The sequence below is a fragment of the Arthrobacter hankyongi genome, assembly GCF_022012395.1.
In the GTDB taxonomy this organism is placed as follows: Bacteria; Actinomycetota; Actinomycetes; order Actinomycetales; family Micrococcaceae; genus Crystallibacter; species Crystallibacter hankyongi.
This window is the reverse complement of sequence record NZ_JAKLTQ010000001.1, coordinates 56,952-171,126: the sequence shown is the minus strand read 5'-3', so window position 1 is coordinate 171,126 and position 114,175 is coordinate 56,952. Positions and strand designations below refer to the sequence as shown.

General features: G+C 69.5%; 104 protein-coding genes, 3 tRNA genes and 1 riboswitch (1 of these 108 running past the window's edge). Of the genes, 86 read left to right on the top strand and 21 right to left on the bottom strand.

The features are described 5' to 3' along the window. The 4 genes in view from LVY72_RS00800 to LVY72_RS00785 are tightly spaced (at most 41 nt apart) and all read left to right on the top strand, a layout consistent with a single transcriptional unit that may run on beyond the window. Positions 1-524: the 3' portion of an allantoate amidohydrolase gene (locus LVY72_RS00800; RefSeq protein ID WP_237817548.1), read on the top strand. Its footprint begins 676 nt before the window's first position; only the last 524 of its 1,200 coding nucleotides appear in the window; its start codon lies off the left edge, out of view; the stop codon is at positions 522-524. Continuing rightward, positions 521-1,888 (top strand): formimidoylglutamate deiminase, encoded by a 1,368-nt coding sequence (locus tag LVY72_RS00795; RefSeq protein WP_237817547.1) that lies wholly within the window; start codon positions 521-523, stop codon positions 1,886-1,888. Before LVY72_RS00800 ends, LVY72_RS00795 begins: the two co-directional genes overlap by 4 nt. A gap of 6 nt (positions 1,889-1,894) precedes the next feature. After that, positions 1,895-3,133 (top strand): imidazolonepropionase, encoded by a 1,239-nt coding sequence (hutI, locus tag LVY72_RS00790; RefSeq protein WP_237817546.1) that lies wholly within the window; start codon positions 1,895-1,897, stop codon positions 3,131-3,133. A 41-nt stretch (positions 3,134-3,174) separates the two neighbouring features. Then, on the top strand, positions 3,175-3,954 hold the full coding sequence (locus tag LVY72_RS00785) for a CPBP family intramembrane glutamic endopeptidase (protein ID WP_237817545.1): 780 nt from the start codon (positions 3,175-3,177) through the stop codon (positions 3,952-3,954). Between the two features lie 506 nt (positions 3,955-4,460). Here the strand turns inward: LVY72_RS00785 and LVY72_RS00780 are convergent. Next, positions 4,461-5,015 (bottom strand): type IV toxin-antitoxin system AbiEi family antitoxin domain-containing protein, encoded by a 555-nt coding sequence (locus LVY72_RS00780; RefSeq protein WP_237817544.1) that lies wholly within the window; start codon positions 5,013-5,015, stop codon positions 4,461-4,463. A gap of 182 nt (positions 5,016-5,197) precedes the next feature. Next, the gene (locus LVY72_RS00775) at positions 5,198-5,839 is read right to left on the bottom strand and encodes a VOC family protein (protein ID WP_237817543.1); all 642 of its coding nucleotides are present in this window, start codon (positions 5,837-5,839) and stop codon (positions 5,198-5,200) included. A gap of 160 nt (positions 5,840-5,999) precedes the next feature. Continuing rightward, a riboswitch (SAM riboswitch) is annotated at positions 6,000-6,115 on the top strand. Between the two features lie 67 nt (positions 6,116-6,182). Between LVY72_RS00775 and LVY72_RS00770 the strand changes: the two genes are divergently transcribed. From LVY72_RS00770 to LVY72_RS00760, 3 genes are read left to right on the top strand one after another with little or no spacing between them, the layout of a single operon-like run. Continuing rightward, positions 6,183-7,499 carry a bifunctional o-acetylhomoserine/o-acetylserine sulfhydrylase gene (locus tag LVY72_RS00770; RefSeq protein WP_237817542.1) on the top strand — a complete coding sequence of 439 codons (1,317 nt, stop codon included), beginning with the start codon at positions 6,183-6,185 and terminating at the stop codon, positions 7,497-7,499. A 19-nt stretch (positions 7,500-7,518) separates the two neighbouring features. Further along, the gene (gene metX / locus LVY72_RS00765) at positions 7,519-8,658 is read left to right on the top strand and encodes a homoserine O-acetyltransferase MetX (protein WP_237817541.1); all 1,140 of its coding nucleotides are present in this window, start codon (positions 7,519-7,521) and stop codon (positions 8,656-8,658) included. A 48-nt stretch (positions 8,659-8,706) separates the two neighbouring features. Beyond that, positions 8,707-11,760 carry an alpha-mannosidase gene (locus tag LVY72_RS00760; protein WP_237817540.1) on the top strand — a complete coding sequence of 1,018 codons (3,054 nt, stop codon included), beginning with the start codon at positions 8,707-8,709 and terminating at the stop codon, positions 11,758-11,760. Here the strand turns inward: LVY72_RS00760 and LVY72_RS00755 are convergent. Both LVY72_RS00755 and LVY72_RS00750 read right to left on the bottom strand, forming a co-directional pair. Further along, positions 11,757-12,914, bottom strand: coding sequence for a winged helix DNA-binding domain-containing protein (locus LVY72_RS00755; RefSeq protein ID WP_237817539.1), 1,158 nt, complete (start codon positions 12,912-12,914; stop codon positions 11,757-11,759). The two genes, LVY72_RS00760 and LVY72_RS00755, sit on opposite strands and share 4 nt — an antisense overlap. A 10-nt stretch (positions 12,915-12,924) precedes the next feature. Continuing rightward, positions 12,925-13,761 (bottom strand): SGNH/GDSL hydrolase family protein, encoded by an 837-nt coding sequence (locus LVY72_RS00750; RefSeq protein WP_237817538.1) that lies wholly within the window; start codon positions 13,759-13,761, stop codon positions 12,925-12,927. Between the two features lie 179 nt (positions 13,762-13,940). Here LVY72_RS00750 and LVY72_RS00745 point away from each other — a divergent pair, with 179 nt between their 5' ends. Next, complete coding sequence (locus LVY72_RS00745; protein WP_237817537.1) at positions 13,941-14,990, top strand: alpha/beta hydrolase; 1,050 nt, start codon at positions 13,941-13,943, stop codon at positions 14,988-14,990. Between the two features lie 35 nt (positions 14,991-15,025). After that, entirely contained in the window at positions 15,026-15,673 is a 648-nt protein-coding gene (locus LVY72_RS00740; RefSeq protein ID WP_237817536.1) for an alpha/beta hydrolase, read from the top strand. A gap of 36 nt (positions 15,674-15,709) precedes the next feature. Here LVY72_RS00740 and LVY72_RS00735 read toward each other — a convergent pair whose 3' ends face one another. Continuing rightward, positions 15,710-15,937, bottom strand: a complete 228-nt coding sequence (locus LVY72_RS00735) for an RNA-binding S4 domain-containing protein (RefSeq protein ID WP_237817535.1) — start codon at positions 15,935-15,937, stop codon at positions 15,710-15,712. 51 nt (positions 15,938-15,988) lie between these two features. Between LVY72_RS00735 and LVY72_RS00730 the strand changes: the two genes are divergently transcribed. Both LVY72_RS00730 and LVY72_RS00725 read left to right on the top strand, forming a co-directional pair. After that, positions 15,989-17,014: a DMT family transporter gene (locus LVY72_RS00730; RefSeq protein WP_237817534.1), complete on the top strand. Its 1,026-nt coding sequence runs from the start codon at positions 15,989-15,991 to the stop codon at positions 17,012-17,014. Positions 17,015-17,071: 57 nt separating this feature from the next. Then, positions 17,072-18,082 carry a DMT family transporter gene (locus LVY72_RS00725; RefSeq protein ID WP_237817533.1) on the top strand — a complete coding sequence of 337 codons (1,011 nt, stop codon included), beginning with the start codon at positions 17,072-17,074 and terminating at the stop codon, positions 18,080-18,082. Between the two features lie 177 nt (positions 18,083-18,259). Here the strand turns inward: LVY72_RS00725 and LVY72_RS00720 are convergent, their stop codons facing one another. Further along, complete coding sequence (locus tag LVY72_RS00720) at positions 18,260-18,481, bottom strand: pyridoxal-dependent decarboxylase (protein ID WP_443627199.1); 222 nt, start codon at positions 18,479-18,481, stop codon at positions 18,260-18,262. Positions 18,482-18,821: 340 nt separating this feature from the next. Here LVY72_RS00720 and LVY72_RS00715 point away from each other — a divergent pair, with 340 nt between their 5' ends. The 14 genes from LVY72_RS00715 (at position 18,822) to LVY72_RS00650 (ending at position 31,814) form a co-directional block, all read left to right on the top strand. After that, a complete protein-coding gene (locus LVY72_RS00715) occupies positions 18,822-20,210 on the top strand; it encodes a glycine--tRNA ligase (protein WP_237817531.1) in 1,389 nt (462 codons plus the stop codon). Positions 20,211-20,222: 12 nt separating this feature from the next. Beyond that, positions 20,223-21,134 carry a GNAT family N-acetyltransferase gene (locus tag LVY72_RS00710; protein ID WP_237817530.1) on the top strand — a complete coding sequence of 304 codons (912 nt, stop codon included), beginning with the start codon at positions 20,223-20,225 and terminating at the stop codon, positions 21,132-21,134. A 12-nt stretch (positions 21,135-21,146) separates the two neighbouring features. Further along, positions 21,147-21,977: a maleylpyruvate isomerase N-terminal domain-containing protein gene (locus tag LVY72_RS00705; protein WP_237817529.1), complete on the top strand. Its 831-nt coding sequence runs from the start codon at positions 21,147-21,149 to the stop codon at positions 21,975-21,977. 34 nt (positions 21,978-22,011) lie between these two features. Beyond that, on the top strand, positions 22,012-23,193 hold the full coding sequence (gene dusB, locus LVY72_RS00700; RefSeq protein ID WP_237817528.1) for a tRNA dihydrouridine synthase DusB: 1,182 nt from the start codon (positions 22,012-22,014) through the stop codon (positions 23,191-23,193). Beyond that, on the top strand, positions 23,177-24,481 hold the full coding sequence (locus LVY72_RS00695) for a deoxyguanosinetriphosphate triphosphohydrolase (RefSeq protein ID WP_237817527.1): 1,305 nt from the start codon (positions 23,177-23,179) through the stop codon (positions 24,479-24,481). The genes dusB and LVY72_RS00695 overlap by 17 nt, the downstream gene beginning before the upstream one ends. Positions 24,482-24,650: 169 nt before the next feature. After that, a complete protein-coding gene (gene dnaG / locus LVY72_RS00690) occupies positions 24,651-26,645 on the top strand; it encodes a DNA primase (RefSeq protein ID WP_237817526.1) in 1,995 nt (664 codons plus the stop codon). Between the two features lie 66 nt (positions 26,646-26,711). After that, a tRNA-Asn gene (locus LVY72_RS00685) sits at positions 26,712-26,784 on the top strand. Between the two features lie 241 nt (positions 26,785-27,025). Beyond that, positions 27,026-27,098: transfer RNA gene (locus LVY72_RS00680), tRNA-Asn, on the top strand. Positions 27,099-27,178: 80 nt separating this feature from the next. Further along, positions 27,179-27,733: a DUF2087 domain-containing protein gene (locus tag LVY72_RS24515; protein WP_237817525.1), complete on the top strand. Its 555-nt coding sequence runs from the start codon at positions 27,179-27,181 to the stop codon at positions 27,731-27,733. A gap of 54 nt (positions 27,734-27,787) precedes the next feature. Beyond that, a complete protein-coding gene (locus LVY72_RS00670; protein WP_237817524.1) occupies positions 27,788-28,594 on the top strand; it encodes a phage holin family protein in 807 nt (268 codons plus the stop codon). A 118-nt stretch (positions 28,595-28,712) separates the two neighbouring features. Beyond that, positions 28,713-29,345 (top strand): CDP-alcohol phosphatidyltransferase family protein, encoded by a 633-nt coding sequence (locus tag LVY72_RS00665; protein ID WP_237817523.1) that lies wholly within the window; start codon positions 28,713-28,715, stop codon positions 29,343-29,345. Positions 29,346-29,378: 33 nt separating this feature from the next. Beyond that, positions 29,379-30,287, top strand: a complete 909-nt coding sequence (locus LVY72_RS00660; protein WP_237817522.1) for a DMT family transporter — start codon at positions 29,379-29,381, stop codon at positions 30,285-30,287. A gap of 42 nt (positions 30,288-30,329) precedes the next feature. Further along, complete coding sequence (locus tag LVY72_RS00655) at positions 30,330-31,559, top strand: glycosyltransferase (protein WP_237817521.1); 1,230 nt, start codon at positions 30,330-30,332, stop codon at positions 31,557-31,559. A gap of 178 nt (positions 31,560-31,737) precedes the next feature. Next, positions 31,738-31,814, top strand: a tRNA-Ile gene (locus LVY72_RS00650). Positions 31,815-31,861: 47 nt separating this feature from the next. Here LVY72_RS00650 and LVY72_RS00645 read toward each other — a convergent pair. Continuing rightward, positions 31,862-32,422 carry a M23 family metallopeptidase gene (locus tag LVY72_RS00645; protein WP_237817520.1) on the bottom strand — a complete coding sequence of 187 codons (561 nt, stop codon included), beginning with the start codon at positions 32,420-32,422 and terminating at the stop codon, positions 31,862-31,864. A 437-nt stretch (positions 32,423-32,859) separates the two neighbouring features. Between LVY72_RS00645 and rpsB the strand changes: the two genes are divergently transcribed. From rpsB to LVY72_RS00615, 6 genes are all read left to right on the top strand, one after another. Then, on the top strand, positions 32,860-33,726 hold the full coding sequence (gene rpsB / locus LVY72_RS00640) for a 30S ribosomal protein S2 (RefSeq protein WP_237817519.1): 867 nt from the start codon (positions 32,860-32,862) through the stop codon (positions 33,724-33,726). Positions 33,727-33,874: 148 nt separating this feature from the next. Then, on the top strand, positions 33,875-34,714 hold the full coding sequence (gene tsf, locus LVY72_RS00635; RefSeq protein WP_237817518.1) for a translation elongation factor Ts: 840 nt from the start codon (positions 33,875-33,877) through the stop codon (positions 34,712-34,714). Between the two features lie 187 nt (positions 34,715-34,901). Further along, a complete protein-coding gene (gene pyrH, locus LVY72_RS00630) occupies positions 34,902-35,651 on the top strand; it encodes a UMP kinase (RefSeq protein WP_237817517.1) in 750 nt (249 codons plus the stop codon). A 215-nt stretch (positions 35,652-35,866) separates the two neighbouring features. Then, complete coding sequence (frr, locus tag LVY72_RS00625; protein WP_237817516.1) at positions 35,867-36,424, top strand: ribosome recycling factor; 558 nt, start codon at positions 35,867-35,869, stop codon at positions 36,422-36,424. Then, a complete protein-coding gene (locus LVY72_RS00620; protein ID WP_237817515.1) occupies positions 36,424-37,344 on the top strand; it encodes a phosphatidate cytidylyltransferase in 921 nt (306 codons plus the stop codon). Before frr ends, LVY72_RS00620 begins: the two co-directional genes overlap by 1 nt. A 90-nt stretch (positions 37,345-37,434) precedes the next feature. Then, entirely contained in the window at positions 37,435-38,025 is a 591-nt protein-coding gene (locus LVY72_RS00615) for a DivIVA domain-containing protein (protein ID WP_237817514.1), read from the top strand. Between the two features lie 20 nt (positions 38,026-38,045). On the opposite strand, the gene LVY72_RS00610 is transcribed toward LVY72_RS00615, so the two are convergent. From LVY72_RS00610 to LVY72_RS00595, 4 genes are read right to left on the bottom strand one after another with little or no spacing between them, the layout of a single operon-like run. Further along, entirely contained in the window at positions 38,046-39,500 is a 1,455-nt protein-coding gene (locus LVY72_RS00610; protein ID WP_237817513.1) for a sodium/solute symporter, read from the bottom strand. Continuing rightward, a complete protein-coding gene (locus LVY72_RS00605; RefSeq protein ID WP_237817512.1) occupies positions 39,497-39,919 on the bottom strand; it encodes a hypothetical protein in 423 nt (140 codons plus the stop codon). The genes LVY72_RS00610 and LVY72_RS00605 overlap by 4 nt, the downstream gene beginning before the upstream one ends. Next, the gene (locus tag LVY72_RS00600; RefSeq protein WP_237817511.1) at positions 39,916-40,650 is read right to left on the bottom strand and encodes a LytR/AlgR family response regulator transcription factor; all 735 of its coding nucleotides are present in this window, start codon (positions 40,648-40,650) and stop codon (positions 39,916-39,918) included. Before LVY72_RS00600 ends, LVY72_RS00605 begins: the two co-directional genes overlap by 4 nt. Positions 40,651-40,709: 59 nt before the next feature. After that, positions 40,710-41,921, bottom strand: a complete 1,212-nt coding sequence (locus LVY72_RS00595) for a sensor histidine kinase (protein ID WP_237817510.1) — start codon at positions 41,919-41,921, stop codon at positions 40,710-40,712. 180 nt (positions 41,922-42,101) lie between these two features. Between LVY72_RS00595 and LVY72_RS00590 the strand changes: the two genes are divergently transcribed. After that, positions 42,102-42,491, top strand: coding sequence for a DUF485 domain-containing protein (locus LVY72_RS00590; protein ID WP_237817509.1), 390 nt, complete (start codon positions 42,102-42,104; stop codon positions 42,489-42,491). 5 nt (positions 42,492-42,496) lie between these two features. Next, positions 42,497-44,116 (top strand): monocarboxylic acid transporter, encoded by a 1,620-nt coding sequence (locus LVY72_RS00585; protein WP_504862935.1) that lies wholly within the window; start codon positions 42,497-42,499, stop codon positions 44,114-44,116. Positions 44,117-44,171: 55 nt separating this feature from the next. On the opposite strand, the gene LVY72_RS00580 is transcribed toward LVY72_RS00585, so the two are convergent. From LVY72_RS00580 to LVY72_RS00570, 3 genes are all read right to left on the bottom strand, one after another. After that, complete coding sequence (locus LVY72_RS00580; protein ID WP_237817508.1) at positions 44,172-45,866, bottom strand: RecQ family ATP-dependent DNA helicase; 1,695 nt, start codon at positions 45,864-45,866, stop codon at positions 44,172-44,174. Further along, entirely contained in the window at positions 45,856-46,941 is a 1,086-nt protein-coding gene (gene ald, locus LVY72_RS00575; RefSeq protein WP_237817507.1) for an alanine dehydrogenase, read from the bottom strand. Before ald ends, LVY72_RS00580 begins: the two co-directional genes overlap by 11 nt. A 69-nt stretch (positions 46,942-47,010) precedes the next feature. Then, complete coding sequence (locus LVY72_RS00570; protein WP_237817506.1) at positions 47,011-47,466, bottom strand: Lrp/AsnC family transcriptional regulator; 456 nt, start codon at positions 47,464-47,466, stop codon at positions 47,011-47,013. Between the two features lie 168 nt (positions 47,467-47,634). Between LVY72_RS00570 and pdhA the strand changes: the two genes are divergently transcribed. Genes pdhA through LVY72_RS00555 form a run of 3 tightly spaced genes read left to right on the top strand, consistent with a single transcriptional unit; the run spans position 47,635 to position 51,199 of the window. Further along, positions 47,635-48,762 (top strand): pyruvate dehydrogenase (acetyl-transferring) E1 component subunit alpha, encoded by a 1,128-nt coding sequence (pdhA, locus tag LVY72_RS00565; RefSeq protein ID WP_237817505.1) that lies wholly within the window; start codon positions 47,635-47,637, stop codon positions 48,760-48,762. Beyond that, positions 48,759-49,769 (top strand): alpha-ketoacid dehydrogenase subunit beta, encoded by a 1,011-nt coding sequence (locus LVY72_RS00560; RefSeq protein ID WP_237817504.1) that lies wholly within the window; start codon positions 48,759-48,761, stop codon positions 49,767-49,769. The genes pdhA and LVY72_RS00560 overlap by 4 nt, the downstream gene beginning before the upstream one ends. Beyond that, positions 49,769-51,199 carry a dihydrolipoamide acetyltransferase family protein gene (locus tag LVY72_RS00555; protein ID WP_237817503.1) on the top strand — a complete coding sequence of 477 codons (1,431 nt, stop codon included), beginning with the start codon at positions 49,769-49,771 and terminating at the stop codon, positions 51,197-51,199. Before LVY72_RS00560 ends, LVY72_RS00555 begins: the two co-directional genes overlap by 1 nt. Positions 51,200-51,219: 20 nt before the next feature. Here LVY72_RS00555 and LVY72_RS00550 read toward each other — a convergent pair whose 3' ends face one another. Both LVY72_RS00550 and LVY72_RS00545 read right to left on the bottom strand, forming a co-directional pair. Beyond that, on the bottom strand, positions 51,220-51,687 hold the full coding sequence (locus tag LVY72_RS00550) for a GNAT family N-acetyltransferase (RefSeq protein WP_237817502.1): 468 nt from the start codon (positions 51,685-51,687) through the stop codon (positions 51,220-51,222). Positions 51,688-51,720: 33 nt separating this feature from the next. Then, positions 51,721-52,374: an SACE_7040 family transcriptional regulator gene (locus LVY72_RS00545; RefSeq protein WP_372463661.1), complete on the bottom strand. Its 654-nt coding sequence runs from the start codon at positions 52,372-52,374 to the stop codon at positions 51,721-51,723. Positions 52,375-52,502: 128 nt separating this feature from the next. On the opposite strand from LVY72_RS00545, the gene LVY72_RS00540 reads away from it, so the two are divergent. From LVY72_RS00540 to LVY72_RS00470, 15 genes are all read left to right on the top strand, one after another. Continuing rightward, the gene (locus LVY72_RS00540; RefSeq protein WP_237817501.1) at positions 52,503-54,116 is read left to right on the top strand and encodes a carboxyl transferase domain-containing protein; all 1,614 of its coding nucleotides are present in this window, start codon (positions 52,503-52,505) and stop codon (positions 54,114-54,116) included. Between the two features lie 5 nt (positions 54,117-54,121). Further along, on the top strand, positions 54,122-56,182 hold the full coding sequence (locus LVY72_RS00535) for an acetyl/propionyl/methylcrotonyl-CoA carboxylase subunit alpha (protein WP_237817500.1): 2,061 nt from the start codon (positions 54,122-54,124) through the stop codon (positions 56,180-56,182). Beyond that, positions 56,175-57,356, top strand: a complete 1,182-nt coding sequence (locus LVY72_RS00530; RefSeq protein WP_237817499.1) for an acyl-CoA dehydrogenase family protein — start codon at positions 56,175-56,177, stop codon at positions 57,354-57,356. The genes LVY72_RS00535 and LVY72_RS00530 overlap by 8 nt, the downstream gene beginning before the upstream one ends. A 21-nt stretch (positions 57,357-57,377) precedes the next feature. Further along, on the top strand, positions 57,378-58,133 hold the full coding sequence (locus LVY72_RS00525) for a CoA transferase subunit A (protein ID WP_237817498.1): 756 nt from the start codon (positions 57,378-57,380) through the stop codon (positions 58,131-58,133). Positions 58,134-58,135: 2 nt separating this feature from the next. Then, the gene (locus LVY72_RS00520) at positions 58,136-58,798 is read left to right on the top strand and encodes a CoA transferase subunit B (protein ID WP_237817497.1); all 663 of its coding nucleotides are present in this window, start codon (positions 58,136-58,138) and stop codon (positions 58,796-58,798) included. Beyond that, entirely contained in the window at positions 58,795-59,361 is a 567-nt protein-coding gene (locus tag LVY72_RS00515; RefSeq protein ID WP_237817496.1) for a MaoC family dehydratase, read from the top strand. Before LVY72_RS00520 ends, LVY72_RS00515 begins: the two co-directional genes overlap by 4 nt. 2 nt (positions 59,362-59,363) lie before the next feature. Next, positions 59,364-60,170, top strand: a complete 807-nt coding sequence (locus LVY72_RS00510) for an HpcH/HpaI aldolase/citrate lyase family protein (RefSeq protein ID WP_237817495.1) — start codon at positions 59,364-59,366, stop codon at positions 60,168-60,170. 309 nt (positions 60,171-60,479) lie between these two features. After that, entirely contained in the window at positions 60,480-61,709 is a 1,230-nt protein-coding gene (dxr, locus tag LVY72_RS00505) for a 1-deoxy-D-xylulose-5-phosphate reductoisomerase (protein ID WP_237817494.1), read from the top strand. Continuing rightward, positions 61,706-63,058: a M50 family metallopeptidase gene (locus LVY72_RS00500; RefSeq protein WP_237817493.1), complete on the top strand. Its 1,353-nt coding sequence runs from the start codon at positions 61,706-61,708 to the stop codon at positions 63,056-63,058. The genes dxr and LVY72_RS00500 overlap by 4 nt, the downstream gene beginning before the upstream one ends. Positions 63,059-63,105: 47 nt before the next feature. Continuing rightward, a complete protein-coding gene (locus LVY72_RS00495) occupies positions 63,106-64,659 on the top strand; it encodes a hypothetical protein (protein WP_237817492.1) in 1,554 nt (517 codons plus the stop codon). Between the two features lie 45 nt (positions 64,660-64,704). Further along, positions 64,705-64,995: a YciI family protein gene (locus tag LVY72_RS00490; RefSeq protein ID WP_237817491.1), complete on the top strand. Its 291-nt coding sequence runs from the start codon at positions 64,705-64,707 to the stop codon at positions 64,993-64,995. A gap of 115 nt (positions 64,996-65,110) precedes the next feature. Next, a complete protein-coding gene (gene ispG / locus LVY72_RS00485) occupies positions 65,111-66,277 on the top strand; it encodes a flavodoxin-dependent (E)-4-hydroxy-3-methylbut-2-enyl-diphosphate synthase (protein WP_237817490.1) in 1,167 nt (388 codons plus the stop codon). Continuing rightward, positions 66,231-67,148: a GNAT family N-acetyltransferase gene (locus tag LVY72_RS00480; RefSeq protein WP_308190647.1), complete on the top strand. Its 918-nt coding sequence runs from the start codon at positions 66,231-66,233 to the stop codon at positions 67,146-67,148. Before ispG ends, LVY72_RS00480 begins: the two co-directional genes overlap by 47 nt. A gap of 86 nt (positions 67,149-67,234) precedes the next feature. Continuing rightward, positions 67,235-69,034, top strand: a complete 1,800-nt coding sequence (locus tag LVY72_RS00475; RefSeq protein ID WP_237817489.1) for a proline--tRNA ligase — start codon at positions 67,235-67,237, stop codon at positions 69,032-69,034. After that, positions 69,031-69,831 carry a sulfite exporter TauE/SafE family protein gene (locus LVY72_RS00470; protein WP_237817488.1) on the top strand — a complete coding sequence of 267 codons (801 nt, stop codon included), beginning with the start codon at positions 69,031-69,033 and terminating at the stop codon, positions 69,829-69,831. The genes LVY72_RS00475 and LVY72_RS00470 overlap by 4 nt, the downstream gene beginning before the upstream one ends. A 19-nt stretch (positions 69,832-69,850) precedes the next feature. Here LVY72_RS00470 and LVY72_RS00465 read toward each other — a convergent pair whose 3' ends face one another. Next, positions 69,851-70,927, bottom strand: coding sequence for a DUF4439 domain-containing protein (locus LVY72_RS00465; protein ID WP_237817487.1), 1,077 nt, complete (start codon positions 70,925-70,927; stop codon positions 69,851-69,853). A 254-nt stretch (positions 70,928-71,181) separates the two neighbouring features. On the opposite strand from LVY72_RS00465, the gene rimP reads away from it, so the two are divergent. The 9 genes from rimP to LVY72_RS00420 all read left to right on the top strand — a co-directional run bounded on the left by rimP (position 71,182) and on the right by LVY72_RS00420 (position 79,255). Then, entirely contained in the window at positions 71,182-71,778 is a 597-nt protein-coding gene (rimP, locus tag LVY72_RS00460) for a ribosome maturation factor RimP (protein ID WP_237817486.1), read from the top strand. A gap of 1 nt (position 71,779) precedes the next feature. After that, positions 71,780-72,757 (top strand): transcription termination factor NusA, encoded by a 978-nt coding sequence (gene nusA / locus LVY72_RS00455; protein ID WP_237817485.1) that lies wholly within the window; start codon positions 71,780-71,782, stop codon positions 72,755-72,757. 59 nt (positions 72,758-72,816) lie between these two features. Continuing rightward, the gene (locus LVY72_RS00450) at positions 72,817-73,173 is read left to right on the top strand and encodes a YlxR family protein (protein ID WP_237817484.1); all 357 of its coding nucleotides are present in this window, start codon (positions 72,817-72,819) and stop codon (positions 73,171-73,173) included. Positions 73,174-73,314: 141 nt separating this feature from the next. Continuing rightward, entirely contained in the window at positions 73,315-76,230 is a 2,916-nt protein-coding gene (gene infB / locus LVY72_RS00445) for a translation initiation factor IF-2 (RefSeq protein WP_237817483.1), read from the top strand. 132 nt (positions 76,231-76,362) lie between these two features. Then, the gene (gene rbfA, locus LVY72_RS00440; RefSeq protein ID WP_237817482.1) at positions 76,363-76,866 is read left to right on the top strand and encodes a 30S ribosome-binding factor RbfA; all 504 of its coding nucleotides are present in this window, start codon (positions 76,363-76,365) and stop codon (positions 76,864-76,866) included. Further along, positions 76,853-77,371 carry a nucleoside deaminase gene (locus LVY72_RS00435; protein ID WP_237817481.1) on the top strand — a complete coding sequence of 173 codons (519 nt, stop codon included), beginning with the start codon at positions 76,853-76,855 and terminating at the stop codon, positions 77,369-77,371. Before rbfA ends, LVY72_RS00435 begins: the two co-directional genes overlap by 14 nt. Positions 77,372-77,445: 74 nt before the next feature. Further along, positions 77,446-78,393 carry a tRNA pseudouridine(55) synthase TruB gene (truB, locus tag LVY72_RS00430; RefSeq protein WP_237817480.1) on the top strand — a complete coding sequence of 316 codons (948 nt, stop codon included), beginning with the start codon at positions 77,446-77,448 and terminating at the stop codon, positions 78,391-78,393. Continuing rightward, on the top strand, positions 78,390-78,764 hold the full coding sequence (locus tag LVY72_RS00425; protein ID WP_237817479.1) for a hypothetical protein: 375 nt from the start codon (positions 78,390-78,392) through the stop codon (positions 78,762-78,764). Before truB ends, LVY72_RS00425 begins: the two co-directional genes overlap by 4 nt. A 29-nt stretch (positions 78,765-78,793) precedes the next feature. Next, positions 78,794-79,255 (top strand): hypothetical protein, encoded by a 462-nt coding sequence (locus LVY72_RS00420; protein ID WP_237817478.1) that lies wholly within the window; start codon positions 78,794-78,796, stop codon positions 79,253-79,255. Here LVY72_RS00420 and LVY72_RS00415 read toward each other — a convergent pair. Further along, positions 79,252-79,827, bottom strand: coding sequence for a DUF937 domain-containing protein (locus tag LVY72_RS00415; RefSeq protein WP_237817477.1), 576 nt, complete (start codon positions 79,825-79,827; stop codon positions 79,252-79,254). The genes LVY72_RS00420 and LVY72_RS00415 overlap by 4 nt on opposite strands. 122 nt (positions 79,828-79,949) lie before the next feature. On the opposite strand from LVY72_RS00415, the gene LVY72_RS00410 reads away from it, so the two are divergent. The 5 genes from LVY72_RS00410 to LVY72_RS00390 all read left to right on the top strand — a co-directional run bounded on the left by LVY72_RS00410 (position 79,950) and on the right by LVY72_RS00390 (position 86,929). Beyond that, the gene (locus LVY72_RS00410) at positions 79,950-80,984 is read left to right on the top strand and encodes a bifunctional riboflavin kinase/FAD synthetase (protein ID WP_237817476.1); all 1,035 of its coding nucleotides are present in this window, start codon (positions 79,950-79,952) and stop codon (positions 80,982-80,984) included. A 172-nt stretch (positions 80,985-81,156) separates the two neighbouring features. Further along, the gene (gene rpsO / locus LVY72_RS00405; protein WP_237817475.1) at positions 81,157-81,426 is read left to right on the top strand and encodes a 30S ribosomal protein S15; all 270 of its coding nucleotides are present in this window, start codon (positions 81,157-81,159) and stop codon (positions 81,424-81,426) included. Positions 81,427-81,677: 251 nt separating this feature from the next. Beyond that, entirely contained in the window at positions 81,678-83,936 is a 2,259-nt protein-coding gene (locus tag LVY72_RS00400) for a polyribonucleotide nucleotidyltransferase (protein WP_237818145.1), read from the top strand. 2 nt (positions 83,937-83,938) lie between these two features. Further along, positions 83,939-85,315, top strand: coding sequence for a M16 family metallopeptidase (locus tag LVY72_RS00395; RefSeq protein WP_237817474.1), 1,377 nt, complete (start codon positions 83,939-83,941; stop codon positions 85,313-85,315). 72 nt (positions 85,316-85,387) lie between these two features. Then, positions 85,388-86,929, top strand: coding sequence for a N,N-dimethylformamidase beta subunit family domain-containing protein (locus LVY72_RS00390; protein ID WP_237817473.1), 1,542 nt, complete (start codon positions 85,388-85,390; stop codon positions 86,927-86,929). A gap of 43 nt (positions 86,930-86,972) precedes the next feature. Here LVY72_RS00390 and LVY72_RS00385 read toward each other — a convergent pair whose 3' ends face one another. Beyond that, positions 86,973-87,239 carry a MoaD/ThiS family protein gene (locus tag LVY72_RS00385; RefSeq protein ID WP_237817472.1) on the bottom strand — a complete coding sequence of 89 codons (267 nt, stop codon included), beginning with the start codon at positions 87,237-87,239 and terminating at the stop codon, positions 86,973-86,975. Beyond that, entirely contained in the window at positions 87,240-88,322 is a 1,083-nt protein-coding gene (gene moaA, locus LVY72_RS00380; protein ID WP_237817471.1) for a GTP 3',8-cyclase MoaA, read from the bottom strand. It lies immediately after the preceding gene. 139 nt (positions 88,323-88,461) lie between these two features. Between moaA and LVY72_RS00375 the strand changes: the two genes are divergently transcribed. From LVY72_RS00375 to LVY72_RS00300, 16 genes are all read left to right on the top strand, one after another. After that, positions 88,462-89,730: a molybdopterin molybdotransferase MoeA gene (locus LVY72_RS00375; protein WP_237817470.1), complete on the top strand. Its 1,269-nt coding sequence runs from the start codon at positions 88,462-88,464 to the stop codon at positions 89,728-89,730. Further along, positions 89,727-90,215 carry a cyclic pyranopterin monophosphate synthase MoaC gene (gene moaC, locus LVY72_RS00370; protein WP_372463660.1) on the top strand — a complete coding sequence of 163 codons (489 nt, stop codon included), beginning with the start codon at positions 89,727-89,729 and terminating at the stop codon, positions 90,213-90,215. Before LVY72_RS00375 ends, moaC begins: the two co-directional genes overlap by 4 nt. Beyond that, positions 90,212-90,694: a MogA/MoaB family molybdenum cofactor biosynthesis protein gene (locus LVY72_RS00365; protein ID WP_237817468.1), complete on the top strand. Its 483-nt coding sequence runs from the start codon at positions 90,212-90,214 to the stop codon at positions 90,692-90,694. The genes moaC and LVY72_RS00365 overlap by 4 nt, the downstream gene beginning before the upstream one ends. Next, positions 90,684-91,154 carry a molybdenum cofactor biosynthesis protein MoaE gene (locus tag LVY72_RS00360; protein ID WP_237817467.1) on the top strand — a complete coding sequence of 157 codons (471 nt, stop codon included), beginning with the start codon at positions 90,684-90,686 and terminating at the stop codon, positions 91,152-91,154. The genes LVY72_RS00365 and LVY72_RS00360 overlap by 11 nt, the downstream gene beginning before the upstream one ends. Before the next feature lie 36 nt (positions 91,155-91,190). Next, on the top strand, positions 91,191-91,949 hold the full coding sequence (gene dapB, locus LVY72_RS00355; protein WP_237817466.1) for a 4-hydroxy-tetrahydrodipicolinate reductase: 759 nt from the start codon (positions 91,191-91,193) through the stop codon (positions 91,947-91,949). Continuing rightward, complete coding sequence (locus LVY72_RS00350) at positions 91,942-92,448, top strand: hypothetical protein (RefSeq protein ID WP_237817465.1); 507 nt, start codon at positions 91,942-91,944, stop codon at positions 92,446-92,448. Before dapB ends, LVY72_RS00350 begins: the two co-directional genes overlap by 8 nt. 177 nt (positions 92,449-92,625) lie before the next feature. Continuing rightward, the gene (locus LVY72_RS00345; RefSeq protein WP_237817464.1) at positions 92,626-93,225 is read left to right on the top strand and encodes a hypothetical protein; all 600 of its coding nucleotides are present in this window, start codon (positions 92,626-92,628) and stop codon (positions 93,223-93,225) included. A 277-nt stretch (positions 93,226-93,502) separates the two neighbouring features. Further along, positions 93,503-94,618: a hypothetical protein gene (locus LVY72_RS00340; protein WP_237817463.1), complete on the top strand. Its 1,116-nt coding sequence runs from the start codon at positions 93,503-93,505 to the stop codon at positions 94,616-94,618. An 84-nt stretch (positions 94,619-94,702) separates the two neighbouring features. Further along, positions 94,703-96,091 carry a hypothetical protein gene (locus LVY72_RS00335; protein ID WP_237817462.1) on the top strand — a complete coding sequence of 463 codons (1,389 nt, stop codon included), beginning with the start codon at positions 94,703-94,705 and terminating at the stop codon, positions 96,089-96,091. Positions 96,092-96,484: 393 nt separating this feature from the next. Continuing rightward, positions 96,485-99,247 carry a hypothetical protein gene (locus LVY72_RS00330; RefSeq protein ID WP_237817461.1) on the top strand — a complete coding sequence of 921 codons (2,763 nt, stop codon included), beginning with the start codon at positions 96,485-96,487 and terminating at the stop codon, positions 99,245-99,247. Continuing rightward, positions 99,244-100,281, top strand: coding sequence for a phosphate ABC transporter permease subunit PstC (gene pstC / locus LVY72_RS00325; RefSeq protein WP_237817460.1), 1,038 nt, complete (start codon positions 99,244-99,246; stop codon positions 100,279-100,281). Before LVY72_RS00330 ends, pstC begins: the two co-directional genes overlap by 4 nt. Before the next feature lie 2 nt (positions 100,282-100,283). Further along, the gene (locus tag LVY72_RS00320) at positions 100,284-101,519 is read left to right on the top strand and encodes a PstA family ABC transporter permease (protein WP_237817459.1); all 1,236 of its coding nucleotides are present in this window, start codon (positions 100,284-100,286) and stop codon (positions 101,517-101,519) included. Then, positions 101,516-103,252 (top strand): substrate-binding domain-containing protein, encoded by a 1,737-nt coding sequence (locus LVY72_RS00315; RefSeq protein ID WP_237817458.1) that lies wholly within the window; start codon positions 101,516-101,518, stop codon positions 103,250-103,252. The genes LVY72_RS00320 and LVY72_RS00315 overlap by 4 nt, the downstream gene beginning before the upstream one ends. Beyond that, positions 103,249-104,121 carry a sortase gene (locus LVY72_RS00310; protein ID WP_237817457.1) on the top strand — a complete coding sequence of 291 codons (873 nt, stop codon included), beginning with the start codon at positions 103,249-103,251 and terminating at the stop codon, positions 104,119-104,121. The genes LVY72_RS00315 and LVY72_RS00310 overlap by 4 nt, the downstream gene beginning before the upstream one ends. Positions 104,122-104,129: 8 nt before the next feature. Further along, positions 104,130-105,044 (top strand): phosphate ABC transporter ATP-binding protein, encoded by a 915-nt coding sequence (locus tag LVY72_RS00305; protein WP_237817456.1) that lies wholly within the window; start codon positions 104,130-104,132, stop codon positions 105,042-105,044. After that, positions 105,028-105,849: a lytic transglycosylase domain-containing protein gene (locus LVY72_RS00300; protein ID WP_237817455.1), complete on the top strand. Its 822-nt coding sequence runs from the start codon at positions 105,028-105,030 to the stop codon at positions 105,847-105,849. Before LVY72_RS00305 ends, LVY72_RS00300 begins: the two co-directional genes overlap by 17 nt. A 41-nt stretch (positions 105,850-105,890) precedes the next feature. Here LVY72_RS00300 and LVY72_RS00295 read toward each other — a convergent pair whose 3' ends face one another. Beyond that, positions 105,891-107,105, bottom strand: coding sequence for a heparan-alpha-glucosaminide N-acetyltransferase domain-containing protein (locus LVY72_RS00295; RefSeq protein ID WP_237817454.1), 1,215 nt, complete (start codon positions 107,103-107,105; stop codon positions 105,891-105,893). A 31-nt stretch (positions 107,106-107,136) separates the two neighbouring features. Here LVY72_RS00295 and LVY72_RS00290 point away from each other — a divergent pair, with 31 nt between their 5' ends. From LVY72_RS00290 to pgsA, 5 genes are all read left to right on the top strand, one after another. Further along, on the top strand, positions 107,137-107,937 hold the full coding sequence (locus tag LVY72_RS00290) for an alpha/beta fold hydrolase (RefSeq protein WP_237817453.1): 801 nt from the start codon (positions 107,137-107,139) through the stop codon (positions 107,935-107,937). Between the two features lie 64 nt (positions 107,938-108,001). Then, positions 108,002-108,913, top strand: a complete 912-nt coding sequence (gene dapA, locus LVY72_RS00285; RefSeq protein WP_237817452.1) for a 4-hydroxy-tetrahydrodipicolinate synthase — start codon at positions 108,002-108,004, stop codon at positions 108,911-108,913. Between the two features lie 8 nt (positions 108,914-108,921). After that, entirely contained in the window at positions 108,922-110,613 is a 1,692-nt protein-coding gene (locus tag LVY72_RS00280) for a ribonuclease J (RefSeq protein WP_237817451.1), read from the top strand. Positions 110,614-110,676: 63 nt separating this feature from the next. Further along, positions 110,677-113,502 (top strand): FtsK/SpoIIIE family DNA translocase, encoded by a 2,826-nt coding sequence (locus tag LVY72_RS00275; RefSeq protein WP_237817450.1) that lies wholly within the window; start codon positions 110,677-110,679, stop codon positions 113,500-113,502. 74 nt (positions 113,503-113,576) lie between these two features. After that, on the top strand, positions 113,577-114,170 hold the full coding sequence (pgsA, locus tag LVY72_RS00270) for a CDP-diacylglycerol--glycerol-3-phosphate 3-phosphatidyltransferase (RefSeq protein WP_237817449.1): 594 nt from the start codon (positions 113,577-113,579) through the stop codon (positions 114,168-114,170). Positions 114,171-114,175 lie beyond the last annotated feature (5 nt).

The following is a 114,175-nucleotide window of genomic DNA, read 5'->3' as shown; positions in this document are numbered from 1 at the left end:
CCCTGATGGCGGACCGCCGGGATCCGATGGTCGCCGCCGCGCAGATCATCCTTGCCGTCCGGCAGGTAGCCGCGGCCCAGCAGGGCGCCCGGGCGACGGTCGGCCGGATCCAGCCGGTACCCGGCGGCACCAACGTGATCGCCTCCCGCGTCGACCTGTGGCTGGACGCCCGCCATACCGATGACGCAGTGACGGCCCGGCTGGTGGAGACCATCCACGGCAAGGCCCAGAAGATCGCCGCGTTCGAAGGCTGCGCGATTACCCTGACCGAGGAATCCTACAGCGGTACCGTCCACTTCGACCCTGGCCTGCAGCGCCAGTTGGAGAACGCGCTGCCGGGGGCGCCCGTGCTGGCTACCGGCGCCGGGCACGACGCCGGGGTGCTGGCCGGCTACGTTCCCTCCGGCATGCTGTTCATCCGCAACCCGAGCGGGATTTCCCACTCGCCGGAGGAGCACGTGGAGGACGCCGACGCCGACGGCGGCGCCGCGGCGTTGGCGGATGTGCTGGAGGCGCTGCTGTGAGCGGGGTCTGGTGCGAGGCGGCCTGGCTGCCGGGCCGCGGCGTCGCGGACAGCGTCCGGGCCGAAGTCAACGAGTCCGGCATTGTCACCTCGGTGCGCGCGGGCGTGCCGGCGGCCCCGGCGGACCTGCATGTGGCCGGGGTTTCCTTCCCGGCAGCGTCCAACGCACATTCGCATGCCTTCCACCGGGTGCTGCGCGGACGCACCCACGACATGGGGGTCGGCAGCTTCTGGACCTGGCGGGAGCAGATGTACAAGGCAGCCGGTGCGCTCACCCCGGACCTGTACGAGGAGCTGGCCACCGCGGTCTTCGCCGAGATGGTGGTCACCGGCTGGACGAGCGTGGCCGAATTCCACTATGTCCACCATCAGCCTGACGGCACCCCGTACGGCAGCTCCTCCGGCGGCGAGCATGCCATGGAGCTGGCGCTGGCCCGCGCCGCCGTCAACGCCCGGATCCGGCTGACGCTGCTGGATACCTGCTATCTGGCCGGGGGGATCGGCCAGCCGCTGGCCGCGGAACAGACCCGGTTCGGCGACACCTGTGTCGAGTCCTGGCTGGAGCGGCTTGGGTCCCTGCGCGCCGCGGTGGCACGTGAGTTTTCGCCGGACCAGGTCACCGTGGCCGCCGCGCTGCACTCGGTGCGCGGGGTGCCCGAGGAGGCGCTGCCGGTGGTGGCCCGGGAGTTGCCCGCCGATATGCCGCTGCACATCCACCTTTCCGAACAACCGGCGGAGAACGAGGCCTGTGTGCTGGCTACCGGGCTGACACCGACCGGGCTGCTGCAGCGGCACGGCCTGATCACCAACCGCCTTTCCGCCGTCCACGCCACCCACCTGACTGAAAACGACATTGCGGTGCTGGGCGCCGGACACACGACCATCGTGATGTGCCCGACCACCGAGGCGGACCTGGCTGACGGCATTGGACCGGCGGCAGCGCTGAAGGATGCCGGCGCGCGGATTGCTCTCGGCACCGACCAGCAGGCCGTCGTCGATCCCTGGCTGGAGATGCGCGCCCTCGAGCACGGCGAGCGGCTGGGCTCGGGCCAGCGCGGCTGGTTCCCGCCGGAGGCACTGCACAAGGCTGCCTCCGACGCCGGGGCCGCCGCGCAGGGCCGGCGGGCGCCAGGGCTGGCCCCGGGCCGGTACTGCGACCTGATGGCGGTGGACCCGGCCAGCATGCGCACGGTGGGGTCGCGGCGTGACCAGCTGGCCCTGACCGCCACTGCGCAGGACGTAGCCACCGTCGTCATCGGCGGCAGGCTGGCCGCCCGCAAGGGCATCCACGCCACGCTGGGTGATCCGGCCCGCCTGCTCTCGGCCGCGCTGACCAAACTGGACACCGCCTCGGAAGGAGTCTGAGCCAGAATGCCGGATGCCACGAATGGCTCCCTGCTGATCACCAACATCGGCGAGCTGATGACCCAGGACCCGGCCCGCGGCCGGGACACCGTGCTGCGCGGTGCCGCCGTCGTGCTGGAAGGGGAACGGATCGCCTGGCTCGGTCCGTCCGCCGCAGCACCGGCCGCGGACGCCGCCTACGACGCCGCCGGGCGGGCCGTGCTGCCGGGCTGGGTGGATTCCCACTCCCACCTGGTCTTCGCCGGGGACCGCACGGCCGAATTCGAGGCCCGGATGGCGGGCGAAAGCTACCAGGCCGGCGGGATTGCGGTCACCGTGGCCGCCACGCGTGCCGCGGACGACGACGAACTGCTCCGGCTGCTGCGGGCCCGGGCCGCCGAGGCCACGGCGGGCGGCACCACCTATCTCGAGACCAAGACCGGCTACGGGCTGGACGTGGCGCAGGAGGCGCGCAGCGCGCGGATCGCCTCGGCAGTGGCGGACCAGGTCACCTTCCTCGGCGCCCACCTGGTGCCGGCCGGCGTGGACCCGGACGAATACACGGACCTGGTCTGCACCGGGATGCTCGAGGCGGTGCGGCCCTACGTGCAGTGGGCCGATGTGTTCTGCGAACGCGGGGCCTTCACCGAGGAGCAGTCCCGGCGCGTGCTCGCTGCCTGCCGGGAGGCCGGGCTCGGGCTGCGCGTGCACGGCAACCAGCTCGGCGAGGGGCCGGGCGTGGCGCTGGCGGTTGAGTTCGGGGCCTCGAGCGTGGACCATCTGAACTACCTTTCGGACGCGGATGTGGACCTGCTGGCCGGCTCCTGGGCCGGCTGGGAGTCCGGCTCCGGGACGGGGGAGCGTGGCACCGTGGCCACCTGCTTGCCGGCCTGCGACCTGTCCACCCGGCAGCCGCTGGCCCCGGCCCGGCGGCTGCTGGACGCCGGCGTCGAAATAGCGCTGGCCTCCAACTGCAATCCCGGCACCTCCTATACCAGTTCGATGAACTACTGCGTCACCACCGCGGTGCTGCAGATGGGCCTGAGCGTGCACGAGGCGGTGCGCGCGGGAACCTACGGCGGCGCGCTCGCGCTGGGCGTGCACACCGGCACCGACACCGACGGCGGCCGGGCCGTCGGCTCGATCGCGGTCGGGCACCGGGCGGACCTGCACCTGCTCGACGCGCCGTCCGCCACGCACCTGGCCTACCGGCCGGGGATGCCGTTGACTGCCGCGGTGTGGCGGGCGGGCAAACAGGTGGCTTGAGCCAGGGTGCGCCGCGACGCGGGCAGGGCAAGATAGTGTGCATGCAGACCGGTACCACCTCCACCGGGGCGATGCCCCGCACCCGCGGCTACTACCTCACCGAGGTGCTCATTGTGCTGGGGGTTTCGCTGGGCCAGTCGGCGGTGTATGCGGTGGTCCAGTTGCTGGACAAAGCCACCCGCGCGCCGCTGGCCTCGCAGACCACCAAACTGAATCCTGCCCTGAACCAGCGCGAGATCTTCGATCTGGTGTATCAGCTGCTCGGGATCTTCTTCGCCTTGGTGCCGGTGGCGCTGGTGCTGTTCCTGCTGGCTTCGCCCGGACGGTCGCCGTTCCGCCAGCTGGGCTTCGACTTCGCCCGGCCCAAACTGGATCTCGGCCTCGGCTTCGGCCTGGCGCTGGCCATGGGGGCCGGCACCCTCGGCGTGTACGCGGCCGGGCGGGCGCTGGGGCTGACGACAGCGATAGTGCCGGCGGCCCTCAACACCTACTGGTGGACGCTGCCGGTGCTGGTGCTGTCCGCGCTGCGCCATGCGGTGGTCGAGGAAGTCATCGTGGTGGGCTACCTGTTCGACCGGCTCGCGAAATTCGGCTGGGGCACCTGGACGATCATTTTCGTGAGCGCGCTGGTCCGCGGCTCCTACCACCTCTACCAGGGGATCGGACCGGGGATCGGCAATTTCCTCATGGGGCTGGTCTTTGGCTACGCCTACACCCGGACCCGGCGGGTGATGCCGCTGGTGGTGGCGCACGCGGCCCTGGATACCGCCGGTTTTGTCGGCTACGCCCTCCTCGGCTCCGCCATCGGCATCGGTACCTGACCCCGGGCGCCCGCTCCGCCGTCGGCACCCGGCGCCCGGTGCGCCCGCTCCGGAATGGGATTCTGCTGACGCGGCGGATTTGGAGCCGATGCCCATGCCTGGCCAGACCTGATTCCAACGGCCCTGGACCAGCCCCGCATCCGCCAGGATCCTGATCAGGCGCGAAACGCCGGCCGGCCCGGACCGGTCTGCGTCGCGCCAGGTCCATCGGACGAAGCGCAGGCCGGTTGCCCGAATGCGGTCCTCGCGCCGCTTCTCACGCTGAACGGCGTCCGCTGGCGACCCGCCCTTCAGGAATTCCCCGCGGGAGTACTTGACGGAGCCATCGAACTCTCCTGCGAGTGAATGCCCCTTTCAGTAGAAATCGGTTATGCCCAACAGCCGTCCGTACCGGTCGAAGACGGAATGCTGGAGTTCCGGCGCGGGGAAATGATGCAGGTACATCAGGGCACGCGAGAGGGACTCGCCGGGGGACTGGGCCCGCGGATCGGCAGAGGCAATCACGTTCAGGGCCCGCCGGCGTTGTGCATTGGCGGCAGTTGCCCGGCGACGGCCCGCAGCTGGTCCTTGTCCAGGGCCGGCAGGCGGCGTTTCCCGTCGCTCCGCAGGATATGGTCCATACCGGGTACCGCCTGCTCGAAGCGCAGGCGGGCCGCCATGTCGACCACAGTCTGGATCCGTCCGGTCACGAGCAGGCCGTCGATGTCCTGGACGGGTTCGGGCAGTGTCCTCGCATGCCACCGCAGGTGCGCCCGCCGCTTCCCGTGCGCGCCGTTGGTGGCCAGCAGTTGGACCTCTGAAGTGTTGCCGCTGATGGGGATACCCCACACTGCAGCGGCGGACTCCTGTGTCAGGACACACGGGGTCCTGCCCTTGCCGACGGCTGCTTCGATCCGCAGCCGGGTACTGTTCCCAGGCGGAAGGGCCGACCAGATCTCCGTGGGAACATAGACGCCCTGGCGAAGCCGTGTCAGTTCTCCGGCGGAGCAGCGATGGGCCAGACCGCGTGGTCCGCGGCCTGCCTGTTCCTCATCCCGGGTGAAAATGAGCTGATTCATCATCCGCCCACTCTGGCGCAGGCGGACGCACGGGGCGGACCACGGTGCCGGTCCTGTGGTCTCGCACTGCGACCGCCGGGGCTGTGGAGGACGGGACCACGTAAAAGCCCCGTTCCGGGCTGCTGCTCCTGCGGCGGAACTGGAGCAGCAGCCCGGAACGGGGCGGGAGATACGGGAGGAGCCGGCTAGATTTCGACGACGCCGTGATCGGTTTCGAACCGCACCGAGAGGATGCCCGGCTCGCCCTTGGGGGCCGTCCAGGCGACCTTGACGTCCTCAAGCAGGTCGTCCACCGGGGTGCCGAGCCAGTCGGCCACGCGGGCCGAGGAGCCTGCGATCGTCAGGCCGATCAACTTGACGGTGGCCGGGCGGGCATTGGACGGGTGCAGCACCTCGGTGCCGTCGTCCCAGCGGATCATGTAGGGCACCTGCGGATCAGCGATCAGGCCCTTGATGCCGATCTGCTGCCAGGTCAGTTCCTGACCGTCCGGGAACTTGCGGTTGCCGGGCACGGCGCTGCGGCCAAGCCGCTCCTCGAAGGGCTTGAGGTCCTTGACCTCGACGCACCAGCCCATCCAGCCGCCGCCGGCCTGGGACCGGGCCCGTACCGCCTGCCCGAAGGGCGCCTTGTCCGAGGCCGGGTGCTCCAGTACCTCGACTACCTCGAGGTAGTGGCGGTTCGTCAGCGGGAAGATGGTGTTGCGGGTGCCGAAACGGGGGTGCACGCCCCCCTTGACGGCCTCGATGCCCAGGACCTTCGAAATCCGCTCGGTAGTGGCGGCCAGGCCATCGGGTTCAGCAGCATATGAGACATGATCGAAGCGCATGGCATCATCTTGGCATTTTGTGATCCGCGTCTCGACTTAGGCAAGCCTTAGTGGCAAATGCGGGCATGCGGCCCAGCGTGCGGCCGGCCTGATTCACATGCCGTCACATAAGCCGTCCCTAACTTGCCGCAGGGCTCGGCCATGGGCGAACCTGTAGTGAGGTCATGAGTGCCAGCACGAAGCCCCGGCTTGCTGGCCGGCAACCCTCCAACCGCGGTGGGGTGCCCCGGGTGAGGACCTGGCCTTCCGCCATGAGGCGGCAGGCAAGCGCGGGTCGCACTCCAGGCACGCCGGAACAGCCGGCGTCCTGACCGGTGGACCCCCAAGTTGAGGGAGTAGCCAAATGTCCAATGACTGGTCTTTCGAAACCCGCCAGATCCACGCCGGCCAGGAGCCGGATGCAGCCACCGGCGCGCGGGCGCTGCCGATCTACCAGACGACGTCGTTCGTCTTCCCCAGTGCCGAAAGCGCGGCGAACCGCTTTGCGCTGCAGGAACTGGCCCCGATCTACACCCGGATCGGCAACCCGACCCAGGAAGCAGTGGAAACCCGGATCGCCAGCCTTGAAGGCGGCGCCGGCGCGCTGCTGCTGTCCTCCGGGCAGGCCGCCTCCACCTACGCCATCCTCAACCTCGCCCAGGCAGGGGACCACATCGTGGCCAGCCCCAGCCTCTACGGCGGCACCTACAACCTGCTGAAGAACACGCTGGTCAAGTTCGGCATCGAGGTCAGCTTCGTCGCGGATCCGGACAACCTGGACCAGTGGCGCGCGGCCGTGCAGCCCAATACCAAGGCGTTCTTCGGCGAGGTGGTCTCCAACCCGCGCCAGGACGTGCTGGACATCGAGGGCGTCAGCGCCGCCGCCCACGCCGCCGGCGTGCCGCTGATCGTGGACAACACCCTGGCCACCCCGTACCTGATCCGGCCGATCGAGTGGGGCGCGGACATCGTGGTGCACTCGGCCACCAAGTACCTCGGCGGCCACGGCACCGCCATCGGCGGGGTGATCGTGGATGCGGGCAGCTTTGACTTCGCCGCGGATCCGGAAAAGTTCCCGGGCTTCAACACCCCGGACGAGAGCTACAACGGGCTGGTGTTCGCCCGCGACCTCGGGGTCGGCTCGGCGCTCGGGGCCAACCTGGCGTTCATCCTCAAGGCCCGCGTCCAGCTGCTGCGGGACCTGGGCTCGGCGCTGTCTCCGTTCAATGCCTTCCTCATTGCCCAGGGCCTGGAAACCCTGAGCCTGCGCGTGGAGCGGCACGTGGCGAACGCTCAAAAGGTGGCCGAGTTCCTCGAAGCCCACGACGACGTCGAGTCGGTGGCCTACGCCGGCCTGCCGTCCAGCCCGTGGTACGAGCGCGGGCGCAAGTATGGTCCGAAGGGCACCGGATCCATCATCGCCTTCGAGATCGCCGGCGGCCTCGAGGCGGGCCAACGCTTCGTGGACGGCCTGGAGCTGCACTCGCATGTGGCCAACATCGGCGATGTGCGTTCGCTGGTCATCCACCCGGCCTCGACCACCCACGCGCAGCTTTCGCCTGCCGAACAGGCCGCTGCCGGCGTTACCCCGGGCCTGGTCCGGCTGGCCGTGGGCATCGAGCACATCGACGACATCATTGCGGACCTGGAAGCAGGCTTCCGGTCCGCCAAGTCCGCCTAGCGAGAGAGCGGGAGCGAATTTGACCACTGCGCAGCCACAGGAACTCGTGGACACCGCCGGCGACGGAACGTTGCGTTTCGTTTCGATCGGAGCCCTGGAACTGGAAACGGGCGGCTTCCTGCCCGACGTCGTTCTGGGCTTCGAAACCTGGGGCACCCTGAACGAGGATGCCTCCAACGCGGTGCTGATCGAACATGCCCTGACCGGCAGCACGCATGTGGCCCGCGGAACCTCGGACGAGGACGGCTGGTGGGATTCCCTGGTGGGTCCCGGCGCCACGATCGACACGGACCACTACTTCGTGGTGGCCGCGAACATGCTCGGCGGCTGCTACGGATCCACCGGCCCGTCCTCGCCGGCGCCGGACGGCCGTCCGTGGGGCTCCCGCTTTCCGTTCGTCACCATCCGGGACTCGGTCCGGGCAGAGGCGCGGCTGGCCGAACTGCTGGGGATCCGGCGCTGGCACGCGGTGGTCGGCGGCTCCATGGGCGGGGCCCGGGCCCTGGAATGGGCCGTCACCTATCCGGAGCGGACGGCGCGCTGTGCGGTGATTTCCTGCGGCGCGGCCAGTACTGCGGAGCAGATCGCCTTCGCCCAGGCCCAGGTGGCGGCCATCCGGCTGGATCCGGACTTCGCCGGCGGCGACTATTACGGCGGGCCTGTCCCGGAAGCCGGTCTGGGCATCGCGCGGCGGATCGCGCACATCACCTACCGTTCCGAGCCTGAACTGGAGTTCCGCTTCGGCCGCGCCGCCCAGGCCGACGAGCGGCCGTTCGGCGGCGTCACCCACGCCGCGCGCGGCCGCTATGCCGTGGAGAGCTATCTGGACTACCAGGCCGGCAAGCTGGTGGGCCGCTTCGATGCCAACAGCTACCTCGTGCTGACCGAGGCCCTGATGAGCCATGACATCGCCCGCGGCCGGGGCTCCGTGGAGGAGGCCCTGGCCGGGGTGGACACCGAGTTCTTCATTGCCGCCGTGGACTCGGACCGCCTGTACTTCCCGGAGCAGTCGCGCCAGCTGGCCCAGTCCCTGCCGAATCCGGCCAAGGTGCACACCATCGAGACCCCGATCGGCCACGACGGGTTCCTCACCGACATCCACCAGCTGGATGCGGAGCTGGTCAGGTATTTCTTCCCGCTAAGCCCCTCCGTAAAGTAGCTTCCAACGGCCGGACCGCGGCCGGACGCTACCACCGGTGGGGCCGCCATGCACCACAACCCAGCGCAGGCCGAGGCCAGGATCGCGCGGTTCGTCGTCGAACACCTGGAACCTGCGGTCCACGGCCTCCACTGGCCGCTGGCCGTGGAAGCCTGGGACTGTCCGGATGCCCCGGTACCCTTCGCCGAGGCCGTGCGCCAGCGCTACGAACCGGTCCGGACCGGGCAGCCCTGGGGCGCCCCGTGGGGGACCACGTGGTTCCGGCTCAGCGGTACCTTTCCCGACGCCGGCGGGATCCGGCTTTCCGGGCGCCGGCCCGAGGTGCTCGTCGACCTCGGCTTCACCCCGGAGCTGCCCGGCTTCCAATCCGAAGGCCTTGGCTATGCCGCAGACGGCACGGTGCTCAAGGGCCTGTCCCCGTTCAACCGGCACCTTCCGCTGGCCGCCCGGCCCGGGGAAGCGCTCGAACTCTATGTGGAAGCGGCTGCCAACCCCGATATCGCCGAGGGCTTCACCTTCATCCCCACCACGCTGGGGGATCCGGCCACTGCCGGCCGGCAACCGCTGTACCGCTTCGGCGGGGCGCAGCTGGTGCTGCGCGAGGCGGTGGTCTGGGACCTGCTGCAGGACATCCGCACCTTGGTCTCGCTCATGCTGGCGCTGCCGGACCGGCTGCCCCGGCGGGCCGGAATCCTGCACACGCTGGAACGGATGCTGGAGGTGCTGGATCCCCAGGACATCGCCGGCACGGCCGCGGCGGCCCGGGCGGTGCTGGCCGGGGCGCTGGCCGCCCCGGCGGCCGCCGGCGCGCACCGGATCTACGCCGTCGGACATGCCCATATCGATTCGGCCTGGCTGTGGCCGGTGCGCGAAACCGTCCGCAAGGTGGCCCGGACCTTCGCCAACGCCCTGGACCTGATGGACCAGGACCCCGGGTTCGTTTTCGCGGCCTCGTCCGCCCAGCACTACGCCTGGCTCAAGGAGCACTATCCGGCCCTGTACGCGCGGGTGAAGCAGAAGGTCGCCGCCGGCCAGTTCGTCCCGGCCGGCGGCATGTGGGTGGAGGCGGACACCAATCTGCCCGGCGGTGAGGCACTGGCCCGGCAGTTCGTCGCCGGCAAGCGGTTCTTCCTGGACGAATTCGGCGTGGAGCCGCTGGACGTCTGGCTGCCGGACAGCTTCGGCTATTCCGCCTCCCTGCCGCAGATCGCCCGCGCCGCCGGGTCGCGCTGGTTCCTGACCCAGAAGCTGTCCTGGAACGACACCAACCGGTTTCCACACAGCACGTTCGCCTGGGAGGGAATCGACGGCAGCCGGATCTTCGCCCACCTGCCGCCGGTGGACAGCTACAGTTCGGACCTGTCCGGGCTCGAGCTGGCCGGGGCCGAGCGCCGGTACGCCGAGCAGGGCGCGGCGAACAGCTCGCTGGTGCCGTTCGGCTGGGGCGACGGCGGCGGCGGGCCCACCCGCGAAATGCTGGCGGCCGCCCGGCGGGCCGCCGATCTCGAGGGCTCGCCCCGGGTCCGGCTGTCCAGCCCCGCGGGGTTCTTCAGCGCGGCGGAGGCCGAATACGCCGATCCGCCGGTCTGGAGCGGGGAGCTCTACCTGGAATTCCACCGCGGCACCTACACCTCGCAGGCCGGCACCAAGCACGGCAACCGCCGGTGTGAGCATCTGCTCCGGGAAGCCGAGCTGTGGGCGGCCACCGCGGCCGTACGCGGCACGGCGTCCTATCCCTATGACGCGCTGCAGGCCGCGTGGCGGACGGTGCTGCTGCAGCAGTTCCATGACATCCTGCCCGGATCCTCGATCGCCTGGGTGCACCGCGAGGCGGAACACCATTACCGGCAGCTGGCTGCGGAGCTGAACCTCGCGGTCGAAACGTCGCTGCGCACCCTGCTGGGCCGCGGCACTTCCGCGGTGCTGGCCAACGCCGGGCCCTATCCGCTGGACGGTGTCCCGGCGCTGGGGGCCGCGCCGGCACCGCTGCCGGCGGACGGTGCCGGACCGGGCCGCCGGGACAGCGTCGGCGTCGAGTCGTCGGAGCACGGCTGGGTCCTGTCCAACGCCCGGCTGCACGTCCGACTGGACGCCGGGGGACTGGTCTGCTCGGTCCTGGACACCGCCAGCGGCCGCGAACTCATCCCGGCCGGCCGGCGCGCCAATGTCCTGCAGCTGTTCCGCGACGTTCCGGCCCAGTGGGATGCCTGGAACCTGGACCGGCACTACGAGGCACCGGTCACCGAGTTGCGCAGCATCGAGTCCGTCGCGACGGCGGCCAATGCGGCTGCGGCCTCCGTGAGCATCCGCCGCAGCTTCGGCGCCTCGCAGGTGGTGCAGACCCTGACCTTGGCGGCGGACAGCCAGGCGCTGGAGATCGAGACCGTGGTGGACTGGCACGAACGCCGGAAGCTGCTCAAGCTGGCCTTTGCGCTCGACGTCCATGCGGACCGGGCTGCCTCGGAGATCCAGTTCGGACACATCTACCGGCCGACGCACGCCAATACATCCTGGGACGCAGCCCGCTTCGAAACCGTCGCCCAGCGCTGGGTGCACGTCGGCGAGCCGGACTATGGGGCCGCGGTGGCCAACGACGCCTGCTACGGCCACGACATCCGCCGCCTGGCCGGCGACGGCGCCCCCTTCACCCAGATCCGGCAGTCGCTGCTGCGGGCGGCGCTGTATCCGGATCCCGGGGCGGACCAGGGCACGCACACCTTCCGCACCACGCTGGTGCCCGGGGCCGGCATTCCCGAAGCGGTGCGGGCCGGCTACCGGCTGAACTTGCCGCTGCGCCGGCTCGACGGCGTGGCGGCACGGGCGCTTGAGCCGCTGTTCACGGTAGACAACCCGGCGGTGGTCATCGAGGCCGTCAAACTGGCCGAGGACCGCAGCGGGGACGTGGTGCTCCGGCTGTATGAGGCCCACGGCGGGCGGGCGCAGGCCCGGCTGGCCGCCGGCTTCAAGTATGCGCAGGTCCAGGCCACGGACCTGCTGGAACGGCCGGTCGACGCCCAGTGGCTCGACGCCTCCGGAGCGGGCACCGCCGTCGTCCGGCTCAGGCCCTTCCAGCTGGCCACGCTGCGGTTCCGGCGGGCCTAAGGCCCGTGATCCTGCAGCCGCAGTTCCAACGGGCGATGCAGGAACCGCCCATAGCGTTCGACGGCGGCGGCCAGGGCCCGCCGTTCGCCGCCGTCGAGTGCATGGTCGGGCCGGGCCTCCACGGTTGCGGCCTCCGGCCCGAGGACATGGCGCCACAGGCCGGCCTGGAACCCGTCGATCAGCAGCGGATGCAGGCTGAGATTCGCATTGCCCAGGCGCAGCCCGGCCCCCTCGCGCCGGTTAAACAAGTAGCCGCGGGTCGGGGTGTAGCCCATCACCATCTCGTCGTAGCACTGGAGGAGATCAACGCGGGGCAGGCGCGGAGCATGTGACCCGTCCGGTACCGCGAGGAAGAACTCGTGGCCGTCGAACTCCCGGCGCTCCAACGCACCGGCTGGAGTGCCTGCCAGGCCGCGCCGGATATCGGCCATGGTCAGGCCGGACCACAGGGAGCAGTCCTTCACCGTGGCCGGACCATGGCCGGAGAAGTAGCGCAGCACCAGCCGGGCCAAGGCCGCATCCCGCTCGACCGGCGCGGCGGGCGGCACCCGGTCTTCGAACAGTGCGTAGGTCGGCCGCACCGACCCGCCCGTGGTGGTGCGCGGCGCCCCGCTGACCAGCAGCATGTCCAGTTCGGCATTGAGCACCAGGTGTCCCAGCAGCTGGCCGTGGACCGGGCTGCCGCGCAGCTTCTCCCCGGTCCGGACCAGTACGCCGGCCCGTTCCAGCGCGGCACCGAGTTCCTGCCGGTCCAGATGGGTGCCGGAGGCGAGGGCATCGGCGAAGGCGTCCTTGGCCCGCCCCAGGAGGGCGCCGTCGATGCCGAGCTCGCGGTCCCGGCTTTTCATGGCCGCACGGACCCGCGGGCCGGAAAGTTCCAGCAGCCAGCGCGCATCGTCGCGGTGCACCAAGTGCCAGGTCGGCCGCAGCACGTGGGTGCGCAGCAAAGTGCCGTCTGCGAGCGCGTGGTCCACGGCAGTGGCGCTGTCCCGGCCGTTCCCGGCGCAGCGTTGGGCCACCGACCAGCGGGCGTACGCATACTCTTGCGCCTGCACGGCGAGCAGGCGGCGCACGGCGGCACCGGCGTCGCCAGCTCCCGCGCCCCAGACCTGCTGGGCCAGCAACCGTTGCCGCACGACGTCGAAGGGTCTCACGGCCGGATCCTCATTCGTGCGCCGGCCCCGCCGGAAACTCCGCGGTGCCCGGCGGCATGCCGGGGCCGAAGATCGGCTCGGGGAGGGGCCGCTTGGCGGAAATGCCGTCGCCCAGGGAGCGGTGCCGCAGCCGGCGCAGCACCCAGGGCATCAGGTGGTTCCGGGCCCAGACCAGATCCTCGGAGCGGGCCGTGCGCCACTGCTTGGGCGGCAGCGGGGCCGGGACTTCCGGATGCAGCTGGTGCGGCACGTTCAGCGCGTCCAGGACCATGGCGGCGATGATGTGGTGGCCCAGGGGCGAGAAATGCAGCCGGTCCGGGGCCCACATCCTCGGATCCTTGAGCTGGCGCAGTGCCCACAGGTCGGCGATGATCGCGTCATGCCGGGCGGCGATGGTGCGCACGTTCTCGTTGAAGATGGCGGCCCGGCCGCGCACCGTGCTGAGCAGGGGAGTGGTGCCGGTGTCCGGGGCGGTGAAGAGCAGCAGCGTGGCACCGCTGCTGCGCAGTTTCGCGATCCCCACATCCAGCGTCTCGGCCAGCGCATCCGGGTCCGCGCTGGGGCGGATGACGTCGTTGCCGCCGGCGCAGATGCTGACCAGGTCAGGCTGCAGCTCCAGCGCCGGACCCAGCTGCTCGTCCATGATCTGGCGCAGCAGCTTGCCGCGGACGGCCAGATTCGCATAGGCGAAGTCCACGTGGTCCCGCGCCAGCTCCTCCGCCACGCGGTCGGCCCAGCCGCGGTGGCCGCCGGGGCTGTTCGGGTCCGGGTCGCCGAGGCCCTCGGTGAAGGAATCCCCGATGGCCACGAACCGGTTCCACGGGTGGTGCAGCTGCGCGTCGCTCACAGGCCCATCCTGTCAACCCGGCGGCGGATCCGCGACCCTCGCTTCCGGCCGGACAGCGGCAGAAACCTGAACCACCTTTCAGAAAACGCTGGCGCCCGCCTGCGCCGGCCGCTAGGGTGGCAGCAGGCGGCCGACGGGGATCCACTCCGGAGGCACGGATCCACCCCGGGGAGGATGGCATGGTGCTGCTGGACGGAATTGCTTCGCGGCGGATCGACACGTCCCGGCTGGCGGTCAACGTGCTCGAACGTGCGGGGGATCCGCCTGGCGGAACCCCGGTGGTGTTCATCCACGGCAACCTGTCCTCGTCGCTGTTCTGGCAGGAAGCCATGCTCGCGCTGCCGGCCGGCTACCGGGTGCTGGCGCCGGACCTGCGCGGCTTCGGGGACACCGATCCGCTGCCGGTGGATGCCACCCGCGGACTGCGGGACTTCAGCGACGACCTGGCCGCGACGCTGGAGGCGCTGGGGCTCGACGCGGCGCATCTGGTCGGCTGGAGCATGGGCGGCGGAGTGGCCATGCAGTATGCGCTGGACCACCCGGTGCTCAGCTTGACCCTGCAGGCTCCGGTGTCGCCCTACGGCTTCGGCGGCACCGGCGGGCCCGAGGGCAGGCGGCTGAGCGAGGACGACGCCGGCTGCGGGGCCGGCGGGGTCAACCCGGACTTCGTGGCGCGGCTGGCGGCGGGGGACCGGAGCGAGGAAGCGGCCACCTCCCCGCTGGCGGTCTACCGGGCCGCCTACGTGCATGCCGGCTTCCGGTCCGTGCACGAGGAGATCTGGCTCGAGTCGATGCTCAGCAGCCGCACCGGGCCCGACCACTATCCCGGGGATTCGGCCGCGACGGACGCCTGGCCCGGCTTTGCCGCCGGCGGCCGCGGGATCGCCAATGCGATGGCGCCGGGCTATTTCAATACCAGCGGCCTGGTGGAGCTGGCCCGGAAGCCTGACATCCTGTGGATCCGCGGGGACTCGGACGCCATCGTGTCGGATGCCTCGGCATTCGACATCAACTACCTGGGGCAGCTGGGAGCGGTTCCCGGCTGGCCCGGGGAGCAGACGGCCCCGGCGCAGCCGATGCTGGCGCAGACACGGGCGGTGCTGGACAAATACCGGGCGAACGGCGGCCGGTCCCGCGAGGTGGTGCTGGCCAACTGCGGGCATTCGCCGCACTTGGAGTACCCGGAGCAGTTCCTGGCGGCCCTGACGGAGCATATCGGCGGCGTCTAGTTGAAGGTTCAACTAATTTGTGGAATCATATCCGCATGACCGAAACAACTTACAAGCCCGTCGTCGTCTGGTCCAAGCCCGAGGCCGAACGCACCGGCACCCCGCTGCTGGTGCTCTTCCATGGCTACCTTTCCAACGAACAGGACCTGATGGGCCTGGTACCCGGCCTGCCGGAGGAATTCACCGTGGCCGCCGTCCGGGCCCCGGTGGCCCTGGGGCCGGGCTACACCTGGTTCCCGCTGATGCACGAGCCGGACTTCTCCGTGGAGAAGGTGACCCGGGCGGTGGCCGATGTCTGGTCCTGGCTCGACTCGGTCAAGGACCAGCACAGCAGCGTCTCGGTGCTCGGCTTCTCGATGGGTATGGCGGTGGCTACCTCGGTGCTGCGCCACCGGCCGGAGGAGATTGCCGCCGTCGTCGGGCTTTCCGGCTTCGCCATTCCGGCCGCCGGGGACCCGTTCTTCAACGACGAAGCGGTCAAGGCCATCAAGCCGCCGCTGTTCTGGGGCCGCGACCAGGCGGACCAGGTCATCACCGCGGACAAGGTGGAGTTCACCCATGCCTGGGCCAATGAGCACGTGGACCTGACCAAGGTGCTGTACGCCGGCATCGGCCACGGCATCAATGCCCAGGAACTGGCGCACGTCAAGGAATTCCTGACCTACAAGGTGCTCAACGCCTGAGCGTCCGCGGCCGGGCGGCTGGCGCAGGACGGCCGCTCAGCCTCGGGTGATGCGCACGGTCCGGCGGTTGACGCTGACCGTGTCGCCGTCGTGCAATTGGCGTCCGCGCCGGGTTTCGATCTCCCCGTTGACCTTCACCAGGCCGTTCTCGATCAGTTCCTTCGCCTCGGTGCCATCCTCGGCCAGGCTAGCCAGCTTGAGCAATTGGCCCAGCCGGATCATCTCGTCACGGATGGGCACGTCATCAATGTCATCGGAAGCCATGGATCAATCATGCCCGACGGCGCCGGCCCGCCGATGCCTTAAAGTTGCCGCGTGCCGTCTTCCGCCAAACTCCCGCTGCTCCTGTCCGTGCCCCTCGCCGTCGCCACCGGACTGACGATGCCGGTCCAGGGGCGCGTCAACGGTGCCCTCGGTGTCGCGCTTGGCGACGGGCTGGCGGCGGCGCTGGTCAGCTTCGGTACCGGGCTGGCGGTCATGCTGGTCATCTCGGCGGTGCTGCCCGCCGGCCGGGCCGGGCTCCGGCAGGTCCTGCCCGCCCTGCGCGGGCGCAGCTTTCCGCGCTGGTACCTGCTGGCCGGCTGCCTCGGTGCCTTCATGGTCTTTTGCCAGGGGCTGACGGTGCCGCTGCTGGGAGTCGCGCTGTTCACGGTCGCCACGGTGGCCGGCAGTTCCGTGTCCGGGCTGCTGGTGGACCGGCTGGGCCTGGGCCCCGCGGGACGGAAGCCGGTCAGCCTGATGCGTACGCTCAGCGCCCTGCTGACCGTGACCGGCGTCATCTGGGCCGTCTCGCCGAAGTTCGCCGGCGGCGACGGGCCCGGCTGGCTGCTGCCGGTCCTGCTCCCGCTGCTGGCCGGTTTCCTGCGCAGCTTCCAGCAGGCGATGAACGGGACCCAGTCGGTCCACTATGGCAACCCGTTCACCGCCACGCTGATCAACTTCACCGTTGGCAGTGCGGCCCTGGCGCTGCTGTGGGGGATCAAATGCGCCGTGGCAGGCGCGGGCAATCCGCTGCCGGAGCAGTGGTGGCTCTACCTGGGCGGACCGATGGGCACCGTCTTCGTGGTGCTGGCCAACCTGCTCGTGCGCAGCCTCGGGGTGCTGGCGGCCGGCCTGTCCACGATCGCCGGCCAGTTGCTGGGCTCGCTGGCCCTGGACCTGCTGGTCCCGGCCGCCGGAACGCAGGTGACGGCGGCAGCGGTGGCGGGCACGCTGCTTACGCTCGCGGCCATGGTGCTGGCCACCCTGCCCTGGACCCCCGGGTACCGGCGCATGCCGGCCGGTACCCTCGCGGATGCGCCGGCGGAGCGGGCCGTGCCGGAGCGGGAGCTCCGCCGCTGACCCTGCCGGTCCGCTGCGTTGTGCGCCGAAACGGCCCAGAGCCTAGGGTTAGGGCTTGTGACTCGAGTTCAATCCCGGCAGGCAAGCAGGATCCCGCTGCCGCTGTCGCTGCCCCTGGCGGTGGTGGCAGGGCTGGCCATGTCGGCCCAGGGCCGTGTCAATGGCGCCCTCGGCGCCCGTCTGGGCGACGGACTGGCCGCGGCCGTCATCAGTTTCGGTATCGGCTTGGTGCTGATGGCTGCGCTCACAGTGCTGCCGCCTGCCGGGCGCCGGGCGCTGAAGCGGGTCCGCCCGGCCCTGCGCGAGCGGAAGTTCCCGCTGTGGTACCTGCTGGCCGGCGCCAGCGGCGCCTTCCTGGTCATGAGCCAGGGCGTGACCGTGGCGGTGACCGGCATCGCGCTGTTCACTGTGGCCGTGGTGTCCGGCCAGTCGGTCAGCGGCCTGTTGGTGGACCGGATCGGGCTGGGGCCCGGCGGCAGGAGGTACCTGACCGGGCTCCGGATCCTCAGCGCGCTGCTCACGGTGGCGGCCGTGGTCTGGGCAGTGTCGCCGAAATTCTCGACCGGCGGGCCGACGGCGGCCTGGCTGCTGCCGCTGGCGCTGCCCCTGCTGGCCGGCTTCCTGCAGAGCTTCCAGCAGGCCCTGAACGGCACGCAGACGATGCATTACGGTTCGCCGGCGCCGGCCACGCTGATCAATTTCATCGTCGGATTCCTGCTGCTGTGCCTGGCCTGGCTGGTGAAGCTGGCGGTTGCCGGCGGAGCGGAGCCGTTGCCTGCCCAATGGTGGTACTACCTGGGCGGTCCGCTGGGGTGCTTCTTTATTCTGGTGGGCGCGGTGGTGGTGGCCAGCCTGGGCGTGCTGCTGACCGGCCTGGGCATGATCGCCGGCCAGTTGCTGGGCGCACTGCTGCTGGATGCCTTTTTCCCGGTGCCGGGATCCGTCATTGCGACGGCGACCGTGCTCGGCACGCTGCTGGCCCTGGCGGCGATGGTGCTCGCCACGCTGCCCTGGCCGCGCGCGGCGTTTCCCGCGGCCCTGCGCAGAGGCCGGCGCACCGGCCGCTAGCGGACTGCCGGCGTCGTGATCATTGCGGGCGCGCGGCCAGCCGGTCGACCGCCCGCTCGAGGTCTTCGATGAATAGCGCGGCGAGCTCGCGCGAAAAGCCGTGGCGGACCACAGCGCGCAGTACCGATTGGGCGTGGCCCCGTCCTGGCCTGCGGACTTCCGGCGCTCGCGCCAGCGCTACTTCAACGCCATACCGGCCAGCATCGCGGCCTCGCTTGAGCCGGTGGTCGAGCATCCGGTAGCCGCCGCCTCCGGGTGCGAATCGGCCGGGGCATGCCACAGGTCGGCGAGCATGTTGACGCAGCGCCGTTCGATTTCGGCGGTCTGCAGGTACGCGTTCTTGTCGATCATATTCTTGGCGAGCGTCTCGGCGATGATCCGGCCTGGGGTTCCATCCAGGTCGTCACCAAGGTTGCCAGGTTCAGGCGTGCGCTGCCTGCCGGTATCGAAGCTTCCGGCAGGCGGCGGTGCGGATTTTCGGCCACGTCGGCCACGTCCGCAAAGCGCGGCTTGACGGGCAGTTCCGGTCCCTGATGGTGTTTACGCATCGGCATGACAGGCACGCTTGTCCTACCCGGCACCCTGGCTGGTCTGCTGCAGCGCATCCCGGCGGCTTCGGTAGGCTAGTGTGGAAGCTTCGCAATACGCAGACCACTGCCCCGGAACGGCGGCAGCACGCCTGTGCCCGAACCACCGCGGACCGCACCCAGCGGCCCTGTAGAGACTGGAGTACTACCTCATGGCAGCAGCCAAATCCAAGCTTGACCCCATCATTTCGCTGGCCAAGCGCCGCGGCTTTGTCTTCCAGGCCGGCGAAATCTACGGTGGTTCGCGTTCGGCCTGGGACTATGGCCCCCTCGGCGTGGAGTTCAAAGAAAACATCAAGCGCCAGTGGTGGCAGTCCATGGTCCGCGGCCGCGAGGACGTGGTGGGCCTGGACTCCTCGGTGATCCTGCCCCGCCAGGTCTGGGAAGCCTCCGGGCACGTGGAGGTCTTTTCCGACCCGCTGGTGGAGTGCCTGAGCTGCCACAAGCGCTACCGCGCGGACCACCTCGAGGAAGAGTATGAGGAGAAGAAGGGCCGGGCCCCCGAAAACGGGCTGAAGGACATCGCCTGCGCCAACTGCGGCACCAAGGGCGAGTGGACCGAGCCTCAGGAATTCTCCGGCCTGCTGCGCACCTTCCTCGGCCCGGTGGCCAACGAGGAAGGCCTGCACTACCTGCGGCCGGAGACCGCGCAGGGCATTTTCGTGAACTTCAACAACGTGCTGACCACCTCGCGCCGGAAGCCGCCGTTCGGCATCGGCCAGATCGGCAAGAGTTTCCGGAACGAAATCACCCCGGGCAACTTCATTTTCCGGACCCGCGAATTCGAGCAGATGGAGATGGAGTTCTTCGTCGAGCCCGGGACGGACGAGGAATGGCACCAGTACTGGATCCAGGCCCGCCTGCAGTGGTACATCGACCTGGGCATCAACCCGGACAACCTGCGCCTCTTCGAACACCCGCTGGAGAAGCTCAGCCACTACTCCAAGGGCACCACTGACGTGGAATACCGCTTCGGCTTCCAGGGCTCGGAATGGGGCGAGCTGGAGGGCATCGCGAACCGCACGGACTTCGACCTGTCCACCCACACCAAGCATTCCGGCGTGGACCTGAGCTACTTCAACCAGGCCACGAACGAGCGCTACATCCCCTACGTCATCGAGCCGGCCGCCGGCCTGACCCGGTCCTTCATGGCGTTCCTGGTGGATGCCTACACCGAGGACGAGGCGCCGAACACCAAGGGCGGGGTGGACAAGCGCACGGTGCTGCGGCTGGACCCGCGGCTGGCCCCGGTCAAGGCGGCGGTGCTGCCGTTGAGCCGGAACGAGGACCTTTCCCCCAAGGCCAAGGACCTGGCCGCCGCGCTGCGGCGGAACTGGAACATCGAGTTCGACGACGCCGGGGCCATCGGCCGCCGCTACCGCCGCCAGGACGAGATCGGCACCCCGTTCTGCATTACCGTGGACTTCGACACGCTCGACGACCAGGCGGTCACCATCCGCGAGCGGGACTCGATGGCCCAGGAACGGGTGGGCCTGGACAAGGTCGAGGCCTGGCTGGCCGGGCACCTTGCCGGCGCCTAGGAAGGGGACGGCGTGCCTGAGTTGACCTTCCGCGACTGGCGGGACGGGGACGACCTTGTCCTGCTGCAGATCTGGGGAGATCCGGAAAGCGGTCCGGCCGGGCAGTTCCGCGGCGTCCTCAGGCCGCCGTCGGAGACGCCATGGTCGCGCTGCATCGTGGCCGAGGACCAGGGCATCCCGGTAGCTGCCGGGGCGGTCTACGAGACGAGCCTGCATCCGGACCGGCTCTGGCTGTACGTGGAGGTGGCCAAGGACCATCGGCGCGCCGGGGTGGCCACGGCCCTGCTGGAGCGCCTGCGGGCCGAGGCCGCCCAGGCCCCGTCGGGCGTCAGCCGGCTGCGCGCCAAGGTGGAGCCGGGCAGTACCGGCGCCGCCTTCGCCGCCGCAGCCGGACTGCAGCCGATCCAGCGTTCCCGCGTGGTGGTGGTCCAGCCCGGCGCGCTGCCGGTGCCGAACCCGGGGACCGGTGCCGGTCCGGCGCTGGACGAGGCCGCCACCGGCTCGGTGGAACTGACCCAGGCCCTGGTGCAGTTCTACAACGCCGTACACGGCTGGGACCGCTCGGACATGACGGTGGGCCGGGCGCAGCAGATGCTGCTGGGCGAAGCTGCCGGTGCCTCCGGCGCCGTCGTGCTGCGGGATGCGCCCAAGGAACAGGACGGGAAGATCACCGCGTTCGCGATCAGCTACACCCAGTCCCGGACCGATGCCCCTTCGGATGTGCTGCTGGGGTATGATCCGGCGCTCAGCGACGCCGCGGCGCAGGCGGCCGTCGCCCAGCTGCTGGCCCTGTTGGTGCACCAGTATCCGGTCCAGCTGGAAGTGGATGACGCGATGACGGCCCTGACCGCGGTGCTGGAGCCGCTGCTGGCCGCCGGCACCGCGTCCGTGGCCGGGACCGAGACGGTCATCCTCAGCAACTGAGAGGATTGGGCCATGCCGCTGCCCGGCCCCGGACTGGCCACCTACCTGCACTGGCTCGGCTCCGCCGCCGGGCGGCTGGAGGCCAATGCCCGGCAGGCCGGGCTCGAAGCGCCGGTGCCCACTTGTCCGGGCTGGACCGTGCGGGACCTGCTGGTCCACCAGGGCATGGTGCACCGCTGGGCCACGGCGAACATCGCCGGATCCGCGGCCGCCGGCCTGCCGGCGGGGCTGGCCGCCGATGAGGTGGCCCGCCGGGCCGAGGCGGCCGGCTACGCCGCGGCAGACCTGCCCGGCTGGTTCCGCAGCGGATCCGACGCATTGGCCGCGGCGCTGGCGGGCGCGCCGGCGGATCTTGCCGCCATGGTCTTCCTCCGGGACGCGCCGGCGCCGCGCGAGTTCTGGGCCCGGCGGCAGGCGCACGAAACCGCCATCCACGCCGTCGACGCCTTGGCTGCGGTGCTTGGCCGGACCCCGCTGGCGGATGAGTCCGGGATCGGCCCGGCGCAGGCGCTTGACGGCGTCGACGAGCTGCTGTGCGGCTTCCTGCCCCGGCGCAGGACGCAGCTGCGCACGGAAGGGCCGGTGCTGGTGCACATCAGGGCCGTTGACGGTCCCGGGCCGGACACCGGATCGGGGCCGTCGGCATGGAATGTGCAGCTGGGCCAGGAACCGCCCCGCACCGAACGGGCCGCGGCCGTCCCCGACCGTGCAGACGCCATCATCAGCGCTGCGCCTGCCGCGCTGTACCTGGGTCTGTGGAACCGCGGCGGCGAACTGGAGGCAGGCGGCGACGCCGGCGTGCTTCAGCTGTGGCGGCAGCAGATGCGGGTGAGCTGGTCCTGAGCGCCGATTTGTCCGGATTTGAGAGAATAGGACCGTGACTGTTACCGCTGTACCCGCCCCGGGTGCCAAGCTGGAGCTTCCACCGCTCAAGCTTGGCCCGCTCACCATCGACGTGCCGGTTGTCCTGGCGCCCATGGCCGGCATCACCAACAAGGCCTTCCGCCGGCTTTGCCGTGAGTACGGGGGAGGGTTGTATGTGGCGGAAATGGTCACTTCCCGCGCGCTCGTGGAGCGCAACCGGGAATCAATGCGCATCATTTCCCACGACGAGGACGAGAAGGTCCGGTCGGTCCAGCTGTACGGGGTGGACCCCAAGACTGTCGGCGCCGCGGTGCGGATGCTGGTGGAGGAGGACCGTGCGGACCACATCGACCTGAACTTCGGCTGCCCCGTCCCGAAGGTCACCCGCCGCGGCGGCGGCTCGGCCCTGCCGTGGAAGACGGACCTGTTCACCGCCATCGTCCAGGCGGCCACCCGGGAGGCGGCCCGCGGCAATATCCCGCTGACCATCAAGATGCGCAAGGGCATCGACGAGGACCACCTGACCTTCATCGACGCCGGCCGGATCGCCCGCGACGCCGGAGTCGCCGCCGTCGCCCTGCACGGCCGGACCACCAGCCAGTTCTATTCCGGCCAGGCGGACTGGAACGCCATCGCCGAGCTGCGCGAGGCGCTGCCGGACATCCCGGTGCTGGGCAACGGCGACATCTGGAGCGCCGAAGACGCCGTGCGCATGGTGGAGCAGACCGGAGTCGACGGCGTCGTCATCGGCCGCGGCTGCCAGGGCCGCCCCTGGCTCTTCGGCGACCTGCAGGCCGCCTTCGAAGGCACCGGCCGCCGGTTCCGCCCGGGCCTGAAGGAAGTGGCCGACAGCTTCTACCGGCACGCCGAGCTGCTGGTGGAGTACTTCGAAGACGAAGGCAAGGCGCTGCGGGACATCCGCAAACATGTGGCCTGGTATTTCAAGGGCTATATGGTCGGCGGCGAACTGCGCGCCGCGCTGGCCGCGGTCCCCACCCTCGAGGTGCTGCGCGGGCTGCTGGACCAGCTGGACGCCACCGCCCCCTATCCGGGGGCCGACGCTGAAGGACCGCGCGGGCGGGCGGGCACGCCCAAGCGTCCGGCGCTGCCGGACGGCTGGCTGAAGACCCGGGAACTGGACGAGAACCACCGGGCCATGATCGCCGCGGCCGAACTGGATGTCTCCGGTGGCTGAGCCGACGGCGATCCAGCCACCGCCGCTGACCGCCGGCTACACCGAGCCGGACCAGGAACGCTGGGTCGCCGAGGAACATAAGAACACCTACCGCACGCACTTCGAGCGCGACCGGGCACGGGTGCTGCATTCCTCCGCGCTGCGCCGGCTCGGGGCCAAGACCCAGGTGGTCTCCCCGGATACCGACGACTTCGTCCGGACCCGGCTGACGCACAGCCTGGAGGTGGCGCAGATCGGCCGCGAACTGGGCCGGACGCTGGGCTGCGACCCGGACGTGGTGGACGCCGCGTGCCTGTCCCATGACCTGGGCCACCCGCCCTTCGGACACAACGGCGAGAGCGCGCTCAATGCCGCCGCGCATGCAATCGGCGGCTTCGAAGGCAATGCGCAGACGCTGCGGCTGCTCACCCGGCTGGAACCCAAGGTGGTCCGCCTCGACGGCGAGCCGGCCGGGCTGAACCTGACCCGGGCCAGCCTGGACGCCGCCTGCAAGTACCCGTGGACTGTCGCCGAGGCACCGGTAATCCACGGCAAGCGCACCAGCAAGTTCGGCGTCTACGAGGATGACCTGCCGGTGTTCGAATGGGCGCGGCAGGGGGCGCCGGAGCACCGCGCCTGCATGGAGGCCCAGGTGATGGACCTGGCCGACGATATTTCCTACTCCGTCCATGACGTCGAAGACGCCATTGTGGCGGGGCGGTTCCAGCTGCGCTGGTTGGACAACCCGGACCACCGCAGCCGGGTGATCGGCTACACCCAGCAGTGGTACCTGCCGCACAGCGACGCCGCCGAGGTGGACGAAGCGCTCGCCCGTCTGGAGGCGTCCGGGGTCTGGGTGCCGGAGGCGGACGGCAGCCGCAAGGCGATGGCCGCGCTGAAGGACATGACCAGCCAGCTGATCGGCAGGTTCTGCTCCAGCGCCATGCAGGCCACCCGGGCGATCTACGGACCGCAGCCGCTGACCCGGTACTCGGCCGAGCTGGTCGTGCCGCCGGAAACCGTGACGGAGATCGCGGTCATGAAGGGCCTGGCCACCACCTTCGTGATGACCTCGGACATCCGCCAGCCCATCTATGAGCGCCAGCGGGAAATCCTCACGGACCTGGTCACCGAACTGCACGCCACCGGCGACCGCTACCTGGAACCGGCCTTCGCGGCCGACTGGCGGGCCGCGGACAGCGACGTGGCGCGGCTGCGCGTGGTGATCGACCAGATCGCCTCGCTCACCGACGTGTCCGCGATCGCGCTGCACGAACGGCTGATGGGCAGCCACCGGACCCTGCTGTAGCGGGAACGCTGGCCTAAGTTGCGCGGCCAAACCCGCCCGGAGCAGCGCCTAGCGTCCAGTGGCTGCCCCTTCCCTCGCGGCGCGTCTCGCTTTCCCGCTGCTCGCATGCTCGCAGCGGGGCCCTCAGCGCTAGCTTCGGGCGGGGACCCCTGCCACTAGACTTATATCCATGGCCGGACTGATTAAGCGCGAAGACATCGACGAAGTCCGGCAGCGTACCGACATCAAGGACATCGTCGACGGCTACGTCACGCTCAAGTCCGCCGGCATCGGCTCATTCAAGGGCCTGTGCCCGTTCCACGACGAGCGCTCGCCGTCCTTCCACGTGCGCCCGCAGGTGGGGACCTACCACTGCTTCGGCTGCGGGGAGAGCGGGGACGTAATCTCCTTCCTGCAGAAGATGGACCACACGACCTTCACCGAAACGGTGGAGAAGCTGGCGCACCGGATCAACTACACGCTGCGCTACGAGGACGGCGGCACCGGGCCGCGCCGGGAGGACGTCGGCCGGCGGCAGCGCCTGCTGGACGCGCACAAGGTCGCCGCGGAGTTCTTCCGCGCGCAGCTGATCACCCCTGCCGGGGCGGCCGGGCGGCAGTTCCTCGCCGGCCGCGGCTTCGACCAGGAGGCCTCGGAGCATTTCGGCGTCGGCTTCGCCCCGCAGGGCTGGGACGGACTGCTCAAGCACCTGACCGGGCGCGGCTTCAGCCAGGACGAGCTGAAGCTTACCGGCATGTTCTCGGAAGGCAACCGGGGGATTTACGACCGCTTCCGCGGCCGCCTGGTCTGGCCCATCCGGGACATCGCGGGGGACACCATCGGCTTCGGTGCCCGCAAGCTCTTCGACGAGGACCAGGGCCCCAAATACCTCAATACCCCGGAAACCACGCTCTATAAGAAATCCCAGGTACTGTACGGGATCGATCTGGCCAAGCGGGACATCGCCCGCGGACGCCAGTTGGTGGTGGTGGAAGGCTATACGGACGTGATGGCCTGCCACCTGTCCGGGATCACGACGGCGGTGGCCACCTGCGGAACGGCCTTCGGCACGGACCACATCAAGATTGCCCGCCGGCTGCTTTCCGACGACGGTACCGGCGGCGAGGTGATCTTCACCTTCGACGGCGACGAGGCCGGCCAGAAGGCGGCGCTGCGCGCGTTCGAGGAAGACCAGCGGTTCATCGCCCAGACCTACGTCGCGGTCGAACCCACCGGGGCGGATCCGTGCGACCTGCGCATGACCCGCGGGGAGGACGCGGTCCGCGCCCTGATCGCCTCCCGCCGGCCTTTGTTCGAATTCGCGATCAAGGCCACACTGAAGAAATTCGATCTGGACACCGTCGAGGGCCGCGTGCGCGCGCTGCGGGCCAGTGCCCCGGTGGTGGCCCAGATCCGGGACACCGCGATGCGCCCGGCCTACGCCCGCGAGCTGGCTGGCTGGCTGGGAATGGACGTGGACGAGGCGATGCGGGCGGTGCTGGCGGCCGGCAAAAGGCTGTCGGCCCAGGCGCGCGAGGGGACGGACCACAAGGGCGGGAGCCGGAACGACGGCAGGCACCCGGGTGCCGGTGCGGGACACGACGGCGCCGGGCATCACGAGGCCGGCCGGAATGGCCGCAGCGGCGGGGACCGCGATGCGCCCCGGGAAGGACCGCAGGCGGCCCCGGACAGCCCGCCCGCAGTTCCCGCATTCAGCCGGCCGGATCCGCGGGATCCGGTCGTGCGGATGGAACGGCAGGCCCTGGAGGTGGCACTGCAGCAGCCGGCCCTGCTTGATGCCGACCAGTGGCAGCGCTTCGCCGGTGCCCGGTTTACCGCTCCGGCACACGCCGCCGTGCATACCGCCATCGGGGCTGCCGGCAGGTCAGGTGCCACTTTGTCCCAGTGGGTGGAGCGCGTGCGCCAGGAAGCTCCGGAGGAACTGCGGTCGTTCGTGTCCGAGCTGGCGGTCAGCCCGCTGCCGGCACGCGACGGCGACGGGCTGAACCTGTACTGCCGGGGCATCATGAACCGGATGTTCGACCTGCAGATCGCCCACCTGAAGGCAGAGAAGATGGGCCAGCTGCAGCGCATGGACCCGGCAGCGGATCCGGAGGCCTTCGCGCAGATCAACCGCGAGCTGATGGAACTGGAAATGCAGCGGCGCGCCTTGCGCGGGGACTAGCCGCGCCCGCCGGCCTGGCGATTTCCGTTTGGGGCCCGCCATTGTGTAGAGTCTTATCCGTTGCTTTCCCCCGTAGCTCAATTGGCAGAGCATTCGACTGTTAATCGAAGGGTTACTGGTTCGAGTCCAGTCGGGGGAGCTGAAGGAGGCTCCGTCCACGTTTGTGGGCGGGGCCTTCGCTTTTCGGCAGCATCCGCCCCCGGCGTTACCGGACCGTACTCAGGCCCCGGTACCGTTGCGGGCTGGCAGCCGGGCCAATTCCGGACACGACGGCGCGCCGGCCGCAGCCGACGAACCTGCACCACGCAGGCGGACTTTGCCATGGCCCCGGCCGGTTTTTGGAATCGGCCGGCGGCCTGCTAAAGTTTTATCTGCTTCATTCCCCCGTAGCTCAATTGGCAGAGCATTCGACTGTTAATCGAAGGGTTACTGGTTCGAGTCCAGTCGGGGGAGCGGGAGAGACGAAAACCTCCGTGCGGAACCTGTTCGGCACGGAGGTTTTTGCATATCCGCGACGAGGCAGGAGGCCGGCCGTGAACCAGGGACCGGCAGCGAAAATCCCGGACTGGCGGCAGGTGCTTGCCGCGCTTGCCGGGGCGGACGCGCGCAGAATCTATGCCCAGATCGTGCTGGCTGCGCCGCCGGAGGAGGTCGGTGCCGGTCTGTCCGGCGCCCGCCGGGACCGGGCGGCCGCGGTCCTGTTGGCCGCCGGGCTGGTGGAACGCGCCGACGGGGGCCGCCTGGTGGCATCCCAGACGGTTTTCCGCGAGGTGCTTGCCCGGCAGACCATGGGCCGGCCCACCGGCGGTATCGGCCGGTTTCTGCATGCCGGGCGGATCGAGCGGTACCCGGCGAACCCGGCCGAACGCCGTGAACTGCTGGCCTGGATCGTCAGCCAGATGGTGCAGCCAGGCGAAGAGTTGACCGAGAAGCAGATCAACGAACGGCTCCTTCAGTACACCGATGACGTTCCGATGCTGCGCCGCTACCTGGTGGACTTCGGGCTGCTGGCGCGGACCCGGTCCGGCTCCGTGTATTCCCGCCCCGCCGCGCACCATACCGCCACGTCCGCTGACAAGGCACAATGATAGTTTGGAACCGGACATCGGAGCAGTCCCCAACCATCGATGGAGGCAGAGGCCATGAATCGTCTTGACAGTGCCGCTCCCGCCCGGATCGCGCCGCGGTCCTCAGTGGCGGACATGGTCACGCTGGCCGCGCGGCTGGCGCCGCGCCAGCTCAATGACGAACTGTCACTGGCCGGCATCGAGCTCAAGCGCAAGGGTGCGCAGGTCGGCGTCGCAGCCGGGCTGCTCGGCGGGGCGCTGGTCCTGCTTGCCTTTATGGTGATCTCGTTGCTGGTGGCCGCCATCATGGGCCTGGGCGTTGTGGTTGAGCCCTGGCTGGCCGCCTTGATCTTTGCCGCCGTCTTCCTGGTGCTGGGGGCCATCCTGGGCCTCATCGGGGGTCTCCGGGCCAAGAAGACCATGCCGCTGATGCCTGAAGAGGCCTGGCGCGGAATCAGGTGGGACCTGGGCGTGCTGAGCGAGGGCCACAGCTTCGATCCGGCAACGTTGGACGCCAAGCCTGCCAAGCAGGAAAAGGCCGAACCGGCCCAACCCGAAGCACCGAAGGAGCCGGGGCCCTCGCACGCGGAATTGCTGGCGCGCACGGCCGAGCGCCGCGAGCATCTGGCCCAGCTGCGGGACAGCCTGGACCGGAAGCTGGATGTCAAGCAGCAGACGGACAAGATCAGGGTCGAGGCCAAGCGCGCTGCGGACTCGGCGCAGCAGGCGGCGGTATCCGGCTTTACCCGGATCGCGGACCAAGGCAGCGCCACGGTATCCACGGTTGCCCCCGTGCTGCAGGAGCGCTGGAAGCCGCTGGCCGTCCTCGGCGCCTCGCTGACGGCTGTTGCCGTACTTGTAGGCCGGCTGCTGAAGAAGTGATCTCTGCCCCGGGGCCAGCCGGCACCGGGCCTGGGCCCGGGGGCGGAGCCCGGACATGCCGGTGCTTCCGGCTCAGAGCCGCCCGGCAACGATTTCCATGGAGGGGGGACACAGCCAGATGAGGTTCATCGGTGCGGGCACGCGGAGCGGATTCAACTACCGGGAACGCCGCACCTTCTGGACAGTGCCGAACCTCATTACAGTGGCTAGGTTCCTGCTCGTGCCGGTCTTCGTGGGCTACCTCGGGGAGAGCCAGTATGCGGCAGCGACCGCCGTGCTGGTGATCCTGGGCTGTACCGACTGGGTGGACGGCTACATTGCCAGGCGGTTCGACCAGGTTTCCACCGTCGGCCGCTGGCTGGATCCGCTGGCGGACCGGCTGGCCTTGATCATTGTTGCGGTCTCGTTCGTCGTGTACGGGCTGGCACCGCTGTGGTTGCTGCTGTGCATCGTCATCCCGGATGCCATCCTGCTGGTGTATGCACTGGTCCTGTTCCACGGCAGCCCGGACCTTCCGGTGACGAACGTGGGCAAGGTGCGCACGGCGCTGCTGCTGATCGGGACTCCGTTGCTGCTGCTGGAGCGTGCGCTGGGCCCGGAGTTCTGGTGGGTGGGCATGCTGGCCTACGTTTTCCTCATTCTCGGCTGTGCCGGCCACCTGCTGGCCTGGTGGGGGTACATGGGGGCGGCGACCCGCAAGTACGGGCAGCTCCACCGCGGCCAACTCGACGGTGGACGGCCGCATGCCTAGCGGGCCGGAGGCCGGCAGAAGAGCCGGGACCAGATGGTCTGGATAGCTGTCGCCGCGGCCCTGCTCGGAGCGTTTTTCCTGGCCGTGGGCACCCAGCGGCAGGCCAGTGCCGTCCAGGCCAGCACCGGCGGACTGCAGCTCAGCCCGAACGGGCTGCTGCGCATGGCCCGCAACCCACGCTGGGTGCTGGGCCTGACGCTGCAGGGCATTGGGATGGCGCTGAACGTTTTCGCACTGCTCACCGCACCGCTGACCGTGGTGCAGCCAATCGGGGCGATCGCACTGGTCATCACCACCATCGTGAATTCCAAGGACCAAGGCATCCGGCTGAACCGGATGACGGTGGTCGCCGTCAGCGCCTGTGTGGCCGGCAGTGCGGCCTTTGTCCTGCTGGCCGTCACCGTGACGGCACACACTCAGACCGTGGCGGCCGAGGATGAACTGGCGGTGGTACTGCTGCTGGCGGTCGTGGTGGCGGTCTTCCTGACCCTGGAACTGCTGTTCCGGCACCGGCTCAGTGCCTTCGCCTACATCCTGGGCGCCGGCATGCTCTTCGGTTTCGTCGCCGTGCTGGTGCGGATCATCGGCCTGCATCTGTTCAACACCAATGGGCAATTCATCGCCAATGTGCCCATCTACACCATGGTGGCGATTGTCGCGGCTGCCGGCCTCGGATCCTGGTTTGTGCAAAGCGCCTACTCCAGCGGGCCCCCGGACCTGGTGATCGCCGGGCTGACCGTCATCGATCCGCTGGTGGGCATCGGCATCGGCATCTTCATATTAGGTGAGCTGCAACCCAATGTGCAGCCGGCAGCCGCAATTGCCATGATTGGTGCAGGTTTGGTTGCTATTGTGGGGGTCATTGCCCTCTCCCGGCACCATCCGGACGTCCTGCAGAAGCAGGAGGAGGCCCGCCGGAGGGCTCAGGCTGCCGGCAAGTAACATCAGAGCGAATCCTAGGTGCGCACACAACAGATGAACAGCATGGCCAATACCGAACAAGGAGTCCTCTCCCGCGTCGACCAGACCCATGGCACGCGGCCGCTGAAGATTCTGATTGCGGCAGATACCTATCCGCCGGACGTCAATGGGGCGGCGGTGTTCGGCTTCCGGTTGGCCAGCGCGATGACCAAGCGCGGCCATGAGGTGCACATCCTTGCCACCCGTCCGGATCGGGGACCCAGCTGGTCCGAGAAGCGCGAGGAAGCGACCGTCCACCGGCTGCGTTCGCATTCGGTGCCCACGCACGAGACCTGGCGGATCTGCCTGCCGTGGGAAATCAAGCGTGACATCAGGCGGACCTTCGACGAGGTCCAGCCGGACGTGGTCCACATCCAGTGCCATTACATGATCGGCCAGGCGACTATCGCCGAGGCGACGCGCCGGGGGATCCGGACCATCGCCACCAACCACTTCATGCCGGAAAACCTGGAGCCCTTCCTGCCGTTCCCGCAGTGGTTCCTGGATATCGTGGCCCGGAATTCCTGGCGCGACATGGGCAAGATCATGGGCAAGGCGGCAGTGGTCACCACGCCAACGCCGCTGGCCGCCAAGGCCATGCGGGATCATGCCCGGCTGGACAAGGTGCTGCCGCTGTCCAACGGCATCGATACGGCCCACTACGAATTGGCACCGGGCGAGGTGGTGGACAGGCCCGAGCATCCCACCGTGCTGTTCGTGGGACGGCTGGCCCAGGAAAAGCACGTGGATGTGCTCATCGACGCCGTCGGCCGGACCGATCCTGCCCTGAACGTCCATCTGGAGATTATCGGCGGCGGGGAGGTCCGGCCGGCGCTGGAGGCAAAGACCGCCGAACTGGGACTGCAGGACCGGGTGCATTTTGCCGGCCATGTGGACGACGACGCGCTGCGCCAGGCCTACCTGCGGGCCACGGTCTTCTGCCAGCCGGGAACGGCCGAACTGCAGTCGCTGGTGTCGCTGGAAGCCATGTCTGCCAGCAAGCCGGTGCTGCTGGCCAATGCCATGGCGCTGCCGCACCTGGTGCAGGACGGTGTCAACGGCTATCTGTTTACGCCGCGGGACCCCTTCGACCTGGCAGCCAAGCTTGAACTGATCCTGCGCCGCGCGCCGGATCAGATCGAGGCGATGGGCGCGGCCAGCCACGCGATGGTGGTCAAACACGCCATCGACAAGACGATGGACACGTTCGAGCGCCTCTACCGCGGCGGGACGGCGGAGGACTACCTGGCTTAGGTCCGGCCGGCCCGGCGCGGGACGTGAAGGTGCGCCACCCGGGCACGGGCGGCCGCCCGGCGGCCGGTGCCCGCGTGCATGGTGCGCACCCGGTAGAAAAAGCAATTAGTATGGCTTAGTCGCGGTGTTCCGCAGCCCGGCCGGACTGTCCGGCGGCAGGGTGCGGTAGCGCGGCCAAGGGGCGGTAGCTCAGCCGGTCAGAGCAGAGGACTCATAATCCTTTGGTCGTGGGTTCAAGCCCCACCCGCCCTACCAGAGTTGACAGTGCGCCGGTGCCGCCCGGTGCTGCTGCAGGGGTACCGTCAGCCCGCCGGCGGCCGAGGCAGCAGGACCGACGGGCGCAGGTCGGTGACGAACTGCAGCGGATTGACGTATTGGCTGCCGCGTCTGACGCCCCAGTGGATGCAAGGGCCGGCGCAATGCCCCCGCCCCGACAGCTGTCCGACAGGATCCCCACGCGCCACAGCGTCCCCCTTCCGCAGAGCCGACGCCACTGGCTCGAAGCTACTGCGCAGCCCGTCGCCGTGGTCGATGGTGACGACGGGCCGGTCCACGACCCAGCCGGCGAAGCTGACGGTGCCGGCGGCCGGAGCCACGACGGTTGCGGCCGGGACGGCGGCCAGATCCACACCCCGGTGCCCGCTGAGCCACGGCTGCTGCGGCGGCCGGAAGGGTGCCAGGATCCGGGGGAGCGGCTGCAGCGGCCAGTCCCAGACTGGTGCATAGCCGCCCGCCGTGGTGCCGTCCCAGGGCCGTGCTGCAGCGGCGGGAGGGGACAGTGCAGCCGCCGGTGCGGCGATAATGCCCAGGCAGGCCAGCAGAAGTGCCGCCAAGGCGGCGTGGGCGGGCCGAAAATTTCGCATGGCCCGATTCTGTCCGTGCCCGGCCCGGCAGCGGTACTCCGCGGTGTCCCCATGTGGACGGGCGGCAGCCTGCGCCTCTTGTGCAGGAGCGGTGTCCGGGGCAGCGTGCCGCGGACGATGCCGGGCAGGGGTGTAGTACACTGGTGCCAGCAGTTTTGCGCCTTCATGACCCATGTTCCGGCCCGGTATCTTGCCGTGCCGTGCGGGGTTCTGGGCCGGAGCTGACTACGCGTGTCTGAATCCCGGCGGCCGCCCATGGTGGCAGCGGGTGTGTCCAGGCGGTCCGGCAAGTCCGGTCCGGGCACAGTGTGGCTGGCAACAGCCGCTAAGTTCAGGCGCCAGGAGCCTCGCCCGCCGGGCGATCCGCTATCAACCGTCTACAGGCAGATGTCCCGCGGCGCCGAAACTGCGCCCGCTCTGCCGGAAGGAGTGACGACATGCCCGTCGTTACCATGCGCCAGCTGCTCGACAGCGGCGTCCACTTTGGCCACCAGACCCGCCGCTGGAACCCGAAGATGAAGCGCTTCATCTTCACCGAGCGCAACGGCATCTACATCATCGACCTGCAGCAGTCGCTGTCCTACATCGACCGCGCCTTCGAGTTCGTCAAGGCCACCGTGGCCCACGGCGGCACCGTGCTTTTCGTCGGTACCAAGAAGCAGGCCCAGGAAGCCATCGCGGAGCAGGCCACCCGCGTCGGCCAGCCGTACGTCAACCAGCGCTGGCTCGGCGGCATGCTGACCAACTTCGCCACCGTCTCCAAGCGCATCCAGCGCCTGAAGGAGCTCGAGGAGATCAACTTCGAGGACGTGGCCAGCTCCGGTCGCACCAAGAAGGAACTCCTGCTCCTGCAGCGTGAGAAGACCAAGCTGGAAACCACCCTCGGCGGTATCCGCAACCTGGCCAAGACCCCGTCCCTGATCTGGGTTGTGGACACCAAGAAGGAACACCTCGCCGTCGACGAGGCCAAGAAGCTTGGCATCCCGGTGGTCGCCATCCTCGACACCAACTGCGATCCGGACGAGGTCGACTTCCCGATCCCGGGTAACGACGACGCGATCCGCTCCGTCAACCTGCTCACCCGCGTGGTCGCCGACGCCGTTGCCGAGGGTCTGATCGCCCGCAACAACCGCGCCGCCGGCAACACCGAGGCCCCGGCCGAGCCGCTGGCCGAGTGGGAGCGCGAGCTGCTCGAAGGTGCCGCCGAGGCGCCGGCTGCCGAGACCCCCGCCGCCGAGGCGCCGGCTGCCGAGGCCCCCGCCGCCGAAGCTCCGGAGCAGACCGAAGCCGAAACCGACAAGTAATTCCATACTTCCCCTGCCGTGGCGGACCCTGCGGGCCGACCCGCGGACGTCCATCCGGCGGGGCATCTGCTGGCACGGCTGGCCGGGTTCCGGCCAGCCGTTCCGGTGGAACCACCTAACTGCTTATTACGGGAGGACTGGAGTCCAAATGGCGAACTACACCGCTGCTGATATCAAGGCCCTGCGCGAGCGCACGGGCGCGGGCATGATGGATGTGAAGAAGGCTCTCGACGAGGCCAACGGCGACGCCGACAAGGCCATGGAGCTCATCCGGATCAAGGGCCTGAAGGGTGCGACCAAGCGCGAGGGCCGCTCCACCGCCGAGGGCCTGGTGGCCGCCAAGGTCGTGGACGGCACGGTCGGCGTTATGGTCGAGGTCAACTGCGAGACCGACTTCGTGGCCAAGAACGACAAGTTCATCGCCCTGGCAGACAAGGTTCTCGAGGTTGCCGTCTCCTCCGGCGCTGCCGATCTGGAGACCCTGCTGGCTGCCGATGTCGAGGGTAAGAAGCTCGCCGACTTCGTGGTCGAGGAGGGCGCCGTGCTGGGCGAGAAGGTCGTCGTCCGCCGCGTTGCCCGCGTCGAGGGCAAGACCGTCGATGCCTACCTGCACAAGACCTCCAAGGACCTGCCGGCCCAGGTCGGCGTGCTGTTCGCCGTCGACGGCAACGGTGACGGTGCCGCCGAGGCCGCCCACGACGTTGCGGTCCACACCGCCGCCTACGCACCGACCTACCTGACCCGCGAGGAAATCCCGGCCGAGACGGTGGAGAACGAGCGCCGCATCGCCGACGAGACCGCCCGCGCCGAAGGCAAGCCCGAGGCTGCCCTGCCGAAGATCGTCGAGGGCCGCCTGACCGGCTTCTTCAAGGAGATCGTGCTGCTGGACCAGCCGTTCGCCAAGGATCCGAAGCAGACCGTCGGCAAGGTGCTCGAAACCGCCGGTGTGAAGGCCTCCGGTTTCGCGCGCTTCCGCGTCGGGGCCTGAAGTCCATACGTAGTTGAGTGACGGAACCGGCAGCGGTTCCGGAAGGAGGGGGTGGCCACCACTGGTGGCCACCCCTTTTTCCTGCCCTGATGTGCGCTGACGCACCCAGCCGTCCGCGGAACCGGCGTTGCGCGGGCCAACTCCCTCTATCCTTGACCTGATACCGATTCCACGCCCGGGAGGCACCATGGAAACCCAGAACGAGATCGACCGCACCGCAGCCGGCATTGCACCCAAGCGCCGCCGGGTCCTGCTCAAGCTATCCGGCGAAGTCTTCGGTGGCGGCAAGCTTGGCGTCGACCCGGACACGGTCCGTGGTGTCGCCAAGCAGATCGCCGCGACCGTCGGCCAGGTCGAGGTGGCGATCGTGGTGGGCGGGGGCAACTTCTTCCGCGGCGCCGAACTGTCCGCCTCCGGCATGGACCGCTCCCGCGCGGACTACATGGGCATGCTCGGCACGGTCATGAACTGCCTGGCCCTGCAGGACTTCCTCGAGCAGGCCGGCGTCGACACCCGGGTCCAGAGCGCGATCACCATGGGCCAGGTCGCCGAGGCCTACATTCCGCGCCGTGCCATCCGCCACATGGAGAAGGGCCGGGTGGTGATTTTCGGCGCCGGGGCCGGGCTGCCCTACTTCTCCACGGACACCGTCGCCGCCCAGCGCGCGCTGGAAGTCCACGCCGACGTCGTGCTGGCCGCCAAGAACGGGGTGGACGGAGTCTACACCGCGGACCCGAAGAAGGACCCGTCGGCCCAGAAGCTGGACGCCCTCACCTACGACGAGGCGCTGCGCCGCAACATCCGGGTCATGGACCAGACCGCCTTCAGCCTGTGCAAGGACAACAAGCTGGCCATGGTCGTCTTCGGCATGGAGGGCGAAGGCAACGTCACCCGGGCCATCCTGGGCGAAAAGATCGGCACCTACGTCTCGGCCTGAGCCCCAGCCGGGTGGCCGCACGCCAAGGGCGGGCCGGCCGGGTCCCGCAAGGGAGCGTCCAGGGGCCCCGTGCGCGAAGCGTGCGGGGCAGGCCGCGGACGGGGCGGCGCAGCCGACACGAAAGGGACTGGCCCACCCGCTAGGATGGATAGCAGAGCCCGCCAGCCCGCTGCGCGGCCGGCAGTACAGTGTGCAGAACCGTCTAAGGAGACACCGTGATCGAAGAAACCTTGCATGAGGCCGCCGAGAAGATGGACAAGGCGGTGGAGGTGGCCAAGGAGGACTTCGCCACCATCCGGACCGGCCGAGCCAACCCGGCGCTGTTTTCCAAGGTCACCGTGAACTACTACGGCACGCCGACGCCGCTGCAGCAGCTGGCATCGTTCCAGAACCCGGAAGCCCGCACCCTGCTGATCACCCCCTACGACAAGAGCGCGCTGAACGACATCGAGAAGGCGCTGCGCGAGTCCGACATCGGCGCGAACCCCGCCAACGACGGCAACGTGATCCGCGTGGTCCTGCCGGAGCTGACCGAGGAACGCCGCAAGGAGTATGTCAAGGTGGTCCGCAGCAAGGCCGAGGACGCCCGGGTCTCCGTCCGGAACATCCGCCGGAAGGCCATGGACAGCATCGGCAAGCTGGTCAAGGACGGCGAGATCGGCGAGGACGAGGGCGCGCGGGCCGAGAAGGACCTGGACGCCAGGACGAAGGCCCACACCGACAATATCGACGAGCTGCTCAAGCGTAAGGAAGCGGAGCTTCTCGAGGTCTGATGAGCGAGGACCAGCCTTCGACACAGGCTGGCGGACGGCACACCGCCGGCCCCGGCTCGCTGCCTTCCGAGGCAGTCCGCCGGGCCCGGCGCCGCACCACCCGGCCGTCCCGGGCAGGGCGCGACCTGCCCGCGGCGATCGGGGTGGGGCTGGCCATGCTGGCCATCGTCCTGGTTGGCCTGTTCGTGATGCCCTCCGCCTTTGTCGCGGTGGTTGCCGCCTTCTCGGTGGTGGGGACATGGGAAGTCTCCCGTGCCTTGGCCGTCAAGGGTATCCACATCCCGATGCCCCCGCTGTTTGCCGGGGCGGCGGCCATGCCGTTCGCGGCCTTCTACGGCGGGCCCGAGGCACTGTGCTTCACCCTCGTGGCCACCGGCCTGGCGCTGCTGATCTACACCTGCCTGGAATCCCCCCGGGACGCCGGGCGCCGGGCCATGGGCGGGGTCTTCGTCCTGTCCTGGGTGCCGTTGTTCATCAGCTGCGCTCTGCTGCTGCTGAGCGAACCCGACGGCGCGCTCAAGGTTGCCACCATGCTGCTGCTGGTGGTGGCCAATGACACGTTCGGCTATCTGGTCGGTGCGTTGTTCGGCAAGCACCCGATGGCGCCGAAGATCAGTCCCAAGAAGTCCTGGGAGGGCTTTGCCGGGTCCGTGGGCGGCGCGATCATGGTGGGCGTGCTCTGTTCCGTGCTCATCCTGCACCTGCAGTGGTGGTTCGGGCTGGTACTGGCCATTGCCACGGTGGCTGCCTCGACTGCCGGGGACCTGGCCGAATCCATGGTCAAGCGGGAACTGGGCATCAAGGACATGAGCAACCTGCTGCCCGGGCACGGCGGTGTCATGGACCGGTTGGATTCAATCACCTTCGCCGCGCCCGTGGGTTACCTGCTGGCAGTGCTGCTGGCTCCCGGTGCTGGCTGACCCTCGTGCCGTACCGCCGTTCCGGACGCACGCCGCGGTACAACTTAAAGCATTCAATTGATACCAGAGCAAGAAGGACCCGCAGAAGCAATGGCACATTCCACCACCCGCGCCGGCCGTGGCACCGGCCCGTTTGACCGTGTGAGCCGGCGCGAACAGGGCTACAACATGCGCCAGGTGGACCAGTTCCTGGACCGGGCCCGCCAATACTACGATGGCTGGGATCCGTCGCTGCCCCCGGTTACCAGCCACGATGTGCGCACCGTGTCGTTCGACCCGGCGCGCGGGGGCTACGATCCGCGCGCCGTCGACTCCGCCCTGGACCGGCTCGAGGACGCCTTTGCCCAGCGTGAGCGCGACGAGCTGATCGCGCAGGAGGGGGAGGAGGCCTGGCTGACCAGGATCGGCAGGCTGTCGTCAGTGCTGCGGGCCCGGCTGCACCGCGCACCCGGCGACCGTTTCCGCCGGCCCAGCCACCGCAACGCCAGCAGCTACAACGTCCAGGACGTGGATGCGCTTTGCGGCGAACTGCTGAACTATTTCGAACAGGACCAGCCGCTGAGCGTGGACGTGGTCCGGCGGGCGGTGTTCCGTGAGGCCAAGGGCAGCGAAGGCTACGAGGAGAACCAGGTCGATGCCTTCCTGGAGCGCGTCGTGGAGCTGATGGCCACCATCGAGTAGCGACCCTCCCGGACGCCTCCTCAGCTCCGTTCCGGCGCGTGCAGGCGCGCCATCATGCGGGACGCGGAGGCCGGCCGCCGGTCCGCCGTCGCGCGCGAGACGACGATGGTGGTCAGGAATGCCGCCGGCACGCTCCACGCGGCGGGTGCCTCGAGCAGTTCGCGGAACGGCCCCAGCGCCCCGCCCAGGGTGGCTGCCAGCAGGATTGCGCCGCCACAGAGGGCCGCCCCGGTCAGCATCCCGGCAATCGCGCCCGCGGCGGTGAGGCCCCGCCACCAAATGCCCAGCAGCAGCAACGGGCAGATGGTCGAGGCGGTAAACGCGAAGACGGTCCCGACGGTGCCGGCCAGGGCCAGGGATTCGGTCGACAGGGCCACTGCCAGCGGCACCAGCGCCGAGAGGACCGCCGCCCAGCGGAATCCGCTGACGCTGCCCCGGAACAGGTCCTGGCTGACCACGCCCGCCAACGAGACCACCAGCCCGGAGGTGGTGGAGAGGAAGGCGGCGAAGGCCCCGGCGGTGACCAGTGCGGTGAGCAGGTCCCCGGACGCGCCGCCGATGAGCCGGCCCGGCAGCAGCAGGACCGTGGCATCGGCCTGCCCCGCGGCGGCCAAATCCGGCGTATAGACCCGTCCGAGTACCCCGTACACGGTGGGGAACAGGTAGAACACCGAGAGCAGCCCGAGCACGATCAGCGTGGTCCGGCGCGCGGCCGGTCCGTTCGGATTGGTATAGAAGCGCACCAGCACATGCGGCAGGCCGAGCGTGCCGAAGAGCAACGCGACCAGCAGGGAAATCGTCGGGTACACCGGCCCGCCGCCGTCGGCCTGGAAAGCCGCGCCGCCGTCGGTGATGGGACGCGAACCGGCGCCCAGCAGCAGGAGGATAAAGAACAGCGGCACGGCCAGGGCGGTGAGCTTGAGCCAGAACTGGAAGGCCTGCACAAAGGTGATAGAGCGCATCCCGCCGGTGACCACCGAACAGAGCACCACCAGGACGACGACGGCGGCGCCCGCCCAGCCGGGCAGGCCGGTGGTGATCCGCACGGTCAGCGCCGCCCCGTGCAACTGCGGCACGATGTAGAGCCAGCCGACCACGACCACCACCGCGCTGGTCACCAGCCGCGCCGGCCGGGAGTCCAGCCGCGCGGCGGCGAAATCGGGGATGGTGTAGGCGCCCGAGCGGCGCAGCGGGGCGGCGACGAACAGCAGCAGCATCAGGTAGCCGGCGGTGTAGCCGATCGGGAACCACAGCCCCTGCAGCCCGGTGACCAGGATCAGCCCGGCGACGCCCAGGAAGCTGGCGGCGGACAGGTACTCGCCGCCGATGGCCGAAGCATTCCACCACGGCGGAACGGTCCGGGAGGCCACGTAGAAGTCGCCGGTGGTGCGCGAGATACGCAGGCCGTAGACACCGATCAGCAGCGTCGCGGTGCAGACCGCGGCCAGCGCCGCGAATCCGGCGGCAGGATTCATCCTTCGGACTCGCTGACCAGGTCGCGGAACCTGCGTTCGTTCCGGGCCGCGGCCCGCAGGTACAGGCCGGCGCAGCCGAGCACCACCGGGTAGATGCCCAGCCCCAGCAGCAGCCAGGGCAGCGGGACCGTCCACAGGGCCACGCCGTTGCCGGGCAGCAGCAGCACCAGCAGCAGCACACCGAGCACGACCGCGCCGAAACCGCCGGCCACCACCAGGGCCAGCCGCAGCTGGGAGCGGATCAGCGAGCGGATGAACAGCTCGCCCACCTCGGACTGCTCGTCCAGTTCGCGCGACACGCTGAAGCGCGCGGGCGAATAGCCGGTCCCGGACCGGGGCCCGGTCACCCGCACCCGCTGCGGGCCTGGCGCCGGCGGATCTGCCGGCGCCCAGCCGGGCGTGAGCGGCTCCTGGTTCATCGGCCGGGCCTGACCCGGGTGGCTTCGAGCTTGTCCCGCACTCCCGGCAGGTGGCGCCGGCTGACCGGCAGTTCGGCCCCGTTGACCATCACGCTGGCCCGGCCCGCGCCGAGGCGGACCTGCTCGATGTGGTCCATCGACACCAGGTAGGAGCGGTGGATGCGCAGGTAGCCGGCCTGCGCCCACTGCCGCTCCAGGTCGTTGAGCGGGACGCGGACCAGATAGCTGGACTCGGCGGTATGCAGCCGGGCATAGTCGCCCTGGGCCTGGACGTACCGGATGTCGTCGCGCCGGATCATCCTGGTCACCCCGCCCTGGTCCACGCTGATCACCTCGGGTTTCGCCGTTTCGCCCGAGTCTGCGCGGTCCTGGATCAGCTCGCAGATCCGGCGCACCGATTCGGCCAGCCGCTCGGCGCGTACCGGCTTGAGCAGGTAGTCCACGGCCGCCAGCTCGAAGGCCTGCACCGCCTTGTCCTCGTCCGCGGTGACGAAGACGACGGCGGGCGGGCGGCTGAAGCGCGAAATCACCTGGGCAATGTCCAGGCCGGAGAGCGAGGGCATGTGGATGTCCAGGAAGAGGGCGTCGATCTCGTGGCTCTGCAGCGCCCGCAGCGCCTCGGCGCCCGATCCGGCCCGGTAGATGCTGCCGATCCGCCCGTCGCGGCCGAGCAGATAGGCCAGGGCTTCCACCGCAGGCAGTTCATCATCGACGACGAGCACGTTGACCATGGGTGACAGTGTATTAGCTGGGGAACGTAACCGCTCGGGTGCGGTGCTGCCGGGGGTGGTCAGTCCACCCGGTTTTCCGGCTGGAATTTCGGGATGCGCAGCGTGATCAAGGTGCCGGCGCCGGGGGCGGTGTCGATCACCAGGCCGTGCTCGTCGCCGTAGACCTGGCGCAGCCGCACATCGACGTTGCGCAGTCCCACGTGGTCTCCGGCGGCTTGGCCGGCCAGCACCGTGCGCAGATGCTCCGGATCCATGCCGACGCCGTCGTCCTCCACGGTCACCAGCGCGTAGGCGCCGTCGTCCCGGGCGGTGATGCTGATCCGGCCGGGGCCCTCCTTGGCCTCGATGCCGTGCCGCACGGCGTTCTCGACCAGCGGCTGCAGGGAGAGGAACGGGATCACCGTGCTGAGCACCTCGGGCCCGATCTGCAGGCTCACCGCCAGCCGGTCCCCGAACCGGGCGCGCTCGAGCAGCAGGTACCTGTCAATGGACTTCAGTTCCTCCGCCAGCGTGGTGAAGTCCCCGTGACGGCGGAAGGAGTACCGGGTGAAATCGGCGAATTCGATCACCAGTTCGCGGGCACGGACCGGGTCGGTGAGGATGTAGGAGGCGATGGCGTTGAGCGAGTTGTAGATGAAATGCGGGCTGATCTGGGCCCGCAGGGCGCGCACCTCGGCCTCCATCAGCTGCGCCCGGGACGAGTCCAGCTCGGCCAGTTCGACCTGGGTCGCCACCCAGCCGGCCACCTCGGTGGCGGCCCGCACCAGTGGGGCGCCGACCTGCCCGGTATAGGTGCCGACCGTCCCCACCAGCTTCCCTCGGACCCGGATGGGAGCGAACACGGCCTCGCGCAGCCGGCCTCCGGCGTCGAAAGCCGCTCCGGACAATTGCTTTCCGCGGAAAACCTGGGTCCGGCCGGTGGCCAGCGTCCTGCGTGCCAGCTGCAGCGCCTGTTCCTGCCGGGCCGGTTCCGGCGCGGTGGCACCGTCCCAGGCCAGGACGCCGTCTTCGCCGGTGAGCACCAGCACTTCGGTGCCCAGCAGCCCGCGCAGGTAGCGGCCGGCCTTGCCCGCACCGGCCGGCGTGAGCCCGGCCCGCAGGTGCGGGGCTGCCAGCGCGGCGGTGTGCAGGGTGGCGTAGGTGGCACGTTCGGCTTCGGAGCCCAGGTCCCGGTGCGAGCGCGAGAGCCGGAGGCCCAGCACGGCGATGCCGGCGACGACGGCGGCAGCCAGGACCGTGAGGATGGCGGCGTCGACGCCCGGACTGAACATGCCACCCACGATAGCGCGCGTGTTGCCGCCGTCGTGCAGCCTGCCGTTGGGCGCATAAAGCGGCCGCTCACCGCAGCCGGAGGGCTGCTGGCCGATCCGTCCGGTCCACCTGGTTCCGCGCCCCGGCCACCGCATAGCACAGTGATGCACATCACAAGATCCTTCGTCCTAGGAGTGAAGATGGGCACCACCCCCACCCCGGACGCCGGCCAGGCCGGCCCGGCTGCAGCCCTTGGGGCTGTGGACTTCGAAGAAGTCCAGCAGCGACCCCGGTTCCGCGAGCTGCGCCGGCGCCATCGGAGCTTTGTCTTCCCGATGGCCGCCGCCTTCCTGCTCTGGTACTTCCTGTACGTGCTGCTGGCGGATTACGCACACGAGTTCATGTCCACCAAGGTCGTCGGCAATATCAACCTCGGCCTGATCCTCGGCCTGCTGCAGTTCGTGACGACGTTCGCGATCACCATGTGGTACGTCAGCTACGCCAACCGGAAGCTGGACCCGATCGCCGCCGAGCTGCGTTCGGAACTCGAAGCCGGCGCCGTTCCCACCGAGACCGGAGGAAGCAAGTGAACGTTCTGACCGTACTTCCCGCCACGGCCACCGCGGCGCCGACCCAGGCCGGCGAGCCCTGGATCAATATGACGATCTTCGGCCTGTTCGTCGCGATCACCCTGGTGATCGTGCTGCGCGCCAGCCGGAACAACAAGACGGCGGCCGACTACTACGCGGCAGGCCGGTCCTTTACCGGATCGCAGAACGGCACCGCCATTGCCGGGGACTACCTCTCGGCGGCCAGCTTCCTCGGGATTGTCGGCGCCATCGCGATCAACGGCTATGACGGGTTCCTGTACTCCATCGGCTTCCTGGTCGCCTGGCTGGTGGCCCTGCTGCTGGTGGCCGAGCTGCTGCGCAACACGGGCAAGTTCACCATGGCCGACGTGCTCTCCTTCCGGCTCAAGCAGCGCCCGGTGCGGATCGCCGCGGCGACCACCACGCTGGCGGTCTGCTTCTTCTACCTGCTCGCGCAGATGGCCGGTGCCGGCGGCCTGGTTTCGCTGCTGCTGGGCATCAATGACAAGCTGGGGCAGTCCCTGGTGATCACCGTGGTGGGTGGGCTGATGATCCTCTATGTGCTGGTCGGCGGCATGAAGGGCACCACCTGGGTGCAGATCATCAAGGCCTGCCTGCTGATCGCCGGAGCCTTCGTGATGACGGTCTGGGTGCTGGCGATGTACGGCTTCAACTTCTCCGCCCTGCTGGGCGACGCCGCGGCCACGGCCGGCACCACCGACGTGCTGAACCCGGGCCTGCAGTACGGGGCCAGCGGAACCTCCAAGTTCGACTTCATCTCGCTGGCGCTGGCGCTGGTGCTGGGCACCGCCGCCCTGCCGCACGTGCTGATGCGGTTCTACACCGTTCCCACGGCCAAGGAAGCCCGCAAGTCAGTGGTCTGGGCGATCTGGCTGATCGGTGCCTTCTACCTGTTCACGCTGGTCCTCGGCTACGGCGCCGGCGCGCTGATCGGGGCGGACGCCATCCAGGCGGCTCCGGGCGGGGTCAACTCCGCCGCCCCGCTGCTGGCCTTCCACCTGGGCGGGCCGCTGCTGCTCGGGCTGATCTCCGCAGTTGCCTTCGCCACCATCCTGGCGGTGGTCGCCGGGCTGACCATCACGGCCGCGGCATCCTTTGCCCATGACATCTACGCCAACGTGGTCCGGCGCGGCAAGGTGGATCCCGACGGCGAGGTCAAGGTCGCCCGCCGGACCGTGGTCGTGATCGGGGTGCTGTCCATCCTTGGCGGCATCGGCGCCCAAGGCCAGAACGTGGCGTTCCTGGTGGCGCTGGCCTTCGCGGTGGCCGCCTCGGCAAACCTGCCGACCATCATCTACTCGCTGTTCTGGAAGCGCTTCTCCACCCGGGGCGCGGTGTGGTCGATGTACGGCGGCCTGGCCGCAGCCATCGTGCTGATCGTGTTCTCACCGGTGGTTTCGGGCTCCGAGACCTCAATGATCCCCGGCGCGGACTTCGCCTTCTTCCCGCTGAAGAACCCGGGCATCGTCTCGATCCCGCTGGCCTTCTTCCTCGGCTGGCTGGGCACGGTGCTGGACAAGGCGGGGGAGGACCCGGCCAAGCAGGCGGAGATGGAGGTCCGCTCGCTCACCGGCGTCGGCGCCGAAAAGGCCGTCGACCACTAAAGGTAGCCACCCCGTCAGGCAGGGGCCCCGTCCGTCGGGACGGGGCCCCTGCCCGTTACGGGCCTGCCGGGGCGTCGCCGACCTCCAGCAGGCCCCGGTCCTCGCCGATCAGTTTCAGCGACAGGTCCTTGTAGCCCACCGAGTCGAACAGCACGGTGATGCGGTCCGGCAGTACGCCCATCACCGTGCCCGCCCCCCACTCCCGGTGCCTCACCGGGGTCTGCATCGCGTATCCGGCCGGCATGGCCGCCTCCAGCTCCAAGGCTTCGGCCGCGGAGCTGCCCGCGCAGTTGTCGCAGTTGCCGCAGTACCCGCTGGTCTCCTCGCCGAAGTAATTGAGCAGGAAATCGCGCCGGCAGTGGTCCGTTTCGGCATAGGCGCGGGCCATTTCCACCCGGGACTGATCGATCCGGTGCCGGGATTCGGCTTCGGCGAGCGCTCGTTCGACGGCGTCGTCCAGACGTGGCGCGGAACCTGCGGTCCCGAGGGTCCGGTAGCCGCCGGGACCGGCCAGGATGCCGCCGCTGTGTTCGAGCAGGTTCAACGCGCGGGCCTGCCGGTGCCTGGAGAGCCCGGTGATCCGGGACAGCGCCGCAGCCGGCAGCGGCCCGGCCTCCTGCACGGCGGTGAATACCTGGGCCAGGTCCTCGGGATCGGGCGCGTGGCCGACGAAGAAGTGCTGCAGGCCCAGGTCCTCGGACCGGTAGTGCAGCACGGCCCGGGCGGGTGCGCCGTCCCGGCCGGCCCGGCCGATCTCCTGGTAGTAGCTGTCCAGCGAGTCGGGGATGTCGGCGTGGACCACGAACCTGATGTCCGGTTTGTCGATTCCCATGCCGAACGCCGTGGTGGCCACCACGACGTCGAGTTCGTTGGCCTGGAACCGCTCGTGGATCGCGGTCCGGTCCGCGGTCCGCCGGCCCGCGTGGTAGGCGTCCGCCCGCAGGCCGCGGCCGGCCAGCTCGGCAGCATACCATTCGGTGTCCTTGCGGGTGGAGGCGTACAGCAGGCCTGGTCCGTGCAGGTCCTCGACTTCGTCCAGCACGGCCTGCCGCTTGCCCCGGTCCTCATGGTGCCGGCGGACCTGCAGGTACAGGTTCGGCCGGTCGAAGCTGTGGATGAGCGTGGCCGGTTCCCGCAGGCCCAGCCGTTCGATGATCTCGGCGCGCACGTGCGGGGAGGCCGTGGCGGTCAGCGCCACCACGGGCGGCCTGCCGAGCCGGGCGACGGCGGCGGTCAGCGTCAGGTAGTCGGGCCGGAAATCATGGCCCCAGGCGGAGATGCAGTGCGCCTCGTCCACCACGAACAGCGGGATCCGGCAGCGGCCGAGCCGTTCGAGGGTCTCCTCCCGGGCCAGCTGTTCGGGAGCCAGGAAGACGTACTTGGCGTGGCCGCCCTCCACCGCGGCCCAGGACTCCCGCTCCGCCCGGGCTCCCAGCTGCGAATTGATGGCGAAGGCCCGCCGCGCGCCGAGGTCCTCGTTGATGGCTTCCACCTGGTCGCGCTGCAGGGCGATCAGCGGCGAGACGACGACGGCGGTGCCCGGCAGCAGCGCCGACGGCACCTGGTAGATCGCGGACTTGCCGAATCCGGTGGGCATCACGGCCAGCACGTCCTGTCCGCGCGCGGCGGCCACCATTCCTTCGAGCTGTCCGGGGCGCAGGGCCTGCAGGCCGAACAGTTCCGCGGCGGCCCGGCGCAGTTCGTCCGCGCCGGGGCCCTGCCCGCCGGGTGCGTCCTGGTCAGCCGGCATGGGCCAGCCGCACCGGTTCGGAAACTATGACGCCGTCGCGGGTGTTCAGCCCCGGCAGCAGTTCGGGCAGGCGCAGGACCGCCGCATCGAAGCCGTCGTCGGCCACCGCCTTGATGTAGCGCAGGGTGGCGTTGGTGAGGGCATAGGTGGAGGTCCGCGGTACGGCGCCGGGCATGTTGGCCACGCAGTAGAACACCGTGTCGTGCACCCTGAAGGTGGGGTCCGCATGCGTGGTGGGCCGTGAGTCTTCGAAGCAGCCGCCCTGGTCGATGGAAATGTCCACCATGACCGAGCCCGGGCGCATCTGCCGGACCAGCTCGTTGGAGACCAGCCGCGGGGCCCGGGCGCCGGGAATGAGGACCGCACCGATGACCAGGTCGGCGGAAAGCACCGCGGCGCTGAGCTCGAAGCTGTTGCTGGCAATCGTGGTGATCCGCCCCTGGTACTGCGCGTCCAGTTCCTGCAGCCGGGCGACGTTGGTGTCCAGCACCGTAACGTTGGCCCGCATGCCGGCGGCCATCGCCACGGCATTGGAACCGGCCACGCCGCCGCCGATGACGACGACGTTGGCGGCGTGCGTGCCGGGCACCCCGCCCAGCAGCACACCCCGGCCGCCCTGCGGCTGCATCAGGCACTGGGCGCCCACCTGCGGGGCCAGCCGCCCGGCCACCTCGGACATCGGCGCCAGCAGCGGCAGGGACCGGTCCGGCAGCTGGACCGTCTCGTAGGCGATGGCAGTGACCCGGCGCCGGCAGAGTTCGTTGGTCAGGTTCCGGTCCGCGGCCAGATGCAGGTAGGTGAACAGGGTCAGTCCCTGCCGCAGCCGGGGGTACTCCTCGGGCATCGGTTCCTTGACCTTCAGCAGCAGCTCGGCTTCGGCCCAGGTCTCGTCGGCGGAACCGAAGATGCGGGCGCCGGCAGCCTCATAATCGGCGTCCGCGATCGCCGAGCCTTCGCCGGCACCGGTCTCGATGCCGACCTGGTGGCCGGCCAGGACCAGTTCGTGGACGCCGGCGGGCGTAATCGCGACCCGGAACTCGTTGTTCTTCACTTCGCGCGGAACACCGATATGCATGGCACTTTCCTTCGCTCAGCCGCCCCGGCGCGCTGGGCGGACCCGCTGGTGCAACCGAGCATACGCCGGTCAGCGCAGCAGTTGTTCCATGCGGTAGGGGATCAGTTCGTGCATCGCCAGCGAGGTGTCGGTCCGCTCCACCCCGTCGATGGCCAGGATCTTGCCGGTGATCCGGAACAGGTCCTCGGCCCCCTCCGACACCACTTTCGCGAGGATGTCCGCCTGGCCGGTGATGCCGTAGGCCTCCAGCACCTCCGGGATCAGCGCCAGCGCCTCGGTGACCGGGGTGAGCTTCTGCTGCTGCACATGCAGGTGCACGAACGCGGCCAGCGGGTAGCCCAGCGCCGCCGGATTGATCCGGCGCTCGAACGGCAGGAAGATATTCCCGCGTTCGAGCTGGGCCAGGCGCGCCTGCACCGTGTTCCGGGACAGGCCGAGCTCCTGGGCCAGGGCCACCACGGTGCTGCGCGGATCCCGGGCCAGCGCCCGGAGCAGCCGCGTGTCGGTACCATCCAGGTTCCGCATAGTGCGCAAGATTAGCACGTCCAGCACTACGCGGGCGGGGCAGATTGCTCAGTTTCGGACGGGGTGATTGCGCGCGCTGACCACTGTGAGTATCGTCACCATATCCGACCGGCAAGGGGGCCGGCCGTCCCGCAGCGGATTGATACGGACAGCAAAGGTGGAGCCGCCATGTCCTTAGCAGGTGCCGGTCCGGCGACCGGGGAAAAAATCAGCGAACCCTGGGTGCAGTTGCTTACCCCGGCCGGGGTCAGGGTGCCCGAGCCGCACTACGACAGCTGGCTCGAGGACATCGACGGCGGCCGGCTCCAAGGGCTCTATCGGGACATGGTCGTGGTCCGCCGGATCGACGTCGAGGCCACCGCACTGCAGCGGCAGGGGGAGCTGGCGCTGTGGCCGCCGCTGCTGGGGCAGGAGGCCGCCCAGATCGGCTCCGGCCGCGCCCTGGCCCCGGACGACTTTGTCTTCCCCAGCTACCGTGAGACCGGCGTCGCGTACTGCCGGGGGGTCGAGTACGCGGATTTGGTCAAGGTCTGGCGCGGCAACGCCCCCTCCAGCTGGGACCCCTACCGGCTGAACATGGCCCCGATGCAGATCATCATCGGCGCGCAGGCGCTGCACGCCACCGGCTATGCGATGGCCACCAAGTTCGACGGCGCCGAGACCGCCACCATGACCTACTTCGGCGACGGCGCCACCAGCCAGGGCGACCTGAACGAGGCGATGGTCTTCGCCGCGAGCTTCCAGGCCCCGGTGCTCTTCTTCTGCCAGAACAACCAGTGGGCCATCTCGGAACCGGTGCGCGTCCAGGCCCAGCGCGCCATCGCGGACCGGCCCCCGGGTTTCGGCATCCCGAGCGTGCGGGTGGACGGCAATGATGTGCTGGCCTGCCTGGCGGTCACCCGCGAGGCACTGGACCGGGTCCGCACCGGCGCCGGCCCGTACTTCATCGAGGCCGTGACCTACCGGATGGGTCCGCACACCACGGCGGACGACCCGACCCGCTACCGGGACCCGAACGAGCTCGAGGACTGGCGCACCCGGGACCCGATCGACCGGCTGGCGGCCTACCTGAAGTCCGAGGGCCTGTTCGACGACGGCTTCCAGGCGCAGGTGCGTACCGCGGCCGACGACGCCGCGGCCGGCCTGCGGGCGGCGTGCACCGGCCTGTCCGACCCCTCGGACCTGGAGCTCTTCGACAATGTCTACAGCACCCCGCATGCGGTGCTCGAGCGGCAGAAACAGCATTACGCCCGGTACCTTGCCGGCTTCGAAGCGGCCGAAGGAGGCCAGCGATGACCACGATGACGTTTGGCCAGGCCATTAATGCCGGCCTGCGCAAGGCCCTGGACCGCGATCCCAAGGTGCTGCTGATCGGCGAGGACATCGGTACCCTCGGCGGGGTCTTCCGGATCACCGACGGGCTGCAGAAGGACTTTGGCGCCCACCGCGTGGTGGACTCTCCGCTGGCCGAGTCGGGGATCCTGGGCACCGCCGTCGGAATGTGTTTCCGCGGCTACCGCCCGGTCTGCGAGATCCAGTTCGATGGCTTCGTCTACCCCGCCTTCGACCAGATCGTCAGCCAGGTGGCCAAGCTGCACTACCGCTCGCGCGGCCGGGTGAAGATGCCGATCACCGTCCGGGTGCCCTTCGGCGGCGGCTTCGGCGGGGCCGAGCACCATTCCGAATCGCCCGAGGCCTATTTCCTGCACACCGCCGGCCTGCGTGCGGTCACCCCGTCCAACCCGCAGGACGCTTTCCTGATGGTCCAGCAGGCGATTGCGTGCGACGACCCGGTGATGTTCTTCGAGCCCAAGCGGCGCTACCACCTCAAGGGCGAGGTGGACCTGGAGGCGGACCTGTCCGCGGCCGCCCCGTTGGACCAGGCCCGGATCGAACGTCCGGGCAGCGACGCCACCCTGGTGGCCTACGGTCCGCTGGTGCCCACGGCACTGGCGGCGGCCGACGCGGCGGCGGACGAGGGCATCTCGCTGGAGGTGATCGACCTGCGCTCGCTCTCGCCGCTGGACTTCGGCACGGTGGCGGACTCGGTGCGGCGCACCGGCCGGCTGGTCATCACGCACGAGGCATCGCAGACCGGCGGCCTGGGCGCCGAGCTGGCTGCCGGGATCACGGAGCGCTGCTTCTACTATCTCGAGCACGCCCCGGTACGCGTGACCGGCTTCGACATCCCGTACCCGTCGGCCCGGATGGAGCAGCACCACGTGCCGGACCTGGACCGCATCCTGGACGGTGTGGACCGGGTGCTGGACCGGCCGAACTCGCTCAGCGGGCTGGAGGACTAGTGGCGATCAAGGTATTCACCCTGCCGGACCTGGGCGAGGGACTGACGGAATCGGACATCGTCGGCTGGCGCGTGGCCGAGGGGGACAGCGTGGCCCTGAACCAGGTCCTCGGCGAGGTGGAGACGGCCAAGGCGGTGGTGGAACTGCCCTCCCCGTTCGCCGGCGTGGTCCGGAAGCTGCACGGCGCGCCGGGAACCACGGTGCGCGTCGGCGAGCCGATTGTCTCCTTCGAGGTGGCCGGGGAGGCGGCCGGTGACGAGCCAGCCGCCGGCCGGCCTGCCGCCCCGCCGGCGGCAGGCTACGTGCGGCCGGAGCGGGAGGCCAATTTGGTGGGCTACGGTGCCGCGGCCGAGACCGGCGAACGGCCGGTGCGCCGCCGCCGGACGTTCGACGGCGGCGGGCCGGCGGCAGGCTCCGCTGAGCCTGCGGCGTCCCCGGCGGCGCAGCCGGTGCCTCCGGCCCCGCAGGCACCTCCGGCTGCTCAGGCGCCTCCGGCACCCCCGGCGCCGGCGCCGGATCTGGGCACCCGGCCGCGCTCCACCCCGCCGGTACGCAAGCTGGCCCGGGACCTCGGCGTCGACCTCGCCCAGGTGCCCGGCAGCGGCAGCAACGGCCTGGTCACCCGTGCGGACGTGGAGGGCTACACGGCACCGCGCGCGCCGTCGGCCCCGCCTGCCCCGGCCGGGGCGGAAGCCGTCCCGGCGGGCCGCTGGCTGGCCGGGGCCGCCGAGCGGGAGGCCCGGATCCCGATCCAGGGCGTGCGCAAGGCGACGGCCGCGGCCATGGTGGCCAGCGCGTTCACCGCCCCGCAGGCGACGGTCTTCCTGACCGTCGATGCCACCGCGTCAATGGACCTGCTGGAGAAGCTGCGGGCGGACCATGCCTTCGCCGGACTCCGGCTGACCCCGCTGGTGCTGGCGGCCAAGGCCCTCTGCCTGGCGCTGGAACGGAATCCGGCGCTGAACTGGCGCTGGGACACCGAACACGGCCAGATCGTGCAGCAGAACTATGTGAACCTGGGCATCGCCACGGCGTCCGAGCGCGGTCTGACGGTGCCGAACATCAAGGACGCGCATACCTTGGACCTGCGCTCGCTGGCCGCGGCGTTGGCCGATCTGGTGGAGACGGCCAGGGCGGCCCGGACCACGCCGCAGCAGTTGACCGGCGGCACTATCTCCATTACCAACGTCGGGGTCCTCGGGGTGGACGCTGGCACGCCCATCCTGAATCCGGGCGAGGCGGCGATCCTGGCCATCGGGGCAGTGCGGCGGCTGCCGTGGGAATACCGCGGGACGGTCGCCCTGCGCCAGGTACTGACGCTGGGCCTGACCTTCGACCACCGGTTGGTGGACGGCGCCCAGGCCTCGGCCTGCCTGGCCGACGTCGGGGCCATCCTCGCCGATCCGGGCATGGTGCTCACCATGGTGTGAAGCGCCATGCCCGGGGACGGTCAGGACAGTTCGAGGATTTCCTCGGTGACCACGGCGGCGCGGGCGTTGGCAAAGCCCTGCGCCTCGCCGATCCGGCGGAAGCCGGCCTTCTCCAGGATCTTGATCGAGCCCAGGTTGTCCTTGACCACGCGGGCCCGGATGGGACGCTCGGTGAATTCGCGCAGGAACTGCTCTACGGCGGCGGTGGTGACCCCGCGGCCCCAGTGGCTCTTGGCGGTCCAGTAGTTCAGTTCGGGCACTCCCTCGCTGTGGTAGACCACCACGTTGCCCACCACTTCGCCGTCGGCGGTGACGGTGCGCACGGTGACGGAGGAGTCATTGAGCAGGCCCTGCCAGTAGTGGTCGAACACCCCGCGGTCGGAGGGATTCTTTGCGCTGAAACCTGCCATCCGGTTGGCATCCGGATCTTGCTGGTACTCGAAGAACTTGTCCAGGTCGGCAGGTTCCACAGGGCGGAGCTCGATCACGGCGGGCCTTTCGATAGAGGGTGTTCCAACAGGTTACTCGGCTTTCAGCGCGGCCCAAGCCATTGTTTCGAGCAATTTCCGGCGCCAGCCCTTGTCCCGCACCAGCTGGCCCCGGCGGGTGGAGTGCGCAGTGGAGTTGATCAGGCCGAACACCGCATGGGCGCGCATCCGCAGCCGGGCCGGCTCCTCACCGCGGATCAGCTGGGCCAGCACGTCCACCCACACCCGCAGGTAGCTGCGCTGCAGCGACCGGACGCGTTCGGCGTCCTCGGGGCTGAGCGAGTCCAGGTCCCGGTCCTGGACGCGGATCACATCCGGGTTGCCCAGGGCGAAGTCGACGTGGAATTCGATCAGGCCGCGCAGGGCTGCCTCCGGCCCGGAAGAACTGCCGACCACCGCCCGGCCGCCGTCGAGCAGGTCCTGGCTGACCCCGGTCAACAGGGCCACGAGCACGGCCTGCTTGCTGCTGAAGTGCCGGTAGACCGCCGGTCCGCTCACCCCCGCCGCCGCGCCCAGGTCCTCGATGGAGACACCGTTGAAGCCCCGTTCGGCGAACAGGGCGGCGGCGGCGGAGAGCAGCGCCGAACGGCGGGAGGCCTTGGCCAGGCTGCGGCCGGTGGCCCGGCCGGCGGGCCCGGCAGCGCCGGTGGTGCCGGGCGATGCGTTTGCGGCGGTGGAGGCTGCCACTGCGATCCTTTCGGCAGGGTGTATCTCGGTCGATTATAGACAACCCGGTTAAGCCCTACTAACCTGAATTGAGTTAGTGCTTATTAACCAAGGCCCGTCCACGCGGCGGGCGCGCGGGAAAGCTGTCAATGGAGACATTGGTTTCCCGGCTGGATCCGTCCAGTCCGGAATTTCAGGCAAATGACGCGGCGCAGCGGGCGCTGGCGGCCGAACTGCGCGCCAAACTGGAGGCGGCGGCCGTGGGCGGCCCGGAATCGTCCCGGCGGCGGCACCTGGACCGCGGCAAGCTGCTGCCGCGCGGGCGCGTGGACGAACTGCTTGACGAGGGCAGCCCCTTCCTGGAACTGTCACCGCTGGCCGCGGACGGAATGTACGACGGCGAGTGCCCCGGGGCCGGGATCATCACCGGGATCGGCCTGGTGCACGGCCGGCACGTGATGGTGGTCTCCAACGACGCCACGGTCAAAGGCGGGACCTACTACCCGGTGACGGTCAAGAAGCACCTGCGGGCCCAGGAGGTGGCGCTGGCGAACCGGCTGCCGTGCATCTACCTGGTGGATTCCGGGGGAGCGTTCCTGCCGAAGCAGGACGAGGTTTTCCCGGACCGCGAGCATTTCGGCAGGATCTTCTACAACCAGGCCAATCTCTCGGCCGCCGGCATACCGCAGATCGCCGCCGTGCTCGGTTCCTGCACGGCCGGTGGTGCGTACGTGCCGGCGATGAGCGACGAGACGGTGATCGTGCGCAACCAGGGCACCATCTTCCTGGGCGGGCCGCCGCTGGTGAAGGCCGCCATCGGCGAGGTGGTCACCGCGGAGGAACTCGGCGGCGGGGAGGTGCACGCCAGGGTTTCCGGGGTCACCGACCATCTGGCCGAGAACGACCGGCATGCACTGCAGATCGTCCGGGACATCGTGGCCAGCCTGCCGCCGGCTGCCGCCGCCGAGCAGGCAGGGCCGGCCGCGCCTTCGATGCCTCCGCTGGCGGACCCGCTTCAGCTGTACGGGGCCGTCCCGCCGGACGTAAACGTCCCCTACGAGGTCCGCGAGGTTATTGCGCGGCTGGTGGATGGGTCCGGCTTCCACGAGTTCAAGCGCGAGTACGGACCCACGCTGGTCACCGGATTCGCCCGCATCCACGGCCGCGAGGCCGGCATCGTGGCCAACAACGGGGTGCTGTTCAGCGAATCGGCGCTCAAGGGCGCGCACTTTATCCAGCTGTGCGACCAGCGCGGCATCCCGCTGGTCTTCCTGCAGAACATCTCCGGGTTCATGGTCGGCAAGGACTACGAGGCCGGCGGCATCGCCAAGCATGGGGCCAAACTGGTCACCGCCGTCGCCACCACGCGGGTACCGAAGCTGACGGTCATCATCGGCGGCTCATTCGGCGCCGGTAACTACTCAATGTGCGGCCGCGCCTATTCGCCGCGCTTCCTGTGGACCTGGCCGGCCAGCCGGATCTCGGTGATGGGCGGCAACCAGGCGGCCTCGGTGCTGGCCACGGTCAAGCGGGACCAGCTCGAGGCGGCCGGACGCAGCTGGTCCATGGCCGAAGAGGAAGCTTTCCGGGCGCCGCTCCGGGCCCAGTACGAGGAGCAGGGCAACCCGTACTACGCCAGCGCACGGCTCTGGGATGACGGCATCATCGACCCGGCGGACACCCGCACGGTGCTGGGACTGGCCCTGGAGGTCTGTGCCCTGGCCCCGCTGGCCGAACCCGGCTTCGGACTGTTCCGGATGTGAGGCCGATGGAACCACGCTTCGCTGCCCCGTTCGATACCGTGCTGGTCGCCAACCGCGGGGAAATCGCCTGCCGGGTGATCCGTACCTGCGCCCGGCTCGGCCTGCGCACAGTGGCCGTCTATTCCGACGCCGACGCCGGGGCCCGGCACGTGCGCGAGGCGGACGTGGCGGTGCGCCTCGGACCGGCTCCGGCGGCGCAGAGCTACCTGGACATCGCGGCGGTGCTGGCCGCCTGCAAGGCCACCGGGGCGCAGGCGGTACATCCGGGCTATGGCTTCCTGAGCGAAAACGCGGCCTTCGCCGAGGCGCTGGCCGCCACCGGCATCGTCTTCGTGGGCCCTGGCAGGACGGCGCTGGCCGTGATGGGGGACAAGATCCGCGCCAAGGAACAGGTCGCCGCGTACGGGGTGCCCGTGGTGCCGGGCGTGGCCCTGCCGGACGCAGCCGACGCCGGGCCGGCCGCTGCGGCCGAGGTTGGCTATCCGCTGTTGATCAAGCCGTCCGCCGGCGGCGGCGGCAAGGGCATGTACGCCGTCGAACGCCCCGAAGACCTGGCCGCTGCGCTCGCCGCCGCCCGGCGCGTGGCCGCGAGCGCGTTCGGCGACGACACGCTGCTGCTGGAGCGCCTGGTGGCCGCCCCCCGGCACATCGAGGTGCAGGTCCTGGCCGACAGCCATGGCAACGTCATCCATTTGGGCGAGCGCGAATGCTCGCTGCAGCGCCGGCACCAGAAGGTCATCGAGGAAGCGCCGTCGCCGCTGCTGGATGCCGCCACCCGGGACCGGATCGGGGAGGCGGCCTGCCGGGCGGCGGCCTCGGTGGACTACACCGGGGCCGGCACCGTGGAATTCCTGGTCTCGGACACGGCGCCGGACGAGTTCTTTTTTATGGAGATGAACACGCGGCTGCAGGTCGAGCATCCGGTCACCGAAATGGTCACCGGCCTTGACCTGGTCGAGTGGCAGCTGCGCATTGCCGCGGGCCAGCAACTGGGGCTGGCCCAGGCGGACGTGCGGCTGCGCGGTCACGCGGTGGAGGCACGGATCTACGCGGAGGACCCGCAGCAGGGATTCCTGCCCGCCGCCGGCACGGTGCTGAAGCTGGCCGAGCCGGCCGGCAGCGGCGTGCGCGTGGACAGCTCGCTGGCCGAGGGTCTGCAGATCTCCCCCAGCTACGATCCAATGCTGTCCAAGGTCATCGCCTGGGGGGCGGACCGGCAAGAGGCGCTGGCGCGGCTGGACCGGGCCCTGGCCGGCACCGTGGTGCTCGGCGTCGACACCAACATCGAGTACCTGAGGCTGCTGCTGGCGGATCCCGACGTGCAGGCCGGCCGGCTGGAAACCACCCTGATCGAACGCAGGCTGCCGGAGCTGGCCTTCCACCACCCCTCGGACACCGACCTGGCCATCGCGGCGGTGGCCGCCGTGGCGTGGCAGCGGGACCGGGCCGGATTGCCGGCGTCGACCCCGGAGTCTGCCGGGGTACCGCCGTGGCGGCGCGGGGACGGCTGGCGCCCCGGCGCCGCGGCCGCCCAGCTGGTCAGCCTGGACTCCGCCGCCGGCGGGCCGCGCGAGGTGCAGGTATACGGCACCCCGGCGCAGGCCCGGGTCCGGCTCGAAACCGCCGCAGGCCAGGCCCCGCTGGCGGTGGAACTGCAGCCGGCGGCCGTGGTCGTGGACGGCATCCGGTGGCCGCTGGCCTGGGCGGTGGGGGAGGATCACCGCCTGTGGCTCAACTACGCCGGCCGGACGCTGGCCTGGCAGTTGCGGGACCGCGCCCGGCGGCTGCGCGATTCGCTCGAACAGCTCCGCCGCAGCACCGGCGAGGCCTCGCCCGAAGTCCGTTCGCCGATGCCCGGCACCGTGACCGCGGTGGCGGTGCGCAGCGGCGAACAGGTCCAGGCCGGCCAGCTGCTGCTCAGCGTCGAGGCCATGAAGATGGAGCACCAGCTCACCGCGCCCATGGCCGGTCAGGCCGAGCTCAGCCTCCGGCCGGGCGACCTGGTCAAGGCCGGCCAGATGGTGGCGGTCATCCACCCGGAAACCAAGGAAGGGTCCCATGCCTGATTTCGAACTGGGCGAGGAATACCAGACCCTCGCCGACACCGTCCGGGAATTTGCCAACGAGGTGGTGGCGCCGGCCTCCGCCAAGCACGACGAAGAGCACAGCTTCCCGTACGAAATCGTCAAGCAGATGGGGGAGATGGGCCTGTTCGGGCTGCCCTTCCCGGAGGAATACGGCGGCATGGGCGGGGACTACTTTGCCCTGGCCGTGGCCCTGGAAGAGCTCGGCCGGGTGGACCAGTCCGTGGCCATCACCCTGGAAGCGGCCGTTTCCCTCGGCGCCATGCCCATCTACCGTTTCGGCACCGAAGAACAGAAGCAGCAGTGGCTGCCGGACCTCGCCGCGGGACGGGCACTGGCGGGCTTCGGGCTGACCGAGCCGGAGGCCGGCTCGGACGCCGCCGGCACCAAGACCACGGCACGGCTCGAGAGCACGGCCGGCGGCAGCGAATGGGTGGTCAACGGGCGCAAGGAATTCATCACCAACTCCGGTACGGAGATCAGCCGGCTGGTCACGGTCACCGCCGTGACCGGCAGCACCGGGAGTGCCGGAGGTCCGGGAGGAACCCGGAAGGAAATCTCCACCATCCTGGTCCCCACCGACACATCCGGCTTCAGCGCGGAGAAGGCCTACAACAAGGTGGGATGGAACGCCTCGGACACCCACCCGCTGCGGTTCGAGGACGTCCGGGTGCCGGAGGCGAACGTGCTCGGCGAGCGCGGCCGCGGCTACGCCAACTTCCTGCAGATCCTGGACGAGGGGCGCATCGCCATCGCCGCGCTCGCCACCGGCGCCGCCCAGGGCTGCGTGGACGAGTCGGTCCGCTATGCCAAGGAACGCACGGCCTTTGGCCACAACATCGGACATTTCCAGGGGATCCAGTTCAAGATCGCCCGGATGCAGGCCCGCGCGCACACCGCACGGCTGGCCTACTATGACGCGGCGGCGCGCCTGCTGGCCGGCCGGCCCTTCAAATCCCAGTCGGCGATTGCCAAGATGGTGGCGGGGGAAGCAGCGATGGACAACGCACGCGATGCGACGCAGATCTTCGGCGGCTTCGGGTTCATCAACGAGTTCCGGGTGGCCCGCCACTACCGGGATTCGAAGGTGCTCGAGATCGGTGAGGGGACCACGGAGGTGCAGCTGATGCTGATCGCCCGCGAGCTGGGGCTTTAGAACCTCAACGAGGAGGCAGCAATGATCAACAAGGTAGTGGCCGGCGCCGCCGACGCCGTCGCGGACATCCCGGACGGCGCCTCGCTCGCCGTCGGTGGGTTCGGCCTGTGCGGTATCCCTGTTGCACTGATCCAGGCCCTGCACGAGGCCGGCACCACGGACCTGGAGACAATCAGCAACAACTGTGGCGTGGACGACTGGGGCCTGGGGGTGCTGCTGAAGGACGGCCGGATCCGGCGCACCATCAGCTCCTATGTGGGTGAGAACAAGGAGTTCGCGCGCCAGTTCCTGGCCGGCGAGCTCGAGGTGGAGCTGACACCGCAGGGCACGCTGGCGGAGAAACTGCGCGCCGGCGGCGCGGGCATTCCCGCCTTTTACACGACGGCCGGGGTGGGGACCCAGGTGAGCGAGGGCGGGCTGCCACGCAAGTACGACGACGCCGGGAACGTCCTCGTCGCTTCCGAACCCAAGGAGGTGCGCCGCTTCCACGGCACCGAGTATGTGCTGGAGGAATCGCTGACCCCAGACTTTGCGCTGGTGCATGCCTGGAAGGGGGACCGGCTGGGCAACTTGGTCTACCACGCGACCGCGATGAACTTTAACCCGCTGTGCGCCATGGCCGGCAGGATCACCATCGCCGAGGTGGAGGAACTGGTGGAGCCGGGGGAGCTGGACCCGCAGCAGATCCATACGCCCGGAATCTTTGTCCAGCGGGTGGTAGCCGCGCCCGGGGTGGAGAAGCGGATCGAAAAACGCACCGTCTCCGGAGGGAACTGACGATGGCACGCTCACGCACGGAACTGGCCGCCCGGGTGGCGCGGGAACTGCAGAACGGACAATACGTCAATCTGGGCATCGGCATGCCCACGCTGATCCCGAACTACATTCCCGACGGCGTGGAGGTGGTGCTGCACTCCGAGAACGGCATCCTCGGCGTCGGCCCCTATCCCACCGAGGACCAGGTGGACCCGGACCTGATCAACGCCGGAAAGGAAACCGTGACCCTCAACCGGGGAGCGGCGATCTTCGATTCGGCCACGTCCTTCGGCATGGTCCGCGGCGGCCATGTGGACGTGGCAGTGCTCGGGGCCATGGAGGTGGCCGAGAACGGGGACCTGGCCAACTGGATGATCCCGGGCAAGATGGTCAAGGGAATGGGCGGCGCCATGGACCTGGTCTTCGGCGCCAAGCGGCTGATCGTCATGATGGAACACCTGGACAAATCCGGAAGACCCAAGATCCTGACGCAATGCACCCTGCCGGTGACCGGCCGCGGCTGCGTGGACCGGATCATCACCGATCTGGCCGTGCTCGACGTGGTGGGCGAGGCGGGGCGGAAGTCCCTGGTGCTGCGGGAGACCGCGCCGGGTATCACCGTGGACGAGGTCATGGCCGCCACCGGTGCGCCGCTGCGCCTCGATGAAGAAGTGGAGGGCGTGTGAGCACCGGGCCGCTGGACACCGGGGACTCCGAGTCGCGGGTCATCACCCAGCGCGGCCTGTACTTCGACGAAATCGAAATCGGCGTGGTCTATGCGCACCGGCCGGGGCGCACGGTGACCGAGGCGGACAACGTGCTGTTCACCACCGTCACGATGAACACCCAGGCGCTGCACCTGGATGCCGCCTGGGCTGCCACCCAGCCCTTTGGCCGGCGGCTGGTGAACTCCATGCTCACCCTGGCCATCGTCGTCGGGCAGTCGGTCAGCCAACTGACTCAGGGCACCATCGTGGCCCAGTTGGGCCTGCACGAGGTGGAATTCCCGCACCCGCTGTTCCCCGGGGACACGCTCTATACCGAAACGGTGGTGACGGACAAACGGCTCTCCGCCTCGCGGCCCGGCCAGGGCATCGTCACCATGGTGCACACCGGGCGCAACCAGGATGGGGACGTGGTGGCGCGGGCCACCCGCAGTGCCCTGATGTGGACCCTGCAGGGCCACGAACAGGCCGCGCTGGACTATGCCGAGCAGGCCGGAGGCCCCGCCGGTCCGGAGGTGGCCTGACCATGGTCTTCCTGATGGGCCCGGTCCTGCTCTTCTGCCCGGCGGATCGCCCGGACCGCTACGCCAAGGCCCTCGACCGCGCGGACGCGGTGATCCTGGACCTGGAGGACGCCGTCGCCCCCGCGGACCGGGAGACGGCCCGGCAGGCGCTGTGCGGCAACCCGCTGGACCCGGAGCGGACCATCGTCCGGGTCAACGCGGCCGGGACCGCCGACCACGGACCGGACCTGGCAGCCCTGCGCCGGACCGCGTACCGGACCGTGATGCTGGCCAAGGCCGAAGACACCCCGGACCTGGCCGGTCTGGACGGCTATCAGGTCCTGGCCCTGTGCGAGACCGCCCGCGGGGTCCTGAACGCCGGCGCGCTGGCGGCCCAGGACCAAGTCACCGGCCTGATGTGGGGGGCCGAAGACCTCGTGGCGTCGCTGGGCGGAACCTCCAGCCGGCGGGCGGACGGCAGCTACCGGGATATCGCCCGGCACGCGCGCTCGCAGGTGCTGCTGGCTGCCGGCGCCCGGGGCAAGGCCGCGATCGACTCGGTCTACCTGGACATCGAGGACCTGGACGGGCTCGCCGCCGAGGCCCAGGATGCGGCGGCGTCGGGCTTCAGTGCGAAGGCCGCCATCCATCCAGGCCAGGCCGGACCCATCCGCCGCGCCTTCCGTCCGACCGCGGAAGAAGCCGCCTACGCCGCGGACCTGCTGGCGGCGGCCCGGCGGGAACCGGGCGTGTTCAGCTTCCGCGGCCGGATGGTGGATGCGCCGCTGATCAGGCACGCCGAGCAGACCCTGCGCCGGGCCGGCCGCTGAACAGGAAGCCCGCCTGCCCCGGGCCTCCCAGCCGCATCCTTCACACCCGCTCCCGCGTCCTCCACCCCCAGCCCGTGTCCTTCACACCCGCTCCCGCGTTCTCCACGCCCAGCATTGGGCCGCCGCGCCCTGCTTTAGCCTTCAAGCGACGCCCTGACTAGTACCTTTGCAAAGCTTGAAGCCTAAACAAGGGGAGCAGGGCACCCGCGGCGCCGGGAGGGCTCCGGGGCCGGGCCGGGGTGGGTGAGTGGCCGAGGCCGGGAAGGGAAGGCGAGTAGAGCCGGGCCGGGGTGCGGGATACTGGGAGATATGGAGTTCCGCGATCCCGGCCGTCCGGCGGCCTTCCCCCTGCCTGCCTCCCCGTCCCGCAAGGTGGTCCTGCTCGGCTCCACCGGCTCGATCGGCACCCAGGCCATTGACGTCGTGGACGCGGCACCGGAGCGCTTTACCGTGACGGCGCTCTCGGCGGGCGGACGGAACCTGGCCCTGGTGGCACGGCAGGCCGTCCACACCCGCGCCGAGGCCGTGGGCATCGCAGCCGGCTCCCGGGAGGAACTGGCAGTCGCGGTGAAGGAAGCAGCGGCCGCTGCCGGGCTGTCCGGCTACGCCCCGGAGCTGTTCGCCGGCCCCGACGCAGCGGCGCGGATCGCCGCTTGGGCCAATGCCGACGTCGTACTGAACGGCATCACCGGATCCATCGGCCTGGCCCCGACGCTGGCCGCGCTCGAGGCCGGGCATCTGCTGGCCCTGGCCAACAAGGAGTCGCTGATTGCCGGCGGCGGGCTGGTCAAAGCCGCGGCCCAGCCCGGGCAGATCGTGCCGGTGGACTCGGAACACTCGGCCCTGGCCCAGGCGCTGCGCGCGGGCTCGGCCGCGGAGGTGGACCGGCTGGTGGTCACCGCTTCCGGCGGCCCGTTCCGCGGCTACAGCCGGGGGCAGCTGGCCTCGGTGACCCCGGCGCAGGCGCTGGCCCACCCGACCTGGGACATGGGCCGGATGGTGACCACCAACTCGGCGACCATGGTGAACAAGGCGCTGGAGGTGATCGAGGCGCACCTGCTGTTCGATGTGCCGCTGGAGAAGATCGAGGTCGTGGTCCATCCGCAGTCGGTGGTCCATTCCATGGTGCAGTTCGTGGACGGCTCCACCATTGCCCAGGCCTCCCCGCCGGATATGCGCCTGCCGATCGCGCTCGGCCTGGGCTGGCCCGAGCGGGTGCCGGGCGCGGCCAGGCCCTGCGATTGGACGGCCGCCACGGCATGGACCTTCGAACCCCTGGACGAGGAGGTCTTTCCCGCGGTGCGGCTGGCCAAGGACGCCGCTGCCCGGGGTGGGACGCACATGGCGGTCTACAACGCCGCCAACGAGGAGGCGGTGGAGGCGTTCCACGGCGGCCGCATCGGGTTCGCGGCCATCGTGGACACCGTGGCCGCCGTCGTCGCCGAACACGCCGGCTCGTCCGAGCTGACCGTGGAATCGGTGCTGGCCGCCGAACGGTGGGCACGGGTCCGCACCCACGAACGTTTAGGAATGATGTGACTGTTCTGCTTTTCATTCTCGGCGTACTGCTCGTGGCAGTAGGCATCGCCGCCTCGATCGCCCTGCACGAGGTGGGCCACCTGGTGCCCGCCAAGCTGTTCAAGGTGCGCGTGACCCAGTACATGGTCGGTTTCGGCAAGACCATCTGGTCGCGCCGCCGGGGCGAGACCGAATATGGGTTCAAGGCCATCCCGCTGGGCGGCTATGTCTCGATGATCGGGATGTACCCGCCGGCCAAGGACCAGGCAGGCCAGGCCGGGTCCGTGCGCCGCTCCAGCACGGGGATGTTCCAGCAGCTGGCCGAGGACGCGCGCAGCGCCGCCGCCGAGCAGCTGCGGCCCGGCGACGAGAACCGCGTGTTCTACAAGCTGCCGGTGTGGAAGCGGATCATCATCATGCTCGGCGGCCCGTTCATGAACCTGGTGATCGGCACGGTCCTGCTGGGAGTGGTGCTGGTAGGCTTCGGCACCGCCCAGCCCACCGCCACCGTGTCCGAGGTCTACAAGTGCGTGGTGCCCGCGTCCCAGCAGGCCCGGACCGGCCAGCAGGACTGCCTGCCCTCGGATCCGGTGGCGCCGGCCACCGCCGCCGGCATCCGGCCGGGGGACAAGATCGTCTCGTTCGGCGGCCGCCCGGTCACCGACTGGTACGAGCTGACCGGCTGGATCCGCGAGGCCGCCGGCCGGAAGACCACGGTCGTGATCGAACGCAACGGCACCACGATCACCACCACCATCACTCCGATCCGCTCCGAACGTCCGGTGCTTAACGCGGAGAACCAGCCGGTGCTGGACGCCGCGGGCAAGCCGGTGACCGAGCAGGCCGGCTTCGTCGGTATGGGGCCGACCACCGCGCTGGTGCCCGAGCCTGGCTCCGCGGTGCTGCCGGCGGTAGGGGAGAACCTGCAGAGCATCGCCGGCGTGGTACTGAACCTGCCCCAGCGCGTGGCGGACGTGGCCCAGGCGGCCTTCAGCGACGAACCGCGCGATCCCAACGGGCCGATCAGCGTGGTGGGCGTGGGCCGGATTGCCGGCGAAATCAGCGCCATGGAAGAGGTGCCGCTGCAGGCGCGCATCGCGTCCCTGATCGGGCTGGTGGGCTCGCTGAACCTGGCGCTGTGCGTGTTCAACCTGATTCCGCTGCTGCCGCTCGACGGCGGCCATGTGGCCGGCGCGCTCTGGGAGGCCATCCGGCGGCGCGCGGCGCGCCTCCTGCGCCGCCCGGATCCGGGACCGGTGGACATTGCCAAGCTGCTGCCGCTGACCTACGTGGTGGCCGCGCTGCTGATGGGCATGGGCGCGCTGCTCATCTACGCCGACATCGTCAAGCCGGTCAATATCTTCGGCTGACCGCCGAATACCCGCCGGTAATCGGCTCCGCCGCCTATTGTTGCCCTATGACGGGCACCCGAGGTACCTCAGTCCCGGCCCGGCGGCCCAAGCGGCCGCTGCTGCCGCTCGCCGCTGCCGCCCTAGCCGCCGCGCTGGCGCTGTCCGGCTGCACTTCTCCGGCGCTTCCGGGCCAGACCGCGGCCTCTGCCGGCGTGGAGCCGGATGCGCCCCAGCGCAACGCGGACCAGGTCTATCTGCGCACCGCCCCGGCGGCTCCGCAGCTGATCGGCGGCACGGACGCCCAGGCCGCGCTGGCCGCCAGCGCGGCGCTGTTCGAATCCTCGCCGCTGGCCCTGGTGGCCGCGGGCGGCGATGCCGGCGCGGTCCGCACCGCGGCCGGCGACGCCGAGGCGCTCGGCGTACCGCTGCTGCTGGCCGGCGAGGGCCTGGCCGCTGAATTGCAGCGGCTCGGGGTGCGCGCGGTCAAGACCTACGGAGAGCCCGATGGCGGATGGGCGCCCTGGCCGGGCGGCGTCCGGGTGCTCGGCGCGGACGAGCAACCGCAGCGTCCCGTGGCGGCCCAGCCGGCCTCGACCCATTCCGTGCTGCTGGACAAGCACGCACGGAACCTGCCGGCCACGCTGGCGGTGGTGAAGGCTTCGGGCGCCCGCACCCGGGTGGACCCGGCGTCGGACCCGCGGCAGGATCCGGCCACCGTCGCGTTCCTGCGCGAGGCGCCGCAGAACAGCATCCTCGGCATCGGTGCCTCCTTCGGTACCGCACCGGATTTCGCACGGCACGCGGCGGCCGCGCTGACCGTACCCGAACTGCCCGGCGGCGGCCTGCAGGTCTTCCCGGCGCGGCGGATGGTTGCGCTGTACGGGCACCCGTCCGGCGCGGCGCTGGGGGCCCTGGGCGAACAGGGGATCCAGGCAGGCATTCGGCGGGTGCGCAAGCTGGCGGCCGAATACCAGCCGCACAGCCGGCAGCAGGTCATTCCGGCGTTCGAGATCATCGCCTCGGTGGCCACCGGCGCGGCCGGGCCGGACGGCAGTTACTCGAGCATGACCAACCCGGACGACCTGCGGCCCTGGATCGACGCCGCCGGCAAGGCCGGCGTGTACGTGGTGCTGGACCTGCAGCCGGGCCGCACCGACTTCCTGACCCAAGCCAAGCATTATGCCGCGCTGCTGAAGCAGCCGCACGTCGGACTGGCCCTGGACCCGGAGTGGCGGCTGGCCCCGGGCCAGCGCCACATGGAGCAGATTGGCTCGGTGGACGCGGCGGAAGTCAACAAGGTCTCGGCCTGGCTGGCCGGGCTGACGCGGCAGCACCACCTGCCGCAGAAGGTGTTCATGATCCACCAGTTCCGCCAGGACATGGTCGGCAACGAGCGCCGCGTGGATACTTCGCACGAGGAGCTCGCCACGGTGCTGCACGCGGACGGCCACGGCACCGCGGGGCAGAAGATGGAGACCTGGCATGCGCTGCGCCAGGTGGCCCCAAAGGGGGCGCGGATGGGCTGGAAGAACTTCTATGACGAGGACCGTCCCACCTTCACCCCGAAGCAGACCTACCGGGACGTGGACCCGGCCCCGTGGTTCGTTTCGTACCAGTGACCCCGGCGCGCGGGACGTGGCCGGCCAATTGGTATGGTGGGGGCCATGAGTGTTTTTGCCGTTGAGTACGTCTACGCCCCCGAGTCCGAAGCCGGCCGGGACGAGCAGCGGCCCGCGCACCGCGCGTGGCTGAACGATTTCGTGGAGTCCGGCCGGCTGCTGGCTTCGGGTCCGTTCGCCGACGGCGAGGGCGCCCTGCTGCTTTTCACCGCCGAGTCCGAGGCCGCGCTGCTGGAGGAGCTGAAGCAGGATCCGTTTAATATCAGCCAGCTGATTTCGGGCCTGAAGGTCACCGAGTGGAAGCCGGTCACCGGGGCCTTCGCCGACTACGCCTAGCCGGTTGCACCGTCCTACCACTCGCTTTGTTCGCGGCGGGACCCGCGGCGAAGATTCCCGCGGGTGGATAATGGAAGCTGATTATTAACTGCCTGCAAGGCCCATGGAGGACGATGTGACTTCGGTCAATCTTGGAATGCCGGCGGCGCCGCCGCCCGTGCTCGCACCCCGCCGGAAGACCCGGCAGATCCGGGTCGGGTCGGTGGGGGTCGGCTCGGAGTCGCCCGTGAGCGTGCAGTCGATGACTACCACCCCCACCACCGACATCAACGCCACGCTGCAGCAGATCGCCGAACTGACGGCGTCCGGCTGCGACATCGTGCGCGTGGCCTGCCCCAGCGCGGACGACGCCGAGGCGCTGCCGATCATCGCGAAGAAGTCCAAGATCCCGGTCATCGCGGACATCCACTTCCAGCCCAAATACGTGTTCGCGGCCATCGACGCCGGCTGTGCCGCGGTGCGGGTCAACCCGGGCAATATCCGCAAATTCGATGACCAGGTCAAGGAGATCGCCCAGGCGGCCAAGGACGCCGGGGTGTCCCTGCGGATCGGCGTGAACGCCGGGTCGCTGGATCCGCGGCTGCTGCAGAAGTACGGCAAGGCCACGCCGGAGGCGCTGGTGGAATCCGCGGTCTGGGAGGCCTCGCTCTTCGAGGAGCATGACTTCCATGACTTCAAGATCTCGGTCAAGCACAATGACCCGGTGGTCATGGTCAGGGCCTACGAGCTGCTTGCCGAGCGCGGGGACTGGCCGCTGCATCTGGGCGTGACCGAGGCCGGCCCGGCCTTCCAAGGCACCATCAAGTCCGCCACTGCCTTCGGTGCGCTGCTGTCGAAGGGCATCGGGGACACCATCCGCGTCTCCCTCTCGGCACCGCCGGTGGAAGAGGTCAAGGTGGGCAACCAGATCCTGCAGTCGTTGAACCTGCGCCCGCGCAAGCTCGAGATTGTCTCCTGCCCGTCCTGCGGGCGCGCCCAGGTGGACGTGTACACGCTGGCCGACCAGGTCACTGCGGGGCTGGAGGGCCTGACCGTTCCGCTGCGAGTGGCGGTCATGGGCTGCGTGGTCAACGGTCCCGGGGAAGCCCGGGAGGCGGATCTGGGCGTGGCCTCCGGCAACGGCAAGGGCCAGATCTTTGTGAAGGGCCAAGTCATCAAGACTGTCCCCGAGGACCAGATTGTTGAGACACTCATTGATGAAGCCATGAGGATAGCGGAGGAAATGGGGAACACCGATGGCGAAAATGCTGTCCAGGGTAGCCCCGTGGTTAACGTCGGCTAGGCCCGCGGGACCCGCCGCGGGCGCAGTTGACGCTGCCGGCGGGTCCATCCGTCCGCTGACTGCCGAGGACACCGCGGCCCTGTGGTCCCTGGTGCGTCCGGACCCGGTGGCCAATGTGTTCATGGCCGCCCACCTCGAGGCCGCGGGCACCGCCGGCCCCACCGCCTCCGGGGCACGGATCCTGGGCTGTTTCGACGACGGCGCGCTGGTGGCTGCCTGCTGGGCCGGCATCAACGTGGTCCCGGTGGGCCTGGACGCCGTCCGCGGCGCGCAGATGGGCGCCTACCTGGCCGCCGCGAACCGCCACGTCTCCTCCATTTTCGGTCCGGCTGAGGGCGTGCTGGGCATCTGGTCCACACTGCAGCACAGCAGCGCCGACCCCTTCGACGTCCGGCCCGACCAGCCGCTGATGGAGCTGCGCGGGACACCGGCAGTGGAGCCGGATCCGTCCCTGCGCTTTTCGACGCCGGAGGACCTGGACGCACTGGTCCCGGCCTGCGTGGCCATGTTCGAGGAAGAAGTGGGCTATTCCCCGCTCGCCGGCGGCGGGCAGCACTACCGGCACCGGGTGAAGTCGCTGATCGAACACGGCCACTCGGTGTTGTACCGGGATGCGGAGGGCGAGGTGGTCTTCAAGGCCGAGCTGGGCAATGTCTCGGCCGACGCCGTCCAGATCCAGGGTGTCTGGATGAACCCGGCCCACCGCGGCCAGGGCCGCGCCGCCGCCTACATGGCCGCCGTCGTCGAACTCTCCCGCCGCTTTGCCCCGGTGGCGAGCCTGTACGTCAACGACTACAACCACCGGGCGATGGCCGCCTACCGGCGCGTGGGCTTCGAGCAGGTCGGCACCTTCGCGACGATTCTCTTCTAGCCTGCGATTCCCCTCCAGCCTGCGGCGGACCGTAGGATTGGATACTGATTCCTGCCGCCAACCCACCCAAGAAACGGATTCCAAGCGTGGTCCTTCGACTTTCCACCCTGTTCCTGCGCACCCTGCGTGAAGATCCCGTCGACGCGGAGGTGGCCAGCCACAAGCTGCTGGTCCGGGCCGGCTATATCCGCCGTGCCGCGCCGGGCATCTACTCCTGGCTGCCGATGGGCCTGCGCGTGCTGGGCAAGGTGGAGGCGATCATCCGCGAGGAAATGGCCGCCATCGGGGCCCAGGAGGTGCACTTCCCGGCGCTGCTGCCGAAGGAACCCTATGAGGCCACCAACCGCTGGACCGAATACGGTGAGGGCATTTTCCGGCTCAAGGACCGCAAGGGCGCGGACTACCTGCTGGCGCCCACGCACGAGGAAATGTTCACCCTGCTGGTGAAGGACCTGTACTCGTCCTACAAGGACTTGCCCGTGATGCTGTACCAGATCCAGACCAAGTACCGGGACGAAGCCCGGCCGCGGGCCGGGCTGCTGCGCGGACGCGAGTTCATCATGAAGGATTCCTACTCCTTCGATGTCGACGACGCCGGGCTGGACGCCAGCTACGCGGCCCACCGCGAGGCGTACCTGAAGATCTTCGACCGCCTGGGCCTGGAGGTCATCCCGGTCAAGGCCACCGCCGGCGCGATGGGCGGGTCCAAGAGCGAGGAGTTCCTGCATCCGACCGAGGTGGGCGAGGACACCTTCGTGCGCTCGGCCGGCGGGTACGCCGCCAATGTCGAGGCCGTGACCACGGTGGTGCCGGCGGAGATCGACTACACCGATGCCCCGGCGGCCGAGGTCAAGGACACCCCGGACACCCCGACCATCGACACCCTGGTCGAGGCAGCCAACCGGCTGGCCCCGCGGCCGGACCGGACCTGGACCGCCGCGGACACGCTCAAGAACGTGGTGCTGGCCGTGGACCTGCCCACCGGAGAGCGCCAGCTCGTGGTCATCGGTGTGCCGGGGGACCGTGCCGTGGACCTCAAGCGGGTGGAGGCGAACATCGCCGCCCACCTGCCGGTCGGCGGCGAACTGGGCATCGAGGCCGCCGGCGAGGAGGACCTGAAGAAGCACCCCGGCCTGGTCAAGGGCTACATCGGCCCGGGCGAGTCGGTGGACGCCGCGGTGCTGGGCAGCACCGGCAAGACCGGCCTGACCTACCTGGTGGACCCGCGGGTGGTTGCCGGCACCGCCTGGATCACCGGGGCCAATGTGGACGGCAAGCACGTTTTCGGCCTTGTCGCCGGCCGCGACTTCGGCTGGGACGGCGTGATCGAGGCGACCGAGGTGCGCGCCGGGGACGAGGCCCCGGACGGCTCCGGACCGCTGGAGGCTGCCCGCGGCATCGAAATGGGGCACATCTTCCAGCTCGGCCGCAAGTACGCCGAGGCCCTGGGCCTGCAGGTGCTGGATGCCAACGGCAAGCTGGCCACCGTCACCATGGGCTCCTACGGCGTGGGCGTCACCCGTGCGGTGGCGGCGCTGGCCGAATCCAACCATGACGACAAGGGTCTGGTCTGGCCGCGCAACGTCGCCCCGGCGGATGTGCACGTGGTGGCCACCGGCCGCGGCACGGAGATCTTCGACGCCGCCGCGAAGCTGGCCGGCGAGCTGGAAACCGCCGGGCTGGAGGTCATCTACGACGACCGTCCCAAGGTCTCCCCGGGCGTGAAGTTCGGTGATGCCGAGCTGCTCGGCGTCCCCACCATCGTGGTGGTCGGCCGCGGGCTGGCCGACGGCGTCGTCGAGGTCAAGGACCGTGCCACCGGCGAAGCGGAAAACGTGGCCCTGGATGCCGCCGTGGCCCACGTGGCCGCGCTGGCAGGGAAGTGATTTCCGGACTCGAGCACTTAGTGCCCGCCACGATCATCCTGGTGATCGTGGCGGGCTTTTGCGCCGGCTGGGTGGACGCGGTGGTGGGCGGCGGCGGCCTGATCCAGCTGCCCGCGCTGCTGCTGGTGCCGGGGATCAGCCCGGTGCAGGCCCTGGCGACCAACAAGATGGGCTCCATCTTCGGCACCACCACCAGCGCGGTGACCTACTCCCGCCGGGTGCACCCCGACCTGAAGACGGCGCTGCCGATGGCCGGGGTGGCACTGGCGGGCAGTTTCTGCGGGGCGATCGTGGCCACGTCGCTGCCCGCGGCGGTCTTCAAACCAGTGATCATCGCCGCCCTGGCCGCAGTCGCCATCTTCACCGCGCTGCACCCCACGGCCGGCACACTCACCCGGTTGCGCTACACCGGGGTCCGCCACTTCGGCGCCGCAGCCGGCATCGGGCTGGTGATTGGCTTCTACGACGGGCTGATCGGCCCGGGCACCGGTTCCTTCCTGGTGATCGCCATGGTGGGACTGCTGGGCTACAGCTTCCTGGCCGCCAGCGCCAAGGCCAAGATCGTCAACCTGGCCACCAACCTGGGTGCGCTGCTGTTCTTCCTGCCCCACGGTGCCGTGCTGTGGGGCCTGGGGCTGGTGCTGGGGGCAGCCAACATGGCCGGCGGCTATCTGGGCGCGCGGACGGCAATCAGCAAGGGCAGCAGGTTCGTGCGGATCGTCTTCCTGATGGTGGTGGCAGTCCTGATCCTCAAGCTTGGCTACGACGTGCTGCAGGAGAACCTGTCCGGTTCGTAAGCCCGCTCCGCAGCCGCGGTCAGGAGGCCGCCGGGGCCGGTCCGGTGGCAGCCGGCTCGGCCGCGGACCCGAGTCCGGGCGCCGCCGGGACATTTCCGGCAGTGTCGGCGATCCGGCCGACGGCGCCGAGCAGGTCCGCGCAGGCACGGGCACGCAGGTCCCCGGCGCTCAAGGCGACGAGGTCGGCGAGGCTGGCGGCCGCGCCGGTTTCGGCCTCCGCCAGCACCTGGCCCGGTGCGGTGGCCAGCCGGGCCGGCAGTTCATACGCGGCTTCGGCCGGTGGCAGCTGCACGCACAGGCTGCGGGATACCCCCGTCCAGGCCTCGATCAGGGCGCGGTGCTGCAGATAGCGTTTCCGTGCCTCCTCGCGGGCGGTGCCGGTCAGCCGCGGCAGCGCGGCTTCGTAAACGTAGGCGAGCTTGCGTTCGCTGACCACGACGCCGGCCAATGCGTCGCGGGTGGTGGGCCGGCCGGTCGGTGCGGCGGATTCGCTGGACGCCCCGCTGGGCGGGTCTCCAGGTTCGGTGCACGAGGCCGCCCAGGATCCACCCGGGTACTGCCACGGTTTAGGCAATTCTGCCGGGGTGCCGGTTTCGCGCTGCAGCAGCGCCGCCTGGGTGTAGTCCGCGGCGCCGATCGAGGCGAGCAGCCGGGCCAGGCCCGGTTCCACGTCCTGGGCGGTGCTGAGCAGGGACCGGGAGACGACGGCGAGCCGGCGGGTGGATTCGCCCAGGCCCACGCTGGCCGCCGCACCGCCCGGCGTGGCTGCGCCCGACGGTGTTGAGGCGCCCGACGGTGCTGAGGCGCCTGATGGCGTTGAGGCGTCCGACGGCGCCGATATGCCCGACGGCGCGGGGGTGGCTTGGTCCGGGGCCGGTCCGAGCAGCCGGGTCTGGCTGGCGAGCAGCGCGGCGGTGTCCGCCAGGATGTCCCCGCCGCGGGCCGCGGCCAGGACCTCGAAGTCGCCAGCCAGCGACTGCAGCTGCGCGGCGGCTTGAAGCCTGGCCTGTTCGGTGGTGTCCTGCGGACCGGAGCCCGCACCGGGCTTGGTGACGATCGTGCCGGTACCGACCACCAGCGCAGCGGCGAGCAGCAACAGGGCGGTCCGGCCGGCGGCCCGCGCGGCCCCGGTGGGTCGGCTGTCTTTTGCCCGCGGCGCTGCCCCCGGGCCCGCCTGTGGCCGGGTCCTCTGCCTTGCTCTCGAATTCACAACAGTCGATCATGTCACGGGCTCCGGTGCTTCCGCATCCGGACACCCGTGCCACGGCGGCACAGGATTGTCGCTAATGTAGTAGCTACATCTTTATCTAGCGGGAGGAAGCTATGGCGGATCGGCCCGATCATTCCGGCATGTTCAAATCCGGGAGGCCATCCGGTACCGAGATCCAGGCGGAAGCCGCCCGGCTGGAAGAATACCTGCGGCCCACGGTGGCTGCCAGCAATCTGTACCTTGAGGGCGTGGAAGTGCGCATCGCCGGTTCGCAGCGCACGCTGCACGTGACTGTGGACCTGCCCGAGGACCAGACCGGCGGGGTGAGCCTGGACCTGATCTCCGATGTCTCCCGGACCCTGTCCCTGGCCCTGGACGCCGATCCGGCGGACACCGGCCGGCCCTACGAGCTTGAAGTTTCCTCGCCCGGCGTGGGCCGGCCGCTGACCGAGCCGCGGCACTGGCGCCGCAACCTCGGCCGCAAGGTGAAGGTGCGCCTGCGGCAGGGCGACGACGTGACCGGCAGGGTGCTGTCCGTCACGGACGACGACGTGACCGTGCGCCCGGAACTGCCCGCCAAGAAGGGAACCAAGCCCAAGGCGGGGGACCCGCTGCGCTTGTCGTTCGACAACATCCGGTCGGGCAAAGTGGAAATAGAATTCACCCATTTGGACGAGGAACCGGCCGCAGCCGACGAACATGCTGCCGCAGCGGAACTTAAGAACGAGGAGGCCTGACATGGACATCGACATGAGCGCGCTGCGGTTGCTGGAACGCGAACGTGAGATTCCCCTGGACCTGCTCATTCCCACCATCGAGCAGGCCCTGCTGATGGCCTACCACAAGACTCCCGGCTCCATCCAGCAGGCCCGCGCCGAACTGGACCGCAAGAGCGGGCATGTGACCATCTGGGCCTCGGAAATCGACGAGGACGGGACCGTGGTGGGCGAATTCGACGACACGCCGAACGGTTTCGGCCGGATCGCCGCGTCCACTGCCCGCCAGATCATCCTGCAGCGCCTGCGCGATGCCGAGGACGACAATGTGCTCGGCGCATTCCGCGGCAAGGAGGGCGAACTGGTCTCGGGGCTGATCCAGCAGGGTCACAATCCCAACATGGTCCAGGTGGACCTGGGCACCGTGGAGGCGCTGCTGCCGCCGCCGGAACAGGTTCCGGGCGAGAACTACCGGCACGGCACCCGGCTGCGGGCCTATGTGGTGGATGTGCACCGCGGGATGAAGGGGCCCTCGATTACGCTCTCCCGCTCCCACCCGGGGCTGGTGCGCAAGCTTTTCGAGCTGGAGGTGCCCGAGATCGCGGACAACTCCGTGGAGATCGTGGCGCTGGCGCGCGAGGCCGGGCACCGTACCAAGATTGCGGTGCGTGCCAAGGTGCCCGGGCTCAATGCCAAGGGCGCCTGCATCGGTGAAATGGGTTCGCGCGTACGTGCCGTGATGACCGAACTGAACGACGAGAAGATCGACATCGTGGATTACAGCGAGGACCCGGCCAGTTTCATCGCCAATGCGCTCTCGCCCTCGCGGGTCACATCCGTGACCATCACGGACCCGGATGCCCGTTCTGCCCGCGTGGTGGTGCCGGATTACCAGCTGTCCCTGGCGATCGGCAAGGAAGGGCAGAACGCCCGGCTGGCCGCGAAGCTGACCGGCTGGCGGATCGATATTGTTTCCGATGCCGCGGCCGCCCGGAGTTGATCCGGGACACGGGATTCGGGCCGGTTCGTGGCCGGGGCGCTGGAGGCGGTAGAATAACTGTGGCCAACTTTCCCGACGCGCAGGAACCGGTCCGGCCTGCGGCACCGCCGCAGCGGACCTGCATTGGTTGCCGGCGCCGGGACAGCCAGGCCGATTTGCTGCGGCTGGTAGTCTCAGCGGCGGACGGCGTCAGCGCCGTCGTCGTGGACGAAGGCCGCCGACTGCCCGGCCGGGGCGCGTGGCTGCATCCCGATCCGGACTGCATGGCGTTGGCCGTAAAGCGGCGGGCGTTCGGCAGGGCCTTTCGGGCCAATGTCGACAGCCGGGCCGTGGAAGGCTACTTCCACGCACAATCAACATCCAACCTGAAAGCGGGTCAGAAAACCGATGGAAACCCGATGAGTGCCAAGCGATGAGCGCCCAACGATGACAAATCTGTTGTGCGTCGCCCACGGCCGGACTGTGGTGTGCCAAATGCACGCCGTACCTGGCCGCAGTAAGAATTAGACGGTTCGTACCCGGCAGGCCTGCCTCGGTGCGACCGAGACAGGAGAAATGTGGCCAAGGTCCGCGTACACGAGCTCGCCAAGGAGCTCGGTATTACCTCTAAAGACGCAGTTGCCAAACTGCAGGAGCTGGGCGAATTCGTCCGCTCTGCCTCGTCTACCATTGAAGCGCCCGTCGTGAAGAAGCTTCGCGACGCCTACCCCTCCGGCCAGTCCAAGTCCGCCGCGGCGCCCCAGGCTGCCCAGCGGCCGGCTCCGGCGGGGCCGAAGCCCGGCGCCCGACCCGCAGCTCCGGCAGCTTCCGCTCCGGTTGCACCGGCTCCGGAAGCCCCGGCAGCCTCCGCAACTCCGGCTGCACCGGCCCCCGCAGCTCCGGCTGCCCCCGCCCCGGCAGCTCCGGCTGCCGAAGCGAAGCCGGCTACTCCGGCACCGGCGAGGCCCGCTGCCGTGCAGGCTCCGGCCGCACCCTCCCCGGCCAGGCCCGCTGCTGCGCCGGCCAAGCCGGGCTCGGCCGCGCCCCGTCCCGGTGGCCAGGCGCCCCGTCCGGGCGGTCCCCGTCCGGGCAACAACCCCTTCGCAACGTCCCAGGGCATGCCCCGTTCGGGCCGCGGCGACGGCGACCGGGCACCGCGTCCGGGCAACAACCCCTTCGCCTCGTCCCAGGGCATGCCCCGTCCGGGTGGATCCCGCGACGGCGGCCCGCGCCCCGGTGTTCCGGGCCAGGGCGGTCCGCGTCCGGCTGCAGGCCAGGGCGGTCCGCGTCCGGCTGCAGGCCAGGGCGGTCCCCGTCCCGGCGCGCCGCGTCCGGGTGCCCCGCGTCCCGGCGCTCCGCGACCGGCGGCCGCACGGCCGGGTGGTCCGCGCCCGAATCCGGGCATGATGCCTAACCGCACCGAGCGTCCCGCTCCGGCCGGACGCCCCGGCGCTCCCGGACGTCCGGGCGGCGCAGGCCGGCCCGGCGGCGCACCCGGTGCCGGCGGCGGTGCTCCCGCCGGCGGTGGCTTCGGCAAGGGCGGCCGCGGTCGCGGCGGTACCCAGGGTGCCTTCGGCAAGGGAGGCGCCGGCCGCGGCAAGCAGCGCAAGTCCAAGCGCGCCAAGCGCCAGGAACTGGAGCAGATGAGCGCACCGTCGCTGGGCGGCGTGAGCGTTCCCCGCGGTGACGGCAACACCGTCATCCGGCTGCGCCGCGGCTCGTCCATCACGGACTTCGCGGACAAGATCGAGGCCAACCCGGCCGCGCTGGTCACCGTGCTGTTCCACCTGGGCGAAATGGCCACTGCCACCCAGTCCCTGGACGAGGACACCTTCCAGCTCCTCGGCGAGGAACTGGGCTACAAGATCCAGGTTGTCTCGCCGGAGGACGAGGAGCGCGAGCTGCTTGACTCCTTCGACATCGACCTGGAGGCCGAACTCGAGGCCGAGGGCGACGCTGAGCTGGAGAAGCGTCCCGCCGTGGTCACGGTCATGGGCCACGTCGACCACGGTAAGACCCGCCTGCTGGACGCCATCCGCAACTCCAATGTTGTCGAGGGCGAGCACGGCGGCATTACCCAGCACATCGGTGCCTACCAGATCGGTTTCGAGCACGACAACCGGCAGCGCAGGATCACCTTCATCGATACCCCGGGCCACGAGGCGTTCACCGCCATGCGTGCCCGTGGCGCCAAGGTCACGGACATCGCCATCCTGGTGGTGGCCGCGGACGACGGCGTGATGCCGCAGACGGTCGAGGCGCTGAACCACGCCCAGGCCGCGGGTGTGCCGATCGTGGTGGCCGTGAACAAGATCGACAAGGAAGGCGCCAACCCGGACAAGATCCGCGGCCAGCTGACCGAGTACGGCCTGGTTCCGGAAGAGTACGGCGGCGACACGATGTTCGTGGACGTCTCCGCACGCCAGCACCAGAACATCGACGAGCTGCTCTCGGCGGTGCTGCTGACTGCCGACGCCGCCCTCGACCTGCGGGCCAATCCGAACAAGGACGCCCGCGGTATCGCCATCGAAGCGAACCTGGACAAGGGCCGCGGCGCCGTGGCCACGGTGCTGGTGCAGTCCGGCACCCTGCACGTCGGGGACGCCATCGTCGCCGGTGTCGCCCACGGCCGTGTCCGTGCCATGTTCGATGAGAACGGCGAAACCGTTGAGGCCGCCGAGCCGTCGCGTCCGGTGCAGGTCCTGGGCCTGTCCACCGTGCCGCGGGCCGGCGATACCTTCCTGGTGACCGACGATGAGCGCACCGCCCGGCAGATTGCCGAAAAGCGCGAAGCTGCCGACCGCAACGCGGCCCTGGCCAAGCGCCGCAAGCGGATCAGCCTCGAGGACTTCGACAAGGCCGTGGCCGAGGGCAAGGTGGACACGCTCAACCTCATCCTCAAGGGCGACGTGTCCGGTGCCGTCGAAGCGCTGGAGGACTCGCTGCTCAAGATCGACGTCGGCGAGGATGTCCAGCTGCGCGTCATCCACCGCGGTGTCGGTGCGATCACCCAGAACGACGTCAACCTGGCGACCGTGGACAACGCGATCATCATCGGCTTCAACGTCAAGCCGGCCGAGCGGGTGGCCGAACTGGCCGACCGCGAAGGCGTTGACATGCGCTTCTACTCGGTCATCTACGCCGCCATCGATGACATCGAACTGGCGCTGAAGGGCATGCTGAAGCCGGAGTACGAGGAAGCGCAGCTCGGTACCGCCGAGGTCCGCGAAATCTTCCGGTCGTCCAAGTTCGGAAACATCGCCGGTTCCATCGTGCGCTCGGGCACCATCCGCCGTAACTCCAAGGCGCGTGTCAGCCGCGACGGCAACATCATCGGTGAGAACCTCACCGTCGAGTCGCTCAAGCGGTTCAAGGACGACGCGACCGAGGTCCGCGAGGGCTTCGAGTGCGGCATCGGCCTCGGTTCGTTCAACGACCTGAGGGAAGGCGACATGATCGAAACCTACGAGATGCGCGAGAAGCCGCGCGTCTAACGATCGGGGTTACATCCCCCGCTGAATAGCGACGGCGGCGGGCGGCCTGCGTACGGCAGCCGCCCGCCGCCGTCGTGCCCGGCAGCACCGGGACTGGTAATTTTGCAAGCAAGGAACCACGAAGGAGGGGTCATGGCAGATCCGGCACGTGCCGCACGACTGGCACAGCGCATCAAGGTGGTCGTCGCCCAGGCACTGGGCAAGCGGGTCAAGGATCCGCGGGTGGACGCCATCACGATCACCGACGCCCGCGTCACCAATGACCTGCAGCACGCCACCGTCTACTACACGGTCATGGGTGACGAGCAGGCCCAGCAGGGTGCCGGCGCGGCCCTGGAGAAGGCCAAGGGCGTGCTGCGCAGCGAGGTTGGCCGCAACATCACGGTGCGCCTGACCCCGACCCTGGAATTCGTCCCGGACCAGATCCCGGTCAACGCCAGCCACCTCGAGGAGCTGCTGCGCAAGGCCAAGGCCCGGGATGCCGAGGTGGCCGCCCTGGCCCAGGGCGCAACCTTCGCCGGCGAGGCGGACCCCTACAAGGCCGCTGAGGATGCCGAAGACCTCAAGGACGAAGACCTCGACGACGAAGACGATGAGGACGTTGCCGGCGGCGAGGATGCGGATGAGCACCGCTGAGCTGTCCGGATCCGGCTCGATTCCGCCGGAGGCGGCCGGATACCTGGCCCAGGCCGTGGCCCTGGCCGTGCAGAACGTCGGCAGCGCCGGCGGCCCGTTTGGGGCGCTCGTGGTGGCTCCGGACGGCCGGGTGTTCGAAGGCACCAACCGGGTCACCGCCAGCAACGATCCGACCGCGCACGCGGAAGTGGTGGCCATCCGCACGGCCTGCACCGGGCTGGAGAGCTTCGACCTGACCGGCTGCGTGCTCTACAGCAGCTGCGAGCCCTGCCCGCTGTGCCTCTCCGCGGCGCTGTGGGCGCGGCTGGACCGCATCTACTTTGCGGCGGACCGGCATGCCGCCGCCGCGGCGGGCTTCGACGACGCCGCGTTCTACGAGTACATCCATTCCTACTCCGGTGCAGCGGCCGGATCGGACCTGCTGCCGGTGGAGCAGGTCCTGGTCCCCGAGTCCGTGGAGCCGTTCCGCAGCTGGGCTGCGCTGGATACCCGCACCGACTACTGACCCTCGGCACTGAGGCCGCGCCGTCCCGGCCCGCGCGGCCGGGACGGCCCGGCCCACACCATATACTGAATGGCGTGGATTCTGGGCAAACGTCGGGACGGACTGCGGTCCAGGGGCAATCGGGACTGATCATCGTTGACAAGCCGCAGGGGTGGACCAGCCATGATGTGGTGGGCCGGCTGCGGCGGCTGGCCGGTACCCGGAAGGTCGGCCACGCCGGAACCCTGGATCCGATGGCCACCGGCGTACTCGTCGTGGGCATCAACCGCGCCACCCGGCTGCTGACCTACATCGTCGGCACCGCCAAGACCTATACCGCCACGATCAGGCTCGGCCAGTCCACCATCACCGACGATGCCGAGGGCGAGGTCCTCACCGAGACCATTGCCGCCGCGGTGACCGAGGAAGCCATCCGCAACGGTGCCGCCACCCTGACCGGCGAGATCAGCCAGGTGCCCAGCAGCGTCTCGGCGATCAAGATCAACGGCCAGCGTTCCTACGCCCGGGTCCGGTCCGGGCAGGCGGTCGAGCTGCAGGCTCGGCCGGTGACCGTAAGCCGCTTCGACATCCATGACATCCGCCGTGAGCGCGGCGGCAAGCTGCTGGACGTGGACGTGACGGTGGAATGTTCGTCCGGCACTTACGTGCGCGCGCTGGCCCGCGACCTGGGCGCTGCCTTGGGCGTGGGCGGCCACCTGACGGCGCTGCGCCGCACACGCGTGGGTCCGTTCGGTCTTGAGGCCGCTGCCACACTGGACGAACTGGCCGCGGAGCTGACCGTGCTCGAGCTCGACGACGCCGCCCGCGCCCTGTTCCCGGTGCGCGAGCTGGACGCGGCCGAGGCCCTGGAACTGTCCCACGGCCGGCGGATCGCGGCGGGGGAGCCCGCCGCGCCGGGGACCCCGCCGACGGCGGCCTTCGCTCCGGACGGCCGGCTCGTGGCGCTGCTGGAGAACCGTGGGGCCCAGGCCCGGCCGCTGCTCGTATTCGCCCCGGGGCAGGAAGCCGGCAACGCCCGGTGATCGTGGACGGATTCTTTATTACCGGCGCGGTCATCACCCTCGTTTCCACGCTGGTCTGCGTGGTGGCGGCCCTGATCCGGCAACCGCCGAACGACATCACCATTCTGTCGGTGGCCGCCGTCGAGCTGTTCCTGCTGGTCTATGGCGTGGCCGCCGTCTTCCGCCAGCTTGGCGGGGAGGCCATCGCCGGCGAGACCTGGGAATTCTGGGGCTACTGGCTGACCGCCCTGCTGGTGCCGGTCGCTGCATTCTGGTGGGCAATCCTCGAACGCAGCCGGTGGAGCAACCTGGTTCTTGGCGCGGCGGGCCTGACGGTCTTCGTCATGCTCTACCGGATGGAGCAGATCTGGGACGGCGCTCTGCCGGTATGAGTAAAGGAAACACAAAGAAGGCGATGCAGATGCACACAGACCACCACGGCGGATCCGGGACCCTCCCGGCCGCCGGCTCCGAAACCGCTACCGTGTCCAAGGCCAGCGGGCCGGGACGGCTGTTGGTAGCGGTCTACGGGGTATTCGCGCTCTCGGCGTCGGCCCGTGCCGGCTACCAGATTGCCACCAAGTTCTCCGAAGCGCCGCTGGCGTACCTGCTGTCCGCGCTGGCCGCGGCGGTCTACATCGTGGCCACCGTGGCCCTGGCCAAATCCGGCCCCCGCGCCTACTGGATCTCCGTGGCTGCGGTCAGCGTGGAACTGGCCGGCGTGCTGGCCGTGGGCCTGCTCAGCCTGTTGGATCCGGCCGCCCTGCCACACGACACGGTCTGGTCCGGCTTCGGCAAGGGCTACGGCTATGTGCCGCTGATCCTGCCGCTGCTGGGTCTGTGGTGGCTCTGGCGCTACCGGCGCCGGATCCGACCAGCCTAACGGCCGCCGAACAGCCCGCCCAGCAGTCCGCCGAGGTCCACGCCGCCGGCGGTACCACCGGCGGTACCGCCGGCTGAACCCTGCTGGAGCCCGCCGAGGAGGCCGCCGAGCAGCCCGCCCAGGTCCGGTCCGCCGGTGCCTGCGGCCTGGGCGTCCGGGGCTCCGCCGGCACCGAAGCGTTTGGCCAGATAGGCCATCACGATCGGAGCCAGGATCGGCAGCACCTTGCGCACCATGCCGCCGAGGTCGAAGTCCGGGGGAGTAGCTGCATTCAGCTGGGAAACCAGCGTCTCCTGCCGGTCACCGAGGACGTGGTCGACGATCTTGGATCCGTCGGAGGTGTCCACGGCCGCCGCGTCGACGCCGCCGTCGAGCAGGTTGTTCCGGTGCTGCGCCAGGGCCCCCTGCAGCGCCGCGGCGCCGTCCGGGCTTTGGGCATTGTGCTGCAGCCCGGCCAGCAGCGACGGCAGTGCGGCCTGGATGACCTGCTGTGCAGTCGCCTTGTCCGTGCCGAGCAGGCCGGCAATCTGCTCGACCGGCAACTGCGCGGTGATATCGTCCAGTTCCGACATGCTAGGCCTCCTGTGGTGCCTGCCCGATGGGTGGATTCCAGCATCCTAGCCCCGCCCGCGGTGCCCCGACAGGGCCATGTTGTCCCGTGGCACCGCGCAGATCGTCCATAATGGAAAGCGGCATGCGGGATTTCCCGGGAGCAACCACAGACCACAAAGGACCAAAGGAGCGCGCCGTGCACTACTGGAATGACCTGGCCGAAGTACCGTCCGGCTACGGTCCGTCCGTGGTGACTTTGGGCAACTTCGACGGCGTGCACCGCGGCCACCAGCGCGTGCTGGAGACGCTGGTGGATACCGCTGCGCGGCACGATGCCCAGGCGGTGGTGATCTCCTTCGACCCGCATCCGGCGCAGGTGCACCGTCCGCAGACCGCCCCGCCGCAGATCATGGGGCTCCAGGACCGCATCGAGGCCCTGGCCGAAACCGGCATCGACGGACTGCTGATGATGCACTACACCCTGGAGTTGGCCAGCAACACGCCGGAGGAATTCGTTCGTACCGTCCTGGTCGAAGCGCTCGGAGCCAGCGCCGTCGTCATCGGCCACGACGTACGCTTCGGCAAGGACAACTCAGGCGACCTGGCTACCATGCAGGAGTTGGGCGAGCACTTCGGCTTCGCCGTGTACGTGATCGAGGAATACGGTTCGGACCAGCCCGATGCCCCGGACATCATGTTCGGGGACCGCCGCTGCTCCTCCACCTGGGTCCGCGAGGCCCTGCTGGAGGGCGATGTCGCCACCGCCGCCCAGGTGCTGGGCCGGCTGCACCGGATCCGCGGCGAGGTGGTCCACGGGGATGCGCGCGGCCGGGATCTGGGCTTTCCCACGGCAAATCTGTCGCCGCATGCTTCGGGCCTGGTGCCGGCCGACGGCGTGTACGCCGGCTGGCTCATCGATGCCGCCGGCCAGCGCTGGCCGGCGGCGATTTCGGTGGGCTCGAACCCGACCTTCACCGGTGCCAGCCGCCGGGTGGAGGCCCATGTGATGGACCGGCCCGCCGAGGCCGTGGAGGATTTCAACCTCTACGGGCAGACCGTCGTGGTGGAATTCGTCGCCCGCCTGCGGGGCATGGTCGCCTATGCGGGGCTCGACGCCCTGACTGCCCAGATGGCCCTGGACGTGGCCCAGGCCCGGGCCCTGCTTTCGACAGAGTAAGGCCGGGCAAGGTAGACTTGAGCCCAAATTTGGCTGCGGTCCGTGGCGGCTGAATTTCTTTGCGCCCGCACGCAGTTTCCCGGTTCCGCCGGCTTGATCCTGTCCCGCGGGTGCCAAATACCCGGCAGCGAAGTGTTGTTCGGGCCTCACGGCACAACTTCTAGGAGTTACTGTGGCATTGGACGCCGCTGTCAAGCAGGAAATCATCAAGGCTTACGCCACCCACGAGGGCGACACGGGATCTCCCGAGGTGCAGATCGCAGTTCTGTCCCGCCGCATCGCGGACCTGACGGAGCACCTGAAGATGCACAAGCACGATCACCACACCCGCCGCGGCCTGATGGCCCTGGTCGGCCGTCGTCGTCGTATGCTCAGCTACCTGCATGACACTGACATCAACCGCTACCGTACGCTCATCGAGCGTCTCGGCCTGCGCCGCTAGCAGGAACCGGAGGCGGCATCCGCACGGATGCCGCCTCCGCTCCTGTGGCCCCCGTCCGCGTGGGGCGGCAGGCACAACTCAATAACCGAATAACAGGGGTGGCCGGCACCGCGGCATTCGCGGTCCTCGGTAGTGGTTTACGGGAGCATCGAGCCCGTGGGCCTCGATCGAAGACCGGGTGTTGTACAGGCACTTCAGGCCTGGGCTGGTGCTGGCGCCTCCTGATCAATCAGGAAATGGAGGTGGCTCTCTTGGAGGGTCCCGAAATTCAGTTCTCCGAGGCCGTGATCGACAACGGCCGTTACGGCCAGCGTGTGGTCCGGTTCGAAACCGGCCGGCTGGCACAGCAGGCCGCCGGTGCGGCGATGGTCTACATCGACGAAGACACCGCACTGCTCTCCGCCACCACCGCGGGCAAGTCCCCGCGCGAAGGCTTCGACTTCTTCCCGCTGACGGTGGACGTCGAAGAGCGCATGTACGCGGCCGGCCGCATCCCGGGCTCGTTCTTCCGCCGCGAAGGCCGGCCCTCCACCGAGGCCATCCTGGCTTGCCGCCTGATGGACCGCCCGCTGCGCCCGGCCTTCGTCAAGGGCCTGCGCAACGAGGTCCAGATCGTCGTCACCGTGCTGGCGATCAACCCGGACGTGCTGTATGACGTCGTGGCGATCAACGCTTCGTCGATGTCGACCCAGCTCAGCGGCCTGCCGTTCTCCGGCCCGATCGGCGGTGTCCGCGTGGCGCTGGTGGATGAAGGAAACGGCGCCCAGTGGGTGGCCTTCCCGAAGCACTCCGAGCTTGAGAACGCCGTGTTCAGCATGGTGGTCGCCGGCCGTATTGCCGGCGATGATGTCGCGATCATGATGGTCGAGGCCGAAGCTACGGACAACGCCTGGACCCTGATCAAGGAACGCGGCGCCACTGCCCCGACCGAAGAGGTCGTGGCCGAGGGCCTGGAGGCGGCCAAGCCGTTCATCCGCGCGCTGTGCGAAGCCCAGTCGGACCTGGCCGCCCGTGCGGCGAAGCCGACGGTCGAATTCCCGGTCTTCAAGGACTACGAGGACGACGTCTTCGCCGCGGTCGAGGCGGACGCTGCCGGCCGGCTGGCCGAGATCTTCTCGATCGCCGACAAGCAGGCCCGCAACGACGCCGCCGACGAGTTCAAGGCCGAGGTGCTCGGCAAGCTCGCAGGCACGGAGGAAGCCGCCTTCGCCGGGCGCGAGAAGGAAGTTTCCGCAGCCTTCAACGCCGTGACCAAGCAGGTAGTCCGCCAGCGGATCCTCAAGGACCAGGTCCGCATCGACGGCCGCGGCCTGACGGACATCCGCAAGCTGACCGCCGAGGTCGAGGTGCTCCCGCGCGTGCACGGCTCGGCCATCTTCGAGCGCGGCGAGACCCAGATCATGGGCGTGACGACCCTGAACATGCTCAAGATGGAGCAGCAGATCGACTCGCTCTCGCCGGTCACCCGCAAGCGCTACATGCACAACTACAACTTCCCGCCGTACTCCACCGGCGAGACCGGCCGCGTCGGTTCCCCGAAGCGCCGCGAAATCGGCCATGGCGCCCTCGCCGAGCGCGCCCTGGTGCCGGTGCTGCCCAGCCGGGAAGAGTTCCCGTACGCCATCCGCCAGGTCTCCGAAGCACTCGGGTCCAACGGCTCCACCTCGATGGGCTCGGTCTGCGCCTCCACGCTGTCGCTGCTCAACGCGGGCGTTCCGCTGAAGGCGCCGGTGGCCGGTATCGCCATGGGCCTGGTCTCGGACCAGGTCGACGGCGAGACCCGCTACGCTGCCCTGACCGACATCCTCGGCGCCGAGGATGCCTACGGCGACATGGACTTCAAGGTGGCAGGCACCTCCGAGTTCGTGACCGCGATCCAGCTGGATACCAAGCTGGACGGCATCCCGGCCTCCGTGCTGGCGGCGGCCCTGAAGCAGGCCCGCGAGGCGCGGCTGCACATCCTCGGCGTGATCAACGCGGCAATCGACACCCCGGACGAGCTCTCCGAGTTCGCCCCGCGGATCATTTCCGTGAAGATCCCGGTGGACAAGATCGGCGAGGTCATCGGCCCCAAGGGCAAGATGATCAACCAGATCCAGGAAGACACCGGTGCGGATATCTCGATCGAGGACGATGGCACCGTGCTGATCGGCGCGACCGACGGCGCCTCGGCCGAGGCTGCCCGGGCTGCGGTGAACGCGATTGCCAACCCGCAGATCCCCGAGGTGGGCGAGCGCTACCTCGGCACGGTCGTCAAGACCACCACCTTCGGTGCCTTCGTGTCCCTGACCCCGGGCAAGGACGGCCTGCTGCACATCTCCGAGCTGCGTAAGCTCGCCGGCGGCAAGCGCGTGGACAACGTGGACGACGTGGTCTCCGTCGGCCAGAAGGTCCAGGTCGAAATCACCAAGATCGACGACCGCGGCAAGCTCTCGCTGGCCCCGGTGGTCGCCGAGGAAGCCGCCGAGGGCGGAACGGCCCCGGCGGAAGCCGCGGCAGCAGCCGAGTAGGTATGGCCGCCGTCGACCTGCCGCTGGCCGGCAGCCTAAGGAATACTGGTTCCAGCGATGGGATCGGCGGCACGGACCCGACACTCGTCCACGGCGAACCGGGCGGCGCCATTGTGCGCCGCTCGGTTCTGCCGGGAGGAGTCCGGGTCCTGACCGAGGCCATGCCCGGCCAGCGGTCGGCGACAATCGGTTTCTGGGTCGCCGTCGGCTCCCGGGACGAAGCCGATGGCCAGCAGGGCTCGACCCACTTCCTTGAGCACCTGCTGTTCAAGGGCACTAGGCGGCGCACAGCCATGCAGATCGCTTCGGCGTTCGACGAGGTCGGCGGCGAATCCAACGCCGCCACCGCGAAGGAAAGCACCTGCTACTACGCACGGGTGCTGGATTCGGACCTGCCGATGGCCATTGACGTCATCGCCGACATGGTGACCTCCGCCGTGCTGGATCCGCAGGAGCTGGAGCAGGAACGCGCCGTCATCCTGGAAGAAATCGCCATGGACAGCGACGATCCGGCCGACGTCTGCCACGAGATGTTCGTGGCGGCGGTGCTCTCCGACCATCCGCTCGGGCGGCCGATCGGGGGGACCCCGGAGGCCATCCAGGCGGTACCGCGCGAGGCTGTCTGGGACCATTACCAGCGCTATTACCGTCCCGAGGAACTCGTGGTCACCGCCGCCGGCGGGCTGGACCACGACGCGGTCTGCCGGCAGGTGCTCGAGGCACTGAACCGCGCCGGCTGGGACCTTCAGGAGGGCCGGCACCCGGTGCCGCGCCGCTCCACCGGTCTGGCGCAGATCACCTCGCAGCCGGGCATCCACGTCTTCCGCCGGCCGGTGGAACAGGCCAACATCGTGATGGGCTGCCAGGGCATCGTGGCCACCGACGAACGGCGCTTCGTGATGAGCGTGCTCAATGCGGTGCTCGGCGGGGGGATGTCCTCACGGCTGTTCCAGGAGGTGCGCGAGAAGCGCGGCCTGGTCTACTCGACCTACTCCTTCTCCGGCGCTTACGCCGATGCCGGCTACTTCGGCATGTACGCCGGCTGCTCGCCGTCGAAAACCAAGCAGGTCATCGGGCTGCTCGGGGCGGAACTGGACAAGCTGGCCGCGGAGGGGATCAGCGACGAGGAACTGCGCAAGGCCGTCGGCCAGCTCTCCGGCGGAATCGTGCTGTCCCTGGAGGACAGCGGATCGCGGATGTCGCGGCTGGGCCGGGCCGAACTGGTCTCCGGGGAATTCCTGGACGCGGACGAATCGCTGTCCCGGATCCGCGCCGTCACGGCCGGGCAGGTGCAGGAACTGGCTGCCGAACTGGCAGGCGCACCGCGGACCGTGACGGTGGTGGGTCCGTTCGACCGTCCGTCGGATTTTGGCATGTAAGGCCTCCTGACGCGAACCCGCCTGCTGCGCCATACTTGGAGCAGTTCAGCGGGGGCCTCAGGAGGCTGTGCCATGACGGATGCCAAGCCGGACCCGGGACGTCGGGCCATCCTCGGCGGCCTGCTTGCCGCCGCCGCGCTGGCTGGCTGCACCGCGAAAGGGCAGCAGCCTGCCGCTACCGTCATCCCGGCCGCAATCCGGCCCCGAACCTCCGGCGCACTGCCCGTCCGCTCCGGGGAGCGGTCTGCGTTCAGCTACGTGGCGGAAAACAGGCTTCGCGGCATCGGCCGCCGTTCGGTGCCGACCCGCTGGACCAGCGACGACCGGCTGTCGGGCTTTCTGGGCCAGCATGCCTCCACGGCACGTCAGCGGAAGATCCAGCTCTACGTCAGTTCCACCATGGGCAGCGTACGCATCATGGCCTTCCGGCTGGGGGACTATGCCGGTGCGGGCCAGCGGCTGGTCTGGAGTTCGGGTCCGGTGGCCGTTCGGCCGCAGACGCCCTTCGACGTCGATCCGGTGACCCGGATGGTCTCCTGCGACTGGGACGTGGCTACCGAGATCGACACGGCGGCGTGGCCGGAGGGTTTCTACTACCTGGTGCTCGCCGCAGCCGGTTCCGCGGAGCACCTGATCCCGCTGGTGGTGGAATCCGGTTCGCTCCGGGGAAAGGCCGTGGTGGTCCTGAACGACCTCACCATGCAGGCCTACAACCATTGGGGCGGCCACTCCCTCTACGCCGGGGCGCACGCCCGGTTCCTGGACCGCTCCTACAAGGTCACCTTCGACCGTCCGTACCAGAACTTTCGCGAGCTGGACAAGTACAATTCGCCGCTGATCCGGGCCGCAGAAGCGATCGGGGACAACCGGATTTCCCTGGGCTACACTACGGAGGCCAGGCTGACGCGCCAACCCGGGCTGCTGGCGGGCGCGCATGCGCTGCTGTTCTCCGGCCACACCGAATATTGGCCGGCCGCCCTGCGCCGCACGGTGGAGGGCGCGCGGGACCGGGGGACCAACGTGGTGTTCTTCGGCGCGAACAGTGTCTACTGGCGCGTCCGGACCGAACCGTCCCGGCTGGGTCCGGAACGGGTTCTCGTCTGCTACAAGGACTGGAACCGCGACCTGGATCCGGTGCGGTACCGCCATCCGGAGCTCGATACCACCATCTGGCGCGAGGGGAGCCGCCCGGAGCCGGAAAGCACCCTGACCGGGGCCATGTACGACGACGTCCGCGTGTCCGGCGCCTTCACCGTCAGTGATCCCGGGTTCTTCGCCTTCCACGGGACCGGGGTATCCCGGGGGGACAGGTTTCCGGGGCTGGTGGGCGGCGAAGTGGATCGGGTCCTGAAGCAGTTCAGGGACCCGTCGGACCTGCACGTCTTCGCGCATTCCCCGGCCGCCGGGCGGGTCTACGCACACGGATGGGCGGACTCGACCGCCTACCTGGCCGCCTCGGGGGCCGGGGTCATCGACATGGCGTCGCTGAACTGGCTGAAGGCGCAGCGGAACAGGAAGGTGCCGTTGCGTTCGCGCCGCTTCGCCATCCGGGTCACCCAGAACATCATCCGCGCGGTTTCTGCCGGCCCCCTTGGCACGCAGTACCGTTTCTGAAACCGTGTCCTGCGAAGCTACGGCACGCTGGACCTAACCGGACCTAGCCGCCGGCGAAGGGCGGCAGGATATCGATGACGTCCCGGTCCTCAAGCACCGCCGCATGGTCCTTGAGGGCCGTCTCGTTGCGCAGGAAGCTGCTGCGCGCCAGCACCGCCGGCAGCGCCGGAGCCCCCGCCGCGGCCGGGACCGGATGCTCGCGCGCCAGCAGTTCCAGCACCTGGGCCAAGGTGCCGCCGTCGGGCAGCGGCAGTGCCTGTTCCTCGACGCCGGTGGCCGCTTTGGCCGCGCCGAAATACCTGATGATCATTTAGCCTCCGATCGCGCTCATGGTGCGGTCCGGCTGGACATAGTCCGCGTCCCCCAGCCCGGTATGGTCCATTCCGTGGGCACGGGGCTTGGCCCACATCGCTTCCCGCCAGCGCTCGGCAACGGCGCCGTCGGCAGCCCCACCGCGCAGCAGGGCGCGCAGATCCGTTTCCTCGTGCGAGAACAGGCAGGAGCGCACCCGGCCCTCGGCCGTGACGCGGGTGCGCCGGCAGTCGGCGCAGAACGGCTCGGTGACCGAGGCGATGATCCCCACCGTGCCGGCCGGTGCCGTCCCGGCGGCCCCCGACCGCCGCACCTGCCAGCGTTCGGCGGGGGCGCCGTCGCGCCGGCGCGGATCCGGCGAGAGCTCGAAGCCGCCCGCCTCCAGCATGGCGCGGATCTCCGCGGCGGTGACCATGTTGTCCCGGGTCCAGCCGTGGTCCGCGTCCAGCGGCATCTGCTCGATGAACCGCAGCTCGTAGCCGCGGTCCAGTGACCAGTCCAGCAGCCGGGGCGCTTCGAGGTCGTTGATACCGCGCATCAGCACGGCATTGATCTTCACCGGGCCCAGACCGGCGTCGTCGGCGGCGTCAAGGCCGGTCAGTACGCGGTCCAGGAACGGCCGCCGGGTGAGCTGGGCGAAGGTCTGCGCGTGCAGCGAGTCCAGCGACACGTTGATCCGGGTCAGGCCCGCCTGCTTGAGCGCGCCTGCCTGCTTGTCCAGGCCCAGGCCGTTGGTGGTCAGCGAGACCGGCAGGTCCGGGTGGTTGCGGCGCACCCCGGCGATGATGTCCACCAGACCCGCCCGCACCAGCGGCTCGCCGCCGGTTAACCGCAGTTCGCGAACGCCCAGCAGATCCACGCCAATGCGCACCAGGCGGATGATCTCCGCGTCGGTGAGCACCTGCTCCTTCGCCAGCCAGTCCAGACCGCCGGCCGGCATGCAGTAGGTGCAGCGCAGGTTGCATTTGTCCGTCAGCGAGATCCGCAGATCAGTGGCGGTACGGCCGAACCGGTCCGGCAGGCCCGGCAGCTCCGGCGGGGCGGGCCGGGCAATCTTCGGCAAGCCCAGATTAACGCTCATGTTTCCACGGTACGTTAGTGGGGCAAGCCGTGCTTCCCCAGCGCCGGTTGCCAGCCGCATATTAATCGGTGCGGGCGCCGGGCCCCGGTCCTCTAGGATGGCTGCGGAACCCCGATCCGAGACCTTCAGGAGCCAGAGCGTGCGCAGAGCCGTGTCCGACCACCGGAATCAGGTCCTCGAGTTGGTGCGCGGCGCCTGGCAGCGCCGCCTGGCCGGAGCCGGCGCGGTCCAGACGGTGTCGCTTGCCGGCGCCGTGCAGCGGGTGCTCGCCAGCGATATTGCCGCCCCGGTGAGCCTGCCGCCGTTCGCCAACTCACAAATGGACGGCTACGCCGTCATCAGCGGCGCCACCGGATCTGCAGGCGCCACCGGATCCACAGTGGAGTTCGACGTCGCCCCGCCGGTGCCGGCCGGCCGGGCGGCCGGGCAGCTGCCGCCCGGCTGCGCCGTACCGGTGATGACCGGGGCCATGCTGCCGGCCGGGGCGGATGCCGTCGTGCCCGTGGAACAGGCCGTGCCGGACAGCTTCGCCCCCTTCGAACCGGGCCGGAGGGTGGCGCTGCCGGCGAATGTCCCGGCCGGACAGTTCGTGCGCGCCGCCGGCAGCGACATCGAAGCCGGCGCCCTGGCGCTGCCGGCCGGAACGGTGCTCAAGGCCGCCCAGCTGGGCCTGCTCGCCGCGCTGGGCATCGCCGAGGTGCCGGTGCTGCCGCGGCTGCGGGTGCTGCTGCTGAGCACCGGCGACGAGGTGGTGGCGCCCGGCGGCACCCTGGGTCCGGGGCAAATCTATGATGCCAACACCACGCTGCTCTCGGCCGCCCTGGCCGAGGCCGGCTGTGAGGTAGTCAGCGGCAGGATCCTGGCCGATGCGCCGGAACCGTTCGCCCGGGCGCTGGCAGCGGACCTGGACCGGTTCGTCCCGGATCTGGTGCTCAGTACCGGCGGCATCAGCAAGGGTGCCTTCGAGGTGGTCAAACAGGCCCTGGCCGGGGACGGGACCGTCCGCGCGGCGGTGGACTTCGTCTCGGTCGCGATGCAGCCCGGCGGCCCCCAGGGCATCGGGTCAGTGCTCGGCACCGCCTTCCTGGGCTTCCCCGGCAATCCGGTGAGCTGCCTGGTGTCCTTCGAGATGTTCCTGCGCCCGGTCCTTAGCACGGTGCTGGCCGTGCCGGCGCCGCGGACCGTGCTCAACGTACCGCTGCGGCTGCCGGCCGGCGGGACCCTCGACTCGCCGGCGGGAATCCACCAGGTGCGCCGCGGCTGGTACAACGGCGCCGCGGTGCTTCCCATGGGCGGGCCGGGCTCGCATCTGGTCCATGCGCTGGCCCGGTCCAACGCCCTGATCCAGCTGCCCGAGGATCTGATCCGCCGTGAGGCCGGGCAGAACGTGGAAATATGGCTTCTATGAGCGAACAGGACCACAGCAACGAGACCCTCACCCACGTCCGGGCCGACGGCACCGCCCACATGGTGGACGTCAGCGCGAAGGCCGAGACCACCCGCGAGGCGACCGCGCAGGCGGTGCTGGAAACCCGGCCCGAGGTCGTGGCGCTGCTGGTGGCCGGGAACCTGCCCAAGGGGGACGCGCTGGCGGTGTCCCGGGTGGCCGGCATCATGGCGGCCAAGGCCACGCCGCAGCTGATCCCGCTGTGCCACCCGTTGCCGTTGAGCAAGGTCACGGTGGATTTCCACCCCGGCGAAGCCAGCGTGCGGATCGAGGCGACGGTCAAAACCCGTTCCGTCACCGGCGTCGAAATGGAGGCGCTGACCGCCGCCTCGGTGGCCGCCCTGAGCCTGTATGACATGGTCAAGGCCGTGGACAAGCACGCGGTGATCAGCGACATCAAGGTCCTGGGCAAATCCGGTGGCAAGAGCGGGGACTGGCAGCTGTGACCGCCCGGCGCACGGCCAGCGTGCTGATTGCCTCCACCCGGGCGGCCACTGGAGCCTACGAGGACCAGAGCGCGCCGGTGATCAGCAAGTGGCTCACCGGACATGGCTTCGACACCAGCCAGTCGCTGGTGGTGCCCGACGGCGAGCCGGTGGGGGCTGCCCTGCGGGCGCTGCTGCTGCTGGACCCCCGGGTCATCATCACCAGCGGCGGTACCGGCCTGAGCCACGACGACCTGACTCCGGAAATGACCAGGCCGCTGCTCGAGCGCAAGCTGCCCGGCGTCATGCAGGCCATCCGCTCCGCCGGGCTGGCCGACACGCCGTACGCCGCGCTCTCGCGCGGGTACGCGGGTACCGCCGGACGCACCTTCATCGTGAACCTGCCCGGTTCGCCGCGCGGGGTGGCGGACGCGCTCGCTGTGCTGGACCCGATTATCGGCCACATCTGCGACCAACTGGAGGGGAGCCATGGGCACTGAGACAGGTACTGAAACCGGCGCCGCGGCAGAAGCCGGACCCGGCGTCGTCGTGTTCGCCGGCATCAGCGCGGATCCGATCGACACCGCCGCCGCCTGGGCTGCGGTGGAAACGGCGGCCACCGGCGCCGTCGTCACCTTTGGCGGGATCGTGCGCGACCACGACGGCGGCCGCGGCGTCACCCGGCTGGGCTACAGCGCCCATCCCAGTGCCGGCCGGCGGATGGGCGAACTGGCCGCGGAGGTCGCCGCGCGGCATCCGGGCACCCGGTTGTGGGCGGCGCACCGCATCGGCGAACTGGCGGTGGGGGACCACGCGCTGGTGGCGGCCGCCGCGTCGGCGCATCGGGGCGAAGCCTTCGAAGCCTGCCGCGACCTGGTCGAGGCCATCAAGCACGGCATACCGGTGTGGAAGGAACAGCACTTCAGCGACGGCGGCAGCGAGTGGGTGGGCAGCGCCTGAACCGGCCGGCGGCAATCTGACGATAACCTAGAGGGCATGACCCCACCACTGAAAGTCGCCGTTCTGGGCTCCCACGGCCGCATGGGCGCGGAAGCCGTGAAGGCTGTCACCGCCGCCGAAGATCTGGACCTCGTTGCCGCGCTGGGCCGCGGCGATTCGCTGCAGGACGTGCTCGACGCCGGTGCCACGCACGTGGTGGACCTGACCGTACCGGCCAGCACCGAAGCGAACGTCCGCTTCGCCGTCGAGCACGGACTGCACGCCGTCGTGGGCACCACCGGCTGGGACGAGGACCGCCGTGCCGCGCTGTCCGGCCTGCTGGCCGAACACCCGGGGACCGGCGTGCTGATTGCGCCGAACTTCGCCCTGGGTTCGGTGCTGGCTTCGGCCTTTGCCGCCAAGGCCGCCCGGTACTTCGAATCGGTGGAGATCATCGAGCTGCACCATCCGGACAAGGTGGACGCGCCGTCGGGCACCGCGGTGCGCACCGCGCAGCTGGTCTCCGCCGCGCGCGCGGCGGCCGGTGTGCCGGCCGGCCCGGACGCCACTGAGCAGTGCCTCGACGGCGCCCGCGGCGCCGACGTCGACGGCGTGCGAGTGCACAGCGTCCGGCTGCGCGGGCTGGTGGCGCATCAGGAAGTGCTGCTCGGCGGGCCCGGCGAGCAGCTGACCATCCGGCATGACTCCTACGACCGTGCCTCCTTTATGCCCGGGGTGCTGCTGGGCCTGCGCTCGGTGGCCGCGCACCCGGGACTGACCTACGGCCTCGACGGCTATCTCGACCTCAATGGCTGACCACGCACAGACCAACCCCGCAGAGCATGTGTCCTGGTATTCCCGGCATGGCAGCAAGATCTGGGTCGGGGTGATCATCGCCTTGCTGGCCGGCTATCTGGCGGTGACCCTGCAGCGGGCCTGGCTGATGCTCAGCGAGCCGTCGCTGGCCGCCAAGGGGCTGGGCGTCGCCTTGGTGCTGCTGCCGATGGTCGGAGCCTGGGCGCTGGGGCGCGAAATCATCTTCGGCAGCCGGATGTCCAAGCTGGCGAAGATCCTGGAGGCCGAGGGCGGCCTGCCGGTGGACAACCTGCCGCGCACCCCCGCCGGGCGCATCGTACGCGAGGCCGCGGATGCGGAGTTCCTCAAGTACAAGGCCGAGGCGGAGGCGGCACCGGGGGACTGGCGCAGCTGGTTCCGGCTCTCCTGCGCTTACGACGCCGCGTCGGACCGCAAGCGGGCCCGGGAGTCGATGCGCCGGGCGATTGCGCTGTACCGGTCGCCGGAGGCTGCCGGCTAGCATGCCGCGCGCCGATTGGGCAGCACCCTTGGGAAGTTTCATCGAGTATTCACGGGGAAGATCCCTGTTGGTGGATTGCGGACGTTAATCGTTTACTCGGCGGCCGGACAGTATCCCTGCCGCACACGATCCTCGTGGGCCCTGCGGTCTCACGGAAGGGTTCTGCAGTTGTCCGGCATGCGCATCCTGTTCACCTCTTTCTTCAACCAACTGGTGCCCGCCGCCGAGCGCTGGGCCCAGCGCGAGGTGGAGATCGCCGAGCTGCTGGCGCACGCCGGCGCGGCCGGGGCCCTCGCGGCCACCGTCGGTACTGCCGCTGCCGGCGCGCTGCGCGGCCAACTGCCCGCCGATGCGCCTGCCTGGCAGCCGCTGGTGCGCAGCATGCCGCGCTATGACGAGCCGAGCTTCATCTGGCGCCTGGTGTCCAGCAACCATCGCGAGCAGGCCCGGGGCATCGGCATGTTCGACAGCTACCAGGAGGCGGCCGCCCATGCCGCACAGGTGCAGGCGGAGGCGGCGGCCCTGAGCATCGTCCCGCTGCACCGGCCCGTCGACGGCCTGTACGGCTGGGTGGCGGTGGCGTCCGGGCGGGCGCTGCTGTCCTGTTCGCAGTGGTACCCGCTGGCGGCGGAGCGGGACCGGGCCGCCGTGGCCGCTTTGGAACGCCTGCCGCAGGCCCGGATCGCGGAAAAGCCCGCCAAGCACGGCCAGCGGCACCGGCTGGCCGCTCCGGACATCTCCATCATGGTGGAGGCCGATGCCCGCGTAGAGGGCTGATCCCGCGGGCTGTGATCCTTCGGGCTGGTCCAGCGCGTTACGCAAGCGCCGGCCACGATTGTTGGCCTCCGGCTACCGGAAATTCATGTGCCGGTCCCTGCTGCTTCTCCCGGCGGGACGGCCCGGCGGCCGGCCCGCGGCGATGATCGGATTGTTCCGCCGTGGGAAGACCGGCGCACCCCAAGTGCAGGCCCTCGTTCAGGGATCCGGCCTTCCCCTTCCGGCAAATCTCCGCCGGGACGGACGCCATCACCGCATTCCGAGATTGAGGATCCTCATGAAATCCACTTCCTTCATCAAGGCCGGTGCGACGGGTCTGTCCGCCGTCGCCTTGGTGCTGCTGGGGCTGTCAGCCGCCTCGGCTGAACCGACTGCCGCCGACCGCCCGCTGGCTGCCGTCGGTTCGGATACCACCCAGGACGTCTGGAACGGCCTGTCCAACAGCGGCCCGGCCCGCAACGTGGCCTCCTACAACGCGTTCGGCACGCCCGGTCTGATCACCCCGAAGGCCGGCGGTGCCGAGCTGGCCCGCCCGGCCGGCTCCGGCGCCGGTGTGAAGGCGCTCAGTGCGGCGCACAATGCCGGCAAGCACACCTACGTCGACGGCGGCACCACCTATACGCTGGCTGAGTCGGATATCGACTTCGCCCGTTCTTCCTCCAGCCCGTCTGTGGCCGGCACCGAGCTGACCTTCCTGCCGTTCGCCCGCGACGCGGTGACCGTGGCGTACAAGGACTCCGCCGGCAGCACCACGCTGAACCTGACTTCGGACCAGGTCAAGAACATCTTCAGCTGCACCGAAGGCGCCGGGGTGACCGTCATCGGCGGCAAGCCGGTGGTTGACGGCATCACCCTGACCCCGAAGCTGCCGCAGGCCGCCTCCGGCACCCGCAGCTTCTTCCTGAAGGCAGCGGGCATCTCCGCCGTCGACACCAGCTGCATCCCCGCTGGGGAGCAGATCTACGCGGAGAACTCCGGCGCAGCGCTGGTCAACGAGGGCGACATCATTCCGTTCTCCGCGGCGCAGTGGATCGCGCAGAAGAACGGCGTCATGGATGACACCACCGGGGCCGGCCAGAAGCTGGCCGACATTAACAGCCTGAAGGCTATCGACCCGAGCAGCGCGGTGCCTGCCCTCAAGCCGGGCAATCTCTACGGCAGCGCGAGCACGGCGCCGTCCAGTGGCTTCGGCACTTTCGCCCGCGACACCTACAACGTGGTGGCCAGCGACGTGAAGACCAGCACCGAGCACAAGGACGTCCTGGTCCGCAACGCCGTCACCCGCCAGTTGAAGACCACCGCGGGCAAGGCGATCATCAGCAAGTACGGCTTCATGAACCTCTCCTACGTGGGCGACTGGGACTTCGGCAAGCCGTCCGGCTTCACCAACTAGTCCCGCTTCCTAGTCACACCCAGCCCTTAAACGTTCCATGCTTGCGCTCGTGCTGAGCGCCCCGTGAGAAAAGAGCAGGTCGCCATGACCACCCTGAAGAAGAAGTCCACCCGCCTGGCGCTGGCCGGCACGTCCGCGGCCGCCGCGGCCGTGCTGCTGGCCGCCGGCATGGCGCCGGCCGCCCAGGCCGTCGTCGCCGGTTCCGCCGGCACCGTCACCTCCAACAAGGCATCCGGCAACTGGTCCGTGGAGGACCTGGCGGCTACCGAAATCGGCAGCGACATGACCTGTGCCTCCACCGGCAGCATGGACGGCGCGCTGCTGTTCATCTCCGAGCCCGGCCAGGAAACCCCGGCGGTTGCCAACGCCACCACCGAGGCCCGCAGCGTGTACCCGTTCACGCTGGACCCGATGAACCAGATGTCGTTCGCTGCTGATGGCAGCCTCGCGGACACCATGACCCTGGACGGCGGCTTCGTCAAGTCGGACAAGACGCCGGTTGCAGACATGGCGGCGGCCCTGCTGGCCAACCACACCTACAGCATCGGCTACACCTGCACGACGCAGTCGGATGACTTCGGCACCGCCACCGTCGTGCCCGCATCCGGCAAGGCGGTGGCCTCCTGGGCCACGCTGACCACCGATGCCAGCAAGAACTGGACCATCACCGCGCCGAAGTTCGCTCCGGTCGCCGCCCCCACCGTTGCCGGGACCGCCGTCGTCGGCAGCACGCTGAAGGCCACGGCCAAATCCTCGAGCCCGTCCGCGGACAGCACCAAGTACCAGTGGCTGCGCAACGGTGCCACGATCTCCGGCGCCACGAAGTCCAGCTACGTGCTGACGGCTGCCGACCTGGGCAAGAAGATCAGCGTCAAGGTGACCTACGTCAAGACCGGCTACGCGGACGTATCGGCTACCTCCGTGGCCAGCGCCACCGTCGCCGCAGCAAAGTTCTCCTCCGCACCCATCCCGACGATCAGCGGCACCGCCGCTGTCGGCTACACGCTGAAGGCGTCCGTGGGCACCGCGTCGCCGTCTGCCACGGTCAAGTACCAGTGGCTGCGCGATGGGAAGTCCATCACCGGAGCGACCAACAGCAGCTACAAGCTGACCAGCAGCGACCGGGCCCGGAAGATCACCGTCCGCGTGGAGTTCTCCCGCAGCGGCTACACGACGGTCACCAAGACCGCCGCCTCGCGCACCGGCTACGGCGTCTTCAGCTACAAGAAGCCGTCCGTGACCGGCACCATGAAGGTCGGCCGGACGGTCAAGGCCAGCTCCAGCTCCTCGCCGACGGCCTCGTCCAAGTCCTACCAGTGGCTGCGCAACGGCAAGGCCATCTCCAAGGCCACCAAGAGCAGCTACAAGCTGACCAGCCGCGACAAGGGCCGGAAGATCAGCGTGAAGGTGACCTTCAAGCGCAGCGGCTACCTGACCGGCAGCAGCATCTCCTCCTCGAGGACCGTGCGCTAAGCGGATCACGCCAGCGCATCACCTAGCCGCCAGGCATTGGCAGGGGCGGACCGGAGCATCCGGTCCGCCCCTGCTGTGTCCACCGGCCGGTGCAGAGCGGGCCAGGAGGGGATTTGTTCATCTTCCGGACAGCCGTCCTTTGCCTGTGGATCCGGGCCGCGCGGGTGCCGCTTCCGATAATGAGGAAGTGTCCCGGCCGCCTCCCGTTCCGGTGGGGACACTTCCGCCCGCCGGAAAGTTTCCGCCGCGGCCAGTCACCAGCTCCCGGCCTTCCCGTGGCCGCGCCAAAGGATAGTTTCGATGACCCAACCCCGTACTGCCCGCCGCACGGGCGCCCGGCAGCCGGCACTGCTGCGCCCAGCACGACCGCGTCCTGGAAACCGGTGGCCGGTAATGGCTGCAGCTGCTACCGCTGCTGTGGTCGCTGGCATCATGGCCGTCACGACGGCGGGGACCGGCCCCGCGGCCGCGGCACCGGCTGCCTCGGGCAGTGACTGGGGGCCGCAGGGCAGCATGGCCAGCGATTCCGCGGTCACCGTCCGCTGGGACAATCAGGGCAATGCGCCCGGCAGCGTGGTCCCGCGTGATGAGACCGGCCTGCTGCCGCATACTGATGCCAAGAGCTACGCGGACGTCAATACCCGGCTGCGGACCGCGGCCGAGGAAACCTTCGGACCGGACAATGGGCTGGGCGGTCTGAGCCTGACCGTGTCCCAGACGCAGAACCTGCAGAACCAGGCCGTCACCGTCTCTTTCAACGGGGCCAAGCCGGTGACCGGCAGCAACGGCCTGAACTCCACCTACCTCCAGGTTTTCCAGTGCTGGGGAGCGATGGGGGAGGACGGCAAGCCTGACCCCAAGGCTGCCGAGCCGGATCCGGCCACCTGCCAGTTCGGCGCCGTCGGGCCGGACGGCGACATTTCCACCTCGCAACACCAGCGCTCCCTCCGCAACGACCCGCTGGTCAAGGGCGGGGACTGGGAACAGTTGGCGCCGGAATCCACCAAGATGAACCTGCCCGCGCCGTTCCAGTCAATCGGCGGCGAGGTGACCCGGATCGAGGACGGATTCAACCTCAGTGAATTCCGAAACCCGTTCTTCAATGCCACGACCACTAACGAGCACTCGCGGTTCCTTGCCTCCGGGCAGGGCGACGGTTCGCGCAGCTTCGAACTGCAGACCGGTACCGAAGCCTCCGGCCTGGGCTGCGGGCTGGATCCCGAGGCGCCGAGCGTGGAGACCTGCTGGCTGGTCGCAGTGCCCCGGACGGAGGCGATGGACGAGGTCCAGTCTGCCGGGCCGCTGTCGCCCAGCCTGTGGGCGATGCGCCTGCAAGTGCCGCTGCACTTCCAGCCCACCGCCGCGGTCTGCCCGTCGGACGATGCCGCCACGCTCAGCTCCGGCTCCGAGGCCCTGACCGTGGCCATGAAGTCCTGGATCCCGGGCATCTGCGCGGACCGCAAGTTCACTTTGGGCTTCTCGCCAATGGCGGACCTGCAGGCCCGCCAGCAACTGGGACCGGCGGATCCGCTGAAGTTCACCACCCAGCCGTTGGAAGGCGATGCCGGCAAGGACGTGCTGTACGCGCCGGTGGCGCTGTCCGGCGTCGTCGTCGCGATGACCATCGACAACGTCTGCACCACCCGCTTCACGGAATACACGCTGAAGGATTGCGGCTACGCGAATGAGGCTGCCTTCGAGGCGGACCGGGAGCGCAGTGGTTCGATGGTACGCAACCTGAAGTTCAACGCACGGCTGCTGGCCAAGCTGCTGACCCAGAGCTATGTGGTGCACTCCGCACCCGCCTCGGTGGAAACCGCACCCTTCACCAGCCCGGGCAGCACCAAGTACGGCGTGCCGATGACGTTCAGCCTGCAGTCGGATCCGGAGTTCAAGCGGCTCAACCCGACCGGGCTCGGTTCGGCCGCCAACATGGCGCCGCCGGTGGTAGAGGGCCTGCGCTCGGACGCGGCCGCCGCGGTCTGGGACTGGATCCTGGCCGACGACGCGGGCCGCGCCTTCCTGAACGGCTGCCCGGACGAAGCCGGCATGGTCATCAACCCGTTCTATTCCACCCGCAGTTACGCCGAATGCCCGGACCAGGCAAAGGATCTGGATGCAGCGGCTGCGGCCAAGATCAAGGACACCAAGGTGCCGTCCACCTTCAACTATGCCAAGGCCAACTACCCCTCGGACAGCGCGGCCTACCCGCAGGCCTACTGGACCGAACGGGCACCGGTACTGCGCGAGGACGGCTCCGTGGACCAGCCCGCGCTCACCGTGGGGGACCAGTACGCCCGCGTGGCCGACATGGCAGCGGCAGCGCTGAACACCGTCCGCGCACAGCCGGCATCCACCAGCCAGTGGTGCGCCGAATGTACCCCGGCTGCGTTCAAGTCCGTGCCGCGCCAGGGCTACGGCGGCCGCAGTGTCCTGTCGATCACCGATGCCGCCTCCGCGGCCAAGTTCCAGCTGCCTACCGCCCAGTTGTGCGACACCGCCGGTACCGCCTGTGTCGGGGCCACCGCCCAGAGCTTGCGCACCGCAGCGGCTGGTTTTGTGAAAACCGAAGTGGCCGGCGTGCTGCAGCCTGCCGCCAAGCCGGACTACCGGGACGGTGCCTATCCGCTGACCCTGCCGGTCTATGGAGCAGTCAAGACGGCAGGATTGGCCTCGGCCGATGCGAAGACCTTCGCCTCACTGTTCGACTACCTGTCCACCGATGGCCAGGAGCAGGGTTTCCGCGCCGGCATGCTGCCGCCGGGTTACGCGCCGCTGACGGACGGGCTGCAGGCCAGCACCGTCGCCGCGGTCAAGAGCCTGCAGGCGGTAGCTGCGGCGAAACCGGTCCCGACGGATAAGCCAACAGCCAAGCCGTCGGCGGCCCCGCAGCCGACCGACACCGGCTCCACACCACCTGCCGGCCTGCTGCCGGCGGGCTCCGGTCCGGTACCCGCCGGCACCGGCTCCGGCCCGGCACCGCCGGCCGGCACTCCGGCGGCAACCACCGCGCCGGTCGAACCGCAGGCACTGCCCGGGACCCCGACGGCGCGCACCAGCGGCGGCTGGCCTCCGGCCACCCTGGCCATCGTCCTGGGCGCCGCGCTGGCTGCGATACTTGCCGCACCGCTGCTGGTCAGGGGGAAGCGCCGATGAGCACCATCACCCCGGAAACCCTGATCCCCGAACGTCCCGAGGCCGAGGCTGACCTGGCCAAACCGCGGACACTGCGCAATAGCTATACGGGCCGCGACCATGCGTTCCGCGCCATCACCTTCACCGGCGGCATCATCGTGCTGGTGGTCATGCTGCTGGTCGGTGCCTTCCTAGCCTCCAACGGCGTCCAGGCGATCAACGAGGTGGGGCTGTGGAAGTTCCTGACCACCGCCAACTGGGCACCGGAATCCAACGATTTCGGCATTGCCGCCGTGCTGCTGGGCACCGTGCAGATTGCCGCGGTGGCGCTGCTGGTGGCGATGCCGCTGGCGCTGGGCACCTCCCTGTTCATCACGGAGGTGGCCGGAGGCTGGCTGAAGAAGGTCCTGACCTCCATGGTGGACCTGCTGGCTGCCGTGCCGTCGGTGGTTTTCGGCCTCTGGGGCGCCTACATGCTGCAGCCGAACATCGTGGACTTCAGCAAATGGATTTCCGTCTGGTTCGGCTGGATCCCGCTGTTCCAGGTGGACGGCGTGGATCCGGCCAGTCCGCTGCGGGACACCGTTCCGTTCACCGCCTCCACCTTTATCGCCGGCCTGGTGGTCGCCATGATGATCGTGCCGATCCAGACCTCGATCATGACCGAGTCCTTCCGGCGTGCACCGGTGGGCGAGCGCGAGGGTGCCTTCGCGCTCGGCGCCACCCGGTGGGGGATGATCCGCACCGTGGTGCTGCCGTTCGGCAAGGGCGGCATCATCGGCGGCACCATGCTGGGCCTGGGTCGGGCCTTGGGCGAGACCATTGCCATCTACCTGATCATCAGCCCGGTCTTCGAGATCAAGTTCCACATCCTGGAAAAGGGTGCCAACTCGATCGCCGCCATGATCGCCCTGAAGTACTCCGAATCGAACGAGTTCGCCATGAGTGCGCTGATGGCGGCGGGCTTCTCCCTGTTCCTGATGACCATGGTTGTGAACTTCACCGCTTCGGCGATTATCGCCAAGTCCCGTTCCGGCGCCGACAGCGAGGGTTAGCCATGACAGTTTTGGAATACCACGACGCCGCTTCCGGTCCGGTGGCCGCCGACGCTCCCCGCACCTTCCTGCCGCAGCAGGACCGGGATCCCGCGCCCGCCGAGCAGGCGCGGATCCGGCCCGGGGCTTCGGCCAATGCCAAGCTGGCGGTGGCCGGCGCCGCCGCGGCCGGCCTGTCCATGGGATTGCTGCTGACCGCCGGCATCGGGCTGATCCCGCCCGGCTGGACGCTGATTGTGTCCTACCTGTGGTTCGTGCTGATCTACAGCACGCTGGTCTTCATGCGCGAGCAGTTCAGTGCCGTCCGGGACCGGTTCGTGACCGTGCTGATGGTCTCCGCCGGTGTCACGGTCCTGGGCACCCTGGCCCTGGTCATCGGGTTCGTCTTCACCCGGGGACAGGAGCCGCTGGCCTACTGGAACTTCTTCAGCCAGGACATGACCGGCGTCGGGCCCCTCTCCGGCCTGGATCAGGGCGGCATCCTGCACGCCCTGGTCGGCACCCTGCAGCAGATCGGCATCGCGCTGGCCATCACGCTGCCGCTCGGGCTGACCACCGCCATCTACCTGAACGAGGTGGGCGGCCGGTTCGCCAAGGTGGTGCGCACCGTCGTCGAGGCCATGACCGCGCTGCCCTCGGTGGTCGCCGGCCTGTTCATCTATGCCTCAGTGGTCATGGTCATCACGCACCAGACCAACGGTTTTGCCGCGGCCCTGGCCATCACCGTGCTGATGCTGCCGATCATGATCCGTTCCGCCGACGTCGTGCTGCGGCTGGTGCCCGGCAACCTCCGGGAGGCCGGCCTGGCTTTGGGCGCCGGGCAGTGGGCGGTGGTCTGGCATGTGGTCCTGCCGACGGTCCGCTCGGGCCTGGCCACCGCCGTCATCCTGGCCACGGCCCACGGCATCGGCGAAACGGCCCCGGTGCTGCTGACCTCCGGCTTCACCGGCGTGATGAACTTCAATCCGTTCTACGGTCCGCAAACGCCGCTGCCGCTGGCGGCTTTGGAACTGGTCCGCTCGCCGGTGCCGCAGATGGTGGCCCGGGGATTCGCGACGGCGGCCTTCCTGCTGTTCGTGGTGCTGGTCCTGTTCATCCTGGCCCGCTGGGTCGGCGGGCAGGAAGCGGGCAAGGCCACGGATGCACAGCTGCGGCGGATGGCCGCACGCTCGCGGCGGGACCTGCCGCGGATCGAAAAGAACTACCACGACTTCAACTACCAGCAGGAGAAAGAATGACCCGCAGCGCCAGGATCGCCGGCATTGTGGCAGCGTTGTGCCTGATCTTCGCAGGCCTGGCGCCGGCCCAGGCCGCCAACTACATCCGCATCGGCGGCTCGGGGTCCTCCTGGGCCGGCAACGCCTTGCAGGACTGGGTCTCCCGGGTCGGCGCCCAGGGCGTCACGGTGGATTACGAAAGCAAGGGCTCGTCCACCGGGCGCAAGGAATTCGCCGATTCGATGAAGCAGTTCGCGGTCTCGGAAATCCCGTACACCGGGGACACGGCCGATCCGAAGGACAACAGCCGGCCGAATTTCAAGTACGGCATGCTGCCGGTGGTGGCCGGCGGCACGGCCTACATGTACAACCTGAGGGCCGGCAGCGGGCGGCTGGACACGCTCAAGCTGTCGCAGAAGGCCATTGCCAAGATCTTCACCGGCCAGGTCACCAAGTGGAACGACAAGGTCATCACCGCGGACAATCCCGGCGTGGCGCTGCCCGATGCCACCATCAACGTCGTGGTCCGTTCCGACGGCTCCGGCGCCACCGCCCAGTTCACCCTGTGGCTGCTGCGCCAGTTCCCGTCCGACTACGCCAAGCTGTGCCAGGTCACCGGCTGTGACCCGAACAGCGCGACGTCGTTCTTCCCCACCAAGGGACTGAAGAACTTCGTGGCCCAGAATGGTTCGCAGGGCGTGACCACTTACACGGCCAACAACCTCTACACGATCAACTACGACGAGTACTCCTACGCCCGCGGCATCAATTTCCCGGTGGCGCAGGTCAAGAACGCCGCCGGCTTCTACACCCTGCCGACCGAGCATGCCGTGGCGGTGGCGCTGACCCAGGCCCGGATCAACCAGAACCCGAAGTCGGAGAATTACCTCTCGCAGGACCTCTCGAAGGTCTACGGCTACCTGGACCCGCGCTCCTACCCGATGTCCGCCTACTCCTACATGATCGTGCCGACGGAGAAGACCGACGCGCTCAACGAAGCCCAGGGCGCGACCCTGGGGTACTTCGCCAACTACGCGCTGTGCGAGGGCCAGCGCTCGATGGGGCAGCTGGGCTATTCGCCGCTGCCGATGAACCTGGTCCTGGCCGCCATGGACCAGCTGCGCAAGGTTCCCGGCGTGGACAAGGCGACGCGGGCCAAGATGGACCAGACCGCCGCGAGCGTGAGCAAGGGCGGCACACCGGCCTGCAACAACCCGACCTTCAAGCCCGGGGATTCGCCGGCGCTAAACCAGCTGGTGCGCAGCGCGCCCTTCGACGCCGCCTGCGCTGCCGCCTGCCGCGCGCCGTGGACCGGCGAAGGGGCAGCCGAGAACCAGGGACCGGGCAGCACCGGCGCCAACAAGGGCAACAAGGCTGCCGGGGCCAAGCCGGCCGTGAAGCAGCCGACGGCGACCGCGCAGGCCGGCCCGGCCGGTGCCGCCGGCAACGGGGGAGGGGCGGCAGGTGCCGGACAGGCTCCGGCCGCCGGTACCGTCGGAACGACGAGCGGTGGGACCGCCGGCTGCGATGCCGATACCGGTGCATGCGCGGACGGAGCGGTGGTCGCTGCCGCCGGAACCGGCACCCAACTGCTGACCCCGGTCTCCACCACCATCGCCGGCAGCAACGGCTGGGGCCAGACCCAGCTGCTGCTGGTGGTCGTCGGCGGACTGCTGCTGTTGCTGGTCCTGGCACCGCCGCTGCTGGCGCGTGAATTGGAGAAGCGGCGCGCCGGCCGGAGAAATTCCGCGTGAGCGCACACAGCTACACGGCGCCGGCGCCCTGGCGGACCGTGACCGCCCTGGCCCTGCTGATGCTCGCCGTGGTGATCATCGGCCAGGTCCTGAACATCGTCCTGGTCTCCTCCCTGCAGCACGCCAACGCGCAGACCCGGCTCTATGACGAGCTGAGGCTGAGCCTGAGCGAAGGCTCGGCACCGCTGGCCCCGGTCGATGCCGAGGGCCGCCCGGTGGTACCGGGTACCCCGCTGGCCCTGCTGACGATCGACAGCCTGGGCATCCGGGAGGTCGTGGTCGAGGGTACCGCGGCTGGCCAGACCATGCTCGGCGTCGGCCACCGCAGGGACACCCCGCTGCCGGGCCAGCCCGGTACCAGCGTCCTGATGGGCCGTTCCGGTGCCTACGGCGGAGTCTTCCGCAACCTGGACAAACTGGCGCCGGGGTCCCGGTTCAACGTGGTGACCGGGCAAGGGACCGCCGAGTACGAGGTCATCGGCCTGCGGCGCGCCGGCGACATCGCACCGCCTGCGCTGGCCGCGGACGAAGGGCGGCTGACCTTGACCACCGCGGCCGGCGTGCCCTACCTGCCGGACGATGTGCTCCGGGCAGACGCGAAGCTGGTTTCCAAGCCGTTCGCCCGGGCCGGCCAGGCCTTTGCCCCGGGCTCGCTGCCGGAGGCCGAGCGGGCGCTGGGCCAGGACACCGGGAACCTGTCCACCACCGCGCTGACCCTGCAGCTGCTGATCCTGTCGGTGGCCGCGGGACTCTGGGCCTGGTTCCGCTGGGGCAAGCGGGAAGCCTGGCTGGTGTTCCTGCCGGTACTCGCGGCGGTCTCGGTGGCCGCCGGCACCCAGTTCAACTACCTATTGCCGAATCTGTTGTGAGGAATTCCATGAATATCAAAGCCCGGCGCTCTGCCGCCCTGGTGCCCGCCACTCCGGCGCCCGCGACCGAGGCCCTGCCCGCCGTGGACGCCGCAGGGCTCGGGCAGCTGGCGGTGTTCGACGAACCGACGACCGATGTCCCGTCCGGTGCCGCCCGGCTCCGGGCCGAGAACATCAGCGCCTGGTTCGGCGACCGGAAGGTGCTGGACCGTGTCTCGCTGACCATGGAACCGGGTAAGGTGACCGCGCTGATCGGCCCGTCCGGCTGCGGCAAGTCAACCTTCCTGCGGATCCTGAACCGGATGCACGAAATGGTCCCCTCGGCCTCGCTGGCCGGCCAGGTGCGGCTGGACGGCACGGACATCTACGATCCGTCCCAGCGGGTGACGGCGGCCCGGCGGCAGATCGGAATGGTCTTCCAGAAAGCCAACCCGTTCCCGGCCATGTCCATCTACGAGAATACGATCGCGGGCCTGAAGCTGGCCGGGATCAAGGCGGATCGCGTGGAAAAGGACTTCCTGGTGGAGGACTCGCTGCGCAAGGCGTCCCTCTGGGAAGAGGTCAAGGACAGGCTCCACCAGCCCGGCGGCGGCCTTTCCGGCGGCCAGCAGCAGCGGCTGTGCATCGCCCGCTCGCTGGCCGTCTCGCCGCGCGTGCTGCTGATGGACGAGCCGTGTTCGGCCCTGGACCCGACCTCCACCCGGCGGGTCGAGGAGACCATTCATTCGCTCCGGGGCCAGATCACCATCGTCATCGTCACGCACAACATGCAGCAGGCGGCGCGGGTCTCGGACGAGTGCGCCTTCTTCCTGGCGGCCCACAACCAGCCCGGCGGGATCGTGGAACACGGCGACACCGAGGCAATGTTCGGCGCTCCGCGCGATTCCCGCACCAGCGACTACGTCAATGGCCGCTTCGGATAAGTCCCGGGCAGGCCAGCGGACCCTGGCCGGGACGGCGGCGGGTGCCGCCGCCGTCGTCGCCGGGTTCGCGGCCTGGCTGATCCTGCTGCCGCACAGCGCGCCGCCGGTCGACGTGCGGCCGGCCGGCTACGCGGCGGCCGTGCAGCCGGCGGCACCCAACGCGGCCCCGGCGGCTGCGCAGCAGGCCGCCGCGCCGCCGATTGCGCCGCCTGCGGAGCCCGCTGCGGCGTCCCAGGCGGCGCCCGCGGCGGTTGATCCGGCCTGGCTGGGCAGCACCGCAGCAGCGGCCGGGATCCCCGACCGTGCCCTGCTGGCCTATGCCTCGGCCGCTCTTTCCGTGGCCCGCACCGATCCGGCGTGCCGGCTGGGCTGGACTACCTTGGCGGCGATCGGCGCCGTCGAATCCGGGCATGGAACCCACGGCGGGGCGTCGCTGGCGGCGGATGGTACCGCGGCACCGCGGATCGTGGGGCCGCGGCTGGACGGCACCGGCTTTGCCCGGATCCAGGACACGGACAGCGGAACCTTCGACGGCGACCCGGCGTGGGACCGCGCCGTGGGACCGCTGCAGTTCATCCCCTCGACCTGGCTGCGCTACGGCGCGGATGGCAGTGGGGACGGCATCGCGGATCCGCAGAACATCGACGACGCGGCCCTGGCCGCCGGCCGGTATCTGTGCGCCGCCGGCGGGGACCTATCTTCCGGCGCCGGATGGTCCGCGGCCGTCTACGCCTACAACCACTCCGGGGAGTACCTGCAGTCGGTCCTCGCGCAAGCCAATGAGTACGCTGCGAAGAGCTCCTGACGCCAGCGAAAGGGGATGCGGGCCGCGTGCTGGCAGCCGGCCTAGCTTGGCAGCCGGCTCCGTCCGCCGGCCAAGGTCCGCGTCGCCCGCGCAGCCGTGGACGTGACCGCCTCCAGCGGTCCTTTCCAGCCGGCGGCCTGGAACAGCATCCCGGCCACGACCACCAGCACCACCTGGCTCCAGTAGAGCTGGCCGCGCGTGAGCGGCAGGCCCACCTCCAGCACCATCGCCATGATCCAGACGTGGGCCGCGTACAGGCTCAAGGTCATCGCGCCGGGGCCGCTGAGCGGGGCCAGCAGCGCCGGCCAGCGCGATCCGATGAGCAGGCACAGTGCCAGGACCACGGCGGCGGTACCGCTGGTATGCAGCAGGTCCAGGCCGGCGCCGGAATGCGGCGAGGCGGAGCCGAGCCACCACCAGGAGTCCTGCTGCTCCACCCAGCTCATGTTGACCACGTAGATGGCATCGAAATCCGCCCGCTGGGCCGGGCCGGTCGCGGCGACCTCGGCATAGCCGCCCAGCTTGTCCATCGTCAGCCAGGAGAGCGCCTTGGCCCCCACGGCAGCCACTGCGCCGCAAGCCAGCAGCCACAGCTGGTGGGAGGTGCGCAGCAGGTCCAGCCGGCCGATGGTCAGGCCCACGAGGATGTACGAGAACCATTGCAGCACCGGGTAGTAGCCGGTCAGGAAGATGTCCGAGAGCAGCATCCACGGCTGGAACAGGTCCGCCGTGCCGGGACTGTGCCCCAGCACCCCTTCGGGCGGGACGTTGGCCAGCGCCCAGGGGCGCAGCAGGAAGGCCAGCGCGGGGGAGAGCAGCATCCAGCCGGCGGCCAGGCCGGCCAGCGTGGGCAGGCGCAGCTGCAGGAACGGCAGCGCGCACAGGAACAGGACAGCGTAATTGACCAGGATGATGGCGATGTTCACGTCCAGGCCGCCCAGCAGCAGTCCGATGGCACCGATCAGCACCGCCCGCACGGCGATGCCGGCACGGTCCGCCATCAGGCCGCGGCCGAAGTGCGGCCGGCTGCCGCCGGTCAGCAGCGCAAGGCCGACGCCGGCCACCACCGCGAACAGCGCGGATGAGCGGCCCGAGAACACCAGGCCCACGAAGCTGGGTTCGGCCGCACCGCCGTCCAGGCCTTTGTCGAAGAGCGGAAAGATGTGGGTGGACATCATGCCCAGCAGGGCGATCCCGCGTGCTGCGTCTACTCCCCGGATCCGGCGGCTGGTGGCTGCTGCAGCTGCTGGTGACATGACCCGATAATCTCACACGTAAAGTGGAGCGGTGACTGGATACACCCATAATCCCCACGACGGTGTCCGGCTGGCCTACGAGGAGTACGGTACCGGCGAGCCGCTGCTGCTGGTGCACGGCACCGGCCTGTCGAAGGCCGCCTGGCGCGGCCTGGGCTACCGCAAGGCGCTGGCCGGCTGGCGGCTCATCGCCCTGGATATGCGCGGCCACGGCCGCAGCGGCAAGCCGCACGAGGACGCCGCCTACACCACCGAGGCCTTCATGGCGGACGTGGAGGCCGTGCTGGACGCCTGCGGCGTCGAGTCCGCCCACTACTTCGGCTATTCCTTTGGGGCCAGGGTCGGTTTCGGCCTGGCCGCCGCCCGGCCGGACCGGATCCGTTCGCTCGCCTGCCTGGGCGGGACCTGGCGTGCGCTGGGCGGCCAGGTCGGGGATCTGTTCTTCCCCGGCTACCTCGAGGCGCTTGAGCGCGGTGGCATGCCGGCCTTCATCGACGGCTGGGCCGCCCGTGCCGGCCACCCGCTGGACCCGGTCACGGCCCATGCCTTCGGAACCAACGACGCCGCGGCCCTGGCGGCGTATTTCCGCCAAGGTGAGCGCCTGCCCGGCCTGGCCGAGGACGAACTGGCCCGGCTGCAGGTCCCGGCGCTGCTGCTGGCCGGAAGCCGCGATCATCCGCGGGCGGAGGATTCACGCCGGGCGGCGGAACTGATGCCGCACGCGCAGTTCCGGGAACTGCCCGGCCTGGACCATGGGACGTCGTTGGCGGCTGTGGAACCGGTCACAACACTGCTGCGGGACTTCCTCCAGGCGCAGGCGAGCCGGGTCTGAGGCGCCGGCCACTGACCGGCCGCGCATTCCATGAAACCTGCTCCGGCACGGTAACGTTTTCCCCATGGCTGAGTCTGAAATCCGTGAGTACACTTTTGGCACCCTGGTCACCGCCATGGTCACCCCGTTCACCGAGGACGGCGAAGTGGATTACGCAACGACGGCCGAGTTGGCCGCCAAACTCGTCGACGACGGCTGCGACGGGCTCGTAGTCACCGGGACCACCGGCGAGACCTCGACGCTGAGCGACGAAGAGAACCTGGGCATGTTCAAGACCGTGCGCGACGCCGTGGGCGGCCGTGCCAAGGTCATCGCCGGTTCCACCACCAACGACACCCGCCATTCCATCCGGCTCTCCCGCCAGGCCGCCGAGCTGGGCGTGGACGGCCTGCTCGTGACCACCCCGTACTACAACAAGCCGAGCCAGGCCGGGGTCCAGGCCCACATCGAAGCCATCGCCGATGCGACCGACCTGCCGGTGATGGTCTACGACATTCCCGGCCGTGCCTGCATTCCGATCGAAACCGAGACCCTGATCCGTCTCGCCGAGCATCCGCGCATCGTGGCGCTCAAGGATGCCAAGGCCGACTACCAAGCCACCACGCGCGTGCTGGCGAACACCGACCTGGACGTCTACTCCGGCGACGACGGGCTCACCCTGCCGCTGATGGCTGCCGGCGCCGTCGGCGTCGTCTCCGTCACCGCGCACGTGGCGACGGCCCAGTACCGCGCCCTGGTCGATGCCATGCACGCCGGCGACCTGGCCACCGCCCGCCGGCTGCACTTCGAGCTGGATCCGATCCAGCGTGCCGTCATGACCCACATCCAGGGTGCCGTGGCGGCCAAGCAAATTCTTAAGTGGCAGAAAGTCCTGCCCAACTCGGTGGTCCGCCTGCCGCTGGTCGAGCCGACCGACGCCGAGCTCGCACCCATCCTGGCCGATCTTGCGGAAGCCGGCTGGAACCTGGAGGTCTAAGGCCAAGCATGAGTGAATCCACAATTTCACAGCTGCGTACCCCGCCGAAGCTCGCGGACGGCACCCTGCGCATTGTGCCCCTCGGCGGGCTCGGCGAAATCGGCCGGAACATGGCCGTCTTCGAAATCGATTCCAAGCTGCTGATTGTGGACTGCGGGGTGCTGTTCCCCGAGGAGCACCAGCCCGGCGTGGACCTGATCCTGCCGGACTTCTCCTACATCGAGGACCGTCTCGACGACGTCGTCGGCGTCGTGCTGACCCACGGGCACGAGGACCACATCGGAGCCGTGCCGTACCTGCTGCGGCTACGCCAGGACATTCCGCTGATCGGCTCCCAGCTGACCCTTGCCCTGGTCGAGGCCAAACTGGCCGAGCACCGGATCAAGCCCTACACCCTGACCGTTTCCGAGGGCCAGATCGAGCAGTTCGGACCGTTCGAATGTGAATTCGTGGCGGTCAACCACTCTATTCCGGACGCGCTGGCCGTCTTCATCCGGACCGCGGCCGGCAATGTGCTGCACACCGGCGACTTCAAGATGGACCAGCTGCCGCTGGACGGGCGGATCACCGACCTGCGCGCTTTCGCCCGGCTGGGTGAGGAGGGCGTGGACCTGTTCATGCCGGACTCCACCAACGCGGACGTCCCCGGGTTCACCACCGCGGAAAAGGAAATCGGTCCGGTGCTGGAACGGCTCTTCGGCCAGGTCGAAAAGCGCATCATCGTGGCCTCCTTCTCCTCGCACGTGCACCGGGTGCAGCAGGTGCTCGACGCCGCCGCGGCGCACGGGCGGCATGTGGCCTTCGTGGGCCGCTCCATGGTCCGCAACATGGGGATCGCCGAAAAGCTCGGCTACCTCAACGTGCCCGAGGGCATCCTGGTGGAGCTGAAGAACGTCGAGGACTTCCCCGACGACAGGATTGTGCTGATGTCCACCGGGTCCCAAGGCGAGCCGATGGCGGCCCTGTCCCGGATGGCCAACGGGGACCACCGGGTCAAGGTCGGCCAAGGGGACACGGTGATCCTGGCCTCCTCGCTGATCCCCGGGAACGAGAACGCGGTGTTCCGGGTGATCAACGGTCTGCTTAAGCTCGGCGCCGACGTCATCCACAAGGGCAATGCCAACGTGCACGTTTCCGGCCACGCCGCCGCCGGTGAGCTGCTCTACTGCTACAACATCATCAAGCCGAAGAACGTGATGCCGGTGCATGGGGAAACCCGGCACCTGATCGCCAACGGCAAGCTGGCCCAGGCCACCGGTATCCCGGAAGAGAATGTGCTGCTGACCGACGGCGGCACCGTGGTCGACCTCGCCGGCGGCAAGGCCCGGATCGTGGGCCAGCTCGAATGCGGCTTCGTCTATGTGGACGGATCCAGCATCGGCGAGATTACCGATGCTGACCTGAAGGACCGCCGGATCCTGGGTGAAGAGGGCTTCATCTCGGTGATCACGGTGGTGAACCGCAGCACCGGCAAGATCGTTTCCGGCCCCGAGATCCACGCCCGCGGCTTCGCCGAGGATGATGCGGTGTTCGACGAGATCAAGCCCAAGATCACCGCTGCGCTGGAAGAGGCTGTGGTGGGCAACCTGGACCACACCACCTACCAGCTGCAGCAGGCTGTCCGCCGTGTCATCGGCACCTGGGTGAACCGCCGCTACCGCCGCCGGCCGATGATCGTGCCGGTGGTGCTGGAGGCGTGACACCGGACGCTTCCGGCCGCGAGATCCCCCAGCCCGGCCTGCTTTGCGGGTAACCTAGCCCCTATGGCGACTCGTACTTCTCCTGCCCGAAACGGCAACCAGCAGTCGCGCGGCAAGTCACCGGCCGGATCCGGGCGTGCCTCCTCCGGGCGCGGCAAGTCTACGTCCACCAAAGCAGTCCAGCCGTCCGGCCCGGAGCATGCCGGGCTGCTGCCGCGGATGATCCACGGAGCCTGGATGGGCGTGGCCCGGATTGTCGCAGCCGGTATCCGCAAGCTGGGCCCGGACGTGCACCCGGATTACGAGCTGCGCCGCGACGGCACCGGTCTGTTCCTGCTGCTGGTGGCCGCGCTGGTGGCCGTCGTCGAATGGTGGGACCTCGACGGCGGCTTCGCCGACGTCGTGCACGCCGTCTTCGGCGGGACCTTCGGCTGGATGGCCCTGGTCCTGCCGGTCTTCCTGGGCGCCTTCGCCGTGCGCCTCTTCCGCTACCCGGAGCAGAACGCGGCCAATAACCGGATCGCCGTCGGCCTGAGCCTGGCCATGCTCTCGGGCACCGGGCTGGCGCATGTCATCGGCGGCCAGCCGGCGCTGGCCGCCGGGCTGGATCCGCTCTGGCACGCCGGCGGCATGGTCGGCTACCTGGTGGCCGGGCCGCTGGCCGGGATCAACGTGCTGATTCCGGTGGTGGCGTACTCGCTGCTGGCCTTTGTCAGCGTGCTGATCGTGACCGCCACCCCGTTCCGCCACATTCCGCTGCGGCTGCGGGCCCTGTACGAGCATCTGATGGGCCAGGACCTGCGCGACGGCACGGACCCGGACGCCCACGACCAGAGCTACCTGTACGAGCATGACGCCCCGGCGGCCCCGGCCAAGAAGAAGCGCCGCCGCTTCGGCAAGGACAAGAACGCCGAACCGGTGTCCGAGGACGAGACATTCCACATTTCGGAGGCATTCGAAACCCCCGTCATCGAACCGGACCCGGACGACGAGCCCGCCCCGGCGGCGCCCAAGGTACCGCCGGGGGTGCGCCGTCCCACCCGCGCCGAACTCGAGATGGACAAGCTCAAGCGCGACCAGGGCCTGCTGCCCGGTGGTGCCGTGCCCGAAGGCGCCACCGAGGCGATACCGGTGCTGCCCGAGCCGGCCACCGCCGTCGTGCCCATGCTGCACCGGGTACCGGAACCGCCCGCGACCCCGATCCCGCAGCGGACCGAGCAGCTCCAGCTCTCCGGGGACGTGGCCTACACGTTGCCGTCGTCGGACTTCCTGGTGGCCGGGCCGCCCTCGAAGGAGCGCTCCGAGGCCAACGACGCCGTGGTCGCGGCGCTGACCCAGACGCTGGACCAGTTCAATGTTGACGCGCACGTCACCGGCTTTTCGCGCGGCCCGACGGTCACCCGCTACGAGATCGAGCTGTCGCCGGGCACCAAGGTAGAACGGGTCACCGCGCTGTCCAAGAACATCTCCTATGCCGTGGCCAGCTCCGATGTGCGCATCCTCAGTCCGATCCCGGGCAAGTCGGCAATCGGCATCGAAATCCCGAACACCGACCGCGAGACCGTCTCCCTGGGTGACGTGCTGCGCTCGAACAACGCCCGTAAGACGGACCACCCGATGGTGATGGGTGTGGGCAAGGACGTCGAAGGCGGCTTCGTGGTGGCCAACCTGGCCAAGATGCCGCACATGCTGGTCGCCGGCGCCACCGGTGCCGGTAAGTCCTCGTTCGTGAACTCGATGATCACCTCGATCCTGATGCGCGCCACTCCGGACGAGGTACGCATGGTGATGGTGGACCCCAAGCGTGTGGAACTGACCGCCTACGAGGGCGTGCCGCACCTGATCACCCCGATCATTACCAACCCGAAGAAGGCGGCCGAGGCCCTGCAGTGGGTGGTCCGGGAGATGGACACCCGCTACGACGACCTGGCGAACTTCGGCTACAAACACATCGACGATTTCAACAAGGCAGTGCGGAACGGCAAGGTCCACCCGCCGGCCGGATCCCAGCGGGTCATGAAGCCGTACCCCTACCTGCTGGTCATCGTGGACGAGCTGGCGGACCTGATGATGGTGGCCCCGCGCGACGTCGAAGACTCGATCGTGCGCATCACCCAGCTGGCCCGTGCCGCCGGTATCCACTTGGTGCTGGCTACCCAGCGCCCGTCGGTCGACGTCGTCACCGGACTGATCAAGGCGAACGTGCCCTCGCGCATGGCGTTCGCGACCTCCTCCGTGACGGACTCCCGGGTGGTGCTGGACCAGCCGGGAGCCGAGAAGCTGATCGGCCAGGGTGACGCGCTCTTCCTGCCGATGGGTATGTCCAAGCCGATGCGTGTGCAGGGCGCCTGGGTCTCCGAAGCCGAGATCCACCAGGTGGTCGAGCATGTCAAGGGCCAGCTGCAGGCGGACTACCGCGAGGATGTCGCCGTCGAGGCGCCCAAGAAGCAGATCGACGACGACATCGGAGACGACCTGGACGTGCTGCTGCAGGCGACCGAGCTGGTCGTCACCACGCAGTTCGGTTCCACCTCGATGCTCCAGCGCAAGCTGCGCGTGGGTTTTGCCAAGGCAGGCCGGCTCATGGACCTGCTTGAGTCCCGTGGTGTGGTCGGCCCGTCGGAGGGCTCGAAGGCCCGCGATGTGCTGGTCAAGCCGGATGACCTTGCGGCCACGCTGGCGGCCATCCGTGGCGACGAGGCTCCGGCTGCCGGGGCGGCGGATCCGATGACGGAGGCGCTGGCAGACAACGCCAACGCGAACCACGGCACGGACGAGCCGGTGGATCTGGTGGCCCGGGACCTGGATGCGCGGCCGCAGGCGGTGGATTATTACGACGACGATGATGGCTCCGGTTCCGAAGACGCCTGGAGCCTCACCGGCCGGTGACCGGTATCCGTGACCAAGCCGCACAAATCCCCGGCCGGGGGGACCCGCCGTCGCCCGCCCGGTAGCCTTGTCAGGTGAGTGAATCCCTGTCCCGGCCCGTACCCCTGCTGAATATCGCCAATGTCCTGACCGTGCTGCGCATCTTGATGGTGCCGGTCTTCATCTGGTTCATGCTGGTGGACGCCGGAGCCGGTGGCCTGTTCCGCTGGTTGGCGGTGCTGGTCTTCGCAGCGGCCATTTATACGGACAAGCTGGATGGGGACATCGCGCGCAGCCGCGGACTCATTACCAATTTCGGCAAGATCGCCGACCCGATTGCGGACAAACTGCTAATCGGTTCGGCGCTGATCCTGCTCTCGGCCCTCGGCGAGCTGCCGTGGTGGGTGACTGTCCTGATCCTGGTCCGCGAAGTGGGCATCACCCTGCTCCGCTTCGTGGTGATCAAATACGGCGTGATGCCCGCCTCCCGGGGCGGCAAGCTCAAGACTGTGCTGCAGACGGCGGCCATCTTCCTGTACCTGATGCCGCTGGAACAGTGGCTGGGCCCGGCCGGCGGCATCTATGCCGCCGTGTCATTCGCCGTCATGATGGTGGCGGTGCTGGTAACTGTCGTCACCGGGGTGGATTATGTTGCCAAGGCCTGGCGGCTGCGTGCCGCCGCGCGCTGACCGAA

Excerpts from the sequence above, each read along its gene's own strand:
- hutI (WP_237817546.1), top strand. The coding sequence starts at position 1,895 with ATGCCGGATGCCACGAATGGCTCCCTGCTGATCACCAACATCGGCGAG.
- LVY72_RS00785 (WP_237817545.1), top strand. The coding sequence starts at position 3,175 with ATGCAGACCGGTACCACCTCCACCGGGGCGATGCCCCGCACCCGCGGC.
- LVY72_RS00780 (WP_237817544.1), bottom strand. The coding sequence starts at position 5,015 with ATGATGAATCAGCTCATTTTCACCCGGGATGAGGAACAGGCAGGCCGC.
- LVY72_RS00775 (WP_237817543.1), bottom strand. The coding sequence starts at position 5,839 with ATGCGCTTCGATCATGTCTCATATGCTGCTGAACCCGATGGCCTGGCC.
- LVY72_RS00770 (WP_237817542.1), top strand. The coding sequence starts at position 6,183 with ATGTCCAATGACTGGTCTTTCGAAACCCGCCAGATCCACGCCGGCCAG.
- LVY72_RS00760 (WP_237817540.1), top strand. The coding sequence starts at position 8,707 with ATGCACCACAACCCAGCGCAGGCCGAGGCCAGGATCGCGCGGTTCGTC.
- LVY72_RS00745 (WP_237817537.1), top strand. The coding sequence starts at position 13,941 with ATGGTGCTGCTGGACGGAATTGCTTCGCGGCGGATCGACACGTCCCGG.
- LVY72_RS00740 (WP_237817536.1), top strand. The coding sequence starts at position 15,026 with ATGACCGAAACAACTTACAAGCCCGTCGTCGTCTGGTCCAAGCCCGAG.
- LVY72_RS00735 (WP_237817535.1), bottom strand. The coding sequence starts at position 15,937 with ATGGCTTCCGATGACATTGATGACGTGCCCATCCGTGACGAGATGATC.
- LVY72_RS00715 (WP_237817531.1), top strand. The coding sequence starts at position 18,822 with ATGGCAGCAGCCAAATCCAAGCTTGACCCCATCATTTCGCTGGCCAAG.
- LVY72_RS00705 (WP_237817529.1), top strand. The coding sequence starts at position 21,147 with ATGCCGCTGCCCGGCCCCGGACTGGCCACCTACCTGCACTGGCTCGGC.
- LVY72_RS00695 (WP_237817527.1), top strand. The coding sequence starts at position 23,177 with ATGTCTCCGGTGGCTGAGCCGACGGCGATCCAGCCACCGCCGCTGACC.
- dnaG (WP_237817526.1), top strand. The coding sequence starts at position 24,651 with ATGGCCGGACTGATTAAGCGCGAAGACATCGACGAAGTCCGGCAGCGT.
- LVY72_RS00670 (WP_237817524.1), top strand. The coding sequence starts at position 27,788 with ATGAATCGTCTTGACAGTGCCGCTCCCGCCCGGATCGCGCCGCGGTCC.
- LVY72_RS00665 (WP_237817523.1), top strand. The coding sequence starts at position 28,713 with ATGAGGTTCATCGGTGCGGGCACGCGGAGCGGATTCAACTACCGGGAA.
- LVY72_RS00660 (WP_237817522.1), top strand. The coding sequence starts at position 29,379 with ATGGTCTGGATAGCTGTCGCCGCGGCCCTGCTCGGAGCGTTTTTCCTG.
- LVY72_RS00655 (WP_237817521.1), top strand. The coding sequence starts at position 30,330 with ATGGCCAATACCGAACAAGGAGTCCTCTCCCGCGTCGACCAGACCCAT.
- LVY72_RS00645 (WP_237817520.1), bottom strand. The coding sequence starts at position 32,422 with ATGCGAAATTTTCGGCCCGCCCACGCCGCCTTGGCGGCACTTCTGCTG.
- rpsB (WP_237817519.1), top strand. The coding sequence starts at position 32,860 with ATGCCCGTCGTTACCATGCGCCAGCTGCTCGACAGCGGCGTCCACTTT.
- tsf (WP_237817518.1), top strand. The coding sequence starts at position 33,875 with ATGGCGAACTACACCGCTGCTGATATCAAGGCCCTGCGCGAGCGCACG.
- pyrH (WP_237817517.1), top strand. The coding sequence starts at position 34,902 with ATGGAAACCCAGAACGAGATCGACCGCACCGCAGCCGGCATTGCACCC.
- LVY72_RS00620 (WP_237817515.1), top strand. The coding sequence starts at position 36,424 with ATGAGCGAGGACCAGCCTTCGACACAGGCTGGCGGACGGCACACCGCC.
- LVY72_RS00615 (WP_237817514.1), top strand. The coding sequence starts at position 37,435 with ATGGCACATTCCACCACCCGCGCCGGCCGTGGCACCGGCCCGTTTGAC.
- LVY72_RS00610 (WP_237817513.1), bottom strand. The coding sequence starts at position 39,500 with ATGAATCCTGCCGCCGGATTCGCGGCGCTGGCCGCGGTCTGCACCGCG.
- LVY72_RS00605 (WP_237817512.1), bottom strand. The coding sequence starts at position 39,919 with ATGAACCAGGAGCCGCTCACGCCCGGCTGGGCGCCGGCAGATCCGCCG.
- LVY72_RS00600 (WP_237817511.1), bottom strand. The coding sequence starts at position 40,650 with ATGGTCAACGTGCTCGTCGTCGATGATGAACTGCCTGCGGTGGAAGCC.
- LVY72_RS00595 (WP_237817510.1), bottom strand. The coding sequence starts at position 41,921 with ATGTTCAGTCCGGGCGTCGACGCCGCCATCCTCACGGTCCTGGCTGCC.
- LVY72_RS00590 (WP_237817509.1), top strand. The coding sequence starts at position 42,102 with ATGGGCACCACCCCCACCCCGGACGCCGGCCAGGCCGGCCCGGCTGCA.
- LVY72_RS00580 (WP_237817508.1), bottom strand. The coding sequence starts at position 45,866 with ATGCCGGCTGACCAGGACGCACCCGGCGGGCAGGGCCCCGGCGCGGAC.
- ald (WP_237817507.1), bottom strand. The coding sequence starts at position 46,941 with ATGCATATCGGTGTTCCGCGCGAAGTGAAGAACAACGAGTTCCGGGTC.
- LVY72_RS00570 (WP_237817506.1), bottom strand. The coding sequence starts at position 47,466 with ATGCGGAACCTGGATGGTACCGACACGCGGCTGCTCCGGGCGCTGGCC.
- pdhA (WP_237817505.1), top strand. The coding sequence starts at position 47,635 with ATGTCCTTAGCAGGTGCCGGTCCGGCGACCGGGGAAAAAATCAGCGAA.
- LVY72_RS00560 (WP_237817504.1), top strand. The coding sequence starts at position 48,759 with ATGACCACGATGACGTTTGGCCAGGCCATTAATGCCGGCCTGCGCAAG.
- LVY72_RS00540 (WP_237817501.1), top strand. The coding sequence starts at position 52,503 with ATGGAGACATTGGTTTCCCGGCTGGATCCGTCCAGTCCGGAATTTCAG.
- LVY72_RS00535 (WP_237817500.1), top strand. The coding sequence starts at position 54,122 with ATGGAACCACGCTTCGCTGCCCCGTTCGATACCGTGCTGGTCGCCAAC.
- LVY72_RS00530 (WP_237817499.1), top strand. The coding sequence starts at position 56,175 with ATGCCTGATTTCGAACTGGGCGAGGAATACCAGACCCTCGCCGACACC.
- LVY72_RS00525 (WP_237817498.1), top strand. The coding sequence starts at position 57,378 with ATGATCAACAAGGTAGTGGCCGGCGCCGCCGACGCCGTCGCGGACATC.
- LVY72_RS00520 (WP_237817497.1), top strand. The coding sequence starts at position 58,136 with ATGGCACGCTCACGCACGGAACTGGCCGCCCGGGTGGCGCGGGAACTG.
- LVY72_RS00510 (WP_237817495.1), top strand. The coding sequence starts at position 59,364 with ATGGTCTTCCTGATGGGCCCGGTCCTGCTCTTCTGCCCGGCGGATCGC.
- dxr (WP_237817494.1), top strand. The coding sequence starts at position 60,480 with ATGGAGTTCCGCGATCCCGGCCGTCCGGCGGCCTTCCCCCTGCCTGCC.
- LVY72_RS00495 (WP_237817492.1), top strand. The coding sequence starts at position 63,106 with ATGACGGGCACCCGAGGTACCTCAGTCCCGGCCCGGCGGCCCAAGCGG.
- LVY72_RS00490 (WP_237817491.1), top strand. The coding sequence starts at position 64,705 with ATGAGTGTTTTTGCCGTTGAGTACGTCTACGCCCCCGAGTCCGAAGCC.
- LVY72_RS00480 (WP_308190647.1), top strand. The coding sequence starts at position 66,231 with ATGGCGAAAATGCTGTCCAGGGTAGCCCCGTGGTTAACGTCGGCTAGG.
- rimP (WP_237817486.1), top strand. The coding sequence starts at position 71,182 with ATGTTCAAATCCGGGAGGCCATCCGGTACCGAGATCCAGGCGGAAGCC.
- nusA (WP_237817485.1), top strand. The coding sequence starts at position 71,780 with ATGGACATCGACATGAGCGCGCTGCGGTTGCTGGAACGCGAACGTGAG.
- rbfA (WP_237817482.1), top strand. The coding sequence starts at position 76,363 with ATGGCAGATCCGGCACGTGCCGCACGACTGGCACAGCGCATCAAGGTG.
- LVY72_RS00435 (WP_237817481.1), top strand. The coding sequence starts at position 76,853 with ATGAGCACCGCTGAGCTGTCCGGATCCGGCTCGATTCCGCCGGAGGCG.
- LVY72_RS00420 (WP_237817478.1), top strand. The coding sequence starts at position 78,794 with ATGCACACAGACCACCACGGCGGATCCGGGACCCTCCCGGCCGCCGGC.
- LVY72_RS00415 (WP_237817477.1), bottom strand. The coding sequence starts at position 79,827 with ATGTCGGAACTGGACGATATCACCGCGCAGTTGCCGGTCGAGCAGATT.
- LVY72_RS00410 (WP_237817476.1), top strand. The coding sequence starts at position 79,950 with ATGCGGGATTTCCCGGGAGCAACCACAGACCACAAAGGACCAAAGGAG.
- LVY72_RS00395 (WP_237817474.1), top strand. The coding sequence starts at position 83,939 with ATGGCCGCCGTCGACCTGCCGCTGGCCGGCAGCCTAAGGAATACTGGT.
- LVY72_RS00390 (WP_237817473.1), top strand. The coding sequence starts at position 85,388 with ATGACGGATGCCAAGCCGGACCCGGGACGTCGGGCCATCCTCGGCGGC.
- LVY72_RS00385 (WP_237817472.1), bottom strand. The coding sequence starts at position 87,239 with ATGATCATCAGGTATTTCGGCGCGGCCAAAGCGGCCACCGGCGTCGAG.
- moaA (WP_237817471.1), bottom strand. The coding sequence starts at position 88,322 with ATGAGCGTTAATCTGGGCTTGCCGAAGATTGCCCGGCCCGCCCCGCCG.
- moaC (WP_372463660.1), top strand. The coding sequence starts at position 89,727 with ATGAGCGAACAGGACCACAGCAACGAGACCCTCACCCACGTCCGGGCC.
- LVY72_RS00360 (WP_237817467.1), top strand. The coding sequence starts at position 90,684 with ATGGGCACTGAGACAGGTACTGAAACCGGCGCCGCGGCAGAAGCCGGA.
- dapB (WP_237817466.1), top strand. The coding sequence starts at position 91,191 with ATGACCCCACCACTGAAAGTCGCCGTTCTGGGCTCCCACGGCCGCATG.
- LVY72_RS00350 (WP_237817465.1), top strand. The coding sequence starts at position 91,942 with ATGGCTGACCACGCACAGACCAACCCCGCAGAGCATGTGTCCTGGTAT.
- LVY72_RS00345 (WP_237817464.1), top strand. The coding sequence starts at position 92,626 with ATGCGCATCCTGTTCACCTCTTTCTTCAACCAACTGGTGCCCGCCGCC.
- LVY72_RS00340 (WP_237817463.1), top strand. The coding sequence starts at position 93,503 with ATGAAATCCACTTCCTTCATCAAGGCCGGTGCGACGGGTCTGTCCGCC.
- LVY72_RS00335 (WP_237817462.1), top strand. The coding sequence starts at position 94,703 with ATGACCACCCTGAAGAAGAAGTCCACCCGCCTGGCGCTGGCCGGCACG.
- LVY72_RS00330 (WP_237817461.1), top strand. The coding sequence starts at position 96,485 with ATGGCTGCAGCTGCTACCGCTGCTGTGGTCGCTGGCATCATGGCCGTC.
- pstC (WP_237817460.1), top strand. The coding sequence starts at position 99,244 with ATGAGCACCATCACCCCGGAAACCCTGATCCCCGAACGTCCCGAGGCC.
- LVY72_RS00320 (WP_237817459.1), top strand. The coding sequence starts at position 100,284 with ATGACAGTTTTGGAATACCACGACGCCGCTTCCGGTCCGGTGGCCGCC.
- LVY72_RS00315 (WP_237817458.1), top strand. The coding sequence starts at position 101,516 with ATGACCCGCAGCGCCAGGATCGCCGGCATTGTGGCAGCGTTGTGCCTG.
- LVY72_RS00305 (WP_237817456.1), top strand. The coding sequence starts at position 104,130 with ATGAATATCAAAGCCCGGCGCTCTGCCGCCCTGGTGCCCGCCACTCCG.
- LVY72_RS00300 (WP_237817455.1), top strand. The coding sequence starts at position 105,028 with ATGGCCGCTTCGGATAAGTCCCGGGCAGGCCAGCGGACCCTGGCCGGG.
- LVY72_RS00295 (WP_237817454.1), bottom strand. The coding sequence starts at position 107,105 with ATGTCACCAGCAGCTGCAGCAGCCACCAGCCGCCGGATCCGGGGAGTA.
- dapA (WP_237817452.1), top strand. The coding sequence starts at position 108,002 with ATGGCTGAGTCTGAAATCCGTGAGTACACTTTTGGCACCCTGGTCACC.
- LVY72_RS00280 (WP_237817451.1), top strand. The coding sequence starts at position 108,922 with ATGAGTGAATCCACAATTTCACAGCTGCGTACCCCGCCGAAGCTCGCG.
- LVY72_RS00275 (WP_237817450.1), top strand. The coding sequence starts at position 110,677 with ATGGCGACTCGTACTTCTCCTGCCCGAAACGGCAACCAGCAGTCGCGC.